Below are 115,343 nucleotides of genomic sequence, written 5' to 3' on the forward strand. Positions count from 1 at the left end.
AATATATTTTATCAACTGTTTTGTTTCTGGCAAAGATTACAAAAAGCAAAATAAAGAGATATGTATAAATGTTATTCCACCAAGAAGTTGGTGTTTCTTTTGTAAACTCAAGTAGTGTTTTACTTTTCGCAGTTAGAGGTTTATTCTGGAAAGTAGTTTTATCTAAACTATTTTTCAATTCAAAAGGAAGAAAAATTCTGGTTCCCATTTGATCCACTTTCGTTCCAAAAATAATACTGGTGCCCAATTGATCGTAAAAATGGCCATCAAAATAAGGAAATAGGATAGAACGGTAGGTTTTATCTGTATCTCCTTTTTTAGTTATTGCATTTTGATTTAGTGATTTATTAATAACATCAACAACCATCGAGGTGCAGTTTTTATCAATAAATTTATAAGTGTAATATCTTTCTTCAGAAAATAAAGAATGATTCAGATTGTCAAATATTTTTTGTTTTAAAGGAAGAGAAACTAGAAGTTCTTGTTCGTAAACACTTCGTTTATCATTGCTATATTCACTTATAAAATCAGAAAAAGGATGAGTAATAATAAAATACTGTAAATCGCCTTTCGCGAATTTGGCAACGAAATTAGGTGTTCTAAAATCAAATGCGCCATAATTATAAACGAGATCAATATTATTGGATGGATCAAATACACGAACAGCTGTATGTCCAAAATAAGAATAAGTTTCATTTCCAAGTCCACAAGTCAAAATGCTTATTTTGGCATCTTTCGATAAAGCTAAACTCTGGCTGAAACCAATAAAACTGGATAAGAATAATAAAATAAAAAGTGCTTTTTTGAACATGACAGTTTTCATGATTTAAAATTTTAAATGTTTTATGATTTCTAATTATCTAAAGATACCTAAATCTACTTTCAGGGAAAAAATATTAGAATACAAAGCGGTGCTTTGATTTCCTAAATCAGTTAATGCATAATCAATTTGTATGCCTTTATATCTAAAGCCTAAACCAATATTAGGCTGAAAATTTACTTTTTCGGTATTATCCAGCTGTGTCACATTCTGAAAGTTACCTGCACCAGCTCGTACAAACACCAAATCGGTATAGCCAAATTCAAACCCTAGAGCTGGGTCTATACTTATAGCTTTTGAAGAAATAATATCCTTTGTCTGCTCGAATCGCATGTTTAAATTGGCAGAAGTCACAAGACTGCATTCGTTATGAAAGTCAAATCTTTTAGAAACTCCCAATTGCGCTTTTGGCAATGTTATCTCTGTGCTTTCTGGCAAGGTATTGTTTTCTCCTGGAATCGCATTGGCGATTTTTTCATATTCTTCTTCATCAATATTCCAGACGTTGTAAGTTGTAGTGATGTCGCGAAGCATTAAGCCAAACTTCCAATCATTTCTTTCAAACTGAAGTCCAATATCAAATCCAAAACCCCAAGAATTGGCAAATTTTCCAATTATTCGTCGAATTACTTTTGCGTTTACACCATATTGAAATCCATCAACAGGAAGTTTTCTGGCATAAGAAAAAGTAAAGCCATAATCAGCTGTCGAGAAGAGGCTGATTCTATTATAATCAATATTTCCTTGATTATCGATTAATTGTGTTGTGTCCATGATATCGTCTACTCCAAAACGAATCATAGAAATTCCCCATGCACTTCTTTCATCAATTGGGCTTGCATAGCCAATGTAATCGTATTGTGCGATATTGGCAAAATAACTGGCATGCATCAAAGCAATTTGATGATCTTCGAGATGTGTCAAACCTGCAGGATTCCAGTAAACGGCATTTACATCATTTGAAGAAGCAGTTACGGCGCTCGCCATTCCAAGAGCAGCGGCATCGACCCCAATATTCATAAATTCATTCGAATATTTACGAACGGTTTGCGCATACTGAAAAGTACAAATCCAAAATAATAAAAACACTAAATATTTCTTCAACTGATATGTTTTTGCAGATCGAGGCCTGTTTTAAATTTTTATCAAAAATATAATATTTTAGTCATCTAATAAGTTCCTATGCTTAAATATTCCCAAAGTCGAACTTAGAAATAAAAAACTCTCGAAAAAACTCGTTTTTCATCGAGTTATTATACTAAATTTGTTCTCTACCATTATCAAATTTTTAAGCTATGAACATTAAAAAGCATATTCCAAATCTAATTACATTAATTAATCTTTTCTGCGGCTGTGTTGCAATTGTTTATGTTTCCCAGAATAATTATTTAATGGCTTTTTATATGGTTTGTTTGGGAATCTTTTTTGATTTCTTTGATGGTTTTTTCGCTAGATTATTTAAAGTTTCAAGTCCGCTTGGCTTGCAGTTAGATTCTCTTGCAGATATGGTTACGAGTGGTGTAACGCCAGGATATGTTATGTATAGCATGTTTACTAATAGTGCTCACGAATTTGGAACACATCCAGCAATTCCGTTTTTAGGATTTATTATCACTTTAGGATCTTGCTATCGTCTGGCTAATTTTAATATTGATACGCGTCAAACAGATTCTTTTATCGGACTGCCAACACCTGCGAACGCTTTGTTTATTTTAAGTCTTCCTTTGGTTATTTCGTTTTCAGATTCTTTGATGGTTTTAGAAATTTTAACTAATCAATGGGTTTTATTGGTTATAACACTATGCAGTGCTTATATTTTAAATGCTGAAATTCCTTTATTTGCTTTAAAAATTAAAAAATTTAGTTTGAAAGAAAATGCACTTCAAATTGTGTTTTTGATTATTTCTGTATTAATGATTGTTTTTCTTCAGTATATTGCAATTCCATTAATTATTGCTTTTTATGTATTGTTGTCGATCATTAATAATCTTTTTTTGAAAAAGTAATTCTGTTTAATGGCAAGAAAAACGACTTATCGTAAAACATATTCAAGAAAACCAGCTGGAAAATCTTTTCTGAGCAGACTTTTTCGAGGACTTTTATTGATTTTTTTCGGACTTTTATTCATTGCAGTAATCTATCATTATCGCAAAGGACTTGCTTATTATTTAGGTTTTAAAACAGAAAAAGTTTTAGATGAAGATGAGGTAGACAAACATCTTTCGGATGTACGAAATATTCGAGTTCTAGAAAATCATAAAGGAAAAGTAATTGGAATTGACGTTTCTGAATTTCAAGGAAAAGTAGATTGGGAAGAAGTTGAAATCTTAGACGAAAAATATCCTGTACAATTTGTTTTTATTCGTGCAACAGCAGGAAATGATCGTGTAGACAGGCAGTTTAAAAGAAATTGGGAAGGTGCAAAAGAGAATAAAATTATGCGTGGTGCTTATCACTATTATCGTCCAAATGAAAATTCTATCGAACAGGCAGATCTTTTTATTAAAACGGTAAAATTGCAGAAAGGAGATCTTCCGCCTGTTTTAGATATTGAAAAATTACCTAAAAACCAGCCTTTAGATAGTTTAAAAAAAGGATTAAAACGTTGGTTGAATAAAGTCGAAAAACATTATCAAGTTCGCCCAATAATTTATTCAGGAGAAAGATATTATTCGGATTTTTTAAAAGAAGAATTCGGAGATTATTTGTTCTGGATTGCCAATTATAATTTCTACCGAGAAAAAATCGAAGATGATTGGCTGTTTTGGCAGTTTACGGAAAAAGCTTCTCTGCCAGGAATCAAACACCGTGTTGATGTTAATATTTACAACGGTGATTTAGAGCAATTGCATTTTATTACTGTTGAATAAAAGTCTGCAGTGTTCAGTTTCTGCTGAAATTATTTCAATAAAACTAAAATAACAATTATTACAAAAGGCAAAAGAAGCATTACGGAATACGGATTGGCAAAATTTATTGTATAACCCATCCATTGAATCTTTTTAGGAGGAAGTAATCTTTTGTCTTTTGGGTTATAATAAAAGCTATTGAAGAAATGCCAGTTCTTTGGGTCTTTGTGCCAATTATCGTAATCTTCCTGATTTGGTTTTTCTGATTTCATTTGTAACTTTTTTTAAGAATCTTAGATTAAAAAAAATGGTAAAAAGAAATTTACTTTTTACCATTGATATATAACTTTCTTAAAATTCAAGTTTCTTTTTACGAAGCTCGAAGTTTTGTCCCAGATATACTCTACGAACCATTTCGTCTTCTACTAGCTCTTCTGGAACACCTGCTTTAAGAATTCCTCCTTCAAACATTAAGTATGTTTTGTCAGTAATCGCTAAAGTTTCTTGAACGTTGTGGTCGGTAATTAAGATTCCGATGTTTTTGTTTTTTAATTGCGCTACAATTCGCTGAATATCTTCTACCGCAACAGGGTCAACTCCTGCAAAAGGCTCATCCAATAAAATAAATTTTGGATCGGTAGCCAATGCTCGAGCAATTTCTGTACGACGACGCTCACCTCCAGAAAGTAAATCGCCTCGGTTGGTGCGAATATGCTCTAAACTGAATTCTTCAATTAGACTTTCCATTTTAGCAATTTGAGCTTCTTTAGAAAGATTTGTTAATTGTAAAACACTCAAGATATTGTCTTCAATACTTAATTTTCTAAAAACAGAAGCTTCTTGTGCCAAATAACCAATTCCCTGCTGAGCACGTTTGTACATCGGATAGTCGGTAATATTTAAATCATCAAGAAAAATATTTCCTTGATTTGGTTTTACCAATCCTACAATCATATAAAAAGACGTTGTTTTTCCAGCTCCATTTGGTCCCAAAAGTCCCACGATTTCTCCTTGATTTACTTCAACAGAAATTCCTTTTACAACGCTTCGTCCTTTATAGGTTTTGATTAAATTATCGGCTCTTAGCTTCATTTTTTTATTAGATAATATCTTAATTAGATAATGTGTCAATTTGATAATGAGATAATTATTATCTCTGTTGGCAAAATAAGATAAAATAAATTAATCAATTAAACGAATTAACATATCGTATGAAAATTATCCAATTGACTAATTATCTCATTCTCTAATTATTTGCCTTGCTCTTCAAGCGCTTCCCAGAATTCGTAAGCTCTTCTTAAATGAGGAACTACAATTGTTCCTCCAACAAGAGTAGCAATTCCCATTGCTTCCATCATTTCTTCTTTAGAAACTCCTTCTTTATAGCTAGTTTCTAAATGATATTTTACACAGTCGTCACATCTTAAAACTGCTGATGCTACCAAGCCTAAAAGCTCTTTTGTTTTTACATCTAGAGCGCCTTCTGCATATGCATTGGTGTCAAGATTAAAAATTCGCTTTACAATTTTGTTGTTGTCAGCAAGCAGTTTTTCGTTCATTTTAGAACGATAGTCGTTAAATTCTTGAACTATATCAGACATTTTCTTCTTTTAATTTATTTTTATAAACAATCTTCGAAATTAGAATACTAACCTCGTAAATAAGCAACATCGGAATTGCAACAATGGTCTGGCTCACAACATCTGGTGGTGTTACAATTGCAGCAATAATTAAAATAATTACGACGGCATATTTCCAATATTTTCTTAAGAATTCAGGAGTTACTAATCCTAATTTTGTTAAGAAATAAATAGCAATTGGAAGTTCAAAAAAGATCGCGCTTCCAAGAATACTCGTTTTAACCATTCCCATATAAGATTCTAGTGTGAATTGGTTTTTTACCACATCACTGATAGAGAAAGTAGCAACGAAGTTTACCGACATCGGAATTACAACAAAATACCCGAACAATACTCCTAGAAAGAAAAGCAATGAAGAAACAAAGATGAATAGTTTCGCATTTTTTCTTTCTTTCTCATAAAGCGCAGGACTGATAAATTTCCAGATTTCCCATAAAATGTAAGGAAAACTCAAGATGAATCCTGCCAAAAGACACATCCAGACAAAAATATTTACCTGGCCTTCCATTTCAGTATTTTGAATAATGAAATTCAGCTCTGTAATACAGATACTGTCTGCAAATCCTAATGAGTGAGATAAGTCGCAAAACCAAACATACGTAAAGAATGTTGGTCTAATCGGACCTAAAATAATTTGATCAAATAAATAATCACTAATAAAATAAGTTACAATTGCCATTATGATTGTTGCAAGTGTACTTCTAACCAATAACCATCTTAGTTCTTCAAGATGATCTAAAAATGACATTTCGCCAAGATTTTTCTTTGCCATTATACGATTCCTTCTTTTAAAATGTCATGTAAATGTAAAACTCCTTTATATTCTCCGTTATCCGCAACGATCAATTGTGTAATCGAAAAGTCTTCTAAAATGTTTAAAGCATCGACTGCCATAGTTTCAGACGAAACTACTTTTGGATTTTTAGACATAATATCCTTTGCAGTTAAGTCCGCAATACTATCTACGTCGTTTAGCATTCTTCGGATGTCTCCATCTGTAATAATTCCGATAATTTTATTGTCTTCAATCACTGCCGTAACGCCTAATCTTTTTTCAGAGATTTCAAAAATCGCTTTTTTGATTGAAGTGTCGGGAGTGACAGCTGGTTTTAATGAATGCTCGATCATGTCTTTTACACGAAGTAATAATTTTTTTCCTAAAGCGCCTCCTGGATGATAAACCGCAAAATCTTCTGGTTTAAAATCACGCATTTCCATTAAGCAAACTGCTAAGGCGTCACCCATTACAAGTTGTGCAGTCGTACTATTTGTCGGAGCTAAATTGATAGGGCAGGCTTCTGTGTCAACAGTTGTATTTAAAACTAAATCAGAGCCTTTTGCCAAAAATGAAGTTGTGTTTCCTGTAATGGCAATCAAAGTATTTCCGAATCTTTTCAATAAAGGAACAAGCACTTTAATTTCTGGACTATTTCCGCTTTTAGAAATGCAGATAATGACATCATCATTTTGTATCATTCCTAAATCACCATGAATGGCTTCTGCTGCATGCAAAAACATAGAAGGAGTTCCAGTTGAGTTAAAAGTAGCTACCATTTTTTGAGCAATGATCGCGCTTTTTCCAATTCCTGTAACGATTAGACGGCCTTTAGATTCGTATATGCGTTGGACAGCTTCGTAAAAATTTTCGTCCAAAAAATCAATTAGTTTTGTAATTGCTTCACTTTCAGAGAGTATTGTTTTCTTGGCGATCGCCAATATATTTTCTTTTGTGATCAAAACAGAATATTTAAAATTTGTATGTATAAAAGAAAGTTGTATCTTTATGTGTTGCAAATTTATACAAAATACCATTAATATAGAGAATGAATTCAAATGAAATTGAAATACATAAAGAATTAAAGAAGTATTTCGGCTTTAGCCAATTTAAAGGCTTGCAGGAGCAAGTCATTACGAGCATTTTAGACGAGAAAAATACGTTCGTAATAATGCCGACCGGTGGAGGAAAGTCTCTTTGCTACCAATTACCGGCTTTAATTCAAGAAGGAACAGCAATTGTTGTTTCTCCTTTAATTGCTTTGATGAAAAATCAGGTTGATGCAATTCGAAGCCTTTCGTCTGAAAATGGAATTGCACATGTATTAAACTCCTCTCTAACCAAAACAGAAATTGCTCAGGTTAAAAAAGATATTACATCTGGATTGACCAAACTTTTGTATGTAGCCCCAGAATCATTAACAAAAGAAGAATATGTAGCTTTTTTACAAAGCGTGCCCATTTCTTTTGTTGCCATTGATGAGGCACACTGTATCTCAGAATGGGGGCATGATTTTAGACCAGAGTATAGAAATCTGCGAAATATAATTAAGCAGCTGGGTAAAGTGCCAATTATTGGTCTTACTGCAACCGCAACACCAAAGGTTCAGGAAGACATTCTGAAAAACCTTGATATGGCCGATGCCAACACTTTTAAAGCATCGTTCAACAGACCGAACTTGTATTATGAAGTTCGTACAAAAACAAAAAGCATCGAATCGGATATTATTCGATTCATAAAACAGCATAAAGGCAAATCTGGAATTATTTACTGTTTAAGCCGTAAAAAAGTAGAATCGATTGCCGAAGTTTTACAAGTAAACGGAATCAGTGCTGTTCCTTATCATGCAGGTTTAGATGCCAAAACGCGTGCAAAACATCAAGATATGTTCTTGATGGAAGACGTCGATGTGGTTGTAGCAACAATTGCATTCGGAATGGGAATTGATAAACCAGACGTTCGTTTTGTAATTCACCACGATATTCCAAAATCTCTTGAAAGTTATTATCAAGAAACGGGTCGTGCAGGACGTGACGGTGGAGAAGGACATTGTTTGGCGTACTACTCTTATAAGGATGTAGAAAAGCTAGAGAAATTTATGTCTGGAAAACCAGTTGCGGAGCAAGAAATTGGTTTTGCACTTTTACAGGAAGTTGTGGCTTATGCCGAAACTTCAATGTCGCGTAGAAAATTCCTTCTTCATTATTTTGGTGAAGAATTTGACAGCGAAACAGGTGAAGGAGCCGATATGGATGACAACGTTCGTAATCCGAAACATAAAGTTGAAGCCAAAGAACAAGTTGTTAAATTGCTTGAAATTGTTCGCGACACTAAGCATATTTACAAATCGAAAGAAATTGTCTTTACTTTAATTGGCCGTATCAATGCGGTTATTAAAGCACATAAAACAGATACTCAGCCTTATTTTGGTTCTGGTTCAGATCACGACGAAAAATATTGGATGGCATTGTTGAGACAGGTTTTGGTAACAGGGCTTTTGTCAAAAGACATTGAAACTTATGGTGTAATAAAAATTACTAAAGAAGGTTTAGATTTTATTAAAAAGCCAGTTTCGTTTATGATGTCTGAAGATCATGAATACACCGAAGCCGATGATGAAACTATTGTAACAGGAGGAAAATCTTCTGGAACTGCCGATGAAGTTTTAACTGGAATGCTTCGTGAGCTTCGTAAAAAAGTGGCTAAGAAATTGGGAGTTCCTCCATTCGTAGTTTTCCAAGATCCTTCAATTGAAGATATGGCTTTAAAATATCCGATAACAATTCAAGAATTATATAATATTCACGGTGTTGGTGAAGGAAAAGCGAAAAAATATGGAAGTGAGTTTGTTGCCTTAATCAGTCGTTATGTTGAGGACAACGATATTATTCGCCCAGACGATTTAGTTGTAAAATCTACAGGAGTAAACTCTGCCAACAAATTATACATCATTCAGAATATTGATAGAAAACTTTCTCTAAATGATATCGCTTCCGCGAAAGGACTTACGATGGATGCATTGATTAAAGAGATGGAGCAGATTGTTTATTCTGGTACAAAGCTGAACATCAAATATTGGTTAGATGATATTTTAGATGACGATCAGCAGGAAGAAATCCACGATTATTTCATGGAATCTGAATCTGATAAAATCGAAGATGCTCTTAAAGAATTTGATGGCGATTACGATATTGATGAACTTCGTTTAATGCGTATTAAGTTTATCAGCGAGGTAGCGAACTAAAAAATAAATTCCAAAGTTTTTAAATTCCAAATTCCAACCCTTTTTGGGAATATTCAAAATAAAAATTCCAAATTCCAAGTTTTTTATAGCATTGGAATTTGGAATTTCATTTTTTAAGTATTTCCGTTTTGGAATTTGGAATTTAAAATATTGGAATTTTATTCAGTATATAATTCCCCACGGTGCGGTTTCAAAGCATCTCTTACTTGAATCATATTTTCGTCAGTCACTACCATAAAAGCTATGGCGTACATTTCGTCTATGATTTTGTATCCTGTAATATTTAGAGGCAATTTTTCTATTGCGATATATTCTTTTAAATGAATTTCGTGGTGTTCAGCGGTTTTAGCTGAAGCAGGTCCGCGGAAATCCCAGATTAGTTTTATTTTTCTAGACATTTTATTAAAGGTGCAAAGGTTCGGAGTAGCAAAGTTACAAAGTCTCTTTTGAAAATTGATTTTTATCTTTTGCTCAATTGTCGGTTCGAGCGGAGTCAAAAACCACCCGTGCATTTTGACTTCGCTTAATGTGACAAAACGGGATTTGGAATTGGATAAAATTTACAATTGATAATTTCTCATTTCAAAGTACTATTTTTGCAGAATATTTTAGATTTCTCAAATCATAAAAAAATAATTATAAATGGAGGATAATTCAGTTTCAGAAGAGTTGTTGTTAAGTGAAGGGGCAAAAGCGCATTTACAGGCAGCAGGAAAATGGGTTTATGTAATATCTAGTATTGGATTGTTAATTGTCACTTTTTTTATTCTTCATTTTCTTTATGATTATATGTCGTTATCTGCTTGGGATGATGTTCCAACTGGTGGAGGAGTCGGTTATGCAATGATTATGTGGTTATTGCCTATTTATGTCTTAACCTTTTTGATAATTTTTTTTCCACTTTATTATTTATATAAATTTTCTTTAAATGTCAAAATAGCATTTAGAGATGATGATTCAGAAGCATTAGAAATTTCGTTTAGATATTTAAAAATGCATTATATAGCTTTAGGAATTGGAATACTGGCATATGTTGTCTTGTATTTTTTAATGTCTAAATTCTTTTAATAATATTAATTACCTTTTTATAAAAATGCCTAAAGAACTTTTACTTCAAGTTACACCCGAAATTGCTGCAAACGAATTATTGCTAAAAGACTATTTGTCTAAGCAGATTAAAGTTTCTGCTCAAGAAATTCAGCACGTTTCAATTTTAAAACGCTCTATTGATGCACGTCAGAAAGCGATTAAAATCAATTTGAAAGTTCTTATTTATTTAAAAGGTGAACCTTTTCAGGAAACTAAACTTGAACTTCCTATATATAAGGATGTGTCCAATGCACAAGAAGTTATTGTTGTTGGAGCAGGCCCGGCTGGACTTTTTGCAGCATTGCAATTAATTGAATTAGGTTTAAAACCAATCGTGCTTGAACGGGGAAAAGATGTTCGTGGTCGTCGACGTGATTTAAAAGCAATCAACCGCGAGCATATTGTAAACGAAGATTCAAATTATTGTTTTGGCGAAGGTGGAGCAGGAACTTATTCGGATGGAAAATTATATACCCGTTCTAAAAAACGTGGTGATGTGACCAGAATTTTAGAACTTTTAGTGGCTTTTGGAGCTTCAGAAGATATTTTGGTAGAAGCACATCCGCATATTGGAACGAATAAACTTCCAAAAATTATTGAAGATATTCGAAATAAAATTAGGGAGTTTGGCGGTCAGGTTTTGTTTGAAACTCGTGTAAGCGATATTTTGGTAAAGAATAATGAAGTTGAAGGAATCGTAACGCAGAACGGAGATAAAATTCATGCCAATAAATTAATTTTGGCAACGGGACATTCGGCTCGTGATATTTTTGAATTATTAGATAAAAAGAAAATTTTAATAGAAGCAAAACCTTTTGCTTTGGGAGTTCGAGCAGAACATTCTCAGGAATTAATCGATAGCATTCAATACAGCTGCGATTTCCGTGGCGAACATTTGCCTCCAGCGCCATATTCTATCGTAAAACAAGTTAACGGCCGCGGAATGTATTCATTCTGTATGTGTCCGGGAGGTGTAATTGCGCCTTGTGCAACTAGCCCGGGAGAAGTAGTTACAAACGGTTGGTCACCATCTAAGCGTGATCAGGCAACGGCGAATTCTGGAATTGTAGTCGAATTGAAATTGGAAGATTTTAAACCTTTCGCGAAATTTGGAGCTTTGGCTGGAATGGAATTTCAAAAAAGCATCGAGCAAAAAGCTTGGCATTTGGCTGGAGAAACTCAAAAAGTTCCAGCTCAAAGAATGATTGATTTCACTAAGAGTAAAGTTTCAGCAGATATTCCAAAAACGTCATATGTGCCAGGAACAACTTCGGTTGAATTGGGACAGGTTTTTCCAGGATTTCTAACTCAGATTATGCGTCAGGGATTTCAGGATTTTGGAAAATCAATGCGAGGTTATTTAACTAATGAAGCTATTTTGCATGCGCCAGAAAGTAGAACTTCATCTCCAGTTAGAATTCCGAGAGATCCAATGACCTTAGAGCATTTGCAAATCAAAGGTTTATACCCTTGTGGAGAAGGTGCAGGTTATGCCGGGGGAATTATTTCTGCAGCAATTGATGGTGAAAAATGTGCCTTGATGATTGCGGAGTCCTTGAAATAATTGACCTCAGGTTTTTTGGTGTAGTAAAAAGATTGTTATCTTAGTGGTTTGATTGTAATAGAATTTGCCCCAAAGATGACAATACAAGAAATAGAGAAAAAATACGGATTCACTTTCCCGCTTTTATACAAAAAATTAGACGCTGACGGCATGTTGGATGTCGGTGAATATGGTCCAAATTGGTACACAGAAGTTTATCCAACCTTAAAAGATAATCCGCCTCTGCTTTTGCATTCTTACGATTTTGAATCGCTGAATTTGAAATCGGTTGCCGAAGAAATAGAAGAGCTTAGAGATCCAGAGGATTATCGAAATATCAACCCAGAATTTAAATTTATTCCGTTTGCTAAAAGTGGCGGAGGTGATCATTATTGTTTCTTTTTAAATGAAGAAAATAATGGTGATGTGCCGATCGTTTTTGTCTGGCATGATTCTAACGAGGTCAATTATCTGGCAAAGAACCTTCAAGATTTTATCTTCAAAGTTTTATTGATCGATATGTCTAAACAAGATGTCTATAATGAACTTACTGATGAGGAATTTAGAAATGATATCGAATCGGTTTTTAAATCGCACAAAAAGTATCTGACCGAACAGCAAAACGAAATTCTATCATCTATTTTAGAACGCGATATCATTGATTATGAAATACATGTTTCGCCCAAAATTGTAGAATCGGCGAGAGGATTACTGACGGATTTTGAATTAGAATCGATTGTCAATGAAGTAATTCCTTTTGATAAAATGAATCAGAGTTTTAAATATTCAAACGATTAAATTTTTAATGTAAAAATATTTCCATGGGCTTTTTCTCCAATTTATTTAATAGAAATAACGATCCGAAATCAATCATTTCTTTTGATGTTATTGATTCAATTTATAGTCATTTACATCATGAATCGAATAGTATAGAATTTAAAGTAAAAGGAATTCATGACACGGTTACAGTAAATTTATATTCTGTTCCTTCGTCATTGGATCATGAAGAGGGAAGGGCAGAAATTAAAAAAGCAGGATTTAATAATGCGTATGAAGTTCTGAACGAACTTTATAAAAAACTGAATATTGGAGGCTTGTCAGAAGAAGCGATGCAAGATGATTTGCAATATGATTTTATTCATATTCAGTTTTATTCGCGACCGAGTGAGGAAATGAAAAAACACTTTACAAGTGTTATTAATAATTTCATGATTTTCTTTTGCTGTACCAATAGTTTAGAAATAAATGATTTTAGAATGTTGTATTCTAGCAGTCATTTTTTTGATTATGTAAAAGGTTTGCTAGATTCAGAATATCTTGATTTTAAGAATCCTCAAAATGAAACTGAGGAAATAGGAGTTAAAGATTTTAAAAAAGTCTTGCAAGCCATCTCTCAGTATTTTAATATCGAAATTCCATCAGATGTTGAGCTTCCGTCTTCAGAGAATCTATTGCTAGATGACAAAGCGGCTGTGGAGGATTTTGAAGAGTTTGTCAAATTGGTTTCGAGAAATAGTATCGAAGAAAATGATGTGAAAAAATATTCAGAGAAGCTTTTTGAAAGTTTCAACGCCGAAACTAAAACGTATTACGAGACTACAGAAGATCATTTTAGTTTTTTCGAAGAAATAAATACTTGGCACAGCGATTGGAAATTTGATCCCGAAGATGCTGAATATTTTATTTCTGAAATGCTTGGCGAAGATTTCAAATTTGATTATCCAGAAGAAACCTATAGTCATGATTTGTTTCCGTACATTCAATCGGAATTAGAAAAATCAAATCTAGAGTTATTGACTTATGAAACCTATGGAGACAGTTATTTGTTTTTTGTGGTAAACAAAGATGAAGTAGAAAGGATTTTAGAACTGTCTGACCGAACTAAAATTGAAGTTACTCAGTTGTAATTGATAGCCACAAATTCACAAATTTATTTAAAAACTTTACGTATAGATTTTAAAAATAAAATTCGTGAATTCGTGGCAAAAAAAAATTAAGGAATCAAAATAATTTTCCCTGTACTTTTTCTGCTTTCTAAGAAATCATGTGCCAATTTTCCTTCAGACAATTTGAAAGATGTTGGTTCTGAAAGTTTAATTTTTCCTTCGGTAATCCAATCGAATAACTGAGTTGCTCTTTTGATTCTTTCTTCTTTAGAATTTAAATAACTCCATAAATCACCACCTGTTAAAGTTTTAGAACCGTCCATAAGCATTCTCGGATCTACAGGTGCTGGATCACCTCCCGCCATTCCGAAGAAAACGACTTGTCCACACTCTTTAGTGACTTCAAAACTTTCCGTTAAAGTGCTTCCGATACTATCATAAACAACATCTACTCCGTTTGGAACAACTTTAAAAACTTGTGATTTCCAATCTTCGTTATAAAGAAAAACATGATCTGTGCCTTGTTCGAAACCAATTTTTGCCTTTTCTGCAGATGAGGTTAAACCAATAACGGTTGCTCCAAGAAGTTTACTAATTTGAGTTAGAATCTGTCCAATTCCGCCAGCAACTGCATGTATTAAAACGGTTTCTCCTTTTTGGGTTTTGTGGCTATCTGTTGCAAGATAATGAGCTGTTAGACCTTGAAGCAAAACAGAAGCTGCGGTTTCAAAAGAAATGTTTTCAGATAACGGAATAATGTGATTTACATTTACGGCAACCAATTCTGCATTGGCAAAAGGTACATCGGCAAAAGCCACACGATCTCCAATTTTATATTCAGGATGATTGTTGGCATCGACCACAATTCCGGCGCCTTCATAACCTGCGATAAAAGGCGGATTTCCTTTTAAATGATAATTTCCTTTTCGGCGATAAACATCTGCAAAATTTAGTCCGATGGCTTTCATCTCGACTAAGATTTCATCTTTTTTTAATTGCGGATTAGGGATTTCTATATATTCTAAAACATCTGATTCTCCAAAAGAAGAAAAGGTAAGTGCTTTCATTTTTGAGTAATTTAAGAATGTAAAGTTCGGGAAAAATCAAAAGAAAAAGCCTCAAAATAATTGAGGCTTTGGTTTATTTTTTATTCGCCACAGATTAAAAAGATTTACACAGATTTTTTTTGTTTTTAATTTAAAAATCTTAATAATCCTTGTAGTCTGTGGCTAAAAACTAATTAGATCTTAGGAAACTTCATATCATTAAAAGTGCTTTTTTGTTTGGCTAAAGCTTCTATATCTTGCCATTTTCTAGGAGAATCTGCAGATAGGTTTTCGTACGAATCTTTAAGCATTAAAATATCATCTTCGATACGAACGCCGATATTCCACCATTTTTTATCGCATTTGCTGTTTGCTGGAATATAAATTCCAGGTTCAACAGTAAGAATCATGTTTTCTTTTATAAGAGTCTGCGGGCCGTTGTAAGTTCCTTTGTCATGAACATCTAAACCAAGAAAGTGTGAACAGCTGTGAGGATAATATAATCTTACATCTTTTGGATCTGTAATAATTCCCAATTTAATCAAACCTTTGGCTATGACGTCTTTTGCGGTTTCGTTTAAAGCCACTAGCGGAGTTCCTTCTTTACAGATTTTAAAAACAGCTTCTTGAGCATCATATACGATTTGGTAAATCGCTTTTTGTTCTTCGGTAAATTTTCCGTTTGCTGGAATTGTTCTCGTAACGTCTGCAGAATAGCCATGATATTCAGAACCAACATCCATTAGTAACAATTGATTGTCAATTTTTGTGGCATTGTTTTCCCAATAGTGTAATATGCATCCATTTGCTCCAGCGCCCACAATTGGGCCATAACCTTCACCTTCAGCACCGTAGTGTTTATGAATGTAAGCGTGAATTCCATCAGCTTCATTTTCGCTCATATCTGGACCTACAGCTTTCATAACTTCGTTGTGTGCAATGCAAGAAAGTTTTACTGTCTTACGCATCAAGACAAGTTCTTCAGGAGTTTTTATTTCACGAAGAGAACTGGTAATTTTGTTGAATAGATTGGTTGAAGTTTCATTTTCTTGTGTAATTCCTGCTTTAGCTTTAAATGATTTTAATAATGCATATAAATTATCAGGATTATTGTTTTCAGCTACATCTGTTGGAATTTTATCATAAATAACTTTATCGAATTTTGCAAAATCAATGGCAAACGCATTAAAATCTTTTCCATTATAAACAGTGGTAAATCCAAGCTTTGATTTTGCGCCTTCAATTCCCAAACGTCTTCCTGTCCACATTTCGTGCGCTGCATTTCTTTCTCTAACAAAAAGGACTTCGTTGTATTTTTCTGATCCTTGTTCTTCTTTAAAAATTAATAATATTGCATTAGGTTCTTTGTATCCTGATAAATAATACATGTCAGGATTTGCATGATAATTATAGTCGATATCTCTAGAAAAAACTCTTTCGGGATAAGAAAAGACAACGGCAACCGAATTGGCAGGCATTAAAGCTCTAAAAGCTTCACGGCGTCCTTGGTGAAATTCTTTTGTGAGATAATCTGTCGGAAGGTTTTCTTGCGAATGAGCAAACGGTATTGTCAATGCAAATACAAACAAAAATAGAAATTGTTTCATTTTTTTGGTTTTTTGTTGATGATTTTGGTTTTTTGATTGACGCAAAGTACAAAAAAAATAACGACACTTGTTTTGTTTTAAACATTTGAGCTATAAAACTTTAAATAATTTGTAGTAACTTAGAGACAAAAAATAATAGTGTATATCAAAAATAAAACTCTAATAAACCCGTAGCTGGGCACGAATATTGAGAAAAGAATTTTTATAGAATTATTTTAAACTTCAAAAAACAAATTATAAATCTTTAAAATCCACTTTTATGAAAAAATACACATTTGCAGTCCTTTCAGTTTTAACTTTGTTATTTGCTTCATGTACGGCGTCAAAATCTGCTTCTAATGCAGGCGATTTATTTGGTACAACTTGGGAATTGGAATACATTTCTGGACCAAGAATTGCTTTCGAAGGATTATACCCAAATAAAAAGCCACAACTTACTTTTGATCAAAAAGAAACAAAAGTATATGGCAATAACGGATGCAACGGTTACAGTGCGTCTTATACTTTAAAAGGAAAGTCTTTGACTTTTGGAGAAGAAGGACCAACTACTATGATGTTTTGTGAAGGTGGGGGTGAACAGGTATTCTTAAAACAAATTAGACAAATTACAAGTTATTCTATTGATAAAGATGGAAAACTAAATTTAATTCAGGGTGATATTCCAGTGATGAGATTTAAAAAAATAGCTAAGCAATAGTCTTAACGATCCAGTATAAAAAAGGGGAAATGATTTTTCATTTCCCCTTTTTTGTTTTATGTCAAAGCTAATTTGTTTTCAATTTCAACTGCTCGATCTTTTTGCTGATAATGTTTTTGTCGGATGCCGTTTTTGCTAAGCTAAATGCGGTTTCAAAATGCTGAAATGCTTTTTTCGCATCAATTTCAGAATACAGATTTCCGAGTAAAGAATAATAAAAGTGATTATCGGTTAAATTTAATTTTTCGGCTTCTAGAATTGCTTCTTCTTTTCCGCTTACTTTAGACAAAGCATAAGTTCTATTTAAAGCCACAATTGGCGAATATTCCAGAATGATCAAATTATTGTAGAGTTCCAGAATATTTTCCCATTTTTCGATAGTTTCTGTTTTTATGGTGTGCCAATAAGCAATTCCGGCTTCTAAGTGATATTTTGAAAGTGTATTTCCTGTTGATGACTGACTTAGAAAATAAGTGCCTTTGTCTATTAATTCCTGATTCCAAAGCGATTGATCTTGATCTTCATATAAAATAATTTCGCCATTTATACCAGTTCTTGCATCAAACCTTGAAGAATGGAAACACATTAATGATATTAAAGCATTAGTCTGAGGCAGATTTGTGCTTTCATTCTGAATCAATAAATATGTCAGACGCATGGCTTCGGTACAAAGATCTTTTCGTAAAGTGGTGTTTTGCGAAATAGAATAGTAGCCTTCAGAATAAAGCAGGTAAATCGTTTTTAAAACAGTTTTTATTCTATCTTTTATTTCGGAGTTGCTAGGATTCTGAATTTTTATGTTTTCTTCTTTAAGCTTTTCTTTGGCGCGATTAATTCTTTTATAAATGACTTCTCTGTTAGATAAGAAAGCATCTGAGATTTCATTTACTCCAAAACCGCATAATAAATTTAATGCAAGAGCAATTTGGGCTTCTTCAGAATTACACGGATTACAAACCGTGAAAATCATCGCAAGCTGACTATCGGCAATATTTTGATCTGATAAATCAATGTCGATTTCAGGATTGTTTAATGAAGTGTTGTGTTTTATTTCCGTAACTATTTTGGTTTCAAAAACGTTGTTTCTTTTAAAGTAGTTTTTGGTTTTATTTTTGGCAACGGTATAAAGCCAAGCAGAAGGGTTTTCAGGAATTCCTTTTATAGCCCAAGTTTCTGAAGCGGTCAAAAAAGTATCGCTTACAATATCTTCTGCAATTTCGATATGCTGAATTCCGAATAAGCTGCAGAGAACTGAAACTATTTTTTGATATTCGGTTCGGAATAAATTGGGTAAAAGTTCTTTGTGCTCCATATTTTTAAGAAAAAATGCCTAAGTAAAGATACAAAGGCATTTTTATTTCAGTTGGTTTATTATTAAACACCCATTCTAATTTCAACATTTCCGCCAAAATTTAAAACCGGACAACCTTGCGCAATTTCGGCTGCTTCATCGTAATCTTTGGCTTTAATAATAATTAGTCCGCCAATAGATTCTTTAATTTCAACAAAAGGTCCGTCAGTAATTCCTTTGTTTGAATTTACAAGTTTTCCCTGACCGTCCCATTTCTGTAAAGGTCTTGCCAGTTTATCTTGAGCCGCCAAACTTCCAAACCAGTTTTGCCATTGCTGTAAATGCCGCTGCAATTCTTCTGGAGATGGCTGTGTTTCTTTTGTTTTAAAATCTCTTCTGAAAATCAATAAAAACTCATTCATTTTTTATGTTTTATAATTGAATAATCTGCTTTAAGTTGTATAAAGTTAATTGTTTTTTAGAAAATAAAAATTAATTATTATTTATCCAAACTGTCCAACTCTATAAGTTCCAGGTACATTTGCAAAGGTGATATTAAGACGATTCCAAGCATTAATCGCAGCAACAGCAAGTGTAAGATCTATTAATTCTTGTTCTGTAAATTCAGCTTTTGCAATTTCATAAATTTCGTCTGGAACATCGCAGGCATTTACTGCTTCTGCCAAAGCAAGAGCAACTCTTTCTCTTTTTGTATAATAAGGAGCTTCTCTCCAGACACTTAATCCGAATAAACGTTGTGTTGTTTCTCCAGCGGCTAAAGCTTCTTTTGAATGCATATCTAAACAATAACCGCAGTTGTTGATTTGAGAAATTCTGAAATTTATTAATTCCATAAGAGATGCTTCGATTGAACTTTTTTTCAAGTAACCGCTAATTCCAAATAATGTGCTAACTGCTTTTTGACCTTGTTCGAATAAATTAAGTCTAGTTTCCATAATGTATTTTTTTTAATTGTTTATACCCTAATAACAATCGAACTTTCAGGATTGGACAAAAAAATGAAAAAAAAAGTGAAATATTTTTTCAATTAAACAAAAACCCCTGTGTTTATGAGGGTTTGTGAAATAAAAAAACCGCCCATTTTGATGGACGGTTTCAGTATAATATTGTAATAATCGTTATTTCTTTTTGAGTTTGTCTTTAAAAACCTTTTCAAACTTTTCTATTTTAGGCTGAATAACCATTTTGCAATACGGCTGGTTTTTGTTGTTTGCATAGTAGTTTTGATGATAATCATCAGCTTTATAAAAAACTTTAAAAGGTTCTACTTTTGTTACAATTGGACTGTTGTACACTTTTGCTTTATTCAATTCTGCAATAATGTTTTGGGCCGCTTTTCTCTGTTCGTCATTTTTATAAAAAATAACAGAACGGTATTGCGTTCCGACATCTGCTCCTTGACGATTTAAAGTTGTTGGGTCGTGAACGGTAAAAAAGACTTTGAAGATCTCATTAATATCAGTTATGTTTTTGTCGTAAGTAATCTGCACAACTTCAGCGTGGCCCGTTTCTCCCGTGCAAACTTCTTCGTAAGTCGGATTGGCAACTTTTCCGCCAGAAAATCCAGAAACAACAGATTTTACTCCGTCCAGATTTTCGTAAACGGCTTCAACACACCAGTAACAGCCTCCGCCAAGTGTAATGGTTTCTAGATTTGCTTTTTTATTTTGAGAAATGCCATTCAGCGAAAGCGCAAAAAGACATATTAAAAGTATATTTTTCATTTGTGAATTATTTGTTGTCAGGAATAAAATCAAGAGCAATCGAGTTCATGCAGTAGCGTTTTCCTGTCGGGGCAGGGCCATCATCAAAGATGTGTCCTAAATGTCCGCCGCAGCGCCCGCATAGCGTTTCAGTTCTTTCCATTCCAAGAGAATTATCTTCTTTAAAAACAATACTTTTTTTATTCTCTTGTTCGAAAAAGCTTGGCCATCCGCAGCTGCTTGAGAATTTTGCTGTAGATCTAAAAAGCAAGTTGCCACAAGAAGCGCAGTAATAAGTTCCTTTTTCGTCGGTGTTCCAGTATTTTCCTGTAAAAGGTCTTTCGGTATCAGCTTCACGCATTACAGCATAAACATCTTCAGGTAAAACTTTTTTCCATTCGGCGTTGCTTACATTTAATTTTGTGGTATCGGTATTTGAATAATATGGATTTCCGGGCTTACTGATTTTATTTTCCATAGCTGTCGTTTTTGAAGCTTGTTTTTTTGTGTTTTGACCGCACGCTTGTAAAATAAACAGCGGCAGTATAAAGCAGAGGCTGAAAATTAGATTTTTAGATTTCATAAGTTCTTAGGTGCATTAATCTGTATATCAAAGATACGTTGAGAATTAGCTTCAAATTACAGACAGTGTTATTATTGAGATTTTTTTAAGTGTGTTTTAACTTTTTATTAGTTACGTAAAATAAGGGAATGTAGTTTTTATGTCTTAATTTTAACAGCTTTTAAATTTTTAGCGTATAATTATTGCATTGAAAATCAGTAAAATAGAAATTGGGTAAAAAGTTGGGCTTTTGCCAAGCTTATTTAGCATTTTTAAGCCATTTCTTTTTTCGTATTTTTGTTTGCTTAAGAAGCCTTATGACAGAAGAAAACGTAATACTAGTTAATCAAAACGATGAACAGATTGGCTTAATGCCAAAATTAGCAGCACATGAAAAAGCGCTTTTGCACCGTGCCTTTTCGGTTTTTATTTTGAATAGTAAAAACGAAATTATGCTGCAGCAGCGTGCTCATCATAAATATCATTCTCCTTTGCTTTGGACAAACACTTGCTGTAGTCATCAGAGGGAAGGCGAGAGCAATATTGAAGCGGGAAGCCGAAGACTGTTTGAAGAAATGGGATTTAAAGCAGAATTGAAAGAGCTATTTCATTTTATCTATAAAGCACCTTTTGATAATGGTTTGACAGAACATGAGCTGGACCATGTCATGATTGGTTATTATAATGAAGAGCCAAACATAAATCCAGATGAAGTGGAAAACTGGAAATGGATGAGTATTGAAGATGTGAAAGCAGATATTGAAAAACAGCCCGAAATTTATACCGTATGGTTTAAGATAATTTTTGATGAATTTGATCATTATCTAGAAGACCATAAATTATAGCCAAACTAACCAAAAACATAAATGAGAGTAACCATATCAAGAAAAGCACATTTTAATGCTGCACATCGACTGCATCGAAAGGATTGGTCATTTGAAAAAAACGATGCTGTTTTTGGAAAATGCAACAATCCTAACTTTCATGGTCATAATTATGGTTTAACAGTAAGTGTTACAGGAAAAATTGACCCCGAAACTGGTTTTGTTCTCGATGTGAAAGTATTAGCGGATATTATACGAGAAGAAGTAGAAATTCCGTTTGATCACAAAAATCTTAATCTGGATGTTCCAGAATTTGCAGATTTGAATCCGACCGCAGAGAATATTGCTGTTGTAATATGGAATAAAATTAGACAACGAATTCATGCCGACTTTGATCTTGAAGTTGTGCTGAACGAAACGGACCGAAATTTTGTAACTTATAAAGGAGAATAAAAAAATGTCATTAAAAATAGGAGATATAGTTCCGAATTTTACTGCGAAAGACAACAATGGTGAACTTTTTGAAAGCCAAAGCGTTTTAGGAAGAAAGCCGCTGGTGATTTATTTTTACCCAAAAGATAATACGCCAGGATGTACAACCGAAGCTTGCAGTTTTCGGGATCAATACGAGGATTTTAAAGATTTGGGAGCTGAGGTAATTGGTATTAGCAGCGATAGTGTAAAGTCACATCATAAATTTGCCGCTAAACATGAATTACCTTTTATTTTGCTTTCAGATCAGGATAAAAGATTAAGAAAACTTTTTGGTGTCCGTAATATTTTATTTGGACTTCTGCCGGGACGCGTTACTTATATAATTGATAAAAACGGTCTTGTGATTTCGATATTTGATAGTGCAAATGCAGCTAAACATATACCGAAAGCACTAGAAACCGTGAAGGAATTAGTGTTATAGATTACCAAAATAGTATTAGAATAGAATTAATTAAACAAATATATTAGCCTAAAAACATGAGCCAAAATTTATACCCATTGCAATTTGAACCGATTTTGAAAGAAAGAATCTGGGGAGGAGAAAAACTAAAAACAATTCTAAACAAACCAATCGTTTCTAAAATTACGGGCGAGAGCTGGGAATTATCTACTGTAGAAGGAGATGTAAGTGTGGTTGCAAATGGAGTTTTAAAAGGAAAATCTTTAATGGATTTAATCGATGAAACGCCAGACGCTATTTTAGGAACTAAAGTTTATGAAAGATTTGGAAAACAGTTTCCACTTCTTTTTAAATACCTAGATGCAAGAGAAGATCTTTCTATTCAGGTCCATCCAAATGATAAATTGGCAAAAGAGCGTCACAATTCATTCGGAAAAACTGAAATGTGGTATGTAATGCAAGCCGATACAGATGCTAGGATTATTGTTGGTTTTAAAGAGGATTCTAGTAAAGAAGAATATTTAAAACATTTACACGATAATACTTTGGTTTCTATTTTGGATGATGTGAAAGCAAAATCAGGAGATGTTTTCTTTTTAGAAACAGGAACTGTTCACGCAATCGGAGCTGGATTAGTAGTTGCAGAAATTCAGCAGACATCTGATATTACGTATAGATTATATGATTTTGACCGTGTAGATGCGCAAGGAAACAAAAGAGAATTGCATGTAGATCTTGCATTGGATGCAATTAACTATAATAAAGTAGATACGCAGAAAAAATACGAGACTAAAGTTAATACTTCGAATACAGTTGTTGACTGTCCTTATTTCACAACCAATTTTCTTCCTTTAGAGAATAAATTGGAAGTTGCTAAGAATGGAGAAACATTTACAGTATATATGTGTATTGATGGTGAATTTGAAATTGAATATGACGGATTCAAACAAGCTTACAAAAAAGGGGATACTGTTTTGGTTCCAGCTGCAATAAATGCATTTAATTTGAGCGGAAAAGCTTCAATTTTAGAAATTTACATTTCTTAGCATTAAATTTAAAGATAATATGTACTTTTGCAGACGCAAATTAAAATAAAAAGAAAAATGGCAAACGTTAAGAATTTAAAGAAAGACATCAACTTTGTATTAGGTGATATTATTGAGGCGGTTTACTTGTTTGAGATGTCAACAACAGGAAATCCAACTCCAGAAACGAATGCTTTGGTTGATGAAGCTATTGCTGCATTCGATACTTTGATTACAAAAGTGAACGCTAAAAACGTTGAAAATAAAAAAGCGCATTTCAAACAAATTAATGTTGAATTAGAACAAGCTGCTAATCAATTGATTGAAAAAATCAACGCACTATAAGCAAAAAAAAGCGTAAAAAAGTGCAAAAATATTTTGGGAAATTGAAAAACCGCTTTATATTTGCACCCGTAATGACGCCGATGTAGCTCAGCTGGCTAGAGCAGCTGATTTGTAATCAGCAGGTCGTGGGTTCGAGTCCCTCTATCGGCTCAAAAAACGGAAACCATCACAGAAATGTGATGGTTTTTTTAATTATAGAGAGAGGTGTGAAATTTTTTTTGGAATATTAAAAAACATTTATATCTTTGCACTCGCAAAATAGGCCGATGTAGCTCAGCTGGCTAGAGCAGCTGATTTGTAATCAGCAGGTCGTGGGTTCGAGTCCCTCTATCGGCTCAAAAACCATCACAGAAATGTGGTGGTTTTTTTTTGTTCCAAAAAAACAAATTCCAATTTTTAAAAATCCAAATTCCAAATCTTGAGAAATTCCAATATTTAAAATCCAAATCCCAAATTGCAATCTTTATCAAAGTTTAAACTTTGACAAGATTTGTTAGGTGAAATAAAAAATCCAAATTCCATTCGTGTTAAGAATTGGAATTTGGAATTTAAAACTTGGACCCGAGCGATAGCGAACGGGCGAAGCAATTTAAAATTTATCGACCAAGTGTTTGGTGTGCTGCTGTAAATTGTCCTGAAGACATTGCTGCTAAAATTGAAAGTTCGCCAGCTAAGCATACCGCAATTGCAATTTCAGCAAATTTGCCGCTTTTTCCAGCTCCGTAACAACCTAATAGTTCAAGACATTCTCTCTGCGTAGGAAATGAAGTTCCTCCGCCAACTGTACCTACAATCATATTTGACATTGTAATAGCAAAATAAATATCATTCTCTTCGGTGATTTCCATTCTTGTCACTGCAACAGAAGCTTCGCCTGTACAGGCAACATCTTGCCCACATGCAATAAACAAAGCTGCGAGTCCGTTTGACGGATGCATTCCGCCGCCCACTACACCTGCTTTTTTTGCCCCAGAAACGCATATTCTCCATTGTTCGTGCAATAATGCCGGAGTTGTCTTTAAAACCGATTTAACGACCTCTTTTTTCAGTACGATTTCAGCGGTAACTTTTTTTCCACGAACTCTGGTATTTAAGGGGCTTATTTTTTTATCGCCAGAAAAATTCCCTTCTATTGTCCAGAATACAGGTTTTATTGGGCAATTTTCTAGAATATATTGGCATATTCTATCCGAACAAATCGTTACCATATTTTGGCCAGAAGCATCGCCCGAAGTAAATTCAAATCTTAAGATCAGAATGTTTCCTTCGATATTAATGCCAATGTCATTTAAGATTGCATAATTGCTGGTTTCTCTAGTAAGGGCTGAAAAGGTTTCAGTATGATCTAGAACCCATGATACAAACTTGCCTAATTCAATAACGTTTTTGAATTTAAAGGTTGGAGTTCTCTGCACGCCTTCCTGAAGCGTAACCACAGTTATTGGACTAGATTCTCTACAAGCTTTTGCGCCTCTGTTGTAAGAAGCAAGCAATGCGCCTTCGGTAGTGGCAAGCGGAACATAGAATGGGCCTTGGGCAAGACTTCCGTTTATTACTAGTGGACCAATAATTCCAGTAGGAATCTGGCTCATCCCGATGTAATTTTCAATGTTGCCTTTGAGACTTTCGTTATTGGTGAATACTTTTTCTCCTGATAGGAAATCTAAATCTAAATTTAATTGACTGCGAATAAAATTCAGACGTAACTTTTGACCATTTAAAGTGTACGGGTCTTGGTCTGGAATTTTTTCTGCTTGGGAGTGTTTTGGATTATAAGATTCTAATTTGTGAAAAACAGACGAATCAATATAATCATGCTTAGGCCGACTGATGTTGCTGATTAAATTTTCCATAAATGTAGTTTTTTAGTTTGAAGCTAAGTTATTGCAAATAAGAACATTGTCTATGTATATTCTGACAATTTAACTTTTAATTATTTAATTATCAGATATTTATGAAAATAAAAATCAATCGCAAAAAAAAGGGCATAAAAAAATCCTGTTCTTTTAAAAACAGGATTTATGAGAGGGTGAAAAAAAGTGTATTTTTTGAGTTTAACTTATTGTTTTTGTATTGAGTTAAGTTATTTTGGCTGTTCGCTTTTTTTAATTTCAGCAACATATTTTGTCAATTTTTTTCCATAAAGCGATTGAGCTACTTTTGGAGTCATTGATTTTTGAATCGTATCAAGAAACTTCAAATTGATATCGTAAATCTCTGCTAAAGCAATATAAGGTGCTACTTCGTGATCCTTATTGTTGATTGCAAAGTTTGTAGCGTATAAATATTTTCTTTTGATGTTTGACTGTTGTTTTGCGTCAATACTGTCAACTGCTTTTTGATCTTGTCTTTTTAAAGCTTTAAATTTTGATTCAACCATTGAAAGGTTTTCATCTCTAAAACGAGTATTTATTTTTTGATATTCTTCGTATAATTCTTGGTTTTTAGATCCCGTAATTTTTGCGCCAGCGATGAAGTTATCTAAATTGGTATCAATATTAATATTTCCTGGTTCAGCAAAGAATAAAATATTATTGTCTAATGAATTTGTTACTCCTCTATCTAAATATAAATATAGCATTTCAGGAGATTCTAATTTAATGTCTCTTTCAAAAGCCGAGTTTCCATCGATTTTAATGCTGTCAATAGCAACAAGTGAAGTGTCTACAACTCTTTGAATATATAAAGTTCCGGTTTTTAAACCTTTAATGTTTCCTGTAATGTGTAAATTATCAGCAGCAGCAGTTTCTTTTTTGCTGCAAGATGCTAATACTGCAAGAGTAACAAAAGCAATTAATGTTTTTTTCATTGGTTTTTGAGATTTTGGTGCAAAATAAAGAAAATAGTTTAAATGTAAAGAGGTGACTGTTTTATTTTTATAAAAAATAATCCCAATCTATTTCTAGATTGGGATTTTTAAAATAGTCCAGGAAAAGGTTTTACATTGATAAATTGAACGAAGAGCCGTTTTCGTGTGTATAAGTGTAAATTGCATCGCAGTCGTTATTTCCATAATCTATAACACCATTTAAAATGCCTCCTTGTACTTTTAATTGTCCTTTAGAAATAAAAAGACAAGAATATTTTTTAATCAATGGTTCTTTTACAGTTAAAGTAAGTGTTTCTCCATTTGAAGCTGTTACCGTATGAGTTCCTTCTGTAATTTCGTATACATTATCAGATAAAACAAGTGGTGTGTCTGCACCCGCAGTCTGTTTAGTAGTATAAATTCCAGAATTAGCATAAACTCCTCCTTGCAAATCAGTTAATTTGCCATTGGTAACTTTTCTAGTCCATTGTGGTACAGCTGCAACGGTTGTAGTATTGGTGTATTCAATAGTGCCTTCCAATTTGATGTCTTTTATAGAGTAGTCAATTCTTTCAATTGTCATTTTGCTTCCAGGTGTCGTGATTGGTCCTGAAAGTGTCACTTTTAGTTTTCCTTTTCGTGTAAATTTGTTTGCGTCTGTGCATCCTATTGTTCCAAAATCAGCTAAAAAAACTTTAGGATAATCTCCTCCGTTTGGTGTAGTAATTGTCACCGTAGCGCAAATTCCAGTAGGTGTCTCAGTAGTTTTTCCTGTAGTTGAAGTGCTTGTCGTAATTAATAGACCAGTGCTAAGATCCATTTCGTTTGAAGTGTCAACTGCAACTGAAGCTCCAATGTTTGTAAGGCTTGTCGAAGCTGTTTCTTCGTGATTGTCACTTGAACAAGAAACGTATAAAAGTGCTGTAGCACAAATAGCTGATAATAAAATAGCTGTTTTTTTCATAATGGGGTTTGTTTTGGATTAGATTAATAAGGCAATCAAAAGTAATAAAAAAACGAATTACAATTAAAAATCCTGTAATGGTTAATTTACAGGATTTTATAACGGTTTTTTAAAGAAAAAATTATGGTTAGTGTTATTAGAAATAATTTAAACCGATTTATAATAATTGCTTTTGGCCTTTCTGATTTTTTTATATTCTTCCCAATTAAATCGGTTTAAAAAATCTGCGGCATTTTGAGCGCCACGAATAAACAGATCAATTTTTGCATCATCGGTAAGATTAAAGTTTAGCCAATTGTGACTTCCAGTATCGATATATCCGATGAGGTTTTTAAAATCTGGATTTTTTTGAAGGAATTCAGAATCATAACCATAGCGTGAAGTGTCAAACATTGAGCCTATTAAGTTGGAGAATTTTTCATTTTTATTAATTTCGCTTTTGTCGTAACCTAGTTTAATTCCGAAAGTTGGAGAAGCAGGCACATTCATGTTTTCGTGAAAAATGTCGATTGGGAAATTTGAAATAATGCCGCCATCCATAAACATAACTTCTGATGGCACCGATGTTCGTAAACATGTTGCGTCGTTCCATTTGTTCCAGGCATCAATTCCGCTTGGGATGTTTTTGATTTTAAAAGGGGTGAAGAATAATGGAATCGACATAGAAGCGCGGACGAAGTCGGCAGGGTTTTGAACATCAGGATTGGAATAAAATAAATCGATCATTTTTGGAAAGATAATTTTACTTTCGGTTGTGATATCGGCGGTAATTATGGCCATTTGGCTCCAATGATCCACTCGAGTATATTCTTCTTTATCGCCATGATTTAAGCGATTTATTCGATATAATTGATTTTTGTCTGAAACACCTTTTTCTCTTAAAGCTTTCAAATCGGCATAATTTTTTATTCCTTTTTGCGAAAGCAGGTTTGTCATCCATTGATGAAAATTATTTCCTGGATTCAATCCTAAATCATCTTTAAAATTATCCACAACCTGACAGCCTTTCATTACTAATTTTAGATTTCCTGCATCACTTAAAAGTGCATCAATAAACTCGCGGGCATCATGATCGCCATCAACAAAATCATATAAATTTTTGTTGCACAGGCAGTCTAAAATCCATTCCGATTTTTCAATATCACAAGTTCCTGCAGCGGCCATCAGCATGGTATTGATGCTTCCTGCAGAAGTTCCTGCAAGACTTAAAAACCGAATTCCCATTTTTTCTAAAACATATACATATCCAACAAGCGCAATTCCGAGCACGCCGCCGCCTTCTTGTACAAGATCTACGTATTGGCAATTATTATTGTCGACAATATCCGAGAATTTTTTTCCTTTAATTTGCTCTTTTAAATCTTTTATAATTGCTAGAACTTCTCCATTTTCTGTAAACTTTCTTTTATCCATGATTTCTAGAATTTAGATTTGATTGTTTTTTGATAATCAAAATTATGGAAAGGGTGTTTTGGAGAAAAGGGGAGAATGCCCCTTTTTTGTAGGGTGATTTCAGGGCAAAAAAAATCCTGCAAAACTTAATTTGCAGGATTTTAGAAATATTATTTTCGAATGATTATTTAATCATTTCAAAACTTCTCTTAACAAACGCAGTAAGCGCTTCTCCTTTTAATAAGTTTTGAGATAATTTAGCCAAATCTAAAGCTTGTTTAACCAAATGTTCTTGGTGCGTTTTGTCTTCAGTATTTAAAATGCTTGAAGCCAAATCAGAATTTGTATTTACAACCAAATTGTACATTTCTGGCATATTACCCATTCCGAACATTCCGCCACCACCAGTTTGGCTCATTTCTTTCATTCTTCGCATAAATTCTGGCTGCGTGATAATGAAAGGAGCTGCTTGAGAATCCATAGCTTCTAGCTGAACGCTGTATGCTTTTGGAATATAAGCTTCTAAAGAAGTTTTTAAAGTTGCTTTTTCGTCTTCAGATAATTTAGAAATAGTGTTTTCTTCTTTTTTGATTAAATTATCGATATGATCAGAGTCAACACGTACAAAAGTTACATCTTTATTATCGTTTTCAATTTTCTGAATTAAGTGTGAAATAATCGGAGAATCTAAAAGCAATACTTCATAACCTTTGTCTTTTGCTGCCTCAATATAAGAGTGCTGAGCATCTTTGTTTCCTGCATAAAGAACTACAAGTTTACCATCTTTATCAGTTTGGTTTTCTTTTAGTTTCTCTTTTAATTCTTCTAAAGTAAAGTAAGTGTCATCTACAGTTGGGTATAAAACAAATGCGCCAGCTTTTTCGTAGAACTTCTCTTCAGAAAGCATTCCGTATTCCAAAACGATTTTAATATCGTTCCACTTTGCTTCAAAATCAGCACGGTTTTCGTTAAATAAAGCTTTCAATTTATCAGCTACTTTACGAGTAATGTAGTTAGAGATTTTCTTAACTGCACCATCAGCCTGTAAACCAGAACGAGAAACGTTTAACGGAATATCTGGAGAATCGATCACACCTTTTAACATTGTCAAGAATTCAGGAACGATTCCTTCTACGTTGTCTGTAACGTAAACTTGGTTTTGATACAGCTGAATTTTGTCTTTCTGGATCTGCATGTCGCTTCCTAATTTCGGGAAATATAAAATACCAGTTAAGTTAAATGGATAATCTACATTTAAGTGAATGTGGAATAATGGATCCTCAAATTGCATTGGATACAATTCTCTGTAGAAGTTTTTATAATCTTCATCAGATAATTCAGAAGGCTGTTTTGTCCAAGCTGGATTTGGGTTGTTAATAATGTTGTCAATTTCAACAGTTTCATTAACGTAATCTTCTGGAGCGTCTTCTGGTTTTGGAAGCGTTTCAGTTCTTGTTCCGAATTTAATCGGAATAGGCATGAACTTGTTGTATTTGTTTAATAAACCGCTGATTTTAGAATCGTCTAAGAATTCTAAAGAATCTTCTGCAATGTGAAGAATGATTTCTGTTCCGCGTGAAGTTTTGTCAGCTGGTTCCAGTGTGAATTCTGGGCTTCCGTCGCATGTCCAATGTGCAGCTGGCTCGTCTTTGTATGATTTTGTAATGATTTCAACTTTTTCAGCTACCATAAAAGCGGAGTAGAAACCAAGACCAAAATGCCCGATGATACCAGAATCTTTAGCAGAATCTTTGTATTTATCCAAAAATTCCTCAGCGCCAGAAAATGCTACTTGATTAATGTATTTTTCAACTTCATCAGCAGTCATACCTAAACCTTGATCGATAATGTGGATTTTTTTACCTTCTTTGTCCACTTTAACTTCGATAATCGGATTTCCGTATTCAACTTTAGCTTCGCCAATGCTGATAAGATGTTTTAATTTTAAAGTAGCATCAGTACCGTTAGAAACAAGCTCACGCAAGAAAATTTCGTGGTCACTGTACAAGAACTTTTTAATTAAGGGAAAAATGTTTTCTACTGAAACATTAATTTTACCTGTTGCCATATTTTTTATTTTTTGATTTAATTTGATGATTTTCATTTGTTCAAATAGAATACCAATTGTTTTTTGGGTGACAAAATGTCGGAAATGTTAATTTTGAAAGAAAATAAATGGATTGTAAAACAAAAAATATCTGAACGAATCGTATATTTGTGGTACAATAATTGTTAAAAAGACAAATATTAATCTAAAAAAATTGTACAAAATGAAGAAGAGTATTTTAATGTGCATGATTGCCGCTCTGTTTTTTGCGTGTAAATCATCTTCGTCCACTGCAGCTTCATCTTCTGAGGCTACTACACTTTCAACTAAACTTGACAAGAAGACTCAGGTAGCTCTAAAAGGGAATTGGGTTCTAACTAACGTATCTTATCCAGGTTCAGATTATATCAAAGTAAATTCTTTTGATCTTGCCGATTCTAAATGTTTCATTGGAAGTACTTGGAGCTTTATTTCTAATAATAATAAAGGAAATATGGCTTTAACATCACCAAGCTGTACTGGATTTTCTTCTCCAATTGTATGGAGTATAAACAGCCAAGGTTTGTTTGTACTTAAAATTCTTAATGCAGGCGAAAAAGCTAAAAAAGTAAGAGATGGTTATTTGCTAAAAGTTGATGGAGTGACTGAAAGTTCATTTCAGTTAGTAGACAATATCAATGTTGGAGGCCAGGTTAAAGATGTGGTTTACCAATTTCAAAGAGCTAATTAATATTTTAAAGGTATAAAAAATGAGAAAGATAAAGGTTTTAGGATTAAGTAGTTTACTAGTATTAGCTAGCTTTTTTACAAGTTGCGATTCAGTAAAAAATGCAAATAACACACAAAAAGGAGCAGGAATTGGTGCTGTAGCAGGTGGTGTTATTGGTGGTATTTTAGGAAATAATATTGGTCGAGGCGGAAACGCTGCTTTAGGAGCTGTAATTGGAGCTGCTGTAGGTGGTGGAACTGGAGCTTTAATCGGAAATAAAATGGATAAGCAAGCTCGTGAAATTGATCAAGCTTTGCCAGGTGCTGATGTTGAAAGAGTTGGAGAAGGAATTCACTTGACTTTGAATGAAAATGCGGTTCGTTTTGATACTAACAAATCTACTTTGACTACTCAAGCAAAAGCTAATTTAGATAAATTGATCCCTGTATTTACAGATTACGGAGATACTAATATTGAAATTTTTGGTTATACTGACAATACAGGAAAACCAGAGTATAACTTGACACTTTCAGGACAAAGAGCTGCTTCTGTTCAGGCTTATTTGGTTTCTAAAGGATTAAAAGCAAGCCGTTTCAAAACTTCTGGTTTAGGAATTGCAGATCCAATTGCAACAAATGACACTCCAGAAGGAAGAGCGCAAAACCGTCGTGTTGAATTCTCTATTACAGCAAACGACAAAATGGTAAATGACGCTAAAGCGGAAGCTGGAAAATAATTTCAAGACAAAATAAAATATAAAAAAAGCTGTTTCATAAATGAAGCAGCTTTTTTTATAAACGAACTTTATTCACTTTTTAATACGTTTTACGAAATATTCAAAATACCGATTTTATGAAAATTATGGTTTATTAGAATTAACATAATCTTCCTAATAAAACTATTCGATTGAATTTAAATATGAATAGTCCATAACCTTAACTTCTTTTAGTTTAATAGAAAACCAACCGATATCATCATAATTTATTAAGTATATTTTCTTCTTTTCGAAAAGAAGTTTTTTTGCGTTTTCATAACTAAACATATTTGTTAAGTAATTATGATTTATTATTATATCTTTCTTTTCTCTTAAAAACGATTTATTCTCTGTTTTTTGTTCTGGAGTTAGTGCGGAGTGATAAAAAATAATATGATTATGCTTGTAATATTCACCAAAAATAAAAAAATAATCTGCATAACTTTTATTTTGTGGTACTACCATTTGTTTAAAAAGATCTTTTTTGAAATAGATATATAAAGTATCTGATTTTCTAATCTCATCAATATCTTGACTATAAATGGAAAATGATAAAAATAGAATTATAAAAGAGAAATTTTTCATTTGTTTTTATTCAATGCTTTTAGGTAAAGTTCCCATGACTTTGACCTCTTTTAATTTTATCGTAAACCACCCAATATCGTCATCGTCTATTAGGTATACCTTCTTTTTGTGACCTATTAAATCTGTTGCTTCAGCTAAATTATATTTGGTTATAAAATCATATGTGACAATTAAATCCTTATTCTTTTTTAAAAAAGATTTGCTTATTTTTTTTTCTTCAGGCGATAGATAATCATGGGTAAAGGTCATAGGAAAAGAGTTTTTGAAGGTAAAGAAATATTCATCACGCTTTTCTATGTTTTTATTTTTAATAATTTTTGTGTATAAATGCAGTTGATCTTTAGATAATTTAAAGTGGACGTAAATAGTATCAGAGTTTTTTATTTTTTCTAAATTTTGAGAATTAATCTCTGTTTGAAAAAAAAATATACAGAAAAAAAGAAAAAGTGTTTTCATAATTTTTTAATTGCTTAAATACGAATAGTTTATTAGCTTGACTTCATATATTTTTGCACATTTAAATAAAGAAGGAGTTTTATCTATAACAAAAATCTTCTTGTCTTTAAGTAAATCAATAGTTTTATTATAACCCAACTTAATAAAGAAATTATAATTTAAAATAATTTTAGAATTAATCTGTTTTAATTTATAATTACATATTTTTTTTACTAAATCTTTAGATTTTGAGTTGGTTAGTTGAAAATAATATGCATCTGGCTTTTTGTTTTCAGATAAATACACGTAAAAATGATTGAACTCAGTAATAGATTTATCAAAAATATTTTTAGTGATAATTGTTGTTTTTTCCATGGTTTTTGAAGAGTCTATGAATTTTATGTAAATAGTATCTCCTTTTCTTAGATCATTAATATCTTGAGAATAAATTTTAAAGGAACATATTATTAGGATAATATATATGGTGTAATATTTATTGGCGAAGTACATTTTTACAGAGATTATTATATTGATTATAGTTATTCATTTTAATTGTATCAATTATGATGGTTGGGTTTCCAGAACTGTCAAAAGTTCCAATCTCTTTTTTAAAGAATGATGAATTTTGTAATCCCGATAAGGAAATGTTTTGCAAACATGTACTCCAGTTAAAAGGAACCCTAAGGGTTGTATTTGGATATAATGGTCGTAATGTCCTAGATGTTATTTCCGTATTGTCATCTGCTGAGACTAACTTATCTTTTATCTCCGCAAGAACTTTTTCCATTGTTGGTATCATATAGTTATAGATAAAATTATGTTGCGCCTGATCATTATTAAAACCATTGTAACTTTTGTTTACAATGTTATAAAAATCTTCATTATTAATATTAGGGATATTTCCAAGCTGGCCATCGCATAGTTTTACATTTAGAAGGGCATGTGATGATATCTAACGAATGTTTAACATTTTGACTAAAAAATAAAGTTTGAATTATTAAATTATAATTATTCAATACTTGGGCAATAGTTCATTGAATTTACTTCATAAATTGTTTTTTCATTATAATCAATTATGTAAATTACTTTTAATTGTGAAAAAATATTACACGCAATTTGTTCATATGCATAATGTTTTAATGATGAGATTGAAATTATTAGGTTTTTCTTCTCCTTAAGGAATTTTTTATTTATTTTCTTTTTTTCAGAAATTATATTTGAATTCTTTTTTTCAAGGTTTTTATATTTTGCATGTTCAAAATTTAAGTTTATCATACTATTTTTTATATAAAATTGAAAAATTTTTTCGCCAAAATTATTTGCTGTGATTCGAGTTTCAACATCGAATTTTTTCTCGGTTTTACCTTCTTTAAATTTGACATATATAGTATCAAGTTTTTTTAAATAGTCATAATTTTGACTGTAAGTAGAAAATGATAGAAATAGAATTATAAAAAAGATATTTCTCATTTGATTTTATAATTATTCTTTATAACTACAAGAATTAATGTGCATAACCTTATAAATTGTGTATTTTTTATTTCTTTTTTCAGAGAGATCAATTATATAATAAGTTTTAATTCTTGTAAATAACTCGCATTGAATATCTTGATAATTAAATCTTTTTAAGTTGTTAATCGGAACTGTTTTTTTTCTAACTTTTCTTAAATACAGTTTGTCTACCATTTTGAAGTCTAAAGCTCTATTAGAAGTTTTTTTAAGCTCAAAATCAAAATAATGTGCATCTTTTTTTTTGTAATTAAAAATATAACTTCTGTTTTTAAATCCATCTTTTTCTTCAGGGTAATCAATTTTAAGGTTATATTTTCCCTTTTGAAAAGGAATGTAAATTGTATCTAATTTTTTTATATAATCAAAATCTTGCGAATATGTAATTTTTGATAGTAATATTAAAATTATAATAAGTATGTTTTTCATAATCAGTTTTTTTATTTGTTTAAATCTTCATGACCATATTCAATATATTTAACAAAAAGTTTCCATTTGTCTGAGTTTGAAGGATAATCTACTTTAAAACAATTAGCCTCATCCAATCCTTTTATACTTAGGAATTTGTAGTATTCATTCCAATCCCAAGGAGTTGAAGTCAAAGGTATTATAGTTGGGTGCATTGTTCGTGCCTGTACTTCAGTTCTTCCTGTTTGAGTAGTAACTGAATCTCTAATTTCGGAAAGTACTGTTTGCATAGTAGGTATCATTCTGTTATACATAAAATCATGTTGTTCTTTTGGAGTTGGATACATTGTATTTAGAATTTTTACAAAATCTGCGCCAACACTAGGGTTATTGGCTTTTACAAAAAGATATGCGTGTATACATTCATGCAAAATGGTTTTTGCATTTTCTATATTGGTTTGGCTCATTGTAGTTCCCGCAATCAATATTTGTTTGCTCAATTAACAACATATTTATAAAGCAAATTCTGTGTTTGATTCTATAATAACATCTTTATTCTATAGGATAGGTACGCTCTGTTATTTTTGCTTCAACCAGTTTTACTTTTGATTTGCAAAAATTTGAGTGATCAATGATATATATATTTTTCTTCTGCAGAAGCAATTTCTCGCTTTTAAAATAGCCCAAATTTTTAAGGAATTTATAATCAACTATTAGATCTTTTTTTTCTTTTAAAAAGGATTTTTTTTCCCATTTAACTTCAGGTGTTATCAAATAATGATTAAATAGTACATAATACTGCCTTACTGCAGTTGTTTCGATTGAAAAATAAAAATAATAGTCATAATTATCTCTGTTGACAACATTATTTCTTGCCCTTATTTGGTTCACATTGTCATTTTTGAAATAGATATATAAAGTATCTGATTTTCTAATCTCATCAATATCTTGACTATAAATAGAAAATGATAAAAATAGAATTATAAAAGAGAAATTTTTCATTTGTTTCTATTCAATGCTTTGAGGTAAAGTTCCCATGACTTTGACCTCTTTTAATTTTATCGTAAACCACCCAATATCGTCATCGTCTATTAAATATACCTTCTGTTTATGGCCTATTAAATCTGTTGCTTCTGCTAAATTGTATTTGGTTAAAAAGTCGTAAGTAATAATCACATCTTTGTTTTTTCGTAGAAATGATCTTTTTTCTTTTTTTTCTTCAGGACTTATAGAGTAATGATGGGTAAAGGTCATTAAAATTTGATAACCACCAAGATATCCAAAGATGTAGTAGTAGTTATAATATTTCATTTTTGTATTTGAAGTTATTTCTTCATTGACATGTTGATTGTTTTTATCTTTCTTGAAAAATATGTATAAAGTATCAGATTTTTTTATTTTTTCTAAATTTTGGGATGATATGTGTACTGGAATTATTAATAAAATAATAACACATAATTTAAAAATCTTAAGGGCGTAAATTTTGTCGACCATAGCTATTATATTGATTGTAACTTTGCATTAATGTTTGGTTAACTGTAATGTTGGGTGTTCCATCATTATTAAAGGTTCCGATTTCATTTTGAAAGAACGAGCAATTTTGAAGTCCTGATAGAGATAAATTGTGATAAAAGTCGTTCCAATTGAAATCTGTTCTAGGAGAATTGTCATAAGGGATGTGCATGCCAAGACCGGATAATGTAATGCTTTCTTCAGATGATACTAACTTATCTTTTATCTCCGCAAGAACTTTTTCCATTGTTGGTATCATATAGTTATAGATAAAATTATGTTGCGCCTGATCATTATTAAAACCATTGTAACTTTTGTTTACAATGTTATAAAATCTTCATTATTAATATTAGGGATATTTCCAAGCTGGCCATCGCATAATTTTACATTTAGAAAGGCATGTGATGATATCTAACGAATGTTTAACATTTTGACTAAAAAATAAAGTTTGAATTATTAAATTATAATTATTCAATACTTGGGCAATAGTTCATTGAATTTACTTCATAAATTGTTTTTTCATTATAATCAATTATGTAAATTACTTTTAATTGTGAAAAAATATTACACGCAATTTGTTCATATGCATAATATTTTAATGATGAGATTGAAATTATTAGGTTTTTCTTCTCCTTAAGGAATTTTTTATTTATTTTCTTTTTTTCAGAAATTATATTTGAGTTCTTTTTTTCAAGGTTTTTATATTTTGCATGTTCAAAATTTAAGTTTATCATACTATTTTTTATATAAAATTGAAAAATTTTTTCGCCAAAATTATTTGCTGTGATTCGAGTTTCAACATCGAACTTTTTCTCGTTTTTACCTTCTTTAAATTTGATATATATAGTATCAAGTTTTTTTATATAATCATAATTTTGACTGTAAGAAGAAAATGATAGAAATAGAATTACAAAAAAGATATTTCTCATTTGATTTTAAAATGTTTTATTCACCTATTGGACAATAATTTAGCAGAAACACACGATATACATTCACATTTCCTTTTTTGTTTTTAAAATTTATTTAAAAACTATTCTCCCATCATATATGAACTAAATTTTGATACTTCATAAAGATTAAATTGACCTTTTTGGGTTTCTGAGTTGTCAATTATGTAAATTACTTTGCAATTTTCAAAAGCTTCATAGGTACTTCTATAGATGCCATATTTTTTAAAAAAAGCTATTGAGATGATTTGTCTTTTATGTTTTCTTAAATAAGATTTTTTTACGGATCTGAAATCTGATCTAATGCCCATCTCTCTCCTTTTAGAAGAAGGATAGATATTATACCAAAACTGCAAATAGACTTTAACATTTTGATCGTTAAAATCTTCAAAATTAAATGTGTACCAACGATCGTAGAAATTAAAGTTGTTTTTAGGAAATTCTATTTTAGTTTGGAACTTATCTTTTTTAAAACTCACAAAAATTGTATCCAATGTTTTGATATATGAAATATCTTGGCAATAAATACTATTTGTAAAGATTGATAGCAATAATAATAAATGTAATTTTTTCATAATTTATCGGTCTAATTCAATTTTTCCACTTCTAACATATTGATTTAATAATGAAAGCGCATCAGATCCCTCAGGGAAATCTTCTTTAAAGCAACTTGTTTCGTTCAATCCGTTTAGACTTAGATATTTATAAAAGTCTGACCAATTAAATTTAGTAGATGTTAGTGGATTTGTCGTAGGGTACATTGTATAATCTTCTAAAAGAATTCTTTTGGGAATAGTTGTTACCAAATCTCTAATTTCGGAAAGTACTGTTTGCATAGTAGGTATCATTCTGTTATACATAAAATCATGTTGTTCTTTTGGAGTTGGATACATTGTGTTTAAAGTTTTTACAAAATCTGCGCCAACACTAGGGTTATTGGCTTTTACAAAAAGATATGCGTGTATACATTCATGCAGAATGGTTTTTGCATTTTCTATATTTGTTTGGCTCATTGTAGTTCCCGCAATCAATATTTGTTTGCTTACTTTTATTGTGATCGCTTTTGTTATAGGATTTTGACTTGTTGTAGCATGAACCTCTTTTTTCAAGGGATCATTATCTTCATAAACATGATCATTGATCTCAAAATTGACATTGAATTTGTTACTGTCAGCAAATATATCCAAAAACAACTTTTTGAATTCAGGAGATTCTGTCAGATTTTTGTAGATCTCATTGAATTTTTTGTTTTCAGGTAGATCTAAATTATTTAATATATGACTTAAATCTACATCTAGTGGTGATTTTTGAGAATATATAAAATTTTGTAGTGAATTGCTAAGCTGTTTTAAATTGCTAAATTGTGCATCTTCAATAGCGTAAATTATCAGGCTGACAAAAGCCTTATTTGCTGGAGTTTTACCTTCTTGATTTAAGAAGTCTATTAGCATAGAGCTGTATGGAACATTATTTACGATGGCGTATTTTTGCAATGGAGATAATTCATACTCAGGTTTAAAAATTTTTCTTAAGGCCATATATACTCCATCTCCATTTGGTGTGTAAGCAGTAGGTGCTCCACCGCTGCTGGTCCAAGAAGTTTTAGTGGCGTCTCCAGGGCCAGGGGCAGGTGGCGGGACTGAACTTCCAGAACAATTACAGCTTATTGTAACGCTAGGATGGTCACATCCGCTGGCAGCATGAGTTGTATGACAAGTGCAATCTGAAACAACTTTTGTACAATAACAATCAATTTGCTTAGTTTTTCCTGTCGATGAACTTTTTTTATACATATCGAAAGAAGAGCCATAATAATCGAAAGTGCCATTATCTGTTGGTTCCTTAGTAACTAATTTAACATCAATTTCTGTGTTTGTTATCTCCACTGAAAGTGAATATAAAAATGAGGAACTGATGTCAGATTTTATGTACACGGGAATCATGTATGCTGCTTCATTTTTATCGTTTTTCACAACATATATATGCTCCAAATCAAAAAAATAATCTGTCTTGGCATCATCCTGTTTAAAATTTGAAAAAGGATTGCTTATAATGAAATCAGCCAGTTCATCATTCCGATTTTCTAGGTCAGATAGTAGTTCGTTAATGCTAGCAGGTTTTACATAAGTAGTAGCTTTAGGGCTGGTTTGGTTTCCAATTTCTTCATTAACTCCACAGGAATTAATTATCAATGTCATAGTGATTATGAAATAAAATTTTAGGCGTTTCATTTTTGTTTGGTTTTGGTAATAAATTAAAAATATTTTTTATTTTGATTTTTTATAAAAAGCATAAAGTTGATTGCAGTTTTCAATAACATTTTCTAAATTATTTTCTTTTAAAAAAGTTTCTACAACAATTGCATCTTCTGGATTATTCTTGACAGACAAATATTTTAAAAACCAATATTGATAATCGTTCAATTCGTTAATTCCTTCTGCTTTAATTGCTGAGATTTTTTTGTTCAGCTTTTCAAAATCAAAGCGATATGCTAATTCGTACAGGACTAAAAGCTCAAGTTTTTGTTTCTTTTGCAAATAGTTTTCGTCACTTTTCTTTAAATCATCTTTAGCATCTTTTAAATATTCATTAGCAACACGAACTATTCTTCCTTTAATATTGTTATTTACTAATAGAGAATAATTGTAATATTTCTGCGCTATCCGAATAGCTGTATTGTATTTTTGAGTTTGGTAGAAACCAATTAATTCTGTGGCTAAATATTCTGTAGATAAACTATACTGTATTAATTCTCTTTTTAAATCAGAAGCAGTTTGATAACCTGTAAATTGATGAATAATTTTTCCGTTAGGATCAATTATAAATATGCTGGGAAGAAGCCTAATCCGGTATTTAAAAGCAATGTCCTGATTCACATCGACATCTATTTTTAAGGTTACAAAATCTTTAAGAATTGTTTGAATCTGGACATCATTCCAAGCATTTAAATCCATTTGCTTGCAAGGGCCACACCATTTTGCAGTAAAATCTACAAGTATAAGTTTGTGTGTGCTTAAAGCCGCCTTTTGCGCATCTTCCATAGAAGTAAACCATGCTGCCTCAACTCTATATGATGTAAAAAGCAATACTATTAAAGGGAGCAATTTTTTCATAGGTTAATTATTAATTTCAAACAAATAAAGTAAAAAAAAGATTACAAATAAAATTTTAATGTTAATTTTTAAGTGATTTTTCTGGCAATAAACTTACTTACGAAGAGTTTTATAATTGAAGCAGCTTTTTTTTGACTTTAGAAATTAAACATTGTAAATTTGACGTCTCATATTACAACTCATGCTCGACATACAAAATATATCTTTTTCGTACACCGAAAGCCCCGTTATAAAAAACATCTCTTTTTCTATTGAAAAAGGCCAGAATATTGCCATCATAGGTGAGAGCGGCTGCGGAAAAAGTACGCTCCTCAAGCTTATATATGGACTTTACGATCTGGACGAGGGAAAGATTTTTTATGGAGATAAGCCTATTTTGGGACCAAAGTTTAATTTGATTCCCGGAATGCCTTATATGAAATATTTGGCACAAGATTTTGATTTGTCTCCTTATGAAACAGTTGCAGAAAATGTTGGGAAGTTTCTTTCTAATGGTTTTGCAAACATGAAAAAACTTCGTGTTCAGGAATTATTAGAAATGGTGGAAATGGATCAGTTTGCCAATGTTAAAACCAAATTCTTAAGTGGCGGACAACAGCAAAGAGTGGCGCTGGTTAGAGTTTTGGCTTTAGAACCAGAAGTAATTTTACTAGATGAGCCATTTAGCCAGATTGATGCTTTTAGAAAAAATGCTTTACGTCGTAATTTATTCCGTTACCTAAAACAAAAAGGAATTACTTGTATTATCGCTACCCACGACAGTACCGATGCTTTGTCTTTTGCAGATCAGGCAATCGTAATGCGAAATGGAGAAGTCTTGGTTAAAGATGATCCTTCAAAAATATACGAAGACCCAAAAGTAAAATATGTTGCCTCTTTGTTTGGAGAAGTAAATGAAATTCCAACCCATTTACTATTGTCTTATGAAGATGAAACTCATAAAACATTAGTTTATCCACATCAATTTAAAATGGTTTCTGAATCAAAATTGATGGTCAAAATTAGAAGAACCTATTTTAGAGGAAGTCATTATTTAATAGAAACAGTTTATAAAAGGCAATTGATCTTCTTTGAAAGTGAAATAGATTTACCACTCGAACAAGAAGTATTTTTAGCTTTAAATTATTTATAATTAGGGAATGTGTCAATTAGAAAATTAGATAATTTCTAATTGTTAAAATAATAAACCCGACAGATTTTAAAAACTTGTCGGGTTTACTTTTGGAATCAAATTATGAATTTAGTTTTTTAGATACTTTTCTAAGAATTGATCTTGTTCCCAAAGCAAATGAAGAATGTTTTCTTTAGCCACATAACTATGTGATTCTTTTGGCAGAATAACCATTCTTGCTGGTGCTCCTAAACCTTTTAATGCTTGAAAATAACGTTCTGTCTGCAAAGTAAAAGTTCCAGGATTATTGTCTGCTTCTCCATGAACCAATAAAATTGGAGTTTTCATTTTTTCAGCATTCATAAATGGAGACATTGTATTGTAAACTTCTGGCGCTTCCCAGTAATTTCTTTGTTCAGATTGGAACCCGAATGGTGTCAATGTTCTGTTGTACGCACCGCTTCTTGCAATTCCGCATGCAAAAAGATCAGAATGTGTTAATAAATTTGCCGTCATAAATGCTCCGTAAGAGTGACCTCCAACGGCAACTTTTTTACGATTGATATAGCCTAAAGCGTCAACAGCATCGATCGCTGCTGCTGCGTTGTCTACTAATTGCGAAATAAAGTTGTCATTCGGTTCTGTAGTTCCTTCACCAATAATTGGAAAAGCGGCATCGTCTAAAACAACATATCCTTTTGTAACCCAATATACAAATGATCCATAGTAAGGAAATGTGAATTCGTTAGAATTTTGAGTAGATTGCGAAGCGCTGTTTCTATCTTTATATTCTGCTGGATAAGCCCAGATCAATAGCGGCAATTTTTCTTTTTTCGTTTTATCATAACCAGCAGGAAGATATAAAGTCCCTGAAAGCTCTAATCCGTCTTTACGTTTGTATTTAATAACTTCTTTGCTGACATTTTTAATGCTTTCAAACGGATTTTTGAAATCAGTAACTTGTGTTAAGCTGTTTTGTTTTTTAATATTTCTGAAATAGTAATTTGGATATTCTGTTTTAGATTGAATTTGAACTAAAACTTTTCCAGAATTAAAATCTTCAATTTCTAAAATATCCTCTTTTTTGTCTTTATAAGGAGACGTATAAATGCGTTTTGATTTTAAAGTTTCTAGATTGAATTCATCCACAAAAGGGAATTGTCCGTTTTTAGTATAACCTTCACCAATTCTATATAAATTATTTTTTTCGATAGCTAAAACATATTTATTATAGGCATTTTTTCTTGTTTCGAAAACTCCAGGATCAGAATAAACATCCTGAGAGTTTCTATCCGTAATCAGTTTTGGCTGCTGACTTGGATTTGAGGGATTTATTAAAAATGTTTTAGTGTTTCTAGTATCGTACCATTCTTCTGAAAGAACCGCTAGATTGTCATTACCCCAAGTAATATCGCTGAAACGCTGTGGTGTTTTTGCTAATGAAGATGCTTCTTTGTCGAAAGGTGCTTCCCAAAGAAAAACTTCATCTCTAAAATCGACTTTGTTAGCTGGATCCCCCTCATCTAAAGCTACGACATAAGATAACGTTGCAGGTTTGTCGTTTCTCCACGCCATTTCTCTTTTTCCTTTTCGAACAGCCATAAAACCTTTTGGCATAATTTCGTTTAAAGGAACCTCATTTACAGTTTTAATTTCTCTTCCACTTAAATCATAAACAATAGTTTTAGAAGGAAATCTATATAAAGGAACTACATAAGAAAATGGTTTTTGAATAGTAGTCAACATAATATAATTGCCATCTGGCGAGATTTTCTCTCCAAAATACATAGCCGCTTCTTTATATAAAGCCGCATCACCATTTAGTTTTACTTTGTATAATTCAGAAGTTATACAGTTTTCAAAATTAGCTTCGTCGTTTTTGTTTTTCAACATATCAGGATACGTTCTGTTTTGTGATTTCTCTCCTGATGTATTCGAAATAATTGGACCCGTTGGCAGATCTTTTTTAGAATCCAAAAGCGGTTGTCTGTTTTTAGGAAGCATTTTTACTAATATCGTTTCACTATCCAAAAACCAGCTAAACGGATTTCCAAGATTTGCATTTACTTTAGCTTCTGTAAGTTTTTCAGCCTGCGCTGTCGCTACATCCAAAACCCAAAGCTCAACACCTGAATTTGTAGTGTGAGAGAATAAGATTTTTTTGTCGTTTGGCGACCAAAGAATGTTTGTTATTTTTGGATTTTCAGGAAGACCTTTAACTTGAATTTCTTCCTTGCCATTTATTTTTCTTAGTTTCAGATTGTTTAAGTAAGTTACAGTACTTGAGATATTAGTTACAGGATTAATTCTTAAGCCTGCCAAACGAACTTCGTCTTGATTGAGATCATCGAGTGTTTTATAGGTATTGCGATACATTAAAAGCATGTTTTCTTTTTTCGTATCCATAGATACAGAAGGCGCTCTTTGGTAATCTGCCAAATCTAGAATGGATTTGGAAGGTTTTTGATAAGTTAGGTTCTCTTGAGCAAAAGAGAAAAAACTTATATTTAAAAATAAAAACAGCGTAACCTTTAATTTCATAGTTTAAATTTTATGGGTTTGTAATAGTATTCAAAATGTTTGTCTAAAATACTTTTATGTTGTTACATCTTGAGTCTGATTTTTAATTTTTTTCAATATTTGTGTCTTAATATTGGCTTTTCAAGAAGTAATTGATGATAAGTTAGTGTAGAATTAAAATATATTAAATTGCTAATAACGAAAAAAATAGTATTTTGTGTACGTATATTTTAAAGTATGCGTAAATTTGCAATCCAATTTTTTAATAAATAATAATAGATTATGTATCATTCAAAAATAGCTGGTTTAGGATATTATGTTCCTTCCAATGTCGTAACTAACGATGATTTGTCTAAGATAATGGATACCAATGATGAATGGATTCAGGAAAGAACTGGAATTCAAGAAAGAAGACACATTATCCGTGGAGAAGACACTACGACTTCAATGGGAGTAAAAGCAGCTAAAATTGCAATAGAGCGTTCTGGCGTTGCCAAAGAAGATATTGATTTTGTAGTTTTTGCTACATTAAGTCCAGATTATTATTTTCCAGGACCAGGTGTTTTGGTTCAAAGAGATTTAGGTTTAAGAACAGTTGGAGCATTAGATGTTAGAAATCAATGTTCTGGTTTTGTTTACGCAATTTCTGTTGCAGACCAATATATTAAAACTGGAATGTACAAAAATATTTTAGTTATTGGTTCTGAGGTTCATTCTACAGGATTAGACATGACAACCCGCGGACGTGGAGTTTCAGTAATTTTTGGAGATGGGGCAGGAGCTGCAGTTTTAAGCCGTGAAGAAGATTTGACAAAAGGAATCTTGTCAACTCATTTGCACTCTGAAGGAGAACACGCTGAAGAATTGGCATTACAAGCACCAGGAATGGGCGCGCGTTGGGTAACAGATATTATTGCAGATAACGATCCAAATGACGAAAGTTATTATCCATATATGAATGGACAGTTTGTATTTAAAAACGCTGTAGTTCGTTTTGCCGAAGTAATTAATGAAGGATTAGAGGCAAATGGTCTTCAGGTTTCAGATATTGATATGTTGATTCCGCATCAAGCAAACTTGAGAATTTCACAATTCATTCAAAACAAATTTAAATTAACAGACGACCAAGTTCATAATAATATCCAGAAATACGGAAACACGACAGCCGCATCTATTCCGATTGCTCTGACAGAAGCTTGGGAACAAGGAAAAATCAAATCTGGAGATACTGTAGTTTTAGCAGCTTTCGGAAGTGGATTTACTTGGGCAAGTGCTATTATTAAATGGTAAAATAATCATCTTACATTATATTTTTTTAAAACTTGCTTCTTATTAGGAGCAGGTTTTTTTTTATACGATTTGTCAGGCTGAGCGGAGTCGAAGCCTACGTTCCAATAGGAGCGCCCTTCGACTCCGCTCAGGGGGACAAAACTTTGACGATTGCATGTGTTTGATTTCTATTTGTCAGGCTGAGCGAAGTCGAAGCCTCGTTCCAATTGGCAAACTCTATCGCGTAATATTTTTGAATTAAATTTCTTACTTTTATTATTTTGAAAATAAAAAAATTATGAAAAGATATTACGTCTATATTTTGAAATGTTCTGATGGAAGTTATTATACAGGAATGACAAATGATATAAATAGAAGACTAAATGAACATAATTATGGTTTAAACAAAGAAAGCTACACATTTAATAAAAGACCTTTAGAGCTAGTGTTTTGCACAGAGTTTAATAATGTAACGCAAGCCATCGCATTTGAAAAGCAAGTAAAGGGCTGGAGCAGGAAAAAGAAAGAAGCTATAATAAAAGATAAATGGGAGGACTTGAAAAAACTTTCTCAATGTTTGAATAAAACAACTCATAAAAATTTTAATAAAAAGGATGTTTAGTATTAAATTAGCCGTCGGTTTTGTTTAGTAGAACAAAGGCGACTTGTCAGGCTGAGCGGAGTCAAAGCCCACGTTCCAATAGGCACGCCCTTCGACTTCGCTCAGGGAGACAAAGATTGAACATAATTGTTTTGCGATTTGTTATGCTGAGCGGAGTAGAAGCCATTTTAATAAAATATAAATGAAAAAAAATCAACTAGAAATAGCTTGTTTTAATTATGAATCGGCATTAATTGCTCAAGCAAATGGTGCGGACAGAATTGAGCTATGTGAAAACATGAAACTGGGAGGAACTACTCCGAATTCTATTTTGGTAGTGAAAGTCCGTGAAAGTTTAAATATAAAAATGCATGTCATTATAAGACCTCGCGGAGGCGATTTTGTTTATTCGGACGAGGAACTTACCGAAATGAAACAAGATATTAAACACTATAAAAAGCTTGGAGTTGATGGTTTTGTTTTCGGAATCTTAAAGGAGAACGGAAAAGTAAATAAAAAGCAAAATAAAGAATTAGTGCATCTGGCACATCCGTTGTCGTGTACTTTCCACCGCGCTTTTGATGTGGTTAAAAATCCTGAAAAATCTCTCGAATCGGTAATTGACTGCGGTTTTAAAACAATTTTGACTTCTGGCCAAGGAGTAAATGTAGAGGAAGGAATTTTAGCTCTAGAAAGACTTCAGGAATTGGCAGGAGATCGAATAGAAATTATGCCAGGTGGTGGTTTGAGATCTTCAAATATAAAATTACTTCAAGAAAAATTAGATCTCACTTTTTATCATTCTTCAGCAATTACAGATGGTTCTGAAATAGCAAATCCCGAAGAAATAAAAGAATTGCGCAATTTTTTATAGTTTTTCATAAAACAAAAAAAAGTCTGGAGTTGGCAAGCTCCAGACTTTTTTTCTACAAGAAATTATTCAAAAATTATTTAAAATCTTCTCAGGCAAGATTAGAACATTCCGCCCCCGCCTTTGTTAGTATTGTCATCTCTTTGTTTACGCTGTAAATTTTTGATTTTTCCGCCTCCAAAGTTGTAAGTCAGACCAAAGTAAACCGTTTGGCTTTCCCATTTAAACTGACCCGCTTGCGGATAAGGATACATGGTGTCAAAAGCATATTTCATAGTGTTGAAAACGTCATTGAAACGAACACTTAAATTCATTTTGTTGTCTAATAATGTATAGCGTGTACCAATATCCATTTTGTACATTTCGTGGCTATTATTCTGAAGTCCATCTGTAGCACCTCTATAGAATCCGAAAGCTAAGAAACTTAAACGTTTGTTTACTTTAAAGTTAGAGTTCATACGTCCGTTGAAAGCAGCAACTGTAATTTTTCTATCAATTGGGTTACTAGTGTTTGTTGCTGGATCATATTGGAATACAATACCTTGCTGATTAATACTTGAGAAATCGATAGATGGTTGAATATCCCACCATTTTGTAATTTTATAATTGAATGAAAGCTCAAATCCGTAAGCTGTATTGTGATCGTAGTTGGTAAAACTCATAATTTGTTTTTCCATGCTTGGATCTGCTGGATCTGGATATAAAATTCTGCTGATTTGATCATTAATGCTTCTCACAAAAACACCAGCTGTAAAACTTCCTTTTTCAAGAGTTTTAGTATAGTTTACTTCTACAGAGTTGGTAAACTGAGGTCTTAATTCAGGATTTCCTAGTGAAGTAACTAATGGAGTAGCAAATTCACGAATAGGTTTTGTCTGCTCTAAACTCGGGCGATCAACACGACGGCTATAGCTAAATTGTAAAGTATTTTTCTCATTTAAATTATACGTTAAATAAGCAGATGGATATAATGTGATATAATCATCATCAAATTTTGTTTGTCCATAATTTAAATTAGCTTGTACTTTATAGCTTTCAAAACGCGCTCCTAATTGGTAGCTAAACTTTTTGTATTTCTGTCCAAATGTTACATAAGCAGAATAAATATCTGTATCATAAGTGTAATGAGACGTTTGGTCTGCAACAGGCAACAAAGGATTTCCAGTAATATAATCGTTAGCCGTTCTTGTAATTCTAGCTTCAGCTCCAGCTTCTAGAGTGGTTTTTTCGTTTAACGGATTAACGTAATCTACGTTTACAGTACTTAATTTTCTAGTCCCTTGTAGATAATCATCATATACAACATCTGAAGCACTATTGTCAATTTTAGTGGTTTTTGTGTCAAAAGAAGCATTTTGAGTTTCTTTATTATCACTATAATTTGCCTCAAAATCTAAAGTATGACCTTCTTTTTTAAAGATGTGTTTGTATGCCAAATTGTATGTTCCAACTCTGTCAGGTCCCCAATATCTCGATTTTTGAAAGATATTAGAAATATCAGAACCAGTTACATTATTATAATCAATATCAGTATCTACATAACCTTTTCCAGTAGATTTATTCTGGTTGGTATAAATAGATAAAGTGTTATGATCATCAATCAAGTAATCCATTCCAATTTTGTATAAGTAAGAATCATTATCATTCAAGACATTTATATTTTGAACGATATCTTGATCAAATCTTTGGATGAATCCTGTGTTTTGGTAAGTTCCAAAATTCTGTCCCACATTTCCAAAGAAATTTACTTTTCCAGTTTTATAATTTAAATCTAAAGACTGATTGTATTTTGCAGTTTTACCAAAAGTAATACCGCCGCTGTACGATCCATTAAAACCAGTATTTGCATTTTTGTGCAAAATAATATTAATGATTCCAGACATTCCCTCTGGATTGTATTTTGCACTTGGATTGGTAATCAGCTCGATTTTTTTGATAGAAGTTGACGGAATCTGTTTCAATAACTGAGCAGGATCTATGTTTGTAGGACGTCCATCAATTAATACACGAACATTATCATTCCCGCGAAGCGAAAGTTTTCCGTCCTGATCTACATTCACAGAAGGAATATTATTCATAATATCTGATGCAGAAGCTCCAGCTGTAGTTAAATCTTTACCAACATTAACTACTTTTCTATCGATTTTTTGTTCAATAGTAGAACGTTCAGCAACAATATTTACACCTTTAAGCTGTGTAGCTTCTTCCTCAAGAGCTACATTTACAGTTGCCGATTTTTTGTTTTCGCTCAAAAGTACAGATCCAATATATTTTCTAAATCCGATATATTGAATTTCGATAGTATAGCTTTTTAAGGCAATATTTTTAAAAGAAAAGTCCCCGTTATCGTCTGTGTTAACGCCTGAAACTACTTTTCCATTTTCTTTAAGTGAAACAGTAGCATAAGAAATTGGAGCGCCATTAGACTTTTCAGTAATTTTTCCAGAGACAGTTCCATTGTTCTGGGCTTGTGCAGTTGCGATTATCCCCAATAACGCAAACAGAAAGAATTTTAATTTCATGATTTTTTACTGATTATTTTTTTTGATTTGATTGATGATGATTCGTTTTGTTAGGTTTCTTTTTTTGTTTTTTTTCGTGACCTCAAAAAATTAAAGTCTCTATTAAGACTCTTTTACGATTGATATGTTACAAGAAATCATAGAAAAAAAAGATATTTTTTTCTCATTCGCTGTTTTGTAAGAGATTAGCCTTTTGATTTTTTGATAATTTTAACAATTAAAAAATGTGCTTTTTTGTCAAATCAAAACTCTTTTCTCGAATTTAATATGTTTTTGATTTTCTGTAATTGATGAATAAGCAGTATCTTTGCTCACTTTAAAATAAGTTTACATGTCATTACAACAAATTCTTACACCTTCTATACAAAAAGCAATACAAGCATTATTTGATGTTACTGTTGATAAAATCGAATTTCAAACGACTAGAAAAGAGTTTGAAGGAGATATTACAATGGTAATTTTCCCTTTGCTAAAAGTGATTAAAAGTAATCCGGCTGAATTGGGAAATAAAATTGGAAATTATTTAGTAGAAAATGTTTCTGAAGTTGCGCGCTTTAATGTAGTTTCTGGTTTCTTGAATATTGTGATTTCAGATAGTTATTATCTAGATTTCTTTAATGGAATAAAAGACCAAAAACAATTTGGTTTTGTGGCTCCAAACCCAGGCGAAAAAGCAATAATGGTAGAATATTCTTCTCCAAACACTAATAAACCTTTGCACTTAGGACACGTTCGTAACAATTTGTTAGGATATTCTGTTGCAGAAATTTTAAAAGCTTCTGGTAAAAAAGTTTATAAAACGCAAATTATCAACGATAGAGGAATTCATATCTGTAAATCAATGTTAGCTTGGGAGAAATTCGGAAACGGAGAAACTCCTGAAATTTCTGGTTTAAAAGGAGACAAACTAGTTGGTAAGTATTATGTTGAGTTTGATAAAGCTTACAAAGCTGAAATTAATGGTTTAATAGAAACTGGTAAAACAGAGGAAGAAGCTAAAAAACAAGCACCAATCATTATTGAAGCTCAAGATATGCTTAAAAAGTGGGAAGCTGGTGATGAAAAAGTGATTGAGCTTTGGAAAAAAATGAACGAATGGGTTTATGAAGGTTTCGCAACAACTTACGCCAATCTTGGAGTCAATTTTGATAAATATTACTATGAAAGTAACACCTATCTTTTAGGTAAAGATGTTGTGCAGGTAGGTTTAGATAAAGGAGTTTTCGAAAAAGACCCAGACGGTTCTGTTTGGATCGATTTAACAGATGAAGGTTTAGATCGTAAAATTGTTTTGCGTTCTGATGGAACAGCGGTTTACATGACGCAAGATATCGGAACAGCAATTCAGCGTGTAAAAGATATGCCAGATGTTGGTGGAATGATTTATACAGTTGGAAATGAGCAAGATCATCACTTTAAAGTGTTGTTCTTAATCTTGAAGAAATTAGGTTTTGATTGGGCTTCAAATTTATATCATTTATCATACGGAATGGTAGATTTACCTTCTGGAAAAATGAAAAGTCGTGAAGGAACTGTTGTAGATGCTGATGATTTGATGCAAGATATGACAGATACGGCAAAACAGATTTCAGAAGATTTAGGAAAATTAGATAGCTATTCTAATGAAGAAAAAGCTAAATTGTATAAAACAATTGGTTTAGGAGCTTTGAAATATTACATTTTGAAGATAGACCCTAAAAAACGTATTTTGTTCAACCCAGAAGAATCTGTAGATTTTGCCGGAAATACAGGTCCGTTTATCCAGTACACATACGCTAGAATTCAGTCAATTATCCGTAAAGCCGATTTTGATTTTTCTGCGAAAATTGAAATCGAAGAATTGCATGAAAAAGAAAAAGAATTGGTAAAACAAATCGAACTTTTCCCAGAAGTAATTCAAAATGCAGCTCAAAATCATAGTCCGGCATTAATTGCTAACTATACTTACGATTTAGTAAAAGAGTACAACTCTTTTTATCAGTCAGTACATATTTTAGGAGAAGTTGATTTGACTAAAAAAATATTCAGAGTACAGCTTTCTCAGAAAGTTGCTGAGGTAATTAAATCTGCATTTCAATTATTAGGAATTGAAGTTCCTGAGAGAATGTAGTTTTTGTAGATTGTAAAAAAAAAGAGCCGATAATTACTTTAATTATCGGCTCTTTTTTTATTGTCATGCAAGACAGGATTGTATTTCTTTACTGAATATTTAGAGAAGAATTTAAAGAATTTCTTATTTTATTATTAAGAAATTCACTGACTGAATTTTCGTGTAAAAAATAGAAAATAACATTTGTAAATATCGTTTTTATAATTATGTTTACGGTAAGAAAATATTTGATAATAATAGCTTCTAAGGCTAGTAGATATAAGTGTTTAAATAATTTTTTTACTGTAAAAAATAACCGAGGAAGCCGAAAATCGCGAGAGTAGGCAAAATTTTAAACCCAAAAACCAATGATCAAAAAAACTTTACTTTTAATGATGCTTTTTTTAGCATGTACAGCTACAAAAGCGCAAGATTTAATTAACCCATCTTATGGATTTTCACACAGTAAAACAGCTTACATTACGCTAGCAGACGGAACAGAAATTAGTGGAACTATTCGTGACATTGACAGAGATAAAGGGTTAATTGAATTTATTAAATTGCAAGACGCAGCTGGAAAAAAGCACAAATTAAAACCAGAAGATATTAAATTTATGTATTTGCCACCAAGTGGACTTGACAATTTGACTAAAAAAATTGATTTTGGAACAGATTTTCAAAAATGGAATGATGATAAACTGAACCAAGAGTACATCAAAGAAGGTTATGCTTATTTTGAAACAGCGGATGTACAAGTTAAGAAAAAAACTTCAAAACTTTTAATGCAACTATTGAACCCTGCATTCAGTAAAGAATTTAAAATATACTGTGATCCACATGCAAAAGAAACTACTTCTTTAGGAGTTGGAGGTATTAAATTTGTAGGTGGAGATGCTAAATCTTACTATGTTGCTAAAAAAGATGCACCTGCATTTTTATTAAAGAAAAAAGAATACAAAAAAGAGTTTGCAACATTGTGGAGCGGATGTGATAAATTAATCACTGCATCTTCAGCAGATCCAAAATGGACAGATTTATCAAAACATGCTGTTACATATTCTGAGTGTGCTCAGTAATTGAAGTGAAAAAATAAAAAAAAGCCGGAAGTCTCAAAACTTCCGGCTTTTTTATAACAACTAATTCTAATTACTTAACAAATTTGTCAATGATTTTATCTGTTTCTGCTTTTGCAGTATCTGGTTTTAAATCAAATAGAAGAGAATAAAGAGCTTTTCTTTCAACTTTAGCTTCTAAGTTTAAGTCTTGGTGTCTGTCAAAAAGAGTCTGCCATTTGTCGCGAACGTTTTTCCAAAGTGCGTTATTCTCTTTCCACCATTTTTGAGCTGCAATACATTTTACATCTGGAACTTTAGTATATACATCAAACCCTTTTTCTTGTGCTAGTAATACATCTTTTCCAGCGTCGTCACGAACTAATTTATCATTGTCTTGTTCGTGATTCCATCCTGTAGCAGTAATTTCGTGGATGTTTCTTCTTTTTAAAACATTATAATCGTTACGTTTTGTCTGCTCTCTTCTTGGAAGTGGAGCATCGGCAACGTTTGCCCAGTAATCTTGTCCGTCAACGTGAACCCATGTTGAAGAACCTTCATATCTTGGACTATCATCTACTTGATATACTTTTTGAGTCCATTGACCTTTTACGGCTTTTTTGTCTAATTTCTTGTATTTCCAAGAATTGCCTTTATCAAAAGTATATAAGTCTGTGTTTTCGTATAGCCAATCTTGTCTCCAGTGTTTGATAATCATATCAGGACTTACAATAAGTAAATGCTGCATGACAATTTTGTTAGGAGTATCTTCTAATAATTCTACCCATTCTAAAGCAGATTCATGTTTAGTTTCAGAAGGCTTATAAGTAAGAGAATCTTTTGGGTAAGAGAAAGTTTCTGTGAAATTAAACTTTACTTCATAACAACCACACATCGATTTAATAGATTTTATGTCTTGTTGTTTCTTGTCCTGACTAAATCCAAGACCACATGTTAAAGCCATAGCGGCTGACAAAAAGAGGCTTTTTGAAATCATAACTTATTATTTTGTTTTTAAAATTTTCGCAAATATATAAATTTAATTTAGAACAATTAAAAATAGTTATATATTTGCGTCGATTATTAAGACTGAATAAAAATAATGAAAATTAAAATTACCCTTTTTGCTGGATTTCTATTTTGTACATATTCTTTTGCTCAGCAGAAAGATAGTATTGCCTCTAAGGAAAAACTTTCAGAGGTTGTTGTTACAGGACAGTTTGAACCACAATCTATAAAGAAGTCTGTTTTTAATGTGCGTGTAATTTCAAAAGAAGATATTAAACAATTAGCAGCAAATAATCTTGCGGATGTTTTGAACCAATACTTAAATATTACGATTCGAAATAGTGGGAGTGATGGACGTTCGACTGTTTCTATGTTTGGATTGGATTCACAGTATTTTAAAATTTTAGTTGATAATATACCATTGGTAAGTGACACTGGAATGGGGACAAATGTAGATCTAACGCAAGTGAATCTTGATGACGTAGAGCGTATCGAGATTATAGAAGGCTCTATGGGAGTAACTCATGGTGCAAATGCTGTTACCGGTATATTGAACATTATTACTAAAAAAGGAGGAACTCATAAGTGGGATATTAGTGCAACTGTTCAGGAAGAAACAGTAGGAAATGAATATTCATTTTCTGATAAAGGACGTCATATTCAATCAGCAAAAATAGGTCATAATTTTAACGATAATTGGTTTGTGAATGTAGGAGGGAATCATAATAATTTTGAAGGTTTCTATGATAATATGAAAGGAAAAGATCATTATGCGACAGATGGTTTGAGAGGGTACAGTTGGTTACCAAAAGAACAATGGGTTGGAAATGCAATGCTTGGATACCAGAAAAACAGTTTTAAAATTTTCTACAAATTTGATTACTATGGGGAAAATGTAGATTATTATAGTCCAATATTGGTTCCTCAAGATAATTATCCTTTCCCTGAGACTTATTTTACGAGAGACAAAAGATACATTACAAATAGGTTTTACCATCATTTAAATGCAAACGGAAAGGTTTTTTCTAAATTAAACTACAATATTTCTATTTCGCATCAAAAACAAGAACGAGATGCAGAATTGTTTGATTATCAAATGGAGACTCAGAAAGAATCTAATAATAACAGATTTACATATCAGTCTAAGGAAGTTTTTTATTCAACAGGAGCGTTAAGTAACTTTTTTAATAATAAAAAAGTCGATTTCCAGCTTGGTTATGAGATTACGAATGAAAATGGGTTCTATAGTAGTGCTGCAGGAACATTTTTAGATAATCAGCTTCAGTCTAAAGATGTCAGAAAGAGATTAGAGAATTACGATATTTTTACAGTTGCAGAGATTAGTTTGACAGATAAATTCTCTATTCGCCCAGGCCTTCGATATTCGTTTCAGTCTGCTTTTGAAAACCAATATGCGAGTTCGTTAGGACTGAGATATCTTTTCAAAAAAGGATTAGAAGCTAGAGCCTCTCTTGGGAAATCATATCGTACGCCAAATTTTGATGAATTATATACCTATTTTGTAGATTCTAATCATAATGTACAAGGCAACCCTAATTTGGTTCCAGAAAATAGTACTTCATATGAAGTTAGTTTTAAAAGAACCTGCCACTTTGATTCGGGAGCTCAAATAGCAAATAATCTTGCCGTAACTTTTTTAGATGTTAATGACAGAATTGATATGGTTTTAGTTGAGCTTCCAGGTAAGTATCAATATATAAATATCAATAAGTACAAAATGTGGAATATTTCAACCACAGAACAATATGCTTATAAAAACTGGAATGTAAAAGTTGGAGCTGCACTTGTTGGTATTTCACAAAAGCTAGATTTGGCTCAGTTGAATATTAGTTCTGATGATAAATTTTTGTATTCCTTACAGTTGAATTCTAGCGTTTCTTATAATATTCCAAAATGGAATACTTTGCTAGCACTTTATTATAAATATAATGGGCAGCAACAGCAATTTGCAGCAGGGACAGACGAAAACGGTAAAGCAAAATTTTATTTGAATGAAATTAAACCTTATAGCTGGATGGACGCTTCGGCTCGTAAAACATTCTTCAATAATAAATTTGAAGTTACAGTTGGTGCTCGTAATTTATTCAATATTACTTCTGTTCAAATTACTCAGGGTAACGGTGGTGCAAGTGGAGGAGCTCATGGTTCTGGAAGTTCAGAATTAATGCTTGCTTATGGACGCTCTTATTTTCTTAAACTAACATATAATCTAAATTTTAATTAATAAATCAATACCATGAAAAAAAACTTTATTTTAATATTATCTTTTGTACTGCTTGCTATTGGAGCTTGTAGTAGTGATGATGAAGTGGCGCAGGCTAATGTAGTTGCTTTCGCTGCAACTTCAGTAAATTTATCTGCTGAAACAACTCCAATCGAAATTAAATTTGCTTCTCCAACAGCTTCAGCAGGGTCGCTAACTCTGTCTTACACTGAAACTGCAGTTGCAAATGGTACAGATTACAATACAACACCAGCAATAGCTGCAAGTAAAGTAATAGTTCCTTTCGAAAAAAATGTTTCTTCGGTAACATTTACTTTTAAGAAATTAAAAGAGGCTATAGAAGGCGAAGTTAAAAATGTTGTTTTTACTATTAGCAGTGCAACTATTAATGCTGTAATTTCTGAAAACAAATCAATTCAAGTAAACTTTAACGAAACCGCTTCTTTAGGAACGTCTTTGTCTCCAGAAGTTGGTGGGCCAATGGAACCAAATCAAGTTTATATTGATTTAAGTAGTGGAAAAATGACTTCTGCCTTACGTAATTCTTGGGATCTAGGATTTTACTCTGGTTCAGAATTTAGAGTAGTGTTAAACAGCTCAGTTAAAATGGCTGCAAAAAAACTTGAAACAAGCAATATTGATGAGGTTCAGGTAGCTGATGAAACGATGATTATTTCTCAAGGAACTGGGTTTTCTTCTCAAGTTGATGACTCAGCTGGTGATATTACAAAAACAGCAATTGCTGAAGTATCTGCAACTGATTCTGAAAATAAAGTTTATTTAGTTTATTTAGGAAATAAACCGGCAGATGTAGCTCCAGTTTTAGGAAAAGAAGGTGCAGTGGGAGGAGCAACAAGAGGATGGAAAAAAATTAGAGTTTTAAAAAGTGGAAATGACTATAAAATTCAATATGCTAATATTGATGCAACAACACACCAAGAAGTTGTTGTTGCTAAAAATTCTGCTTATAACTTTACTTTCTTTAGTTTGCTAGATAATAAAACGGTTAGCGTTGAACCACAAAAGGCACAATGGGATCTTAATTTTACAACCTTTGTTAATGTGATTCCTTATGCAGGGTCTACAGTGCCATATTTCTACCCCGATTATGTAGTTAATAATGTAAAAGGAGGAGCACAAACTTACCAAGTGTTAGTAACGGCGACAACGACATATGAGAACTTTACATTGGCTAATGTTGAAACGGCTAAGTTTACTGCGGACCAAAGAAATATTGGTTCAAACTGGAGAGGTACTTCTGCTACAGGACCAAACGGAGATATTATAACTCAGTTTGTTTTAAAAACCGATCGATTCTTTGTTGTAAAAGATCCAGCAGGAAATGTATACAAAATGAAATTTACAGGTGGAGCAAAAGCAGATTTAGAAAGAGGACATCCATCATTCCAATATGCTATCTTAAAATAAATTCATAGATGAAAAAATCTAAAGATTATAAAGAATATTTCATTTTAACTTAAAAATGCTTCGGCATTAAAATTTAGTTAATCATTAGCTTTGTTTTTTTTATTTTTTTTTTTTGATAAAGAGGTTAGGATTTTTCTAACCTCTTTTTTTTGTTCTACTTTCTTGTTAAAATGAAACAGAAACAAAATGTTATTCTATCTTTGCACAAATTTTTTCTGCAATAAGTTAACAGTTATTTAATTGGTTTAATTTTTGAACGCAGTCCTTCATATTTTATAATTATTAAGTGAATACAAAATCTTATTTTTTTCAGTCTTTTGCAATCGTGGCTTTAGCGTTGGTTGCTTTTATTGGGTTTAAACAAATCCTTCCAGACAAAATATTTTCTGAGAGTAAGTTAGATTCTAAAAATATATTGATAGACAGTTTGCTATTAGAATCTGTTGCAGAAGATTCACTATCGCTAGATAAAGATAGTATCGCAAAAAGCGAGGAAGCACTAAGCGGGCAGAAAATTGTTTTTGATGAAACAGAAGGAATCGAGTTTCCTGCTGAAACATTCGAAAACTACAAAGGATATCAATACCTGATTTCTTTCTATGAGAAATTGTATCAGCTAGAAAAAAATCCACAAAACAAAGTTAGAATTGCTTACTACGGAGATTCTATGACCGATGGAGATTTAATCGTACAAGACGTTCGTACTAATTATCAGGAACGTTTTGGTGGAAACGGTGTTGGTTTTGTTTCTATTACTTCAGAATCTGCTGCTTCAAGAGGTTCTGTAAAATCATCTTATTCTAAAAACTGGAAAACGCAGTCTTACTTAAATGTAAAAAGGCCAACAAGTCCTTTTGGAGTTAACGGACATGTGTTTTTTGCAAATGACAAATCCAATTCAACTTGGGTTCAGTATGAAGCTGGACTTAACAAATATTCTACTTCTTTAGATAATGCAACGTTATTTTATGGACGTTCATCTAAAGTAGGAAAAGTGAATTTTATTATAGGGAAAGATACACTTAAGAAAAGTCTTTCTCCGAATAATTTAGTGAACACCTTAAAAGTTTCATCTGGAAGTTTAAAAGCTTTCAAAGCAAACTTTGTTCAAGCAGATTCTATTCCGATTTACGGATTTAATTTTGATAACGGAAGTGGAGTTCATGTTGATAATTTCTCCCAAAGAGGAAATTCTGGACTTCCAATTTCGATGTTCAATGCAGATGTAATGAGAGCTTTCAATAATAGTTTAAAATATGATTTGATTATTCTTCATTACGGAACCAACGTTTTAAATTACGGAACTAAAAATTATTCTTGGTATGAAAAAGGAATGACTAAAACCGTAAATAAAATAAAAGAATCTTTTCCAGGAGTTTCAATTTTAATTGTTTCTACTGCTGATAAATCGACGAAATATGATTTGGAAATGAAAACCGATTCTGCTGTAGTTCCTCTTATGAAGGCGCAAAAGCATTATGCGCTGGAAGCACAAGCTGGGTTTGTGAATTTATATACTCTTATGGGAGGAGATGGCTCTATGATCAAATGGGTAGATGAGACTCCAGCAAAAGCAAATAAAGATTATACCCACTTTAACCAACGAGGTGCAAAAGCAATTGGTAATTTGCTATACGGACAGTTGAATAAAGGATACGAAGAATATAAAGTGCTCAGAGAAAAAAGAGATGCTGAAGGAACTAAGCCTAAACCAGTAAGAAAAGCCAGACCCGATTCCGTTTCAGTAACAAAAGACAGTGTATGATAAATAAACTTATTCTTTTCTCTTGTTGTCTTTTTTTTGCAACAAATGAAAAAACTCCAAAAACAGATTTAGATCCAACACCAAAAAGTATGATTCAAAAAGCAGATACAGCAGCAATTTATGCTCCTTCTGATGGTCAGATTTATAATGCTAAAGCGTTAACCGATTTTTTTCAGAAACTGGAAGAAAATGAAGATAAGAAGAATCAGAAAATCAATATTGTACATATTGGAGATTCTCATATTCAAGGTGATTTGATGACCAATGAAATCAGAAAAAAACTGCAGCAGAAATTTGGTAATGCAGGACGCGGTTTAGTATTTCCGTATCAATTGGCTAAAACAAATGGTTCTTACAACGAGCGTTTCAAATCGAATAGAGTTTGGGAAAGTTATAGAAATATTCACCCAGTTAAAAATTGTCCGATTGGGTTAAGTGGAATTGGACTTTGGAGAGATTCCGGCGGATTTGTTGTAGAAATGAACGTAAAAGATCTGTCTTATAAATTCAATACAATAAAACTTATTACGCCCCAAAATCAGAATATGTTTGATTTAGCTATTTCGTCTAAAATCAACTCCATTCAGACCACAGAGCCCAAAGTAATTACACATAAAATTAAAAAAGGCGAAGTACTTGGGACCATTGCAGACAAATACAATGTTTCGATTGCAGAAATTAAAAGAGACAATCATTTAAAATCTAACAATATCCGAGCGGGAAGAACTTTAAGAATTGCAACAAAGGAAACTAGACAAAAGACCATTTCGATGTCAGAGTTTGTCCCCTTGGCAATAAAATCAGATTCATATTCGCACTATTATAATTCCGAAAATGCTTTAAGTCGAATTTTCTTGATTCCGAGCAAAGATGCAAAAGATTACGAGTTAAACGGAATTATTTTAGAAAAAGATACTCCAGGAATTATATACAGCGGAATTGGAGTGAACGGAGCTAAATATTCTGATTACAACAAATATCCGTTATTCTTTGATCAGTTAAAATCATTGCATCCAGATTTACTGGTTTTCTCTTTAGGAACAAATGAAAGTTACGATCACTTAGATGCTAATAATTATATCAAAGAACTAAGAGAGTTTATTCGCAATATAAGAGCACAGAAAATAGATGCGCCAATTATTGTAATGACGCCGCCACCATCTTTACTAAGAAGAAAGCCCAATACTTATATTGATGATTATGCAAAACAAATTATAGATATAGCCCAGAAAGACGGTTTTGCAGTTTGGGATTTGTACGACGAATTTGGAGGTATGAGTGGCATAAGACAATTAAAAGTACAAGGATTAATTGGGCCAGACTGGGTTCATTATTCCAAAAAAGGATACGAGAAACAGGGAGATTTGTTTACTCAGGCATTTTTGAGATCATACGATAATTTTAAATCAAAGAAGTAAGTTGACAGCAATAGATAGCATTAATAATTGGTTCATTCAAAATTTTGGTGCAATTACAATAGAACAAGTTAAAAGTTGGTTCGTTTATAATGAAGATGAAAAACTTTTATTCAATACCGGTTTATTCCTAGGATTATTTTTGGTTTTCTATTTTGTGTATGGTTTTTTACGCAAAACATTTTATTTGAGATTAACGTATGTTATTCTCTTTTCACTTTTCTTTTATTATAAATCTAGCGGAATTTACTTTTTGCTGTTATTACTATCGTCAGTTGTAGATTATGGTTTAAGCCAAATTATTTACAGAGAAAGTAGAAACAGCGTTAAGAAGTTTTATTTGGTGATAAGTGTTATTTTGAACTTAGCACTTTTAGGCTATTTCAAATATATGAACTTTTTGATCGTGACATACAACGATATGTTTCATGGTAATTTTGCACTTCATAATGTTTTTCTTCCTGTTGGAATTTCGTTTTATACGTTCCAATCTATGAGTTATATTATTGAGATCTATAGAGAAGAAATTAAACCGACAAAAAATTACATCGAATATTTATTCTTCGTGTCATTCTTCCCTCAATTAGTTGCGGGACCAATTGTACGTGCGAAAGACTTTTTGCCTCAGATTTATCAAAAATTAAACTTGACAAAACAAGACGTAAACAATGCCTTGTTTTTGATTATTGGAGGATTAATTAAGAAAACCGTAATCTCAAATTACATATCAGTAAACTTCGTTGACCGTGTTTTTGATACGCCAATGAGTTATACTTCTTTCGAAAATTTAATGGCTTCGTATGGATATGCCATTCAGATTTACTGTGATTTCTCTGGATATTCAGACATGGCAATTGGTATTGCATTATTGCTTGGATTTAAATTGCCAGTCAACTTTAGAACTCCATACAAATCGACTTCGATTACCGATTTCTGGAGAAGATGGCATATTTCGCTTTCGACTTGGTTAAAAGACTTTTTATACATTTCGATTGGAGGAAATCGAGAAGGATCTTTCGCGGGATATTTATTCCCAAGTTTATTTTTCTTCGGATTGTTGCTTTGGGGAATGTCTTGTTATAATGAGAGTGTAATTCCGCTTGTCATTGCAGGAATCAGTATTTTGATTTTCGCTTTATCATTTTTACTTTCAAGCAAAATAAAACAAACACTAGTAACCAATTTCAATTTGTTTACTACAATGCTTTTAGGTGGTTTGTGGCATGGAGCAGGAGCACAATTTATAGTTTGGGGAGCACTTCACGGATTAGCTTTAGCGGTTCATAAAATATTCATGGAATTTTTTCCTTCGAAGAAAGATAAAAGCCCTAATTTTTTGTGGAGATTTTTCTCAATCGTGATCACTTTTCATTTTGTAGTTTTCTGCTGGATTTTCTTCAGAGCAAGAGATTTCGAAACAGCTTTGCAAGTAATTAATAATATTGGACAATTGACTTTCGAACCAGAACTTTGGAAAACAATTGTATTAGGTTACAAAAATGTTTTCGGATTAATGTTGTTCGGTTATGTTTGGCATTTCTTGCCAGAATCATTCACCAACGGAATGAAATCGGTTTTCGATAAAACGCCATTATTAGTAAAAGCCATAATTCTAGGATTCGTTTACTGGATTGTTTATGCAACAGCAGTTGCAGGTTCGCAGCCATTTATTTATTTCCAGTTCTAGAAAGATATAGCCGCAAAGGCATAAAGGCGCAAAGGTTTTTATTTTTTGCGCCTTTTTTGTTTATAGCCACAGATTAAAAGGATTGAAAGATTTTTTAAAATCTGCTAAAATCTTTTTAAATCTGCGAGAAACAAAAACTTTGTGTCTTAGTGCCTTCGTGGCAAAATTGCATTCAAATAAAAATTGCCTGAAATATCTAATTAGATTATCTTTGCACTTCATATAAAGAAAATGATATGTTTGATAATTTAAGTGATAAGTTAGATAAAGCGTTCCATATATTAAAAGGACACGGTAAAATTACAGAAGTAAACGTTGCCGATACTTTAAAAGAAGTTCGTCGTGCGTTACTTGATGCCGATGTTAACTTTAAAATTGCTAAAGATTTTACTGCAAGAGTAAAAGACAAAGCAATTGGTCAGGATGTATTAACAACATTACAGCCAGGACAATTATTGGTTAAGTTAGTAAAAGACGAACTTACCGAATTAATGGGTGGAGATGTTGCTGGTGTGAACCTTTCTGGAAATCCAACAGTTATTTTGATGTCTGGACTTCAAGGTTCTGGTAAAACGACTTTCTCTGGAAAATTAGCAAACTTCTTAAAAACAAAGAAAAATAAGAAACCACTTCTTGTAGCTTGTGATATCTACCGTCCAGCGGCGATTAATCAGCTTCATGTTGTGGGAGATCAAATAGGTGTTGAGGTTTACTCAGAACCAGAAAATAAAAATCCTGTAGAAATTGCTCAAAATGCAATTAAACATGCTAAAGCAAACGGATTCAATGTTGTTATCGTCGATACAGCTGGACGTTTGGCGGTAGATCAGGAAATGATGGACGAGATTGCACGTGTTCACAAAGCAATTCAGCCACAAGAAACATTGTTCGTTGTAGACTCTATGACAGGACAAGACGCTGTAAACACAGCAAAAGCTTTCAACGATATCTTGAACTTTGATGGAGTTATCTTAACGAAATTAGACGGTGATACTCGTGGTGGAGCTGCACTTTCAATCAAATCGATTGTAAACAAACCAATTAAATTTGTTGGTACTGGAGAAAAAATGGAAGCAATTGATGTTTTCTATCCAGAACGTATGGCTGAGCGTATCTTAGGAATGGGAGACGTTGTGTCTCTTGTTGAAAGAGCTCAGGAACAATTTGACGAAGAAGAAGCTAGAAAACTTCAAAAGAAAATCGCTAAAAACGAGTTTGGTTTTGATGACTTCTTAACGCAGATTCAGCAAGTAAAGAAAATGGGTAATATGAAAGACTTGGTTGGAATGATACCAGGTGCTTCAAAAGCGATGAAAGATGTTGAAATTGAAGACGACGCTTTCAAACATATCGAAGCGATCATTTATTCGATGACGCCTGGAGAAAGAAGCAAACCAGCCATTATCGACGTAAAAAGAAAAGCCAGAATCGCTAAAGGTTCGGGAACAAAAGTCGAGCAAGTAAATCAGCTGATGAAGCAGTTTGACCAAATGAGCAAGATGATGAAGATGATGCAAGGCCCAGGCGGAAAAAATCTGATGAAAATGATGGGAGGTATGAAAGGGATGCCGGGTGGTATGCCAGGAGGAATGCCGAAATAATAAAAAGAGTTTCAAGTTTAAGGTTTCAAGTTAAGAGACCAAAACTTGAAACTTTTTCACTTAAATATATTAAGAGTTTCGTTTTAACGTGAACTTGAAACCTGAAACAAAAATTAAAACCTGAAACAACACACAATGCAGCTACTAGACGGTAAAAAAACATCTAACGACATTAAAAACGAAATTGCAATCGAGGTTCAATCTATTAAAGCTGCTGGAGGAAAAGTACCTCATTTGGCAGCCGTTTTAGTGGGTAATAACGGAGCAAGTTTAACTTACGTAGGAAGTAAAGTAAAATCATGCCAAGAGATCGGATTTGATTCAACTTTAGTTGCTTTACCAGAAACTATTACAGAAGACGAATTATTGGCTAAAATTAAAGAATTAAACGAAGATGATAACCTTGATGGATACATCGTTCAGTTGCCGTTGCCAAAACATATCGATGAGCAAAAAATCTTATTAGCAATCGATCCAGACAAAGACGTTGATGGATTTCACCCAACTAACTTCGGAAGAATGGCTTTAGAGATGGAAAGTTTTATTCCAGCAACTCCATTTGGAATTATGGAATTGTTAGAGCGTTACAAAGTGGAAACTTCAGGAAAACATACTGTTGTTATTGGTAGAAGCCATATCGTAGGACGTCCAATGAGTATCTTAATGAGTCGTAAAGGAAACCCTGGAGATTCGACAGTTACATTAACTCACAGCCGTACTAAAGACTTGGCAGAATTCACTAAAAATGCCGATATCATTATCACAGCTTTGGGAGTTCCAGAATTCTTAAAAGCCGATATGGTAAAAGAAGGAGTAACTGTTATCGACGTTGGAATTACTCGTGTAGATGATGCTTCAAATCCAAAAGGATACGTTATTAAAGGAGATGTTGATTTTGACGGAGTAAGCAAAAAAGCATCGTTCATTACGCCAGTTCCAGGTGGAGTAGGACCAATGACAATTGCGATGTTACTTAAAAATACACTTTTAGCTCGTAAAATGAGAAGCGCAAGAAACAAATAAAATTGCATCAAAATATAATACAAAGCCTGTTCAGATGAACAGGCTTTTTTATGGAATTAGCTTAAAATTTTTAAACACATAGAAACATAAAATTTGAATTCTAAAAAAGAATACAAAAAGAGAAACAAATTTCTTCCACATGGTAATTCTGTTTCTAGCTATGTTTGTTTCAATAAGTGAAACGCCTTTTCAACACATAGAATATCTATGTTTCTATGTGTTTAAAAACCATTTTAATATATTATTAATAGTTTAAACTTTCGGTTCTTAAAAATAAAGGATACTTTTGCACCACTTAAAAAACACTTCTCCAAATGGACGATTATTATTATTCGTTAGTATTAAATTAAGCAGCTTTTGAAATTTCAAAATGCTGCGTTAAAAACCTGTATTTTGAAATGAAAGCCTTTTACACAAACAACAACGGATTGGTAGAAATCCAAAAATGGACTTCAAATTGCTGGATTCATATTGAATCTCCAACAGAATCAGATAAAAATTATTTATTAGAAGAACTTCAAATTCCTGAAGCCTTTTACAATGATATCGAGGATATCGACGAAAGACCTCGTATCGAAATCGAAGACGGTTGGACGCTTATCATCATGCGTATTCCAGTTAAAAGTGGCGATATCAAAATTCCTTTTCATACCGTTCCTCTCGGAATCATTTTTAAAGATGATATCTGTGTAACAATCAGTTTTTATAAAACAGAAATCATTGCCGATTTTGTGTCGTATTCGCAACGTAAAAACATCGAAATTGAAGATAATTTCAACCTTGTACTAAGATTGCTTTTATCATCAAGCGTTTGGTATTTGAAATATCTAAAACAAATCAATCAAAAAATAAAACTTGCCGAGGATAACTTAGAAAAATCGATCAAAAATGAAGAATTGCAAGCCTTGCTTCAAATTGAAAAATGTTTTGTATTCTTCATCACTTCTTTAAAAGCAAATGACGTTTTATTTCAAAGAATTAAAAATCTAAAAGCACATAAAGCCAATTACGACCCAGAATTATTAGAAGATGTCGAAATCGAGTTAAATCAGGCGCAAGATACAGCCAATATTTACAACAACATCTTAACAGGAATGATGGATGCCTACGCTTCTGTAATTTCAAACAATATGAATACAATCATGAAGCAGATGACTTCCATTTCGATCATCTTAATGATTCCAACCTTAATTGCCAGTTTGTACGGAATGAACGTGCCAAATGGCCTAGAAGAAAGCAAATACGGAATCTGGATTCTCCTTTTAGTCTCTATAATTCTATCTACTTTCGGAGTTCTTCTATTCAAAAGAAGAAGATGGTTTTAATTCAAAATTTCATAATAGTAAAAGCCTGTTCGTTAAGAATAGGCTTTTTGTTTTTATAATTTGGGCGTGACCGTGTCCCGATAGGAGGGCAAACATACTTTGTGTTCATACGCCCTCTTATCGGGACACGGTCGGGCTATCCGCGCTACTTCGGTAGCTAGCTTCTATCCCTCACGCAATCGTAGCATAAGAAATTGCTGTTCCTGCAGTATTTTCAAAACCTTTTAAGAATCTATATTGCCTTCGAAAAATAATTTTCATTTTTTTATTTGCTAATTCAAAATAAATAATAACTTTGTATTGCAAAGTACTTTAATTATGAATCAAAAGCACCAAGAAGATTTAGCACATATTCGTTCCATGATGGAGCGCTCTTCAAGATTTATATCATTAAGCGGACTTTCAGGAGTTTTCGCTGGTCTTTCAGCTTTAATTGGCGGAATTTATGTCTATCAGCTTTTCAAAGTAAACGGTATCGATTATCTAAACGATGGGCATAGATTATATTCTACCAATTTAGTTTCAGAATTATTCTGGATCGGAATCATAATTATGGTCGTTGCATTAGTATTTGCTGCTTTTTTTACGATTAGAAAAAGCCGAAAATACAATTTGCCAATTTGGACTTCAGCAACAAAAAAGATGCTTTTTCATTTGGCAGTACCGCTTTTAACTGGCGGGATATTTTGTCTGGCTTTAATACATTATGGGAACTTTGGTTTAGTGGCTCCTGCAACATTAATTTTTTACGGACTTGCTGTTGTAAACGCAGAAAAATATACATTTTCGGACATAAAATATCTTGGTTTCTCGGAACTGATTTTAGGATGTATTGCACTTTTTAATATAGGGTATGGTTTGATCTTTTGGATTATCGGATTTGGAATCCTGCATATCGTATACGGATTAGTGATGTTCAAAAAATACAAATAAATAACCCAATGGGAATTATTGATAAACTAAATAAAGATTTTGAAAGCCGTGTCAGACTGGGTATTATGTCCGTTCTGATGGTTAACGACTGGGTAGATTTTACCGAGATGAAAACGCTTTTAAATATCACCGATGGTAATTTAGCGAGTCATTCCTCTGCTCTTGAAAAAGCAGGTTATATAGAAGTAAAAAAAGAATTTGTAGGGAAGAAACCTAAAACTTCTTATCAAGTAACCGATTTGGGGCGTGCTGCCTTCAAAGAGCACTTGTCTTACCTTGAAAAATTAATGAAATCGTAATAACTCTATTTTTTTACCCAAAAACTTTGAATTGCAAAGTACTTTTAAATTTATCAATCATGAAAAAACATCAAATTATCTTAGCTTGTACAGCGGTTTTTTTACTGCTTTTTTACAATGAATCTGTCGGAATAAACATTTCTATTTTTGGCGTAGTTCTTACACTATTGATTAGTTATTTCTTTCAAGAAAAGTTTGTCGACAGATCGCATTTGGTTCTTGTAGTGACTTCTATTTTGTCGTGTTTTGCGTTTGCTTGGTACGGAGATGCAGCATCATTTTTTGCTTTAGCATTATCAATTCTATTTTTGCAATTCAAAACACAAGACGGGCAACTTAAGATGCTTCAGGTTTTTCCTTTAATAGTTTTAAACGGGTTTACTTCCGTAGGCAGAATATTTATGTTTAATCAATGGCTTCCAGAACGTAAAATCCATAATGATCTTGCTAAAAAGCTAGTTGCCTTTGTTTTAATTCCAGTTATCTTTCTCGGATTGTTTTTTATCGTTTACTCTTTCGGAAGTGATCATTTCTCTTCATTATTTACAGATTATGAATTAGATATTGATCTGCCACAGTTAATTGGAATAAGTATTTTAGGATTTTACATTTCGTTCAGTTTTTGGAATTATTGGGTTCCAGAAGTTTGCTATGAATACAATCCGAAATTGAGTAATAATTTCAGTAATATTTCGGAGGTGAAAAATCAAAGTACTTTTTCATTTTTAGATCTTGATTTCGAAAGAAAAAGCGGTGTGATCACTTTACTACTTTTAAATATCATGCTTTTAGTTTTTATAGGAACTTACAATTATGAACAGTTTTTTGAAGTTGTCCAAAAAACAAATCTAAGTGCTGATACTCACGAACGTGTAAACGCTGTTATTTTTTCAATCTTAATGGCAGTTGGAGTAATTCTGTTTTATTTTAAAGGCGGATTTAATTTTGATGAAAAAGCTAACAGTTTAAAGAATCTAGCCAAAGTTTGGCTTGCGTTAAATGTTATTCTAATTGTAAGCGCCATGATTAAGAATACAGAATATGTTTCTTTTTATGGTTTAACATACAAACGTCTTGGGGTTTATGCTTTTTTAATTTTAGCTATTATCGGATTAGCAGTTTCATTTCAGAAAATCAGAAAACAAAAAACCAATGCTTATCTTTTCAACCAGATGGTTTGGTATTTCTACGGAACAATTCTTTTATGCAGTTACATCAATTGGGGAAACCTTGTTACAAATTATAATATTTCAGTTAATAAAGGAGTAGAACCTGTTTTTTTAAGCGGTTTAAATTTTAATGATGATACACGCCGTGAGTATTTTCAAAAAAATAATTTAAACGGTAAATATGCAGAAGCAGTAAGAGAAGAATTGATTTCAAATTATCAAAATTCAAGCTTTTTATCTAAAGCATTGTATTATGAGTTTTTGGATAAAAAGAAATAAATGAGAACTGATATTCTGATAGTGCTTATGCTGATGGTATCAGTCAATTTCTATCCGCAGCAATTAAAATATCGAAGTGTCAATCATTATCTTGAAATTTTTGAAAAAGAAGAAATCAATAAACTAAAGGAAAGAGGACTTTTAGATCAGGACTTGAATATTGTTCCAAAGTTTAAGAAGAAAGGAGAAAACGAATTAAATGAGGAGGGGCAAAATTTATATCTGGAATTAAAAGTTGCTCTTTTAAAATCATATTTCAAAGATTACTTCTATCAACAACATTTGCAATATAAAGATGAGATCTTTGTTTTGTATTTTTCTATGGCAGGTTTTGACGATTTGGAATGGTGTATTTTAAAGTGGGAGAGAAAAAAGTGGAAGGATTTGGAAAGAATTGATAAACAACTGGTTGAGAGGGCTAAATTTCATAATAATAAAGATTTTGATTTTATTTGTTTTAATTATGATGAAGGTCCTAAAAATAGTGAAGATGTAAAGATTTTTATAAAAGATGATTATTTAGTTATGTCAAGAGAAGGTTTGTATCATTCGTTGTTTGATTTAAAATCACAAAAGCTTCTTATTAATGAAACCTGTCCTTATTGTGAAAGTCAATCAAATACAAAAGAAGAAATGAATTTATGGATAAAGAAAAATCTCCATGATAAAATCGACAGAATTATAAATCCATAAATAAAAAAATCCCATTCATTTGAATGGGATTTTTTTATTTACTATCACCTCTTTTTTTAAATCGAGGATCATGTTTTGAGATAAAATTTTTTCTTCTAGTTGGAGTTGCATTTGAAGCCGAACTTTCAACTTTAGGAAAACTCGCTTCTTCTGTTTTACTTGAAGGCTCAATTAATTGGTTTAATTCTTTAATTTCAGCATCTGTTAAATCTCTGTATCTTCCAACTGGAACATCCAAAGAGATATTAATGATTCTAATACGTTTTAAGGCCGTAACTTCATAACCCAAGTATTCAGACATTCTTCTAATCTGACGGTTTAATCCTTGCGTTAAAATGATCTTGAAAGTGTATTTGCTAATTTGCTCTACTTTACATTTTTTGCTAACCGTATCCAAAATAGGAACACCATTTCCCATGCGCTGAATAAAGCGTTCTGTAATAGGTTTGTTTACAGTAACGGTATATTCTTTTTCGTGATTATTTCTGGCGCGAAGAATCTTGTTTACAATGTCACCATCATTAGTCATAAAAATCAATCCTTCACTGGCTTTATCCAATCTTCCGATCGGGAAAATACGTTTTGGGTAATTGATATAATCAACAATATTATTTTTAACTTCAAGGTTAGTTGTACATTCAATACCGACTGGTTTATTGAAAGCCAGATAAACCATTTTTTCATTTTTCTCTACGATTAATTTACCATTAATACGTATTTCATCATCTGGCGAAACTTTAGTTCCCATTTCAGCCACAGCGCCATTTATTGTTACGCGTCCTTCTTCAATCAATTTGTCGGCTTCGCGACGAGAACAATAACCCGTTTCACCAATAAATTTATTAAGACGTTTTAAATTTTCTTCCATACTGCAAAAGTAGACAAAAGTTTAGACATCTTGGAATTTTAGATTTCAGACTTTAGATTTCAGATTTTTGAAAAAAAAACTTAGTCCCGATAGCTATCGGGATAGAACCTTAGCACCTTTTTTACGAATCATGAAAGATGGAACTGTCTTCTGGAGTTTCTTTTCTGTTGAACATTCCGTAGTCGCGAACTACGGTTGCAATTCGTAAATGATAATCTTTAAAAACTTCATTTCTGCCTTTTGCCTGTGCCGCACGATGCATCTCGAGATTTCTCCATTGTTGAATACTTTCTTCATCTCTCCAAAAAGATAAAGACAAAATTTTTCCAGGATCAGCTAGACTCTGGAATCTTTCTATCGAAATAAAACCATCAATATGGCTTAATTCAGGTTTTAAATTTGCAGCGATATCTAAATATTCTTCTTTCTTTCCCTCGTTGGGAATGACTTCAAAAATTACAGCAATCATTTTAATTTTAGATTTTAGATTTTAGATTAAAAAAGCTTAGAATCTTAGCGACTTAGCGACTCAGAAACTTCAGAAAATAGAAACTCAATCACTTTATCGTACAATTCGTCATCGTGCATGCCGTGGCCTAAACCACTGGTTTCTACAAATTGGCTATTTTTCCAACCTTGAGCTATTTTTTTTCCTTCTGCAAAAGCTACTATTTTGTCTGAAGTGTCATGAGCAATGAAACCTGGGATAGTAATTTGGGATGCAAATTTTTGTCCCGAAAAATCTTCTAACTTAAAATTGAATCGATTTATGAATTTACTTTCCAAAAGAGGCAACATTCTTCTATTCAAACTAAGCATAGAAATGTAATTGTCAATCAAAGTTTTTAAATCAGAAGGAGCGCCAAGAATAACCATCTTGTTGATGCTCGTATTCGGAAACAAATATTGATGGTAAACGCATGCAGCGCCACCAATAGAATGCCCAATAATAATTTCGGGCTTATATTTTTCTACTGCTTTGTTGATGAATTCAGCATAAAGGGGCACATTAAATTCTTTTCCGCTGCTTTGTCCATGGGCGGGTGCATCAATAGCTATAATCGTACTTCCAGATTTCTGAAGATGCGGTAAAGTTTTTTTCCAGCGTGCAGCATTGCTTTCCCAGCCGTGAACTAAAAGAATTTTGGTTTCATTTCCTTTCCAGACATAGGTTTGGAAATGATGTTCGTTATGATGAAATATTTCTGTTTCAGTATGTCGCAAAACTTTTGGGAGTTCTTCTTTTTTTAATCGGCCAATTCGGGGCTGGCTAAAAAGTGCATATGAAAGTTCCATCGCTCTTTGTGGACGAACATAACTCAAGAAGTTTATATAAGTTCCAACCGATTTTAATGTGATGAAACGAATTCCTTTTTTAATTTTCAAAACTTAATTTTTTTTCTAAAGGTAAAAAATGTTTTGCCACAGATTAAAAGGATTAAGAAAGATTTTATTCAGCATAAGAATAATTAATCTGCGTTAATCCTTTTATCCCGATAGCTATCGGGAGTAGAAAAAAATAAGTGCAAAAAAAAGTCCCGATTTAATCGGGACTTGATATTTAGAATTTTGCGAACAATTGTTCCATTTTTTCTTTTTCTTCTTCAGCTAATTGCGTATCAACTAAGATTCTTCCAGAGTGCTCATCAGTGATGATTTTCTTTCTTGAAGCAATTTCAACCTGAGTTTGTGGTGGAATTGTAAAGAAAGATCCCGCAGAAGCCCCTCTTTCGATAGAAACTACAGCTAATCCGTTACGAACACTACTTCTGATTCTGTTGTAAGCTGCTAATAATCTATCTTCGATTTGTGCAGCATACTCAGCAGATTTCTCAGTTAAGAAAGTTTCTTCTTTCTGAGTTTCAGCCATAATAGCATCTAATTCAGATTTTTTATGTTTTAAATGAGAGCTTTTAGCATCAAGTTTTTCTTTTAAATTAGAAATAACTTCTTTTTTGTGCTCGATAGAAGCTTTCATTTCTTTGATTTGCTTTTCAGCCAATTGAATTTCTAATTCTTGAAATTCAACTTCTTTTGTCAAAGAATTAAATTCTCTGTTGTTACGTACTGATTCTTGTTGTTTTGTGTACTTTTTAATAACCTCTTTATGCTCCTCAATAGCAATTTTCTTTGCTTTGATTTGCTCCTCAATCACTTCAAGTTCACCTTTCAGTTTCTCTGAACGAGTGCTCAAACCTGCAACTTCATCTTCTAAATCTTCAACCTCTAAAGGAAGTTCTCCTCTAACGTTTCTGATTTCGTCAATTCTAGAGTCAATAAGCTGTAAATCGTATATTGCTCTTAACTTGTCCTCAACACTTAATTCTTTCGTATTCGTCATATTTTATAAGTACTTAACTGGATTTGTATTTTCTTCCGATAAAATGATTGCAAAATTAAGAATTTTTTTTCGAAGATAATCAACAATATAATTTTTTGTATAGCGTTCGCTCTCAAAATGACCAATATCTGCCAAAAGTAACTTGTTTTCAGCTTCATAAAACTGGTGATACTTCAAATCAGCAGTCAAAAATGCATCTGCTCCAGCGCTTATGGCATTTCTTATAGCAAAACTTCCAGAGCCTCCTAATACAGCAACTTTTTTAATTTTTTTGCCTAAAAAGGCAGAATGGCGAATTCCGTCGGAAATCATTTTATCTTTTACGAAATGAAGAAAATCTTTTTCGTCCATTTCGGTTTCAAATTCGCCAACCATTCCTAAACCAATATTTTGATGAGAATTTTCAAGATTATAAATTTCATAAGCGACTTCTTCGTAAATATGATTTGCAAAAAGTGTTTTTAAAATGCAGGATTGCAAGTGCTTTTCAAAAGTAACTTCAATTTTTATTTCTTGAGTTTCGGTTAACTCATGGCGTTCGCCAATTACAGGATTGCTTTCAGAATTTCCTTTGTAAGTTCCAGTTCCTTCAGAGTTAAAACTACAATTATCGTAATTGCCAATTGTTCCAGCCCCAGCTTCAAATAATGCTTTACGAACTTTATTTGCATTTTCTGGAACGGTATAAGTAACTAATTTTTGAATGAAATTTTGTTTTGGAACTAAAACTTTGGTATTCACTAAACCTAATGCATTACAGAAAATTTTATTAACGCCTTGAGAATGATTGTCTAATGCTGTGTGGACTGCATAAATTGCAATGTCATTTTTAATTGCTTTTATAATTGCACGTTCAACATAATTCTTACCTGTAATTTTTTTAATTCCAGAGAATAATATCGGATGGAAACAAACTACCAAATTGCAATTTTTAGCAACTGCTTCATCAATTACATTTTCTAAAGCATCATGACAAACTAAAACACCAGTACTTTCAGTTTCCGAATTGCCAACTAAAAGTCCAACGTTGTCAAAATCTTCGGCGTAAGCCAAAGGAGCCATTTCTTCGAGAACCGCTATTATTTCTTTAATTTTCATTCGTGTTTCAAAAGGTTAAGGTGAACAACAAAAGTAATCCAAATTCTAAACTATTACAATCAAAGAAACAATGTCATCGTTGTTAATTGCGATTTCTTTTAAACTTTAGTTTTGAATTATTTTCGATTAATAGCATAAATCAAAAATGATTTTTTCATCTGGTAGAATAAAACTATTGTTTTTCCAAAAATCTACATTTTCCTGAACAGAATTGTTTAAGCCAATTTTTAAAAGTGGCCGATTAAGTTTTTGGGTATTTATCGTTTTTATTTCTGTAGACATTAAATTGCTGATGTTGTACGTGTCATATAAATAAGAATTATCAGCTGTCGAAGTAATAATCGATTTGTCTATTACATTTAGATAATTGATAAAATATTTTCCTTCTGATAGTTTATAAGTTATTGTGATTTTATGATTCATTTGTGCCGTTTTACCAGGCTGACTTTTTACTTCAAATGGTTCTCTCGCAACGCAATGTTCATATTTTAATACAGCAAATGTTTGTGTGTCTATGTATAAAATTCCAGATGATTTTTTTGGAGCCGGATATCCATAACCTGTAGAATACGCACCTGGTTCGTTATTTTGGAATCTTATTTTGTAGACTTTCTGGTTGTTGTAAGGAACAATGCCTTCTTTTTTTAATGTATAAGAAGCTGGCTTATATAACACATTGGCTTTGCTTAGAATAAGATCACGATCAAACAGAAATGCAAAAGTGTTTATGTTGCCGAATTTGGTTTGCGAAGTATTTTCGACAATTGCACGGCTTTGCTGTATTTCTCCAAACATTTTTTCGTCAGGATTATTTACACCTTTCATTCCTGTTGAATTATAGGTAGTTATAATCGATTCGTCATGTGAAACAACTTCATTGTTTTTAATCACTTGATTGCGGAAGAAAAATGTTTGATTGTACGGATTTTGATCGTAATTAAGTTCAATATTGAGCTGAGCTTTTGTTACTATTTCTTCTGCAGATAATGGCTTTGAGGTTGAACTTACTATAACTTCATTTAAATTAATAGTTTGAAAATGAAAAGGTCTTAATTTTATTTTTACAAAATGTTTATTAGTATCAACAAGATTTTTAATTGAAATCGTGTCTGAAATATATCCAAAAGCCGATACAATAATTTTGTTGTTGAAATTCGCTTTATCTATTACTAGAGAAAATACGCCTTCTTTATTTGCTAGAATATTTTTGTTTGTTTGTAGTAGGGAGATGTCAGCATTAGCGATTATTTTATGATTTTTAGAATCGTTTATTCTCCCATTTATTACAAATGCATCGCTTTGAGCTTGTATATAATTTTCTTTTTCAAATAATCTAGCTTTAGGCTGATATGATTTTTTGATGAAAAAAAGGCCATCAAAAATAGCATTCCATCTTGCTTTTATTGGCATGTTTCCTAAAGCAGAGCAATAATAAAGGTTTGTGCCTTTCTTGTCAAATTCGAAAAAGGTTTTGCTGTAACCTTTATTTATGCTTTGAAGTTCGATGCTATTTTCAGGAGGAGTAAGAATAGGGAAAGATCTGCTATCGACGCGTCCGTATAAACCTTCATAAGAAGAGAATGCGATGCTATAAATTTCATCTTTAAAATATTTTTTTAGAAGACCGCCCATTGGTAATGCGCCTTCAAGGAGTTTCGCTCCTTCGCCGGGAATATAATCTGTAAAACCAGTGGTTTTAAGTTCAATATCCGATTGCTTTTGCAAATAACTTTCAGTTACTTCAGTAAATTCTGTTTGATTAATGTTTTTTGAAAAATGATAAGAAGCTCCCCAGCAAATTATTTTTTCATTTGGATACATTTCAGATAAGAAAATTAAATTTTTTGACATTTGCTCGTCTCTCGGATTTTGAACTGAAATTTTTTGGTTTTGCAATTGCATGACTTCAAAATTGACATCAGAAATTTTGCTAATGACAACCTGTTTCATTATTTTTTCATGAAAAGTTGGATTTTTTATTTCTTTTAGAGCGTTTTCCAGACCATTAAAATCTTGATACAAATCGGTAGAATCTTTTTTGCTGTTGGCAATGCTTTCCAAATCTCTAAAAACAAAAGCCTTTTCTATTCTTGTTAGACTGTTTTGTGCAATGTTGATTTTTCTGTTTTTGATCAATTCAGTCAGGTCATTCATAAAATGATTCGAAAAAAGCATTCCTTCTTGGCTGTCAAAACCTAAGATTTTTATGGTATCTTTTTGTTTAGCACGTTCTTCAATATAAAGAATTAAATTTTGAAATGCTTTCGTATCAGACCATATATCTAAAATACTTTGGTCGAAAATTGCTATTGTGGCCTTCTTTTTAGAATATTCTTGAAACGCTTTGTATTGGTCATACATTCCACTTTCAAAAGCAATGGTATTGTATTTCTGTTTTTCGTGCAGATATTTTATGATATTTACTTTTTCATCAAAAGTGGCGCCATCACCGTGGGATTGTTCTCCAAGTAAAACGATTTTTTTATTTTTAACTATGGTGTCTAAAAACGAATAGTCATTATTATCAACTTTGGAATATTTGCCTGATATTGTATTTTGCGAAAAAGTTAAATTTAAAAATAGAATGTAGAATAACGTAAAATAAAACTTCATGATTTATTGGTTTTCTACTTAAGATTCTCTTGAGTAGATTTTAATTTGTTAAAGAAAATTCGTTCTAAAAATAGTATAATAATTGATTGTTTTTAGATTTTTTTCGGACATTTCTTTTTTAATGTTTACAGGAAGCGAAAAGCTTCTTTGGTTACAATTTTATCAATTTTTATATTTTTATAACTTCCAATAATAGTATAAAAAATTATACTTTCGTAAAATGAACTTACTTCGAAAAATACTTTTCCCATTCGCAATTTTATACGGATTCATAACTTCAATCCGAAATTTTCTTTTTGATAAAGGAATTTTAAAATCGACCTCATTTGATCTTCCAGTTATTGCTGTTGGAAATTTGAGCGTAGGCGGAACAGGAAAAACGCCTCAAATCGAATATTTGATTCGTTTATTGTCTGATAAATATAAAGTGGCAACTTTAAGCCGTGGATATAAAAGAAAATCAGAAGGCTTTGTTTTGGCCAATGAAAATTCGAATGCTGAAATTCTGGGAGATGAGCCTTTTCAGTTTTATCAAAAATTCCCAAATGCAATGGTTGCAGTTGATGCCAATCGTACAAACGGAATTCAACAATTGCTTTCTCAAAACGAAAAGCCAGAAATTATTTTGCTAGATGATGCCTATCAGCATCGAAAAGTAAAAGCCGGATTTTATATTTTGCTCACTTCTTATGGAGATTTATACTCAGATGATTTTATGCTTCCAACAGGAAATTTGAGAGAGAGTAGAAGTGGAGCAGAAAGAGCCAGTTTAGTAGTTGTTACAAAATGTCCAGAAATTTTAACCGAAGAAGAACAAACCGAGATCAGATTAAAGTTAAAGTTGAAAAGCGAACAGCAAGTCTTTTTTACTTTTATAGATTACGATATGGTGATTTATGGTAAAAATGAAAAAATTACAGTTAGCGAAATCAAATCAGAATCAAAATTGCTGCTGGCTGGAATTGCAAAACCAAAACCGTTTTTTGATTATTTAAAAAATGAAAGCGATGAGTGTCTTACTTTTCCAGATCATCATCATTTTTCTGATGCAGACTTAGATGTAATTCGAAATAAAGCAAATGGAAGAAAAATAATTACAACCGAAAAGGATTATGTGAGACTGAAAGACTCAGAATTGGTTGATCAATTGTTTTATCTGCCAATAAAAAGCTCTTTTATCAACCATCAGCAAGATTTTGATGCTACAATCCTAGAGTATGTAGAGATTTGTGTCTAAAAAACTTAGAGTCTCAGTATCTCAGAAACTTAGGGTTTTAGTTAATCAAAAAACTTTGCAATAGTGGTATAGAAATCGTCTGGAACAAAAGGTTTTGTAATCACATCGTCCATTCCGTAAGAAAGAAGCATGTCACGATTTTCGTCAAGCGATATCGCGGTCAATGCTATAATAGGAGTCGCTTTGTCAAATTCACGAATTAATTTAGTAGCAGTAGTTCCGTTAATTCCAGGCAGATGCACATCCATTAAAATCATATCGAAGCGTTTAACTTTTAAAAGCTCGACAGCATCTTCTCCATTGTCAACAATCTCGCAAGTAATGTTTTTATTTTCCAACATTTTGCGAGTGATCATTTGATTGATTTTGTTGTCTTCAATCAGTAAAATAGATTTGTTTTTCAATTGTTTGTCGTTATAAAGTTTTACTTCTTCAATTACTTCCAATGGCTCATTGTTGACTTTGAAATTTAGCTTGAAAGTAAACGTAGAACCTTTGCCTACTTCACTTTTTAGTTTTATTTCGCCTCCTAAAAGTTCAATTAATTTTTTTACGATAGTAAGACCAAGACCGGTTCCTCCATATTTTCTATTTACTTCAATAGAGCCTTGAGAAAAGCTTTCAAATACAGTTTGCAGTTTGTCTTCAGGAATTCCAATTCCAGTATCGACAATTTCAAAATAAACTGTCGCGTTATCTTCTTCTTGCGAATACAATTTAGCAATAACATTTACATGTCCGTTCTGAGTAAACTTTAAAGCATTATTGATTAAGTTGAGGATGATCTGAGATAATTTTGTGGGATCTCCAATTAAGTTGTCAGGAATCGCTTTGTCTATTTCTAAGTTAAAATAGTTTTTGTTGGCTGTAGCAAGCTCTTTCAGTGAGCTTTGAATATTAAAAAGCAACTCTTTCAAATTAAAGCTGATATTTTCAACTTCGGCTTTAGTCGAATCAATTTTATTTATTTCTAAAATTTCATTGATGAAAGTAGTTAAATAATTCCCTGAGAATTTTAAAGATTCAAGATATTTTAATTGTTTTTTCTTTGGTTTATCTTCAAGTAAAATGTGTGTAATTCCATTAATAGCATTCAACGGCGTCCGGAGCTCATGGCTTACAGTCGACAAAAATTCAGATCGAGCTTTTGATGCTTTTTCTGCTTTGTTTTTAGCCAAAATCAATTCTTTGTTCTTTTCACGAAGCAATAAATTGTTCTGGTTTCTAATGATGTTGTTTTTGTATAATGCTAAACTTAAAAGAGATAAAATCGAAATTAAGGCAATAGCCAAAATGCTGACCAACTTAGAATAACGGTAGGTTTTAAGCTGAAATTTCTCTTCGCTTTCTTTTTTAATAGTATTATTTAGGGATTGATTTTTTTTGAATTTTTCATATTCGTCCAAATCAATTTTAGCATTTTTTAATTTTAAAAGATAATTTTCTAGCTGATAATGCTCGTCTAAGTAAGAATAAGCCAGGTCGTAATTTTTATTTTGTTTGTAGTATTGGCTTATCGCTAAAACAATTTTTGATTTCTTTGGAAGATCAGTGATTTTGTCATTGTAATCTAAGGCTTTATTAAAATATATAATGGCTGAATCATTTCTTTTTAACTGCCCCTCAATTAAGCCAAGCTGATAATACACATCTGCTTTGGTTTTTAGATTTGCATTATTATCAGGTTTTTTAGCTATTCTTTTAAAAGTTTTTACTGCCGATTTGAGGTCGTTATTAGTCTTAAATGCTAAAGCTTTTTGATAATCTAATACTTCTGCATTATCATTAATATTTAGTTCTTTTAGTAAGTCTTTTGCTTTTAAGTAATAAATTGCTGCAGTTTTGTAATCGCCTTTTGCCGTATTGGTTACGCCAATATAATGCAATGCCAAAGCCTTTGTGCAGCTTGGTTTTAAGGTGTCAAATAAAGAAACTGTTTTATGAAAGTTTGTTAAAGCATCTTCAAACTTTCTCTGGTTGTAATAAATTTTACCAAGCTTGAAAGTCTGATTGGCTAAATTCTCTTTTTTGCCATTTTCTTCGCAAAAATTAATTGACTTTTCGGTATAATAAACCGCCTGATCGAACTTTTTATTGTTAAGGTTAGAATTGGCTAGCTTGTTATAATAGGTCACGCTATCCGTATTCTTTTTGGCTTGAGAATACAAAAACGAGTTAAAAAAACAAACAACAATAAAAAGATAGTATTTCATGTATGGCAATGCTTTTACAATGAATCTTATTTTTCTCTTATCAGTAAAATTAAATCGATCAATCTTGATGAATAGCCAATTTCGTTATCGTACCAGCCCACAACTTTTACCATTTTATCGATAACCGAAGTTAGTTGCGCATCGAATAAACAAGAATGTGTGTTGCCAATTACATCAACCGAAACAATCGGATCTTCGGTGTAATCTAATATTCCTTTTAAATTTGTTTTTGAGGCTTGTTTGAATGCTTTATTTATTTCTTCAATGCTTACGGCACGTTTTACATTGAAAGTTATGTCTGTTAATGAACCGTCTGGAACTGGTACTCTAATACCACAGCCACCCATTTTATTGTGCAATTTAGGAAAAATTTTTGTTAATGCCTTAGCTGCACCTGTAGTTGTTGGAACAATCGACTGGCTAGCACCTCTCGCACGGCGTAAATCCTTATGTGGCTGGTCGTGAAGGCTTTGGTCTGTCGTAAAAGAGTGTATAGTCGTAATGTAGGCTTGTTCAATTCCGCACAATTCTTCAATGATTTTAATCATCGGAGCAGCATTGTTTGTCGTACAGCTTGCATTTGAAACTATGTTTTCTGTTCCGTCCAAAATATGTTCATTCACACCAAGAACTACAGTTTTTATGGTATCAACTTCTGAAGGAGCAGAAAGAATTACTTTTTTTGCTCCAGCTTCAAGATGTGCATTTAATTCTTCGTGCGTTTTATATTTACCGGTCGATTCGATTACAATATCAATCGAATGCGATTTCCAATCTATATTTGAAATACTTTTTTCATGAAAAAAGAAAAAATGTCTTCCGTCTACAATAATGCTATTTTCGTCATGACTTACTTCATAAGGCAAAACTCCATGAATACTGTCATATTTAATTAAATGCGACATGGTTTTGTTGTCTGCAATGTCATTTATAGCAACGACCTCGATTTCAGGGTGATTTAAAAGCAAACGGAATAAGTTTCTTCCAATTCTTCCAAATCCATTAATAGCAATTCTTGTTTTCAATGTTTTGTTTATTCGTTTAACTATTTAATCGTTTAATCGGTTTTACAATTAAACGATTAAACAATTAAACTTTTTTATAAAATATGTTTTTGTGCTTTATATGAAGAACGAACAAGAGGTCCGCTTTCTACATGTCTGAAACCTAACTCAAGACCAAATTTTTCATATCGGGCAAATTGTTCAGGTGTAATAAACTCTTTTACAGGAAGATGTTTTTTACTTGGCTGTAAATATTGTCCAATGGTAACAACGTCAACATTTGCATTTCTTAAATCAGTCATAGTTTGGAAGACTTCTTCTTCGGTTTCTCCAAGACCAAGCATGATTCCAGATTTTGTTCTGTTGATTCCTTTTTCTTTTAAATAACGAAGTACTTCTAAGCTTCTGTCATATTTTGCCTGAATACGAACTTCGCGAGTCAAACGTCGTACCGTTTCCATATTATGAGAAACCACTTCAGGATTTGCTTCTACAATACGATCAAGGTTTCTTTCGATTCCTTGAAAATCTGGGATCAAAGTTTCAAGAGTAGTTTGAGGATTCATTCTTCTGATAGCTCGAACAGTTTCCATCCAAATGATAGAACCGCCATCTTTAATATCGTCTCTGTCAACGCTAGTAATTACAGCATGTTTAATGTTCATGATTTTAATAGAACGAGCCACTTTTTCTGGTTCATCCCAATCTACCGTTTCTGGTCTTCCAGTTTTTACACCGCAGAATCCGCAAGAACGAGTACAAACGTTTCCAAGAATCATAAAAGTTGCTGTTCCTTCACCCCAGCATTCTCCCATGTTTGGGCAACTTCCAGAAGTGCAAATGGTATTTAAACTATATTTATCAACTAAACCTCTAAGTTCAGTATATTTTTGTCCAATAGGTAATTTTACTTTTAACCACTTTGGTTTTGTGGTTTGTATATTTTCAGTGACTGTTTCCATATATCAATGTTCAAAGTACAAAGATACGGAATGTAGTTTATTTGAAGATTTGTTTAGTGCTTAATTTAGTAAAGCAGACAAAAATAAAATAAAAGAGCGGTTTGAAAATGCGTAATAATTAAGTTAAATTATTGTATTTATAATAATAATAGTGTTTTCAAATTGATTTTAAGAAATGTAATTTCAAAACAGATAATAATTATAGCAAAGATTTGATTTTTAGTCCTTTAAAATTTATACCTTTAAATGTTAAAAAAACAAAATTTTTGATAGAATTATAATGTTGTTTTTGTAATATATTTGTTATTAAATTAATAAAAGTAAAAATGAAAAAGAAATTTATTGTATTAGGTGTTTTATTGGCTGCTTTTAGTTTTACTAAAACAAATGCACAGATTAATTTTGGAGATAAAGCAATTGGAGCAGTTCAAAAAGGAGTTACTGGTTTTACTTTTAGTAATGCCGATGCGGCAAAATTATCTAAAGAAGCTGTAGATAAATTAGATGCAGAGCATGAAATTGCTGGGCCAACTGATGGTTATGCTATACGATTAAATCGTGTTTTTGGAAAGCATGCGGCAGGAGACGGATTCACTTTAAACTATAAAGTATATAAATTAAAAGAAGTAAATGCATTTGCAACTGCAGACGGAAGCGTTCGTGTTTATTCAGGATTAATGGATATCATGGATGATAATGAATTAATTGCTGTAATCGGACACGAGATCGGGCACGTAGCAAACAACGATTCTAGAGATGCTATTCGTGCAGCTTACCAAAAAGAAGCATTAATGGATGGAGCTGCTTCTCAGTCGGCAACAGTTGCAACAGTTACAGATAGCCAGCTTGGAAAAATCGGAAGCGCGATTATTGATAGTAAATACAGCCGTAAGCAAGAATCGGAAGCAGATTTGTTTGCTTATAATTTCATGAAGAAAAACGGTTACAATGTAAATGCTGAAGAGTCTGCGTTTAGAATTTTAGCAAAAATGAGTGAAGGTGCTCAAGCTTCGTTTATTGACCAAATGATGAGTTCGCATCCAGATTCTCAGAAAAGAGCTGATGACGCTAAGAAAAGAGCAGAGAAAGATGGTTTGTATAAACCGTATGTGCAACAAAAAATTGTAAATACAGCTCCTGCAACAACGACTAAAAAAACAACTACAACTACGAAGAAAACAACTACTGCTAAAAAGAAATAAGAGTTGTGTCTTAAAATAATAAACCCCAGTAAATTGATATTTGCTGGGGTTATTTTTTTATCCTAAAACATGAAAAGCAAGAATTTTTTGCACTTCGTAAACATTAACCGATTTGTTGAATTGTTTTACAATGCTCGGATGCTGTTCACTAGAAATCCAGATTTTTAATTCCGCATCAAGATCAAAAGTTCCTGCAGTTTCTACGCTGAATCTTGTTATGCTTTTGTAGCCAATAGATTTGTACTCTGTTTTGCTTCCCGTGATTCCTTGCACATCGACTAAGATTAATCTTTTGTTGGTAAAGATGAAAGTGTCACGAATAAGTTTGAAACCCATTTCGATTTCTTCATTTGCAGTTAAAAGCTGTCCGTATTTTTTAATTAAATCTTCTTGACTTACTGAACCTGCGTTGCCAAGAATAGCTGAAAATATTCCCATTATTCTGTTTTAATTTAGTTAAAATGATTTCCGTTTTGAAGGAGTAAATGTAGTGGATTTTAAAAAGAATGTAAATAAAAAAAAGCAGAACCTAAGTTCTGCTTTTCTCACTTTTCAAAATATTTATATTATTCGACTTCTGTTTTTATTGTTATCGGAAGATTGTATGCAGTTCTCACTGGTTTTCCGTCTAGAATTCCTGGAGCCCATTTTGTTTTTAATGATTTAAGAACTCTAATAGCTTCTTTCCCCATTCCGTAACCTGGATCGTTTTTAACAATAATGTCAGTGATTGATCCGTCTTTTTCAACGACAAAAGAAACATACACTCTAAGTGTTTTTTCTACGTCAAGTTCTGGTCTGTGGAAATTGTTTCCAACGTACTTGTAAAACTGAGCAATTCCACCTGGGAATTCTGGAAGTTTATCCAAAATTGCAGTAGAAACAGGATCGTTGCTTGGTAGTGAAACCGAAGTAGCGTCACTATTTCCTCCTCCACTTCCTGTAGGTAATACATTAGTAGCGTTTCCTGTTCCTGAAGCATTTTCTACAACTGGTACATTTTCTATATTAGGTGCAATTTCCTGTACAGCTTCTTGTGTTCTTGCGACAACAGGGTTGGTTAATTGAACCGCTTCTGTCTGACTTGCGGCAGTTTGTTCTACCATAGGCGCAGGTGGAGCTGGCGGTGGTGTTACAACCGTAGGATCAATGTTTACAATGGTTGGGGGTTCGTAAACCTCTGGTTCTGGCTCAACAACTACTGGAGAGTTAAATTTACTAATAAGTGCAGATGCACTCCCTAAAGCTGTTATTAACAATAAACCCATAAAGAGAGCTGTAACAGAAGTTTTGGAGTTCTCCTGGCGTAATTGATATGCGCCATATTCTTTGTTTTTGTTCTCGAAAACAAGATCGGTCCACTTGTTTTCATAAATGCTTAATTTAGACATAATTTTTGGGTTTTAAGGTTAAGTAACTTTAAATCATACGCAGAAAAGGTTTTAGGTTTGAGCTAACAACGTAAATGTTGTAGTTTTAATGTTGTAGAAATATTTTTATTTTAAGAATAAATATAGGAATAATTTATTCTTTATTTAAAGATAGTGAATTATCTGTTACGTTCGATAATTTCGGCTAATAATTTTTTAGCGCGCAAAAGCTTTACTTTGACGCTACTTAATGGTTCGTCAATCTTAGCAGCAATTTCCTGATAAGACATTTCCTGAAAATAACGAAGCTGAATTACTTCTTGGTAATGCGGTTTGAGTTCTTTGATGCATAAAAGCAGACGAGAAAGATTCTGTTCTTTGATTAATGCATCTTCTGCAGATGGAGTAGGATCGGCAATGTTGTATGCCTGTTGGTCTTCGTTATCAGTAATTTCGATAAAAAGATTAGTTTTCTTTTTTCGAAGTAAATCAATATAGACATTTTTTGCAATTGCGATAAGCCAGGTATTGAACTGAAATTCTGAATTATAAGAAGCAATTTTATCAAAAGCTTTGGAGAAAGTTTCTATCGTAATATCTTCTGCGGTGGTTTCGTTTTCGGTACGTTTGAGCATAAACGAATACACCTCATTCCAATAATGATCTAATAAAAAAGTAAAGGCGATTTGATCGCCTTTTTTTGCTTTTTCTATTTTAGAATTTATTTCCAATATACTGGTTTTGAAAAGATATTAGTTATAAAGATATTAATTTGCGTTAATATAAGCGCTATCTCAACAACTGGAAACCAAATTTTAATATCTTTTTCTTTTAATTTTCCTGCTGAACATCCAACGACTGTCCATGCAATAGTGTAGCGTGTTGCTAAAATTGCTAGTACGGCGATCCATTGAAATTGAAATGCTAACAGTACAATAACTAATATAAAGAAGAATAATTGTGAGAAGAAGAATAATCCTAACTGCATTTTGTCAAAAAACTTATAATGTTCTGCAGTAGAAATATGTCTTCTTTTCTGAGTAAACCATTCTTTATAGGTTTTCTTAGGTTCTGAATAGGTAAAACTTTCAGGTGTATAAGAAATAGTTGTGTTCGCTTTATTTGCTGCTTGATTAATGAATAAATCGTCATCACCAGAACGAATCTGAATATGATCAATAAAGCCATTTACATTAAAAAACTCTTCTTTTTTGTAGGCAAGATTTCTTCCAACTCCCATATAAGGAAGTCCCATTTTTGCCCATGAAAAATATTGAATTGCAGTTAAAACTGTTTCAAAACGGATGATTTTGTTTAAAAATGAACGTTCTACTTTTTCATAACCACCATAACCTAAAACAATTGTTTTGTTCATGGTAAACTGTGAAGTCATAGAAGTAATCCAATCTTTAGAACTTGGGAAACAATCTGCATCTGTAAAAAGTAGGTAATCCTTTTTTGCAGCTTTTATTCCAAGCGTTAAAGCATATTTTTTATTTCCCCAAAAAGCTTCGTTGTTTTCAACTTTTACCAGACGGATATTAGAGAATTCTTTTTCAAATTCTTCAAAAACTTCAAGAGTTTCATCACTCGATGCATCGTCAATTAAGACAACTTCAAAATCAGGGTAATCTTGCTGTGCTAAAAGCGGAATATATTTTTTGACATTCTCTTCTTCGTTTTTAGCGCACACAATTACAGAAACAGGAAGATTTTTAGGCTTCACGTGCTGTGGTTTGGCAAAAGCAAATTTTCCAAAAACTCCGAGATAATAAAAAAGTTGAACTGCAACAATAGCAATAAAAAAGTAAAATATGTATATAAGCATCTGATTTATTTGATTCTATTAATTTCACGTTCTGCGACTGCAAATGTACTTATCAATTCGCTAAATTCAATAGCTAAAACCGATTTACTTTCGGCATTTTGACATTTCTTTTGCAACAGCAATAGACTGAGGGTTTTCGGTTTTTTCCAATTCCGAAATTATGTTTTTGTAATTATGATCGTCGCGGTTTTGAGAGAGTTTTTTTGTAGCTTGAATTTCTTCAATTTCGATTTCAAAACCAAATATTCCTCGTGCTTCGCGCATGGTTTTTTCAGATAGATTTTCAACACGAACAGGATTCTTAGAATTCACTTCATATTTATCTACCAGTTTTTTCAATTGTTCTACAGAAGTTTCGTAATCAACAATCTTGATTCTTCCATAAACATGTACGGCTATATAATTCCAAGTTGGAACATTTTCGTGATCATACCAAGAAGAAGAAATGTAACTATGAGGGCCAGTAAATACAGCCAAAACGTGGTCATTTTCTCTAAAACCTTCTGCCTGCGGATTCAGTTTTGAAATGTGCCCTTGAAGAATTTCTTTTCCTTCCGCATTCAATTCCAATTCTATCGGAATATGCGTTGCGCATAACTTTCCGTTAGTCTGATTAATTAGGATTCCAAAACTGTTTTCTTTCAAAAAAGCTTTTATTTCTTCCTCATTTTCGTTTTTGTATAAATCTGGTGTGTACATGATTTTGTTGTTTATACAATTTGTAACATTGAGCGGAGTCGAAATGCTTTAAAGCAAAGACTTCGACTCCGCTCAGTCTTACAATGGGTTAAATTTGTGGCAATTAGTGAAATTAGTGTTTTTAAATCACATTTACTTCCGCCTCAATCTGAATGCCGAATTTTTCAAAAACGGTTTTTTGAACTTCTTTAGAAACGGCTAAAATTTCTTGTCCTGTCGCGTTTCCGTAATTCACCAAAACCAAAGCTTGATTTTTATGAACTCCCGCATCTCCAAAACGTTTTCCTTTAAAGCCAGCTTGTTCAATCAGCCATCCCGCTGGAACTTTTACTTCAGTCTCTGAAACTTCGTAGAATTTCATTTCTGGAAATTCCTGATGGATTTTCTCAAAATCAGATTTCAATAAAATCGGATTTTTGAAGAAACTTCCGCTGTTTCCTAGTTCTTTCGGATCTGGAAGTTTGCTTTGTCTGATGGCAATTACAGCATTACTAACATCTTTTAAGGTTGGTTCTGTAATGTTGTTTTTGGCCAATTCTGCCAAAATATCTCCGTAAGAAGTATTGATTTTATGATTGCGTTTAGTCAATTTAAAAACAACCGAAGTAATAATATATTGGTCTTTTGCTTCATTTTTGAAAATACTTTCGCGGTAGCCAAAATTACATTCAGCATTGTTGAAAGTCTTTATCTCTTGAGTCGCAATATTCATCGCTTCGCAAGAAATAAAAGTGTCTTTAATTTCGGTTCCATAAGCACCAATATTTTGAACTGGAGTTGTGCCGACATTACCAGGAATAAGAGACATATTTTCTAATCCGCCAAAATTATTGTCGATTGTCCAAAGAACAAAATCATGCCAAGTTTCGCCCGCTTGACTCTCAACCCAAACAAAATCGTCGTCTTCTTTTATGATTTTTTTGCCTTTTAAATCAATATGAATGACCAATGCATCAATGTCTTTGGTTAAAAGCATATTGCTTCCGCCGCCAAGAATGAATTTTTTTTCGTTTTTGTTTGCTGACAAAATGGTTTTTAATTCGTCAACAGAATGTACTGCAACAAATTGTTTTGCACTAGCTTCAATGCCGAAAGTATTATATTTTTTTAAAGAAAAATTGGATTGAATTTCCATAAATAAAAGGCTTTTTAATATGGTTCAAAAGTAAGGATTATAATTTATTTGAAATGGGTTTTAAATAAATATCAGGATTCAAAAAACAAATTGATTTCTTTTGTAGATTTGAAAGAATTATAATGTTATAATTATGACTGAAATTTTCCGTAAGAATAAGATTTTACTCTTTTTAGGGTTGTTTTTGTCAATATCAACTTCTGCACAAGTTGTTAGTATTGAAGGGGAATGGAGTACAAAGGATATAATTGGTTATTCTAATGTTTTTGAATATTCCTTAATAAAAGAAAAGCAACCAAGTGAAGGGCGTAGTGTAATATTTAATTTAGATGGTACATTTTCATGTGGCGAACCAATGATATGCCCTAATGGATGCTCTGTTTATACTTCAGGTTCTTACACGATGGTTGATAATGACCATATGCGTATGGCCGTTGAAAATGTGCGTTTTGTTGGGTTTTATTGTGGCAATCTAAGAGCACAACAGGAAAATAAGAGGAAAGACTTAGGTGTTTTTTATATTTACAAAGAAGGTGATGCAGTTCGATTAATTCCTAGTAATGGTGATTTTCAAGAGGATAGAGATCAAATGCTTTATACTCAAATGCTGGATTCTTTTGGTAAAGAATGGAAATCGTATGATTATGTCTGGGATAAGACAAATGCAAATCAGTCAGAAGAAATTGTAAAAGATTGTAACGACAGAAGAAAACAAAGAGATTTATCTAATTATAAAATTGTTTTTTCTAAAAATGAAAGTTACGGAGATATCTTTCTTTTGAGAGAAAATGAAAGCTACCATTATGTTGTTTACAATGCTGTAGGCAAAAAGGTCTCTTTGGCTTATCCAAAAAACAAGAATTAACTATTTCGAGAATCAATCAGTTGATGATATTTCTCTGAAATAACTTTCATATTGATGTCGTAATTCGCATTTTCTTCCACAAATTTTCTGTTTCGAATAATAGCTTGATTTCTAGACTCAGAATTTTCAAAAGACCAGATTAATTCATTGGCCAGCATTTCGATATTATCAATTTCAATTAATTGACCGTTTTCGCGATGCGTGATCCAACTTTGATTTCCAGGAATGTCAGAAACAATAGGATAACAATTGCACGCCATTGCTTCAAATAAAGATGCCGAAACGCCTTCGGTAATTGGCATGCTGATGTAAACATTGGATTGCTTCAGTAATTTTGGAAGTTCTGTATTCGGGATTCTTCCTGTAAAAATCACTTTGTTTTCGATTTGGAGTTCTTTTGCTAAATCTTTTAAAAATTGCAATCTGTTTCCATCGCCAACAATTGTCAATGAAAAATCAATTCCTTTTTGGTTTAAAATTTCGAAAGCTTTTAAAATAGAATCATGACGATATTCTGGCTGCAACGAACGTGTTACAATGGCTTCAATTTTATTTGAATTATTCGTCGATGGAATAAAAAGCGATAAATCAATTCCCTTTGGGAGAACCAAAACTTTATTCATATCAACTCCAGTTGCTTTCATATGAATTGCCATAACAGGTCCCCAAGCATGAATTAAATGCGCTTTTTTGAAAGCATATTTCTGAATGAATTTCTTAAAAGGATATAATTTAGATTCTTCTGGCCATAAATCAGTTCGGCCTTGCTGTGCGATCGCAATGGTTTTTGACCCAGATAATGCTGCAAGAAAACCGTAGCTGGTGGTTCTTTCTGCAATCACCATTTCTGGTTTTTTCTTTTTAATTATTTTTCTAATAGAAATAGGAGCGAATAAATATTCTAAAATACGTTTAGATCTGTGGTTGTTTGATGTTTGAAGTTCCCAAGTGATAATTTCAAAATCACCAAATTCTTTAAGGCCTTTCATCCAGGTAATGGCATCGGCACGATAAGATTCTCCAAGAAAAAGTATCTTCCTTTTCATTATAAAAGTTTTTTCGCCACGAATTCACGAATTAATTTTGAATAATTCGTGAATTCGTGGCGATTTTTTTTTATTTCTAAAATTCTTCAGTATCTAAAGCGCGATTTATAAATTCATTTAGTGGTTTTAGAGCAATCAGTTTTTGACTTATCTTTTTTACGAAATCTTTCTGGGTAACTTCAGAGATATCATATTTTTGAGTGGCTGTAAAGCTCTTCAATTTTAGGAACTCAATAGCCGGATGATCTTTTTCGTATCCTCGAGGCATGCTTTTTAAAGAGTTAGTTTCGTTAAAATCTAAATTTCCAAATTCCTTTTTAAAATTTTTATCGTTTAAGATTTCCTGTAAATCATCATAGAAAAAAGCAATTTCTTTACGGACTTTTTTTAAATCTTCCGATTCAGGAGAGTAGAATCCGCCGGCAATAAAACTAGCCCCTTTTTCAATATGCACATAATATCCAGCACGATTTAAACCTTTTGTTCCGCCAGACATCCAGATTCCTAAATGTGCTTTATAAGGCGATTTGTCTTTAGAAAAACGAATGTCACGATTGATTCTAAATGTACAGTTTTTGACTTCCAATAATTCTAATGAAGGATCAAGCGGTTTCATCGCGTCCAGAAAATCACTCACTAATTGATGATAATCTTTCTTGAAAACTTCGTATCGCTTTTTGTTCTCTTGAAACCATTCCCTATTGTTGTTCTTTTTTAGATCGTCTAAAAATTGCAATGATTCTTTCGCTAACATATCCCTTAAGTATTTATTGCAGGTTGTTTTTTAAGTTTTTTGTTCAAGCTAATTTAAGGATTTCTATTTTGGGATTGATTCTAAAATCTGATACAAATTGTATCAATTTTGCTGAATCAGAAAAAAATCACAAGTTAAATATCTTATAAGTCTGATGCGTCGATTTTACAATCGCTTCAGTTCTTTCGGGATGTGTGTCCGATATAAAAAGCTGTCCAAACGTTTCGCTGTTTACCATTTCTACAATTTTGGCAACACGCGTTTCGTCTAGTTTGTCAAAAATATCATCAAACAATAAAATAGGTTTTACACCGCTTTGCTTTTTTAGAAATTCAAATTGAGCCAGTTTCAAAGCAATCAGAAAAGATTTTTGCTGTCCTTGCGACCCGAATTTTTTTATCGGATGTGAATCAATCTCAAAAGATAAATCATCTTTATGGATTCCAACACTGGTATATTGAAGTGCGCGATCTTTGTTTATGTTTTCTTGTAAAAGCAGTAAAAGATCTTTTTCAAATAGATGACTTTCGTAAACCAGTTGTACAGATTCTTCAGATCCTGTTATTGCTTGATGATGTATATTAAATATAGGTATAAACTGTTCTAAAAAATCTTTTCGTTTTTCAAAAATCGATTTTCCATATTCATTTAATTGCTCATTATATATAGATAAGGTATCATTGTCAAAAGTATGATTGAGCGCAAAATATTTCAAAAGTGCATTTCGCTGCACAATCACTTTTTGATATTGAATAAGCTGATGAAGATAAGTAGAGTCTAATTGCGAAATAACACTGTCCATGAATTTACGGCGTGTTTCGCTTCCTTCAATAATTAAATCGCGATCTGCTGGCGAAATAATTACTAGCGGAATAAACCCGATATGATCTGAAAATTTATCGTAAGGTTTTCCATTTCGTTTTAAAACCTTTTTCTGCCCTTTTTTTAGACTGCAAACAATCTGTTCTGTTCTTTCGTTCTTTTCCAGTTCTGCATCAATAACAAAAAATTCTTCGCCATGCTTGATGTTTTGAACCGCCAACGGATTAAAATAACTTTTTCCGTAAGCCAAATGATAAATAGCATCGAGCACATTGGTTTTTCCAATGCCATTTTTTCCAACAAAACAGTTGATTTTGATGTCAAAATCAAAACTTGCTTCTGAAAAGTTTTTATAATTGAATAATGAGATTTTGTTTAAATGCATTTTTTCGGGACTCCACGTGTAAAATTTACCCTTTTTGAACGGTAAAAATTTGAGGCTGCAAATTACCGAAAATTATCGATATAATTGGCTTTAGGGCTTTCTTGAGCTTATTTATTTTACCGCTTCCGCGAAAGGATAAGCGAATAAGGAAAATATTTCTTTTAAAATAGTGATAAAATTGAAATTTTTTACCTCAGTTTCAAGAAAAATTTTATTTTTGCCGTTCACTAAATAAATTTTAAATGGCAACTTACAATAAAAGAGGATATAAGACACCAAAAGAAAAGGAAGTAAAAGAGGTGGTTACTGAAGAGCAACAAGTAATTATTGACGAAAAAGACAGTACTACAGCTGGAGTTTTCTCAAAATTAGATGAAACTGCTTCAAGAACTGAAGATTGGGTGGCTAAAAATCAAAAAATCATTATTGGTTTAGTTGCTGGTATTGCAGTTGCTACAATCGGATATTTGGCTTACCAAAAATTTATTGCAACTCCTAAACAAGAAGAAGCTGCAAGTGAAATGTTTGTTGCTCAACAAAACTTTGAAAAAGCGGTAAATGGTGTTTCTAGCGATTCATTATTCAAATTATCATTAAACGGTTCAGAGGGTAAATTTGGATTTATCAAAATCGCTGACGAATATTCTGGAACAGACGCTGGAAACTTAGCAAACTACTATGCAGGCATTGCTTACCTAAACACAGGTAAATTTGATGAGGCAATTAAATATTTAGGTGAATTCAAATCAGAAGATGTAATCTTAAGTGCTTTGGCAAAAGGTGCTACAGGAGATGCTTATTCACAAAAAAATCAACAAAAAGAAGCTTTAGATTTTTATGTAAAAGCTGCTGAATCTAATAAAAATGATTTTACAACGCCTCGTTTCTTATTAAAAGCTGGAAAAACGGCTTTAGCTTTAGGGCAAAAAGAAGATGCATTGAAATATTTCAACGACATTAAAGATAATTACGACAGTACTCCAGAAGCGGCATCTGTTGATGCTTTGATCGGATTAGCGCAATAATTCTGCTATTTGAGTTCAGTTTTTAGATTTTAGATTCGTATTTTAGCAGTCTGAAATTTAAAAACAAAATAGTACAGATGGCTACTGAAAATAAAAATCTATCAGAATACGATAAAAACACAATCCCAAACGCGAAAGACTTTCGGTTTGGGATTGTTGTTTCTGAATGGAATGATACTATAACAGAAGGACTTTATAATGGCGCTTTTGACGCTTTAGTTGATTGCGATGTTCCGGCTCAGCAAATTATCCGTTGGAATGTTCCAGGGAGTTTTGAGTTGATTTATGGGGCTAAAAAAATGCTTCAGACTCAAAATGTTGATGCAGTTATTGTAATTGGATGCGTAATTCAAGGAGAAACCAAACATTTTGATTTTGTCTGCGAAGGAGTTACACAAGGAATTAAAGATTTGAATGTTCAAACGGATATTCCAGTTATTTTCTGTGTTTTAACAGACAATAATATGCAGCAGTCAATTGACAGAAGTGGAGGTGCTCACGGAAATAAAGGAACTGAAGCTGCAATTGCGGCAATCAAAATGGCTTACATTCGTCAGCAAGCTTCAATGTCTCATGCTTTCAATCAGCCATTATTGACTTCAGGAGCCCTTCAAATTGAAGATTCTCCAAAAAAAATAGAAAACGAATAACGCACATTTGTTTTAAGAATATTAAAACCTATACTGTTAAAAGTGTAGGTTTTTTTTATGCTTTTTTTGTGATTCTATTAAGTTCTGTCAAATTCGGAATTATATTACATTTGAATTAGTCTTTAATTAAATTTCTATGAAAAAATATCTACTTTACGCTTTTGTTTTATGTTTCAGTCAAAGCTATGCTCAGAAAAAAATCAATGAAAATTTGAAAAAGGAGCTCGACTCAATTATGAAATCCGATCAAATTCTTAGAGAATATATCAATTTTGATACTTCTGAAGATCGAAAAAAGGAAATAGTGAAGGAGCTGGGTCGTGAAAATGATCCGAATTTTAGAAAAGGCATTTGGCTTGAAATGCAAAAAAGAGATTCTCTTAACTTGATTAAGATTGAAGAAATTATTAATCAGTATGGCTATCCAGGAAAAAGTTTAGTTGGCGAACCAACCAATATTGCGGCATGGTATGTCATTCAGCACAGTTTGAAAATTGGAGAATATTTGCCAGTGATTGAGCAAGAAGCGAAAAAGAAGGAGATACCTTTTACTTACTTTGCTAAAATGCAAGATCGTTATCTAACCCAGCAAGGAAAAGAACAGATTTATGGAACACAGGGTCAGATGAAACAAATAACAAACAAGCAGACAGGAAAAAAAGAGTTTTTTAATTATGTTTCTCCAATTCAAAATCCTGCTACAGTTAATGATCGAAGAAAGAAAGCGGGTTTTACAACAACAGTTGAAGAGAATGCAAAAGAAATGGGGATGGAATACAAGGTTTATACTTTGGATGAAATTGCAAAAATGAATTAATGTAAATTGCAACCTTTCTGTTTTTTAGACTATTGTAGTTTTTGTTTTTTTTATGATTGATCTTATTCTAAAAGCCAATCAAAATTCACTAAATTTGTACTTCTTGGTTTGCAAAAAACCTAACCTAAACTTTAAAACTATTTTTGCTTAATGTCGAGTATTATTCAATTGCTTCCTGATCACGTTGCTAACCAAATTGCTGCTGGAGAGGTGGTTCAAAGACCAGCTTCAGTCGTAAAAGAATTGTTAGAAAATGCGGTCGATGCCAAAGCAACTGATATCAAATTAATTATAAAAGATGCCGGTAAATCACTTGTGCAAGTTATCGATAATGGAGTCGGAATGACCGTTACAGATGCGCGCTTGTGTTTTGCTCGTCATGCAACATCCAAAATCCGCCAGGCCGAAGATTTGTTTTCATTAGGAACAAAAGGTTTCCGTGGAGAAGCGTTGGCTTCTATTGCGGCGATCGCCCACATGGAAATGAAAACCAAACAAGATCAGGACGAACTTGGAACGCATATTGTAATTGAGGGAAGTAAATTTGTTTCACAAGAGGTGGCAGTTTTGCCAAAAGGAACTTCATTTGCGGTTAAAAACCTATTTTTTAATATCCCTGCTCGCCGTAATTTCTTAAAGTCAGATACAGTTGAATTTCGTCACGTAATGGATGAATTTCAGCGTGTAGCATTGGCGCATCCAAATATTCATTTTAGTTTTTATCATAACGGAAGCGAAATGTACAATCTTCCTGCAGCAGGATACCGTCAGAGAATTGTGGGTATTATGTCTGGAAAAACAAATGAAAAATTAGTTCCTGTAAACGAAGATACAGAGATTATCAATGTTCAAGGTTTTGTATGTAAACCCGAATTTGCAAAGAAAAATAGGGGAGAACAGTTCTTTTTTGTAAACGATCGATTTATAAAAAGCAGTTTCCTTCACCATGCAGTTATGTCTGCATACGACGGATTGCTGAAAGATGGTTCTCAGCCAAGTTATTTCTTGTATCTGCAGGTTCCGCCAAATACTATTGATATCAATATTCATCCGACTAAAACAGAAATTAAATTTGATGACGAACAGGCATTGTATGCTATTTTAAGAGCGTCTATCAAACATAGTTTAGGGCAATTTAATGTTGCTCCAGTTTTAGATTTCGATAGAGATGCCAACTTAGATACGCCATATCATTATAAAGATGTAGAAGTTGGAGTTCCGACCATTCAAGTTGATGGAACTTTTAATCCTTTTACCGATGATAAAACCAATCAGCATTATAGCAAAGCTGCTTCGGGTTCGTCTGGATATAGTTCGGGTTCTTCTTTTTCGTCTTCATCAGGATCATCATCTTCTGGATCGTCGTATTCAGGATATTCTAAAAGAGTAGAGCCAACTGCAAGCTGGGAAAGTTTATATGTTGGTTTAGACGTCGAAAATCCTGAAAGTATAGAAAGTTCACCATTTACATTCGAAAATGAAGAGGTAACCTCTTCTTTATTTGATGATGAAGATGTCGAACAAGCAACGCAGAAAACGTATCAAATACATAAAAAATATATTGTATCGCCAATAAAATCAGGAATGATTATTGTTGATCAGCAGCGTGCACATCAGCGAATTTTGTATGAGCAATTTTTGCTGAATATGACCGTAAATCAAGCTTCTAGCCAACAGTTGCTTTTTCCTTTAGATTTGTTTTATTCTGCTTCAGAAATGAAACTGATCGAAGAATTGAAACCTTCTTTAGAAACAACTGGATTTGTTTTTGACGAAAGCAAAACAGATCACGTTGTAATTTCTGGAATTCCTGTAAATATTACAGAAAGCGAAGTTTCGCAGGTAATTGAGCAATTATTGAGCGATTTGCAGGACGGAATTCCAGCAAACAGCTACAGTCAGAACGATACAATTGCCAAATCAATGGCTAAAAGTTTAGCGGTTAAAACGGGATCTTATTTAACCGAAAAAGAACAAGATAATTTGGTAAACGGTTTGTTTGCCTGTAAAGATCCAAATATTTCACCTTTTCAAAAACCTACTTTCATCACGATGCGTGTTGAAGATATAGATAAAAAGTTTGCTTTATGATGAATATGACTCCAGTTGTTAAACAACTGCTTATTATTAATATTATATTTTTTATTGGTTCTCAGTTAGTGCCAATATCATACGAGTATTTCGCGATGTTCTTTCCAGAAAATCCAAGTTTCCGAGTATGGCAGCCTATCACGCATATGTTCATGCATGGCGGGATTATGCATATTGCATTTAACATGTTTGCATTGGTTTCTTTTGGATCTGCTTTAGAACATTTTTGGGGAGGTAAAAAGTTTTTATTTTTTTACATCTCTTGTGGTTTGGGTTCGGCATTGCTTCATACAGCGGTAAATTATTACTTTTTTGAGGATACAATTAATATCTTGACTGCTAATGGTTATCATAAGGCTGATATTTTGAATATTTTAAGTCAAGGAAAAATAGATACTAGATGGCAGACTTTAGTAAGTGCACCTCAATTTGATGGGTTTACAAGTGCTTATATAGGAACTGTTGTCGGAGCTTCTGGTGCTATTTACGGTTTGCTTACGGCATTTGCTTTTATGTTTCCAAATGCAGAATTGGCACTTTTGTTTATTCCAGTTCCAATCAAAGCTAAATACTTTGTTCCTGGGCTTTTATTAATGGATTTGTTTTTAGGTGTTAAAGGTACTTCTCTGTTTGGAGGTGGCGGTACCGGTATAGCGCATTTTGCCCACGTTGGAGGTGCGATTACTGGTTTTTTAATGATGTGGTACTGGAAAAAAAATCAGTTTAATAACAACCGTTGGAATTAATTTTTAACTTTAAAGTACGAATTCTAAAATAGAAGAATTTTTATGAATATTCTAGACGATTTAAAATTACAGTATAGATTGGGTGGTATCGCTATGCGAGTTATGTATTGGAACATAGCATGTTTTATTGTATCGCTTATCTTTTTCTATCAATTTTCAGTAGGTCAGTTTGCATTTCCAAATTGGCTGGCTTTATCGTCAGATCCTCAGGTTTTTATGTTTAAACCTTGGACTTTTTTAACCTATGCTTTTTTTCACGACGGATTTTTCCATCTGTTATTCAATATGATGGTGCTTAATTTTGCAAGCACTTTGTTCTTGACTTATTTTACTCAAAAACAATATTTAGGATTATATCTTTTAAGTGCTCTTTTTGCAGGAGTTGCTTTTGCATTGAGTTTTTATTTTTCTAATATCAGCGGTTCCATTGTTGGAGCTTCTGCTGCTATTATGGCTATTTTGGTGGCCGCGACGACTTATTCTCCTTTGATGAATGTGCGTTTGTTTCTTTTTGGAAATGTGAAACTCTGGCATATAACAGCTGTTATTCTAATTTTAGATTTAATGCAGTTCCGTTTAGGAAATATGGGCGGACACATTTCGCATCTTGCTGGTGCTTTCTTCGGATTTGCTTATATTAAATTACTTCAAAACGGTACAGATTTAAGTATCGTTGTTTCTAAAACGTTAGATTTCTTTGTAAATCTTTTTAGAAAATCTCCTACGACCCCATTTACAAAAGTTCATAAAAATTACAAAAAACCTACAGAAAAAACGACATCAAGAATTGTTACGAAAGATAAAACGCAACAGCAGATTGATGAAATTTTAGACAAAATAAGCCAGTCGGGATACGATTGTCTGACAAAGGAAGAAAAAGAGTTTTTATTTAAAGCTGGAAAATAAACTTGTAGGAGACTTAAATATGAAAAACCTTTCTTGGTTTAATAAAATAATGTTCTTTTTGAACATAGTGCTGACTGTGCTTACATTTAGTATCTATGTTTTGCCTTTTTTAGCACCTAAAAGTTTTCCGCTTTTATCGGTGCTTACTTTGTTTATGCCTGCTTTTTTTGTGGCCAATATATTGTTTTTTATCTATTGGGGAATCCAATTTAAAAAACGCCTTATTTTGTCTGGTTTGGTTTTGCTAACAGGAATTACATTCATTAGTAAATTTTATAAGTTTTCTGGAAAAGAGTATGTGAAAGATGAAAAAGATTTCTCTGTAATGAGTTATAATGTGCGCCTTTTTAATGTTTTTAAATGGCTGGATCGTGATGATATTCCGTCAAATATTAAAGCTTTTATAGACGAAAAAGATCCTGATATTTTATGTATTCAAGAATACTCAAATTCTGCGCATTTGGATTTAAAGGTGTATCCGCACCGTTATATTTTTATTGACGGAAATAAAATTAAAACTGGGCAGGCTATTTTTTCTAAATTTCCGATTATAGATCAAGGAAACATCATTTTTCCTAAGTCAGACAACAATGTGGTTTATGCTGATATTAAACGCGGAAAAGATATTATTCGTGTCTACAATATGCACTTGCAATCCATTAAGATATCTCCAGATGTAAGCGAGATTTCCGATGATATTGACAATGTAAATCAGAAGAAATCACAGCGTATTTATGCTAGAATCAGCAAAGGATTCACGCAGCAGCAGGAGCAGGCTGAAATTTTTAAAGAGCACATCAAGAAATGCAACTATCCAATTATTATTTGTGGAGACATGAATAATAGTCCGTTTTCTTATGTCTACAGAAGTATTAAAGGAAAACTAAAAGATGCTTTTGAAGAGGCTGGAGAAGGTTTTGGAGCTACCTATAAATTCAAATACTATCCCGCAAGGATTGATTATATTTTTACAGACAGCAAAATGAAAGTGAAACAATTTGAAAGCTTCTCTGATTTTGAAAATTCAGATCACTATCCTATTATGACAAGACTTTCGGTAGAATGATTAAGTAAGTCGAAAGTCAAAAGTGGAATACCAAAAATTAAGGTTGTATGAAAATTTATAACTCATAACTTGCAACTCATAATTTATATAATTTTCTGCGTTTTCAAATAATCCATTGCAAATTTACCTTCGTTAAAAAGTAAATCCAAAACACTTAAATTGTTGATAAAACCATGTTTGTCATCAAATACCTGAGTGTATTTTTCAAAAGAATTAGCATCTTTTTTACCGTTTGCCAAATATCTGAAATCGGTAAAATCAGCAACTTCGTGAAAATACTCTGTTGTTTTTCCAAATTCTAGTTTCATTCGAAGGCATTTCATAACAACGTCTAACACTTCGAAGTTTAAATCCATTAAAAATTGGTGTTTTTTCTCGAAAATAGGAACGATATCATCTTCGAAATACTCAAAGAAAGGTGAGCTTCTATATGCGGCTTCAAGCGATTTAAAGTGCTGTTTCTGCCAATCAAATTCGTTTTCGATTAAAATATCTTTTGTCTTCTGATGCGTTGCTTTGGAGTGCTTAACGGGAATGTTTAATAATTGAATTCCATTCGGACTATAGATGTATGTTCTGTTTCTATTTGTCTGTTTTTGAAAATTATCTTCCATTTCAAAAGTAATGCTGTCTGATTGTGCTATTACGGCAAAATGACTGATAGATGGGAAATAAGTTGGAAGTATTAAGGAATTCATAGTGTGTCTAAAGTTTTAAAGTCAAAAGCCAAAAGTCATAAAGTAAGTTTGTTAGCTTGACTTTATGACTTTAGACTTTTAAACGTTTGACTGTTTATTTTTTTTAATTACGCTTTGTTCTCTCTTCTTTTTTTCCAGATAAAATCTCCTACGAAATAAATAGCAAGAAGTATTAAGAAATATTTAAAGTAAGATTGAGGTTGGCCTTCGCCATCTACAGTTGTAAATACTCTGCTCCAGCGAACTTTGTTGATGCCTTTTCCGTTAGTATCCCAGCTCATCCAAATGAATACTGGTTTTCCTACAATATGATCTTCGGGAACATACCCCCAGTAGCGGCTATCTTCAGAGTTATGACGGTTGTCTCCCATCATCCAGTAATAGTTCTGTTTGAAGGTGTATGTAGTTGCAGGCTTTCCATTAATTAAAAATTTTGAACCTTGTAATTCTAACGTGTTTCCTTCGTAATTTGTTATAATCTCTTTATAGAAAGGAAGAGACTCATTTGTTAAAGCAACTGTTTTTCCTGCCTCAGGAATATAAATTGGTCCCATGTTGTCTTGGTTCCATTTGTTAATGTGAGGGAAAATGTCGTTGTTGTCTCCTGTGTCAATTTTTCTAATTACTGCAGTAACTCCTGGAGTATGTTTGAATCTTTCTGCTCCAGCTTCTGTTAATGCGCCTAAATAAAGCGTATCTCTTTTTTCAGTTCTGAATCCAGCAGGATCTGTAATGTCTAATTCTTTGAAAATAGTTTCAAAATCAATTGGTGTTTTTCCGTCTAACGCTACGGCGTATGAATACTGAGGTTTTGCTCTTTCTGGTAAAACTAATTTTTTTCCGTTAATAAAAACGTAACCATCTTTTATTGATAAGCTGTCTCCAGGAATACCAACACATCTTTTTACGTAATTTGATTTTTTGTCAATTGGTTTGATAACACCTGGTCTTCCTTTTGGTTCAAAGAAATAATGAACCGTATCGACAGGCCAGTTAAAGACGACAATATCACAACGGTTTATTTTCTGGATGGCTGGTAATCTTAAATATGGCAATTGTGGCCAGCTTAAATACGATTTAGTTTTGGTTAAAGGAATAGAGTCGTGAACCATTGGCAATGCCACAGTTGTCATTGGAACTCTAGGTCCGTAGTTTAATTTGCTCACAAATAAGAAATCGCCAATCAATAAAGATTTTTCTAAAGACGATGTCGGAATCGTATAAGGCTGTACAACATAAGTGTGTACTAATGTTGCTACGATGATGGCAAATAATAAAGAGCTAACGGTATCTGCAGCTTTATTTTCTGGAGTTAATTTACGGTCTTTATTGTACTCTAGTTTTTGAGTGTAATTAACAACATAGATGTAAAAGCCTAAAGTAAAAAGACCTAACATAGTATCTAAAGTTGATTTTTTACCAAATGTTCTTAACGTTTCAATCCATACAACTGGAAACATAATCAAGTTGATGATTGGAATAAAAAGTAATAATGTCCACCATGTCGGACGTCCAATAATCTTCATTAAAACGATAGAATTGTATACCGGAATTGCCGCTTCCCAGCTTTTTCTTCCCGCTGCCTGATATAATTTCCATGTTCCAAGAAAGTGAATAATTTGAACAGCTAGGAAAAATACGAACCAAGAGTAAAATGTCATAATATTGTATTTTAAGTTTCAAATTCAAGCTCTTAATAGTCTTGAATTTTGGTCAATTTATTGTAAGTTTAGTACATCTTTCATAGAGAAAATTCCCTGTTTTCCTGCAAGCCATTCTGCTGCAATAACAGCGCCAAGGGCAAAACCTTCACGGTTATGGGCAGTATGTTTGATTTCGATGCTGTCGATGGCAGAATCGTAATTTACAGTATGTGTACCAGGAACTTCTCCAATTCTTTTTGCTTCAATATGAATTTCGTTTGCTTGTGCTTCTTCTAAAGTCCAGTTAGCGTAATTACTATTTTCAATAACGCCTTGAGCTAAAGAAATAGCTGTTCCGCTTGGCGCATCAAGTTTGTGAATGTGGTGAATTTCTTCCATTGAAACTTTATAAGAATCGAATTGTTTCATGATTTTAGCCAAATATTCATTTAATCCGAAGAAAATGTTTACTCCTAAACTGAAGTTTGAACTAGAAATGAATCCTCCTTTTTTCTCATTGCAAAGCGCAATCATTTCGTCATAATGTTCTAGCCATCCCGTAGTTCCTGATACCACCGGAACATTAGCATTGAAAGATGCAGAAATATTACTCACTGCTGCTGATGGAACACTAAAATCTATGGCAACATCGGCTGTCGAAAGTCCGTCATAGGTGTTAAATTCATCTTTCTTTAAAACTATTTCGTGATCTCTTTCTAAAGCAATTCTTTCAATTACTTTACCCATTTTTCCGTATCCTAAAAGCGCAATTTTCATTATGATTTATTTTTTATTTTTAAAATAGAATTCAATCTATTAAAACTTATAGTTAAAAGTTAGTCCGACATTCGGTTTAAAAGTTACATCATCGGGATAGATTTCTGGGCGCATTGAAAGTCTTTCGTTTACGTTAAACTGTATCAAAGCGGCATCAACATTGGCATCAATAATGTTTAATACATAAAAACCAACAACAAATAAGGCAGATAGATCTCTGTTTCTTTGGTAGAATTTCTGTCCTTCAATAAGTCGGTTGTCATCCAAAAATTTGTAATTATCATCGTTGTAGCCTTCTAATCTTCGTTTGTAGGCGTCACGATAGTCGTGGTATTTTTTATTGTTGTCTATGTAAAAATATAAACTTGTTCCGATTGCTCCGTAAACCAATGGGATTTTCCAATATTTTTTGTTGTATGCTTGACCTAGACCAGGTAAGACAGCAGAGTAAAAAGCAGCTTTTGCTGGTGTAAGCGGATCTATTTCTTCTAATGTAGCGGTGTCTTTTACGATCAAAACCGTGTCTTTTTTTGCCTGAGCAAAAAGAGAAACGGTTCCTGTTAGAAAGAACAATAGACCAATGGGGACAATTTTATTCACTATCCGTTTATTAATTTTATAATTCTGTTAAAGTCAGCTTCAGAATTAAATGGAATTGTAATTTTTCCTTTTCCGTTGCCCGCGACTTTTATATCAACTTTTGAGCCAAAATAATCGTTGAAAGTGTTTTTCTGAGTTTCTCTAACTACGAACGCAGATTCGGCTTTAGGTTTTTCATCAGCTTTTGGCTGTTGGCCTTCATGATAATTTTTAACTAAAGCTTCTGTTTCACGAACTGATAAATTTTGACTAACGATTTTTTGATAAATATCAGTTTGAACGTCTAAATCTTCAATGTTGATAATTGCTCTACCGTGTCCCATACTGATAAAACCATCACGAATACCAGTTTGGATAATCGGATCTAATTTTAAAAGACGTAAATAATTGGCAATTGTCGAACGTTTTTTACCAACTCTTTCACTCATTTGTTCTTGAGTTAATTGAATTTCGTCGATTAAACGTTGGTATGATAAAGCAATCTCGATTGGGTCTAAGTCATGACGCTGGATGTTTTCAACCAAAGCCATAACCAATGATTCGTTATCATTTGCAATACGAATATAAGCAGGAACATGAGTTAAACCTACTAATTTAGACGCGCGAAGACGACGCTCTCCAGAGATTAACTGGTATTTGTTAAAATCTAATTTACGAACAGTAATAGGTTGAATTACACCAAGTTCTTTAATAGAAGTGGCTAATTCACGTAATGATTCTTCATTAAAATTGCTTCTAGGCTGAAACGGATTTATTTCAATCGCACTAATTTCAAGCTCTATAATGTTTCCAACAACTTTGTCAGCATTTTTGTCTTCTACTGATTTAATGTCGTTTTCCGGATCTTTTAATAGTGCAGATAATCCTCTTCCTAAGGCTTGTTTTTTAATTACTTTTGTCATAAAAACTATTTACTGTTTTTCTTTATAATTTCTTGTGCTAAATGAATATAATTTACGGCACCTTTACTAGTCGCATCATAGTTGATGATGCTTTCTCCAAAACTTGGAGCCTCACTTAATTTTACATTTCGCTGAATTACAGTATCAAAAACCATATCGTTAAAGTGTTTTTGAACTTCTTCTACAACCTGATTAGATAAACGTAATCTTGAATCATACATTGTTAGCAATAAACCTTCAATATCAAGATCTGGGTTGTGGATTTTTTGAATACTCTTAATAGTGTTCAGTAATTTTCCTAATCCTTCAAGTGCAAAATATTCACATTGAATAGGAATAACTACAGAGTCTGCTGCTGTTAAGGCATTCAAGGTTAACAAACCTAAAGAAGGAGCACAGTCGATAATGATGTAATCATATTCTTCTTTTGCTTCTTCCAATGCTTTTTTAAGCATGTATTCGCGGTTTTCTTTGTCAACCAATTCAATTTCGATAGCAACAAGGTCAATGTGAGCAGGGATCACGTCAACGTTTGGAGCTGTACATTTTAAAACGGCTTCTTTTGGTGTTACAGTATGCTCAAGTATTTGGTAAGTTCCAGTTTCAACTGTTTCTACGTCAATTCCAAGACCAGATGTAGCATTGGCCTGTGGATCAGCGTCGATCAACAATACTTTTTTCTCTAAAACACCTAATGAGGCAGCAAGATTTACTGATGTAGTAGTCTTTCCAACGCCTCCTTTTTGATTAGCAATAGCAATGATTTTGCCCATTTATTTTCTGAATTTTGAACCGTAAAAATACAATTATTTATGGTTTCTGAAAATCTATTTTGTTAACATTTAAGAAAGTTTGATTAATCGGGGTTTCATGGGTGTTTGGCAGAAAAATAATTTTAGTTATGAATAAAAATATAATAAGATTCATGAGTAATTTAGTTGGTATTCTTGCCAGAAAAAGGCAAGAATCTAATTTTGCTTCAAAAAAGTTTTTATTTTAAGATTTCAATGGTGACATAAACCAAACCGCTTTTTTTATTAGATGCAATTTCCATAAAAGCTCTTTTACTAAGGTCAATTTCGCGTCCTTTTATAAATGGACCTCTGTCTGTAATTTCTACAATTACAAATTTCTTGTTTAGTTCGTTTGTCACTTTTAATATAGTGCCAAAAGGAAATTTTTTGTGTGCAGCCGTGAGTTCATTGTTGTTAAATCTTTTACCGCTTGCTGTTTTTCTTCCATTAAATTTATCATGATAGTAGGATGCATGGGCATTTTTCTTGAATAATATACTTTCTCGAACTGAAGCACATGAATCAATAGGAGTGCTGTTTTTTTGTTGTGCGATTGCAACGGCAGAAAAAAATAAGGCAATAAACAGTACAATCTTTTTCATTTTATTTTCTCTTTCTATTTACGGGCAAAAAAAGACTATTAAGGAAAAACAGATAAGTTAGATAAGCTTTATTTATGTTAGAAAAAGACAAAATTTTCAGGTTTTGTAGTGTTTTTGATAAGAAAATTGGGCTCAGAAACGGACGAAAAGGTTGGAGATTATTGCTATTTTGGGCTTTCTTAAAATTACAATTATTACAATCTATCAAACCACAAAATGAACATTTTTATGAGTAAAAAAGCAATTTCATTATTGACAGTATTTACGTTTATGGTGCTTTTATGCAGTTTTGTTTCGCCTTATTCAACTAACAAGAAAATAGAAGGAAATAAAAAAATCGAACGAAAAATTGTTTACAACAAAAAGAAACATAGTATCACATTATCATGGTCGGCTTTTGGCACTTCTGGGAATTATATTATAACGAGAGGAGGCAGTCGTTTGGCATCTGATTTTGTGTCGGTAGGATCAACTTCTAAATTGACATTTACCGATAATAAGTCTAACACAAATAAATATGAGAACTATTATAAAGTAAGCCGAAATGATATCACGATTATCATTTCGCTCGAAAATCAGATTTTTGGAGATAATATGTATTTCTACGATAGAAAGCATGAAAAAGCTGAAACGGCAAAAAATGAAATTAATTCTCATTTTGGTGCAGTTGGTTTAGGCGGTGCAAATGGCGAATGGACAACAAAACGTCAGGCGTATTATTTTAAACCAAATGTAAATGGACAAACTTATGATGCTGGTGGGTCGGGTTCTGCATCTTCAGTAGAGGCAAACGCTATAGAGTTGGGATTCTATTCTCATATTGGAGGTTTGGGCAAAGTGCCTTCAGATGTGAAATTAGGTGCAATTTTTACAAGACCTCATCTTTCGGGGGGAGCAAATGCGACTTGTACATTTTGGCGTTCTGTGGAAAATGTAGAAGTAATGCGTGATTTTTCGTGGACGGTTTCTCAGTCAACGAGCGCGCGAAGATTATTAATTGAAAGCACTTCTAAATATATTTCTGATATAGGAGATACAAACTTTTGGGGCAGCGGCGGTTTTATTGCCGATGCTCATTATACAACTTCAAGACCAAATTGGGGTGGACAACAACAATGGTATACTAGAAATACCGTTTTCCCTTCAGGTTCGGGAGCCATGGGAGGTTCATATAATATGGTTTGGCAAGGATGTGTAAATCCTCCGCAAGCAAATGAATCTAATTCTCCAATTTCAACAACACCTATTATTCGTGAAAAACCTTTTCTTTTTATTGATAATGAGGGGGAATATAAAGTGTTTGTTCCTGCTTGGCAAAAAGACAGAGTGGGAGTTTCTTGGACTGCAACAGATATGGGAAAAGGTGAAATTCAAGATTTGGATGCAAAATGGTATGTTGCTAAGGAAGGAAATACTGATGTAGAGATTAATGCTGCATTGAAAGCTGGTAAAAATATATTTTTCACTCCTGGGCACTATGCTTTGAACGCACCGATTCAAGTGAACAGAAAAGATGCAATACTTTTGGGAGCAGGTATTGCTTCTGTAACATTAGAGCCTTCAGAAAAAAATACTTGGGGTTGTATTTTTGCTGATGATAAAGATGGAATTATCATTGCTGGACTTTTAATGGATTCATCAAATAGTACGACGTATCAAGTTAGAATCGGTAATGAAGGGGCAAATGCAGATCATAGTGCAGATCCTATTTTGCTTAGCGATATTACTTGTCGAGTAGGCGGAGTACAGTCAAAAAATATTCAGATTCAGACTTCTATGCAGATTAATAGCAATAATGTTGTAGGAGATCATTTCTGGTTGTGGCGTGCAGATCATGGTTCGCAGAAAGGTGGCGACGCACGTTGGAAAAGAGATAGGTGCAAAAACGGACTTATTGTTGCCGGAAATGATGTGACGCTTTATGCATTGTTTGTTGAGCATTATCAGGAATATGAAGTTTTATGGTTGGGAGAACGTGGCAAAACATTTTTCTTTCAGAACGAACCACCATATGATGCGCCAAACCAAGCAAGTTGGAGTAGTCAAGGAGGAAGGGTTGATGGCTATGCAGCATTTAAAGTTGCGAATACTGTAAAAGAACATCATACAATAGGAATGGGATCTTATGCTGTTTTTACAGGAACTGACGGGAATGTGAATAAGAAAAACGGTTTTGAAGCGCCTAATAATCCAAATGTGAAGTTGGAGAAAATGTGCATTACTCGTTTTGCTGGTTCTGGAAATATTCAGAATGTTATTAATGGTACTGGTGGAAGCACAGGAACTGGTGTAAAACGAGTGGCATCTTATAGTAATGGTGAAGGCGCGCAACCTTTTGATGAAGAATTTATTTTACCTAACAAAGAATCTTATCCTGCTTATATGAGTATGGAAAAATAGTAGGAAAGATTTTTTTTGCCACGAATTCACGAATTGTTTTTTCAAATCCTCGCGATTATTCATTCGAATTAATTCGAATAATATTAGATGAAGTATTAAAAGAAAACAATTCGTGAATTCGTGGCGAATTTTTTATTTGAGTTTAAAGCAAAAAAAAAGTCTTTTCAAATTTGAAAAGACTTTTGTCGGGGTGGCAGGATTCGAACCTGCGGCCTCCTGCTCCCAAAGCAGGCGCGATAACCGGGCTACGCTACACCCCGAAGATGTATTTTTTGTTGTAGTGCCCGAAAGCGGATGCAAAGATATAAATAAATTTGATTTGTAAAAGGAAAAAATGAAAATAAATAAAACTTATTTGCACATAGCTATTTCAGATTTATTTTCGGCGATATTTTTTATAATAAAGTTTACATTTGCAACTCAAAAAAACTATTACTATGTCAAATACAATCGAAAAAATTAAATGCCTTATTATAGGTTCTGGCCCAGCAGGGTATACTGCAGCTATTTATGCGGCTAGAGCTAACATGAATCCAGTGTTATATCAAGGAATGCAACCTGGTGGTCAATTGACTACAACTAACGAGGTTGAAAACTTTCCAGGTTATGTTGATGGAGTTACAGGACCAGAAATGATGATTCAGTTACAGGAACAAGCAAAGCGTTTTGGTGCAGATATTCGCGATGGATGGGCTACAAAAGTTGATTTTTCTGGAGATATTCATAAAGTTTGGATTAACGATACAATTGAATTGCACTGTGAAACTGTAATTATTTCTACAGGTGCTTCAGCTAAATATTTAGGATTACCATCAGAACAACACTATTTAAATATGGGTGGTGGAGTTTCTGCTTGTGCAGTTTGCGACGGATTCTTCTACAGAAATCAAGATGTTGTTATTGTTGGAGCAGGAGATTCTGCTTGCGAAGAGGCGCATTATTTATCTAAACTTTGCAAAAAAGTAACCATGTTAGTTAGAAGTGAAAAATTCAGAGCTTCTAAAATTATGGAAGAACGTGTTCGTAAAACTGAAAACATTGAGATCTTAATGAATCACGATACTGTTGAAGTTTTAGGAGATAACAATGTGGTACATGCCATTAAAGCTTTAAACAAAACAACAGGCGAAACAATCGAAATTCCTGCAACTGGTTTCTTCGTGGCAATTGGTCACAAACCAAACACAGATATTTTTAAAGATTATATTACTCTTGATGAAACAGGATATATCGTAAATACTCCAGGTACATCTAAAACAAATGTTGAAGGTGTATTCGTTGCAGGAGATGCTGCAGATCATGTTTACCGTCAAGCGATTACTGCTGCAGGTACAGGATGTATGGCTGCATTAGATGCTGAAAGATATTTGGCTTCAAAGGAATAAGTAAAAGTTTTAGGTTGTTGTAAAGCTGAAATCTTTTGTAATAAAAAATCCCAGTCTAAAATTTTAGACTGGGATTTTTCTTTTTCGTTATATTGGTTTTTAAACTTAAAAAAAAGCTTACAATGTCGTTGCTTTTGGTTTTGTTGCGCCTGGCTTTTTTATCAGTTTTGCTTCTTCGCTAAAGCGTGTAAGTTCTATTTTTGGATCACCATATAATGAAATTTCAGACTTGTCTCCAGCTGCAATTGCGACATTGTTTTCTGCTAAAATAGTAGCAACGGAAGAACCTTCAGCTGTAACATTTGCATCTTTCAAGGTAAATTTTGTTCCCGTAAAAACAGAATTATTATCTAATCTAATAGTTGCTTTTTCGGCAATTCCTTCGATTGCTGCAGTGGCTTTTTGATACAAATCGCATTTAAATTTTATTGCAGAAACCAATGTTTTAACTCCAGCATATTTACTCAATTGCAAACTTCCGTCCTCTGCTTTTAAGTTTAATTCTGTTTTAGACTTATCATCAGCAATTAAAGTAAATTTCTTCGAGTTCACATTCAAATACAATTTAGAAAAGTCCATGCAATTCATTGTAATGTCGTCTAATTGTAGCTCTTGAATAGCATAAACTATCGCTTCATTTTTAGTGATTACTTTATTCAATGATTTAGTATAAGTAACCTTAACCGATAGTTTCTTAAAAATAGTAGATTCCTTATTAGTATATAAACGAAGTGTTTTTTCTCTTAAATCCATACCTACAATATCGTGCAGGTTATCATCGGCTTCAATTTTAATTTCGTTTTTTTCTCCTTGTTCCAAATAAACTTCCAGATTATCATCGACTTCAAGAGCATCAAAACTTCCAACTTCTTTTATCGAGGTAGTTACAATTTTAGAGCCTTTAATTTTTTCTCTTTTTTGAGCGAAGGTCAGAGTCGTAACAAATAATAATAGGAGTAAGGCGGTACTTTTTTTCATTAATTCTAGATTTGATTTTGACAAATATAAAAAAATCATCCACTTTTGGTGAATGATTTCGTTTATATTTAACAGTTACATATTTAGCTTTTACTTACACTTCCTCCAGATGTTGCAGATTTTTCAATTGTTTTTGGAGTACCGCTATAATTGATGTTTCCGCCGCTAGAAGCATCTGCTTTCAAACTTAAGATTGGGCGTACAGAAACTGTTCCTCCGCTAGATGCATCTGCATGAACATCATTGGCCATTAATTTTTCGGCATCAATACTTCCTCCGCTTGAAACCGAAGTCGTAAGGCTTAAAGCTTTTCCTTCAATATCTATAGAACTTCCGCTTCCGGCATCTATTGCAATTCTATCCGATTCGATTTTAACATCCATCGATGCTGCGCTCGAAGCTTCTAAAGTAATATCTTCACCCTGAACAAGTCCGTCAGTTTCAACACTTGAAGCACTAGAGGCTTCTATTTTATGAACAACAGGCATTTTTACCGTTACTTTTTTTGATGTAATGTTTCGGAAAGAGCTGTATTTGCATTCAATAATAAGAGTTCCGTTTTCTACTTTAGTAACAATTTCTTTTTGAAGATTGTCATCTGCTTCAACTGTAATTTCTGTAGCATCAGACTGTACAATAACCACATCGATGGCGTTGCTTACAGAGATGTTTTTAAACTCTCCTTGAACAGTTCTTTTTTCTGTTGTAACATTCCCGCTTCCTTCAATTGCATTCATGTTAAAATTACATGAAGCAAACAATAGAGCTGTAACAGTTGCAATTATAAATTTCGTAATATGGATGATTATTTTTATCATGGTTTAGTTAGTTTTGATTATCACTCCGTTTTTATCTGTAGTTAGTCTTCCTTTAGTTTTCTTTCCGTTTAAAACTTCTTTTCCATTAATTTTAACTGAAACTTCTCTTACAGTGTCAGCAGCATCAATTTTAGCTTCATTAATGGCTTCATTCACTTCTTCATTTATATTCTCGTAGTCAGTATCATCGTTGTTATTGTCCTCATCAGCAGGACAGTTTAAACATTTTACTTTAGACCCGATAACTTTGTAATTGTAATCTCCTTTGTAATTTAATTCGAAGAAATTGTCATCTGAGTTATAGTAATCTCTAACAGAAGAGTCTGGTTTAACTAATTGCCCTTCTGGTAAGTAAAGATAGATATCAACTTCTTGTCCTCTGAATTTATTTTTTACATCTGTCAGAAAATAATTATCCAAAATTAAATGATTTCCGCTAATTTGAAACTTATAATTAATTTTTTCTGCTCTTTTTTTAGCGTTTGTAAAAGAGTTTCCTCTTGCGCTTTTTTCGATCTGAACAAATGGAGCCGATTCGTCTGTGTGTAATACATGTAAACGTACATCATTAGAATAAATCAATTCATTGTTTGCAGAATCTTGTACAAATTCGAACTCTCTATAGTGGTTTAAGCTTTTTGTATAATAATCATTGTACTTAAACTTAATATATAAAGTATCAACAGGTTTGATTGCCAGAACTTTTTTCTCCACTACTTTATTATCGTATGAAATTTCAGTTGCCTGTTTGATTCCAATACTAGTAAGAATTGCGATAGAAATAATCCAAAGAGCTAAAAGCGTATATTTTGTAATATTTCCGATTGATTTTAAGTTTGGAGATAACAGTTTAAATCCTAAAAGAGTTAAGAAGAAAAACGGAATTCCAACAGCAAAGAACATTAACAATCCAAATGACCAAAGAGGATATTCTGTAAAGTTTCCGGCTTCAACAAAATTCTGCCAAGGGAAATCGATAAAAATATTAGTTCCTAAAGTAAATACGCCAATCAATAACATGATTAAAGTAGAGATCCCTGATATAATTAAAATTACTCCTAAAAATTTAGCAAAGATTTTAAAAACCGTCATGACAAAGTCTCCAAATGAACTACTTATTCTCCCAGCTCCCGACTTTACCTGGTTTCCCATTTTGTCATAATCTGCATTTTTGAATTTTTCAGAAAGAGAATCAATTTCTTCGCGAACTTTTTTTTCGATGTTTGAAATTGTTACTGGTTCTCCAGTCATTTCCAATTTTTCTGAAGTTGTAACCGCTTCAGGAGTTACAATCCAAAGAACGAAGTAAGCTAAAATTCCAGTTCCAAAACCTGCGAAAACGAAGATTAAGAATACGATTTTAATCCAAACTGCATCAATTCCAAAGTAATGTCCTAAACCTGTAGCCACACCTCCAATCATACCATTTTCTTTGTCACGATATAATTTTTTGTGTTTTCTTGCAGTATAATTATTGAAAGATTGATTTGCGTTTTCTTCGTCTTCAATTCGGTAGTCTTCAGGTTGTCCCATTACCGCAATCACTTCGTCAACATCTTTCAGTCCAACAACATGTTTTTCGCTTTTTTGTTTTTCTGTCAACAATTCAGAAACACGCATTTCGATGTCTTTAATGATTTCATCCTGACCAGATGAGTTGTTAAGTGATCGTTTTATAGCGTCAAAGTAGCGTGTCAATTTTAAGTATGCATCTTCATCGATGTGAAAAAACATCCCGCCTAAGTTAATATTTACTGTTTTGTTCATGACTTATTGATTTTGATTGGTGATTAGATTTACGGCGTCGGATAATTCTGTCCAAGTACCGCTAAGTTCGTTTAAAAATGTTTGTCCTATTTCGGTTAATCCATAATATTTTCGTGGTGGCCCAGAGGTCGATTCTTCCCAGCGATAATTTAGTAAACCGTCATTTTTCAATCTAGTTAACAACGGGTAAACGGTTCCTTCTACAACTAGTAATTTTGCGTTTTTTAAAGTGTCTAATATCTCAGATGTATATGCGTCTTTTTCTTTTAGAACTGATAAGATGCAAAACTCAAGAACACCTTTGCGCATCTGTGCTTTTGTGTTTTCAATGTTCATAATTTCATTTTGTTTTTTTTTGATTGAACAATTCGTTTTTTGATTGATGATGATTTGATTGATGATTGATTTCGAAACTTATATGATTTGATTGATGTTTCGACTATAACTTTTAATTTTTAATGTTACTTTATAAAAGGAATCGTAATTGGATATTTGTATAATTCTCCGTTTGAAGCTTTTATAGAAGCATAGATTACTAAAAAGAATTCAACAAATTTTAATAATCCGAAAAGTATAACAGCTGTTATGCCTACACTTAACATTCCGATGTTTGCCTGAAAGTTAAAGTTTCTGATTACAAAATCGTCGTCATTAAAAACGGCTTCTAATGGAAGATTTTGCAAGAAAACGGTAACGAAAATCGGGATCGCAATAAGCGCTAAGATCAAAGAATAAAGCAAAATGCTTAATTGAAAGTTCAAAGCCTGTTTTCCGTGATGATCTGCAAATTCAGACTTGTCTTTATAATTTGTCCAAATGATTAACGGAAAAATATAGTTCCCAAACGGAATTATATATTGACTTAAAGTACTCAAATGAGTAAATGCTGCTGTATTCTTTTCTGATGTTTTTTCCATGATGAGTGGTGTTGTTGTTTCCATGATTAAAAGTATATAGTAATTTCTTATGCAAATATATATCTAAAAAACAGTATCTTGTTTTGCATAGTACTAATTATTAACAAAAATTTAACAAATTTAAAACTATGAAATTGCCTTTAATTTTCTGAAAATCATTCAAAACCCTTGTATTTGCTGACTTCTTTTTGATATATCAATAATTTATTGTGCATGCATAGTTTTTTTGTATTTTTACATAAAAAAATATTCCTATGGCACTTTCGGTATCAAAACTTAATAAATTCGTCTTATTCAAATTGCCTTCTGCATACTTTTGCGGAGTACGTGTAAAAGATATAAATGATAGCAGCTGTACAGTTACGGTAAAACATAGATGGATTAATCAAAATCCGTTTAACTCAATGTATTTTGCTGTTCAGGCAATGGCTGCAGAGTTAACAACAGGGGCTTTGGTAATTTCTCAGATCCAGCAAAGTGGTAAAAAGATTTCGATGTTAGTAGCCAACAACAAAGGTAATTTCACAAAAAAAGCAACTGGAAGAATCACTTTTGTTTGCAATGACGGACATTTAATTGCTGACGCCATCAAAAAGACAATAGAAACAGGAGAAGGGCAGACGTTCTGGATGAAATCTATAGGAACCAACGAAGAAGGTGTTCAAGTTTCAGAAATGGATTTTGAATGGAGCATTCGAGTGAAATAAAATTTTTAGGAACTTGATAAAGTTTCGCATTAATATAAAAAAGACCTCAATTATTTGAGGTCTTTTTTGTTGAAATCAAGTTTCATTTATTTTTTAACGCAGCAAGATTTTTTATCTTTTTTGTCTGCTGTTTTTTTACAGCAAGATTCTTTTTTGGCTTTGTCTTTTGTTGCGGGTTTTGTGTCCTGAGCCATTACGCCAATTGAAAAGAAAGCAACTGTTACAACTGTGATTACTTTTGTCATTTTGATTAAATGTTTTTTAGGGTTAGAGATTATAATTGGTAGACCAAATATAAATTGAATTCTTATAGTTGATTCTTACAAATTGTTAATGTTTTTGTAAAATCTGTTAATGAGTTGTAAAGCCTTCACCGTTGTATTTAATAGTTAAGATTAACCCCAAATCCAATTCCCATATCGCTATCATAATGTGTTGTAATTCCTATGTTTCGGGTTACAATGTATTTTAGTCCAGCCATATATTCTTTATCGGTATTCCACATTAGATTCATACGAAGACGTTTTGAAAGAGGAATGTCTTTTCGTTCAAACTGAAGTCGGACATTTCCATCTGTATATACCTCGACTTGCGCTTTTATGAGCATTGGCAAATTATATTCAAGACCAGCGCTAAAAACCGAACGATTATCTTTGGTATT

At 32.6% G+C, this 115,343-nt stretch carries 115 protein-coding genes and 3 tRNA genes (2 of these 118 running past the window's edge); 48 read left to right on the forward strand and 70 right to left on the reverse strand.

Annotated features, from left to right (window positions below):
* Positions 1–823, reverse strand: the 5' portion of a protein-coding gene (locus JI750_RS18550; RefSeq protein WP_202005749.1) for a lipoprotein N-acyltransferase Lnb domain-containing protein. The gene continues 314 nt to the left of window position 1, outside the view; 823 of the gene's 1,137 nt are visible here — the first part of the coding sequence; the start codon lies at positions 821–823; its stop codon lies off the left edge, out of view.
* A 33-nt stretch (positions 824–856) separates the two neighbouring features.
* Complete coding sequence (locus JI750_RS18555; protein ID WP_236673097.1) at positions 857–1,924, reverse strand: putative type IX sorting system protein PorV2; 1,068 nt, start codon at positions 1,922–1,924, stop codon at positions 857–859.
* Positions 1,925–2,115: 191 nt separating this feature from the next.
* On the opposite strand from JI750_RS18555, the gene JI750_RS18560 reads away from it, so the two are divergent.
* Complete coding sequence (locus tag JI750_RS18560; RefSeq protein WP_202005751.1) at positions 2,116–2,826, forward strand: CDP-alcohol phosphatidyltransferase family protein; 711 nt, start codon at positions 2,116–2,118, stop codon at positions 2,824–2,826.
* 9 nt (positions 2,827–2,835) lie between these two features.
* On the forward strand, positions 2,836–3,690 hold the full coding sequence (locus JI750_RS18565) for a glycoside hydrolase family 25 protein (protein ID WP_202005753.1): 855 nt from the start codon (positions 2,836–2,838) through the stop codon (positions 3,688–3,690).
* 29 nt (positions 3,691–3,719) lie between these two features.
* Here the strand turns inward: JI750_RS18565 and JI750_RS18570 are convergent, their stop codons facing one another.
* The 5 genes from JI750_RS18570 to JI750_RS18590 form a co-directional block, all read right to left on the reverse strand.
* Positions 3,720–3,941 (reverse strand): DUF5808 domain-containing protein, encoded by a 222-nt coding sequence (locus tag JI750_RS18570; RefSeq protein ID WP_202005755.1) that lies wholly within the window; start codon positions 3,939–3,941, stop codon positions 3,720–3,722.
* A gap of 79 nt (positions 3,942–4,020) precedes the next feature.
* Positions 4,021–4,761 (reverse strand): LPS export ABC transporter ATP-binding protein, encoded by a 741-nt coding sequence (gene lptB, locus JI750_RS18575; protein WP_202005757.1) that lies wholly within the window; start codon positions 4,759–4,761, stop codon positions 4,021–4,023.
* A gap of 158 nt (positions 4,762–4,919) precedes the next feature.
* A complete protein-coding gene (locus tag JI750_RS18580) occupies positions 4,920–5,270 on the reverse strand; it encodes a carboxymuconolactone decarboxylase family protein (RefSeq protein WP_111379891.1) in 351 nt (116 codons plus the stop codon).
* On the reverse strand, positions 5,263–6,081 hold the full coding sequence (tatC, locus tag JI750_RS18585) for a twin-arginine translocase subunit TatC (RefSeq protein ID WP_202005759.1): 819 nt from the start codon (positions 6,079–6,081) through the stop codon (positions 5,263–5,265). Before tatC ends, JI750_RS18580 begins: the two co-directional genes overlap by 8 nt.
* Positions 6,081–7,046 (reverse strand): KpsF/GutQ family sugar-phosphate isomerase, encoded by a 966-nt coding sequence (locus JI750_RS18590; protein WP_202005761.1) that lies wholly within the window; start codon positions 7,044–7,046, stop codon positions 6,081–6,083. Before JI750_RS18590 ends, tatC begins: the two co-directional genes overlap by 1 nt.
* A gap of 86 nt (positions 7,047–7,132) precedes the next feature.
* On the opposite strand from JI750_RS18590, the gene recQ reads away from it, so the two are divergent.
* Positions 7,133–9,328, forward strand: coding sequence for a DNA helicase RecQ (gene recQ / locus JI750_RS18595; protein ID WP_202005763.1), 2,196 nt, complete (start codon positions 7,133–7,135; stop codon positions 9,326–9,328).
* A 158-nt stretch (positions 9,329–9,486) separates the two neighbouring features.
* Here the strand turns inward: recQ and JI750_RS18600 are convergent, their stop codons facing one another.
* Positions 9,487–9,726: a hypothetical protein gene (locus JI750_RS18600; protein WP_160782761.1), complete on the reverse strand. Its 240-nt coding sequence runs from the start codon at positions 9,724–9,726 to the stop codon at positions 9,487–9,489.
* A gap of 244 nt (positions 9,727–9,970) precedes the next feature.
* Between JI750_RS18600 and JI750_RS18605 the strand changes: the two genes are divergently transcribed.
* From JI750_RS18605 to JI750_RS18620, 4 genes are all read left to right on the forward strand, one after another.
* Positions 9,971–10,396: a hypothetical protein gene (locus tag JI750_RS18605; RefSeq protein WP_202005765.1), complete on the forward strand. Its 426-nt coding sequence runs from the start codon at positions 9,971–9,973 to the stop codon at positions 10,394–10,396.
* 25 nt (positions 10,397–10,421) lie between these two features.
* Positions 10,422–11,981, forward strand: coding sequence for an NAD(P)/FAD-dependent oxidoreductase (locus JI750_RS18610; RefSeq protein ID WP_202005767.1), 1,560 nt, complete (start codon positions 10,422–10,424; stop codon positions 11,979–11,981).
* A 75-nt stretch (positions 11,982–12,056) separates the two neighbouring features.
* Positions 12,057–12,758, forward strand: a complete 702-nt coding sequence (locus tag JI750_RS18615) for an SMI1/KNR4 family protein (protein WP_202005769.1) — start codon at positions 12,057–12,059, stop codon at positions 12,756–12,758.
* A 23-nt stretch (positions 12,759–12,781) separates the two neighbouring features.
* Positions 12,782–13,867 carry a DUF6630 family protein gene (locus tag JI750_RS18620; RefSeq protein WP_202005771.1) on the forward strand — a complete coding sequence of 362 codons (1,086 nt, stop codon included), beginning with the start codon at positions 12,782–12,784 and terminating at the stop codon, positions 13,865–13,867.
* A gap of 86 nt (positions 13,868–13,953) precedes the next feature.
* Here the strand turns inward: JI750_RS18620 and JI750_RS18625 are convergent, their stop codons facing one another.
* Positions 13,954–14,913: a quinone oxidoreductase family protein gene (locus tag JI750_RS18625; protein WP_202005773.1), complete on the reverse strand. Its 960-nt coding sequence runs from the start codon at positions 14,911–14,913 to the stop codon at positions 13,954–13,956.
* Between the two features lie 173 nt (positions 14,914–15,086).
* Positions 15,087–16,499, reverse strand: a complete 1,413-nt coding sequence (locus JI750_RS18630; protein WP_202005775.1) for an aminopeptidase P N-terminal domain-containing protein — start codon at positions 16,497–16,499, stop codon at positions 15,087–15,089.
* Positions 16,500–16,758: 259 nt separating this feature from the next.
* Between JI750_RS18630 and JI750_RS18635 the strand changes: the two genes are divergently transcribed.
* A complete protein-coding gene (locus tag JI750_RS18635) occupies positions 16,759–17,196 on the forward strand; it encodes an META domain-containing protein (protein WP_202005776.1) in 438 nt (145 codons plus the stop codon).
* A gap of 67 nt (positions 17,197–17,263) precedes the next feature.
* Here JI750_RS18635 and JI750_RS18640 read toward each other — a convergent pair whose 3' ends face one another.
* The 5 genes from JI750_RS18640 to msrB all read right to left on the reverse strand — a co-directional run bounded on the left by JI750_RS18640 (position 17,264) and on the right by msrB (position 20,794).
* On the reverse strand, positions 17,264–18,508 hold the full coding sequence (locus JI750_RS18640; protein WP_202005778.1) for an RNA polymerase sigma factor: 1,245 nt from the start codon (positions 18,506–18,508) through the stop codon (positions 17,264–17,266).
* 62 nt (positions 18,509–18,570) lie between these two features.
* On the reverse strand, positions 18,571–18,909 hold the full coding sequence (locus tag JI750_RS18645; protein ID WP_202005780.1) for a YciI family protein: 339 nt from the start codon (positions 18,907–18,909) through the stop codon (positions 18,571–18,573).
* Positions 18,910–18,990: 81 nt separating this feature from the next.
* Positions 18,991–19,443, reverse strand: a complete 453-nt coding sequence (locus JI750_RS18650) for a carboxymuconolactone decarboxylase family protein (RefSeq protein WP_202005782.1) — start codon at positions 19,441–19,443, stop codon at positions 18,991–18,993.
* A gap of 183 nt (positions 19,444–19,626) precedes the next feature.
* A complete protein-coding gene (msrA, locus tag JI750_RS18655; RefSeq protein ID WP_202005784.1) occupies positions 19,627–20,232 on the reverse strand; it encodes a peptide-methionine (S)-S-oxide reductase MsrA in 606 nt (201 codons plus the stop codon).
* 7 nt (positions 20,233–20,239) lie between these two features.
* Complete coding sequence (gene msrB, locus JI750_RS18660) at positions 20,240–20,794, reverse strand: peptide-methionine (R)-S-oxide reductase MsrB (RefSeq protein WP_202005786.1); 555 nt, start codon at positions 20,792–20,794, stop codon at positions 20,240–20,242.
* Between the two features lie 296 nt (positions 20,795–21,090).
* Between msrB and idi the strand changes: the two genes are divergently transcribed.
* The 7 genes from idi (at position 21,091) to JI750_RS18695 (ending at position 24,198) form a co-directional block, all read left to right on the forward strand.
* On the forward strand, positions 21,091–21,618 hold the full coding sequence (gene idi, locus JI750_RS18665; protein ID WP_202005788.1) for an isopentenyl-diphosphate Delta-isomerase: 528 nt from the start codon (positions 21,091–21,093) through the stop codon (positions 21,616–21,618).
* Positions 21,619–21,639: 21 nt separating this feature from the next.
* Entirely contained in the window at positions 21,640–22,050 is a 411-nt protein-coding gene (locus tag JI750_RS18670; RefSeq protein ID WP_095929382.1) for a 6-carboxytetrahydropterin synthase, read from the forward strand.
* Between the two features lie 4 nt (positions 22,051–22,054).
* On the forward strand, positions 22,055–22,513 hold the full coding sequence (locus JI750_RS18675) for a peroxiredoxin (RefSeq protein WP_202005790.1): 459 nt from the start codon (positions 22,055–22,057) through the stop codon (positions 22,511–22,513).
* A gap of 56 nt (positions 22,514–22,569) precedes the next feature.
* The gene (locus JI750_RS18680; protein ID WP_202005792.1) at positions 22,570–23,538 is read left to right on the forward strand and encodes a type I phosphomannose isomerase catalytic subunit; all 969 of its coding nucleotides are present in this window, start codon (positions 22,570–22,572) and stop codon (positions 23,536–23,538) included.
* A gap of 57 nt (positions 23,539–23,595) precedes the next feature.
* A complete protein-coding gene (locus tag JI750_RS18685; protein ID WP_111364281.1) occupies positions 23,596–23,862 on the forward strand; it encodes a hypothetical protein in 267 nt (88 codons plus the stop codon).
* A 76-nt stretch (positions 23,863–23,938) separates the two neighbouring features.
* A tRNA-Thr gene (locus tag JI750_RS18690) sits at positions 23,939–24,012 on the forward strand.
* Positions 24,013–24,124: 112 nt separating this feature from the next.
* A tRNA-Thr gene (locus tag JI750_RS18695) sits at positions 24,125–24,198 on the forward strand.
* A gap of 260 nt (positions 24,199–24,458) precedes the next feature.
* On the opposite strand, the gene JI750_RS18700 is transcribed toward JI750_RS18695, so the two are convergent.
* From JI750_RS18700 to htpG, 5 genes are all read right to left on the reverse strand, one after another.
* Complete coding sequence (locus tag JI750_RS18700; RefSeq protein WP_202005794.1) at positions 24,459–25,715, reverse strand: hydroxymethylglutaryl-CoA reductase; 1,257 nt, start codon at positions 25,713–25,715, stop codon at positions 24,459–24,461.
* Positions 25,716–25,945: 230 nt separating this feature from the next.
* Complete coding sequence (locus JI750_RS18705) at positions 25,946–26,671, reverse strand: DUF4369 domain-containing protein (protein ID WP_202005796.1); 726 nt, start codon at positions 26,669–26,671, stop codon at positions 25,946–25,948.
* A 130-nt stretch (positions 26,672–26,801) separates the two neighbouring features.
* Positions 26,802–27,635 (reverse strand): hypothetical protein, encoded by an 834-nt coding sequence (locus JI750_RS18710; protein ID WP_202005798.1) that lies wholly within the window; start codon positions 27,633–27,635, stop codon positions 26,802–26,804.
* Between the two features lie 147 nt (positions 27,636–27,782).
* Complete coding sequence (locus tag JI750_RS18715) at positions 27,783–29,048, reverse strand: patatin-like phospholipase family protein (protein WP_202005800.1); 1,266 nt, start codon at positions 29,046–29,048, stop codon at positions 27,783–27,785.
* 163 nt (positions 29,049–29,211) lie between these two features.
* Positions 29,212–31,095, reverse strand: a complete 1,884-nt coding sequence (gene htpG / locus JI750_RS18720) for a molecular chaperone HtpG (RefSeq protein WP_202005803.1) — start codon at positions 31,093–31,095, stop codon at positions 29,212–29,214.
* Between the two features lie 202 nt (positions 31,096–31,297).
* On the opposite strand from htpG, the gene JI750_RS18725 reads away from it, so the two are divergent.
* On the forward strand, positions 31,298–31,804 hold the full coding sequence (locus tag JI750_RS18725; RefSeq protein ID WP_202005805.1) for a lipocalin family protein: 507 nt from the start codon (positions 31,298–31,300) through the stop codon (positions 31,802–31,804).
* 19 nt (positions 31,805–31,823) lie between these two features.
* The gene (locus tag JI750_RS18730; protein WP_202005807.1) at positions 31,824–32,519 is read left to right on the forward strand and encodes a YiaD family glycine zipper/OmpA-like lipoprotein; all 696 of its coding nucleotides are present in this window, start codon (positions 31,824–31,826) and stop codon (positions 32,517–32,519) included.
* Between the two features lie 162 nt (positions 32,520–32,681).
* Here JI750_RS18730 and JI750_RS18735 read toward each other — a convergent pair whose 3' ends face one another.
* The 14 genes from JI750_RS18735 to JI750_RS18800 all read right to left on the reverse strand — a co-directional run bounded on the left by JI750_RS18735 (position 32,682) and on the right by JI750_RS18800 (position 41,046).
* Positions 32,682–33,122 (reverse strand): hypothetical protein, encoded by a 441-nt coding sequence (locus JI750_RS18735; protein WP_202005809.1) that lies wholly within the window; start codon positions 33,120–33,122, stop codon positions 32,682–32,684.
* A gap of 6 nt (positions 33,123–33,128) precedes the next feature.
* The gene (locus JI750_RS18740) at positions 33,129–33,578 is read right to left on the reverse strand and encodes a hypothetical protein (protein ID WP_202005811.1); all 450 of its coding nucleotides are present in this window, start codon (positions 33,576–33,578) and stop codon (positions 33,129–33,131) included.
* Positions 33,579–33,584: 6 nt separating this feature from the next.
* Positions 33,585–33,932 carry a hypothetical protein gene (locus JI750_RS18745; RefSeq protein WP_202005813.1) on the reverse strand — a complete coding sequence of 116 codons (348 nt, stop codon included), beginning with the start codon at positions 33,930–33,932 and terminating at the stop codon, positions 33,585–33,587.
* Between the two features lie 118 nt (positions 33,933–34,050).
* Positions 34,051–34,344, reverse strand: a complete 294-nt coding sequence (locus tag JI750_RS18750) for a hypothetical protein (protein WP_202005815.1) — start codon at positions 34,342–34,344, stop codon at positions 34,051–34,053.
* Positions 34,345–34,565: 221 nt separating this feature from the next.
* Complete coding sequence (locus JI750_RS18755) at positions 34,566–35,027, reverse strand: hypothetical protein (RefSeq protein WP_202005817.1); 462 nt, start codon at positions 35,025–35,027, stop codon at positions 34,566–34,568.
* A 12-nt stretch (positions 35,028–35,039) separates the two neighbouring features.
* Positions 35,040–35,495: a hypothetical protein gene (locus JI750_RS18760; protein WP_202005819.1), complete on the reverse strand. Its 456-nt coding sequence runs from the start codon at positions 35,493–35,495 to the stop codon at positions 35,040–35,042.
* 11 nt (positions 35,496–35,506) lie between these two features.
* Positions 35,507–35,974 (reverse strand): hypothetical protein, encoded by a 468-nt coding sequence (locus JI750_RS18765; protein ID WP_202005821.1) that lies wholly within the window; start codon positions 35,972–35,974, stop codon positions 35,507–35,509.
* A 52-nt stretch (positions 35,975–36,026) separates the two neighbouring features.
* Positions 36,027–36,476: a hypothetical protein gene (locus tag JI750_RS18770; RefSeq protein ID WP_202005823.1), complete on the reverse strand. Its 450-nt coding sequence runs from the start codon at positions 36,474–36,476 to the stop codon at positions 36,027–36,029.
* 6 nt (positions 36,477–36,482) lie between these two features.
* Positions 36,483–36,968, reverse strand: coding sequence for a hypothetical protein (locus JI750_RS18775; protein ID WP_202005825.1), 486 nt, complete (start codon positions 36,966–36,968; stop codon positions 36,483–36,485).
* On the reverse strand, positions 36,943–37,233 hold the full coding sequence (locus JI750_RS18780; protein WP_202005827.1) for a hypothetical protein: 291 nt from the start codon (positions 37,231–37,233) through the stop codon (positions 36,943–36,945). The genes JI750_RS18775 and JI750_RS18780 overlap by 26 nt, the downstream gene beginning before the upstream one ends.
* A gap of 220 nt (positions 37,234–37,453) precedes the next feature.
* Positions 37,454–37,915 carry a hypothetical protein gene (locus JI750_RS18785; RefSeq protein WP_202005829.1) on the reverse strand — a complete coding sequence of 154 codons (462 nt, stop codon included), beginning with the start codon at positions 37,913–37,915 and terminating at the stop codon, positions 37,454–37,456.
* A gap of 101 nt (positions 37,916–38,016) precedes the next feature.
* Positions 38,017–38,508: a hypothetical protein gene (locus JI750_RS18790; protein ID WP_202005831.1), complete on the reverse strand. Its 492-nt coding sequence runs from the start codon at positions 38,506–38,508 to the stop codon at positions 38,017–38,019.
* A gap of 3 nt (positions 38,509–38,511) precedes the next feature.
* Positions 38,512–40,164, reverse strand: coding sequence for a hypothetical protein (locus tag JI750_RS18795; RefSeq protein ID WP_202005833.1), 1,653 nt, complete (start codon positions 40,162–40,164; stop codon positions 38,512–38,514).
* Positions 40,165–40,200: 36 nt separating this feature from the next.
* A complete protein-coding gene (locus tag JI750_RS18800; RefSeq protein WP_202005835.1) occupies positions 40,201–41,046 on the reverse strand; it encodes a thioredoxin family protein in 846 nt (281 codons plus the stop codon).
* Positions 41,047–41,227: 181 nt separating this feature from the next.
* Here JI750_RS18800 and JI750_RS18805 point away from each other — a divergent pair, with 181 nt between their 5' ends.
* Complete coding sequence (locus JI750_RS18805) at positions 41,228–42,178, forward strand: ABC transporter ATP-binding protein (protein ID WP_202005837.1); 951 nt, start codon at positions 41,228–41,230, stop codon at positions 42,176–42,178.
* A 108-nt stretch (positions 42,179–42,286) separates the two neighbouring features.
* On the opposite strand, the gene JI750_RS18810 is transcribed toward JI750_RS18805, so the two are convergent.
* Positions 42,287–44,698, reverse strand: coding sequence for an alpha/beta hydrolase family protein (locus JI750_RS18810; RefSeq protein WP_202005839.1), 2,412 nt, complete (start codon positions 44,696–44,698; stop codon positions 42,287–42,289).
* 261 nt (positions 44,699–44,959) lie between these two features.
* Between JI750_RS18810 and JI750_RS18815 the strand changes: the two genes are divergently transcribed.
* From JI750_RS18815 to JI750_RS18825, 3 genes are all read left to right on the forward strand, one after another.
* Positions 44,960–45,967 (forward strand): 3-oxoacyl-ACP synthase III family protein, encoded by a 1,008-nt coding sequence (locus JI750_RS18815; RefSeq protein WP_095929390.1) that lies wholly within the window; start codon positions 44,960–44,962, stop codon positions 45,965–45,967.
* Between the two features lie 277 nt (positions 45,968–46,244).
* Positions 46,245–46,568, forward strand: a complete 324-nt coding sequence (locus tag JI750_RS18820) for a GIY-YIG nuclease family protein (RefSeq protein WP_202005841.1) — start codon at positions 46,245–46,247, stop codon at positions 46,566–46,568.
* A 181-nt stretch (positions 46,569–46,749) separates the two neighbouring features.
* Positions 46,750–47,421, forward strand: a complete 672-nt coding sequence (locus JI750_RS18825) for a copper homeostasis protein CutC (protein WP_202005843.1) — start codon at positions 46,750–46,752, stop codon at positions 47,419–47,421.
* Between the two features lie 98 nt (positions 47,422–47,519).
* Here the strand turns inward: JI750_RS18825 and JI750_RS18830 are convergent, their stop codons facing one another.
* On the reverse strand, positions 47,520–49,940 hold the full coding sequence (locus JI750_RS18830) for a TonB-dependent receptor (protein WP_202005845.1): 2,421 nt from the start codon (positions 49,938–49,940) through the stop codon (positions 47,520–47,522).
* A 331-nt stretch (positions 49,941–50,271) separates the two neighbouring features.
* Between JI750_RS18830 and argS the strand changes: the two genes are divergently transcribed.
* Both argS and JI750_RS18840 read left to right on the forward strand, forming a co-directional pair.
* Positions 50,272–52,050 (forward strand): arginine--tRNA ligase, encoded by a 1,779-nt coding sequence (gene argS / locus JI750_RS18835; RefSeq protein WP_202005847.1) that lies wholly within the window; start codon positions 50,272–50,274, stop codon positions 52,048–52,050.
* Positions 52,051–52,397: 347 nt separating this feature from the next.
* The gene (locus JI750_RS18840) at positions 52,398–53,105 is read left to right on the forward strand and encodes a hypothetical protein (protein WP_202005849.1); all 708 of its coding nucleotides are present in this window, start codon (positions 52,398–52,400) and stop codon (positions 53,103–53,105) included.
* 70 nt (positions 53,106–53,175) lie between these two features.
* On the opposite strand, the gene JI750_RS18845 is transcribed toward JI750_RS18840, so the two are convergent.
* Positions 53,176–54,078 (reverse strand): DUF6607 family protein, encoded by a 903-nt coding sequence (locus JI750_RS18845; RefSeq protein ID WP_202005851.1) that lies wholly within the window; start codon positions 54,076–54,078, stop codon positions 53,176–53,178.
* A gap of 105 nt (positions 54,079–54,183) precedes the next feature.
* On the opposite strand from JI750_RS18845, the gene JI750_RS18850 reads away from it, so the two are divergent.
* The 12 genes from JI750_RS18850 (at position 54,184) to JI750_RS18905 (ending at position 69,951) form a co-directional block, all read left to right on the forward strand.
* Positions 54,184–56,334, forward strand: a complete 2,151-nt coding sequence (locus JI750_RS18850; protein ID WP_202005852.1) for a TonB-dependent receptor plug domain-containing protein — start codon at positions 54,184–54,186, stop codon at positions 56,332–56,334.
* A 12-nt stretch (positions 56,335–56,346) separates the two neighbouring features.
* Positions 56,347–57,762, forward strand: a complete 1,416-nt coding sequence (locus JI750_RS18855; RefSeq protein WP_202005854.1) for an HmuY family protein — start codon at positions 56,347–56,349, stop codon at positions 57,760–57,762.
* 286 nt (positions 57,763–58,048) lie between these two features.
* Entirely contained in the window at positions 58,049–59,527 is a 1,479-nt protein-coding gene (locus JI750_RS18860) for an SGNH/GDSL hydrolase family protein (RefSeq protein ID WP_202005856.1), read from the forward strand.
* Positions 59,524–60,945: a GDSL-type esterase/lipase family protein gene (locus tag JI750_RS18865; RefSeq protein WP_202005858.1), complete on the forward strand. Its 1,422-nt coding sequence runs from the start codon at positions 59,524–59,526 to the stop codon at positions 60,943–60,945. The genes JI750_RS18860 and JI750_RS18865 overlap by 4 nt, the downstream gene beginning before the upstream one ends.
* A gap of 1 nt (position 60,946) precedes the next feature.
* Complete coding sequence (locus tag JI750_RS18870) at positions 60,947–62,629, forward strand: MBOAT family O-acyltransferase (RefSeq protein ID WP_202005860.1); 1,683 nt, start codon at positions 60,947–60,949, stop codon at positions 62,627–62,629.
* Between the two features lie 236 nt (positions 62,630–62,865).
* Complete coding sequence (gene ffh, locus JI750_RS18875; RefSeq protein ID WP_095929402.1) at positions 62,866–64,230, forward strand: signal recognition particle protein; 1,365 nt, start codon at positions 62,866–62,868, stop codon at positions 64,228–64,230.
* 135 nt (positions 64,231–64,365) lie between these two features.
* Positions 64,366–65,253: a bifunctional 5,10-methylenetetrahydrofolate dehydrogenase/5,10-methenyltetrahydrofolate cyclohydrolase gene (locus tag JI750_RS18880; protein WP_111379962.1), complete on the forward strand. Its 888-nt coding sequence runs from the start codon at positions 64,366–64,368 to the stop codon at positions 65,251–65,253.
* A 398-nt stretch (positions 65,254–65,651) separates the two neighbouring features.
* Positions 65,652–66,578 (forward strand): magnesium transporter CorA family protein, encoded by a 927-nt coding sequence (locus tag JI750_RS18885; protein ID WP_202005862.1) that lies wholly within the window; start codon positions 65,652–65,654, stop codon positions 66,576–66,578.
* A gap of 318 nt (positions 66,579–66,896) precedes the next feature.
* Complete coding sequence (locus tag JI750_RS18890; RefSeq protein ID WP_202005864.1) at positions 66,897–67,511, forward strand: hypothetical protein; 615 nt, start codon at positions 66,897–66,899, stop codon at positions 67,509–67,511.
* An 8-nt stretch (positions 67,512–67,519) separates the two neighbouring features.
* Positions 67,520–67,810: a winged helix-turn-helix domain-containing protein gene (locus JI750_RS18895; RefSeq protein WP_057114812.1), complete on the forward strand. Its 291-nt coding sequence runs from the start codon at positions 67,520–67,522 to the stop codon at positions 67,808–67,810.
* Between the two features lie 59 nt (positions 67,811–67,869).
* On the forward strand, positions 67,870–69,258 hold the full coding sequence (locus JI750_RS18900) for a DUF4153 domain-containing protein (protein ID WP_202005866.1): 1,389 nt from the start codon (positions 67,870–67,872) through the stop codon (positions 69,256–69,258).
* Positions 69,259–69,951: a hypothetical protein gene (locus JI750_RS18905; protein ID WP_202005868.1), complete on the forward strand. Its 693-nt coding sequence runs from the start codon at positions 69,259–69,261 to the stop codon at positions 69,949–69,951. It abuts the gene before it with no gap.
* A gap of 34 nt (positions 69,952–69,985) precedes the next feature.
* Here the strand turns inward: JI750_RS18905 and rluF are convergent, their stop codons facing one another.
* The 6 genes from rluF to JI750_RS18935 all read right to left on the reverse strand — a co-directional run bounded on the left by rluF (position 69,986) and on the right by JI750_RS18935 (position 76,871).
* Positions 69,986–70,819 (reverse strand): 23S rRNA pseudouridine(2604) synthase RluF, encoded by an 834-nt coding sequence (rluF, locus tag JI750_RS18910; protein ID WP_202005870.1) that lies wholly within the window; start codon positions 70,817–70,819, stop codon positions 69,986–69,988.
* Between the two features lie 121 nt (positions 70,820–70,940).
* Positions 70,941–71,288 (reverse strand): antibiotic biosynthesis monooxygenase family protein, encoded by a 348-nt coding sequence (locus JI750_RS18915; RefSeq protein WP_202005872.1) that lies wholly within the window; start codon positions 71,286–71,288, stop codon positions 70,941–70,943.
* A 44-nt stretch (positions 71,289–71,332) separates the two neighbouring features.
* Positions 71,333–72,205 carry an alpha/beta fold hydrolase gene (locus tag JI750_RS18920; RefSeq protein WP_202005873.1) on the reverse strand — a complete coding sequence of 291 codons (873 nt, stop codon included), beginning with the start codon at positions 72,203–72,205 and terminating at the stop codon, positions 71,333–71,335.
* Between the two features lie 175 nt (positions 72,206–72,380).
* Entirely contained in the window at positions 72,381–73,160 is a 780-nt protein-coding gene (locus tag JI750_RS18925) for a zinc ribbon domain-containing protein (RefSeq protein ID WP_091496387.1), read from the reverse strand.
* Positions 73,161–73,163: 3 nt separating this feature from the next.
* Entirely contained in the window at positions 73,164–74,258 is a 1,095-nt protein-coding gene (locus JI750_RS18930; RefSeq protein ID WP_202005881.1) for a Nif3-like dinuclear metal center hexameric protein, read from the reverse strand.
* Positions 74,259–74,384: 126 nt separating this feature from the next.
* Entirely contained in the window at positions 74,385–76,871 is a 2,487-nt protein-coding gene (locus tag JI750_RS18935; RefSeq protein WP_202005883.1) for an erythromycin esterase family protein, read from the reverse strand.
* Between the two features lie 220 nt (positions 76,872–77,091).
* On the opposite strand from JI750_RS18935, the gene lpxK reads away from it, so the two are divergent.
* Positions 77,092–78,108, forward strand: a complete 1,017-nt coding sequence (gene lpxK, locus JI750_RS18940) for a tetraacyldisaccharide 4'-kinase (protein WP_202005885.1) — start codon at positions 77,092–77,094, stop codon at positions 78,106–78,108.
* Positions 78,109–78,149: 41 nt separating this feature from the next.
* Here lpxK and JI750_RS18945 read toward each other — a convergent pair whose 3' ends face one another.
* From JI750_RS18945 to lipA, 3 genes are all read right to left on the reverse strand, one after another.
* Entirely contained in the window at positions 78,150–80,321 is a 2,172-nt protein-coding gene (locus JI750_RS18945) for a tetratricopeptide repeat-containing hybrid sensor histidine kinase/response regulator (RefSeq protein ID WP_202005887.1), read from the reverse strand.
* A gap of 26 nt (positions 80,322–80,347) precedes the next feature.
* Positions 80,348–81,346, reverse strand: coding sequence for a type I glyceraldehyde-3-phosphate dehydrogenase (gene gap / locus JI750_RS18950; protein WP_202005897.1), 999 nt, complete (start codon positions 81,344–81,346; stop codon positions 80,348–80,350).
* Positions 81,347–81,420: 74 nt separating this feature from the next.
* On the reverse strand, positions 81,421–82,287 hold the full coding sequence (lipA, locus tag JI750_RS18955; RefSeq protein ID WP_202005899.1) for a lipoyl synthase: 867 nt from the start codon (positions 82,285–82,287) through the stop codon (positions 81,421–81,423).
* Positions 82,288–82,613: 326 nt separating this feature from the next.
* Between lipA and JI750_RS18960 the strand changes: the two genes are divergently transcribed.
* Complete coding sequence (locus JI750_RS18960) at positions 82,614–83,489, forward strand: M48 family metalloprotease (protein ID WP_202005901.1); 876 nt, start codon at positions 82,614–82,616, stop codon at positions 83,487–83,489.
* Positions 83,490–83,546: 57 nt separating this feature from the next.
* Here JI750_RS18960 and JI750_RS18965 read toward each other — a convergent pair whose 3' ends face one another.
* From JI750_RS18965 to murB, 6 genes are all read right to left on the reverse strand, one after another.
* Positions 83,547–83,927 (reverse strand): PH domain-containing protein, encoded by a 381-nt coding sequence (locus JI750_RS18965; RefSeq protein WP_095929421.1) that lies wholly within the window; start codon positions 83,925–83,927, stop codon positions 83,547–83,549.
* A 128-nt stretch (positions 83,928–84,055) separates the two neighbouring features.
* Complete coding sequence (locus JI750_RS18970; protein WP_202005903.1) at positions 84,056–84,880, reverse strand: energy transducer TonB; 825 nt, start codon at positions 84,878–84,880, stop codon at positions 84,056–84,058.
* A gap of 158 nt (positions 84,881–85,038) precedes the next feature.
* Positions 85,039–85,590 (reverse strand): RNA polymerase sigma factor, encoded by a 552-nt coding sequence (locus JI750_RS18975; RefSeq protein WP_111424500.1) that lies wholly within the window; start codon positions 85,588–85,590, stop codon positions 85,039–85,041.
* A complete protein-coding gene (locus JI750_RS18980; protein WP_202005905.1) occupies positions 85,581–86,687 on the reverse strand; it encodes a glycosyltransferase in 1,107 nt (368 codons plus the stop codon). The genes JI750_RS18975 and JI750_RS18980 overlap by 10 nt, the downstream gene beginning before the upstream one ends.
* A gap of 84 nt (positions 86,688–86,771) precedes the next feature.
* The gene (locus JI750_RS18985) at positions 86,772–87,386 is read right to left on the reverse strand and encodes an FMN-binding negative transcriptional regulator (RefSeq protein WP_202005907.1); all 615 of its coding nucleotides are present in this window, start codon (positions 87,384–87,386) and stop codon (positions 86,772–86,774) included.
* 121 nt (positions 87,387–87,507) lie between these two features.
* A complete protein-coding gene (gene murB, locus JI750_RS18990) occupies positions 87,508–88,521 on the reverse strand; it encodes a UDP-N-acetylmuramate dehydrogenase (protein ID WP_202005909.1) in 1,014 nt (337 codons plus the stop codon).
* 133 nt (positions 88,522–88,654) lie between these two features.
* Here murB and JI750_RS18995 point away from each other — a divergent pair, with 133 nt between their 5' ends.
* Positions 88,655–89,386, forward strand: a complete 732-nt coding sequence (locus JI750_RS18995; protein ID WP_202005911.1) for a hypothetical protein — start codon at positions 88,655–88,657, stop codon at positions 89,384–89,386.
* Here JI750_RS18995 and JI750_RS19000 read toward each other — a convergent pair.
* The 3 genes from JI750_RS19000 to recF form a co-directional block, all read right to left on the reverse strand.
* A complete protein-coding gene (locus JI750_RS19000) occupies positions 89,383–90,432 on the reverse strand; it encodes a glycosyltransferase (RefSeq protein ID WP_202005914.1) in 1,050 nt (349 codons plus the stop codon). The genes JI750_RS18995 and JI750_RS19000 overlap by 4 nt on opposite strands.
* Positions 90,433–90,508: 76 nt before the next feature.
* The gene (locus JI750_RS19005) at positions 90,509–91,186 is read right to left on the reverse strand and encodes a DUF2461 domain-containing protein (protein ID WP_202005916.1); all 678 of its coding nucleotides are present in this window, start codon (positions 91,184–91,186) and stop codon (positions 90,509–90,511) included.
* Between the two features lie 127 nt (positions 91,187–91,313).
* Positions 91,314–92,393, reverse strand: coding sequence for a DNA replication/repair protein RecF (recF, locus tag JI750_RS19010; protein WP_202005918.1), 1,080 nt, complete (start codon positions 92,391–92,393; stop codon positions 91,314–91,316).
* Between the two features lie 242 nt (positions 92,394–92,635).
* Here recF and JI750_RS19015 point away from each other — a divergent pair, with 242 nt between their 5' ends.
* From JI750_RS19015 to JI750_RS19045, 7 genes are all read left to right on the forward strand, one after another.
* On the forward strand, positions 92,636–93,418 hold the full coding sequence (locus JI750_RS19015; RefSeq protein ID WP_202005920.1) for a tetratricopeptide repeat protein: 783 nt from the start codon (positions 92,636–92,638) through the stop codon (positions 93,416–93,418).
* A gap of 77 nt (positions 93,419–93,495) precedes the next feature.
* A complete protein-coding gene (ribH, locus tag JI750_RS19020) occupies positions 93,496–94,068 on the forward strand; it encodes a 6,7-dimethyl-8-ribityllumazine synthase (RefSeq protein WP_111363185.1) in 573 nt (190 codons plus the stop codon).
* A 136-nt stretch (positions 94,069–94,204) separates the two neighbouring features.
* On the forward strand, positions 94,205–94,885 hold the full coding sequence (locus JI750_RS19025; protein WP_202005922.1) for a DUF6624 domain-containing protein: 681 nt from the start codon (positions 94,205–94,207) through the stop codon (positions 94,883–94,885).
* A gap of 150 nt (positions 94,886–95,035) precedes the next feature.
* Positions 95,036–96,976 carry a DNA mismatch repair endonuclease MutL gene (gene mutL, locus JI750_RS19030; RefSeq protein ID WP_202005924.1) on the forward strand — a complete coding sequence of 647 codons (1,941 nt, stop codon included), beginning with the start codon at positions 95,036–95,038 and terminating at the stop codon, positions 96,974–96,976.
* The gene (locus JI750_RS19035) at positions 96,973–97,722 is read left to right on the forward strand and encodes a rhomboid family intramembrane serine protease (protein ID WP_202005926.1); all 750 of its coding nucleotides are present in this window, start codon (positions 96,973–96,975) and stop codon (positions 97,720–97,722) included. The genes mutL and JI750_RS19035 overlap by 4 nt, the downstream gene beginning before the upstream one ends.
* 42 nt (positions 97,723–97,764) lie before the next feature.
* Complete coding sequence (locus tag JI750_RS19040; protein ID WP_202005928.1) at positions 97,765–98,628, forward strand: rhomboid family protein; 864 nt, start codon at positions 97,765–97,767, stop codon at positions 98,626–98,628.
* Between the two features lie 19 nt (positions 98,629–98,647).
* A complete protein-coding gene (locus JI750_RS19045) occupies positions 98,648–99,694 on the forward strand; it encodes an endonuclease/exonuclease/phosphatase family protein (protein WP_202005930.1) in 1,047 nt (348 codons plus the stop codon).
* An 83-nt stretch (positions 99,695–99,777) separates the two neighbouring features.
* On the opposite strand, the gene JI750_RS19050 is transcribed toward JI750_RS19045, so the two are convergent.
* The 7 genes from JI750_RS19050 to JI750_RS19080 all read right to left on the reverse strand — a co-directional run bounded on the left by JI750_RS19050 (position 99,778) and on the right by JI750_RS19080 (position 105,710).
* Entirely contained in the window at positions 99,778–100,392 is a 615-nt protein-coding gene (locus tag JI750_RS19050; RefSeq protein ID WP_202005932.1) for a WbqC family protein, read from the reverse strand.
* Between the two features lie 107 nt (positions 100,393–100,499).
* Positions 100,500–102,053, reverse strand: a complete 1,554-nt coding sequence (lepB, locus tag JI750_RS19055; protein WP_202005934.1) for a signal peptidase I — start codon at positions 102,051–102,053, stop codon at positions 100,500–100,502.
* Between the two features lie 57 nt (positions 102,054–102,110).
* Complete coding sequence (gene dapB / locus JI750_RS19060; protein WP_202005936.1) at positions 102,111–102,812, reverse strand: 4-hydroxy-tetrahydrodipicolinate reductase; 702 nt, start codon at positions 102,810–102,812, stop codon at positions 102,111–102,113.
* 39 nt (positions 102,813–102,851) lie between these two features.
* A complete protein-coding gene (locus JI750_RS19065; RefSeq protein ID WP_202005938.1) occupies positions 102,852–103,412 on the reverse strand; it encodes a DUF5683 domain-containing protein in 561 nt (186 codons plus the stop codon).
* Complete coding sequence (locus tag JI750_RS19070) at positions 103,412–104,314, reverse strand: ParB/RepB/Spo0J family partition protein (protein ID WP_202005940.1); 903 nt, start codon at positions 104,312–104,314, stop codon at positions 103,412–103,414. The genes JI750_RS19065 and JI750_RS19070 overlap by 1 nt, the downstream gene beginning before the upstream one ends.
* Before the next feature lie 5 nt (positions 104,315–104,319).
* Positions 104,320–105,087, reverse strand: coding sequence for a ParA family protein (locus JI750_RS19075; RefSeq protein ID WP_008464569.1), 768 nt, complete (start codon positions 105,085–105,087; stop codon positions 104,320–104,322).
* Positions 105,088–105,305: 218 nt separating this feature from the next.
* The gene (locus JI750_RS19080) at positions 105,306–105,710 is read right to left on the reverse strand and encodes a septal ring lytic transglycosylase RlpA family protein (RefSeq protein WP_202005942.1); all 405 of its coding nucleotides are present in this window, start codon (positions 105,708–105,710) and stop codon (positions 105,306–105,308) included.
* Between the two features lie 228 nt (positions 105,711–105,938).
* Between JI750_RS19080 and JI750_RS19085 the strand changes: the two genes are divergently transcribed.
* Positions 105,939–108,110 carry a pectate lyase-like domain-containing protein gene (locus JI750_RS19085; RefSeq protein WP_202005944.1) on the forward strand — a complete coding sequence of 724 codons (2,172 nt, stop codon included), beginning with the start codon at positions 105,939–105,941 and terminating at the stop codon, positions 108,108–108,110.
* A gap of 185 nt (positions 108,111–108,295) precedes the next feature.
* Here the strand turns inward: JI750_RS19085 and JI750_RS19090 are convergent.
* A tRNA-Pro gene (locus tag JI750_RS19090) sits at positions 108,296–108,370 on the reverse strand.
* Positions 108,371–108,547: 177 nt separating this feature from the next.
* On the opposite strand from JI750_RS19090, the gene trxB reads away from it, so the two are divergent.
* Entirely contained in the window at positions 108,548–109,495 is a 948-nt protein-coding gene (gene trxB, locus JI750_RS19095; RefSeq protein ID WP_111285729.1) for a thioredoxin-disulfide reductase, read from the forward strand.
* A 117-nt stretch (positions 109,496–109,612) separates the two neighbouring features.
* On the opposite strand, the gene JI750_RS19100 is transcribed toward trxB, so the two are convergent.
* The 5 genes from JI750_RS19100 to JI750_RS19120 all read right to left on the reverse strand — a co-directional run bounded on the left by JI750_RS19100 (position 109,613) and on the right by JI750_RS19120 (position 113,999).
* Complete coding sequence (locus tag JI750_RS19100; RefSeq protein ID WP_236673098.1) at positions 109,613–110,473, reverse strand: GIN domain-containing protein; 861 nt, start codon at positions 110,471–110,473, stop codon at positions 109,613–109,615.
* 83 nt (positions 110,474–110,556) lie between these two features.
* Positions 110,557–111,291: a head GIN domain-containing protein gene (locus JI750_RS19105; protein WP_202005949.1), complete on the reverse strand. Its 735-nt coding sequence runs from the start codon at positions 111,289–111,291 to the stop codon at positions 110,557–110,559.
* A gap of 3 nt (positions 111,292–111,294) precedes the next feature.
* Positions 111,295–113,058, reverse strand: a complete 1,764-nt coding sequence (locus JI750_RS19110) for a PspC domain-containing protein (protein ID WP_202005951.1) — start codon at positions 113,056–113,058, stop codon at positions 111,295–111,297.
* Positions 113,059–113,061: 3 nt separating this feature from the next.
* Positions 113,062–113,394 (reverse strand): PadR family transcriptional regulator, encoded by a 333-nt coding sequence (locus JI750_RS19115; RefSeq protein ID WP_008464689.1) that lies wholly within the window; start codon positions 113,392–113,394, stop codon positions 113,062–113,064.
* Positions 113,395–113,519: 125 nt separating this feature from the next.
* Positions 113,520–113,999: a DUF4870 domain-containing protein gene (locus JI750_RS19120; RefSeq protein ID WP_236673100.1), complete on the reverse strand. Its 480-nt coding sequence runs from the start codon at positions 113,997–113,999 to the stop codon at positions 113,520–113,522.
* Positions 114,000–114,229: 230 nt separating this feature from the next.
* Between JI750_RS19120 and JI750_RS19125 the strand changes: the two genes are divergently transcribed.
* A complete protein-coding gene (locus tag JI750_RS19125; RefSeq protein ID WP_160782829.1) occupies positions 114,230–114,682 on the forward strand; it encodes a DUF4442 domain-containing protein in 453 nt (150 codons plus the stop codon).
* A gap of 86 nt (positions 114,683–114,768) precedes the next feature.
* Here the strand turns inward: JI750_RS19125 and JI750_RS19130 are convergent, their stop codons facing one another.
* Both JI750_RS19130 and JI750_RS19135 read right to left on the reverse strand, forming a co-directional pair.
* Positions 114,769–114,927, reverse strand: a complete 159-nt coding sequence (locus tag JI750_RS19130; RefSeq protein WP_202005953.1) for a hypothetical protein — start codon at positions 114,925–114,927, stop codon at positions 114,769–114,771.
* A 137-nt stretch (positions 114,928–115,064) separates the two neighbouring features.
* On the reverse strand, positions 115,065–115,343 hold the end of the coding sequence (locus JI750_RS19135) for a multicopper oxidase family protein (protein ID WP_202005961.1). The gene runs 1,962 nt beyond the window's last position; the window shows 279 of its 2,241 coding nt (coding positions 1,963–2,241); its start codon lies off the right edge, out of view — the gene reads right to left on this strand; it ends in the stop codon at positions 115,065–115,067.

The sequence above is a fragment of the Flavobacterium tagetis genome, from assembly GCF_016735615.1.
GTDB lineage: Bacteria > Bacteroidota > Bacteroidia > Flavobacteriales > Flavobacteriaceae > Flavobacterium > Flavobacterium tagetis.

Excerpts from the sequence above, each read along its gene's own strand:
- JI750_RS18560 (WP_202005751.1), top strand. The coding sequence starts at position 2,116 with ATGAACATTAAAAAGCATATTCCAAATCTAATTACATTAATTAATCTT.
- JI750_RS18565 (WP_202005753.1), top strand. The coding sequence starts at position 2,836 with ATGGCAAGAAAAACGACTTATCGTAAAACATATTCAAGAAAACCAGCT.
- JI750_RS18570 (WP_202005755.1), bottom strand. The coding sequence starts at position 3,941 with ATGAAATCAGAAAAACCAAATCAGGAAGATTACGATAATTGGCACAAA.
- lptB (WP_202005757.1), bottom strand. The coding sequence starts at position 4,761 with ATGAAGCTAAGAGCCGATAATTTAATCAAAACCTATAAAGGACGAAGC.
- JI750_RS18580 (WP_111379891.1), bottom strand. The coding sequence starts at position 5,270 with ATGTCTGATATAGTTCAAGAATTTAACGACTATCGTTCTAAAATGAAC.
- tatC (WP_202005759.1), bottom strand. The coding sequence starts at position 6,081 with ATGGCAAAGAAAAATCTTGGCGAAATGTCATTTTTAGATCATCTTGAA.
- recQ (WP_202005763.1), top strand. The coding sequence starts at position 7,133 with ATGAATTCAAATGAAATTGAAATACATAAAGAATTAAAGAAGTATTTC.
- JI750_RS18600 (WP_160782761.1), bottom strand. The coding sequence starts at position 9,726 with ATGTCTAGAAAAATAAAACTAATCTGGGATTTCCGCGGACCTGCTTCA.
- JI750_RS18605 (WP_202005765.1), top strand. The coding sequence starts at position 9,971 with ATGGAGGATAATTCAGTTTCAGAAGAGTTGTTGTTAAGTGAAGGGGCA.
- JI750_RS18610 (WP_202005767.1), top strand. The coding sequence starts at position 10,422 with ATGCCTAAAGAACTTTTACTTCAAGTTACACCCGAAATTGCTGCAAAC.
- JI750_RS18615 (WP_202005769.1), top strand. The coding sequence starts at position 12,057 with ATGACAATACAAGAAATAGAGAAAAAATACGGATTCACTTTCCCGCTT.
- JI750_RS18620 (WP_202005771.1), top strand. The coding sequence starts at position 12,782 with ATGGGCTTTTTCTCCAATTTATTTAATAGAAATAACGATCCGAAATCA.
- JI750_RS18625 (WP_202005773.1), bottom strand. The coding sequence starts at position 14,913 with ATGAAAGCACTTACCTTTTCTTCTTTTGGAGAATCAGATGTTTTAGAA.
- JI750_RS18630 (WP_202005775.1), bottom strand. The coding sequence starts at position 16,499 with ATGAAACAATTTCTATTTTTGTTTGTATTTGCATTGACAATACCGTTT.
- JI750_RS18635 (WP_202005776.1), top strand. The coding sequence starts at position 16,759 with ATGAAAAAATACACATTTGCAGTCCTTTCAGTTTTAACTTTGTTATTT.
- JI750_RS18640 (WP_202005778.1), bottom strand. The coding sequence starts at position 18,508 with ATGGAGCACAAAGAACTTTTACCCAATTTATTCCGAACCGAATATCAA.
- JI750_RS18645 (WP_202005780.1), bottom strand. The coding sequence starts at position 18,909 with ATGAATGAGTTTTTATTGATTTTCAGAAGAGATTTTAAAACAAAAGAA.
- JI750_RS18650 (WP_202005782.1), bottom strand. The coding sequence starts at position 19,443 with ATGGAAACTAGACTTAATTTATTCGAACAAGGTCAAAAAGCAGTTAGC.
- msrA (WP_202005784.1), bottom strand. The coding sequence starts at position 20,232 with ATGAAAAATATACTTTTAATATGTCTTTTTGCGCTTTCGCTGAATGGC.
- msrB (WP_202005786.1), bottom strand. The coding sequence starts at position 20,794 with ATGAAATCTAAAAATCTAATTTTCAGCCTCTGCTTTATACTGCCGCTG.
- idi (WP_202005788.1), top strand. The coding sequence starts at position 21,091 with ATGACAGAAGAAAACGTAATACTAGTTAATCAAAACGATGAACAGATT.
- JI750_RS18670 (WP_095929382.1), top strand. The coding sequence starts at position 21,640 with ATGAGAGTAACCATATCAAGAAAAGCACATTTTAATGCTGCACATCGA.
- JI750_RS18675 (WP_202005790.1), top strand. The coding sequence starts at position 22,055 with ATGTCATTAAAAATAGGAGATATAGTTCCGAATTTTACTGCGAAAGAC.
- JI750_RS18680 (WP_202005792.1), top strand. The coding sequence starts at position 22,570 with ATGAGCCAAAATTTATACCCATTGCAATTTGAACCGATTTTGAAAGAA.
- JI750_RS18685 (WP_111364281.1), top strand. The coding sequence starts at position 23,596 with ATGGCAAACGTTAAGAATTTAAAGAAAGACATCAACTTTGTATTAGGT.
- JI750_RS18700 (WP_202005794.1), bottom strand. The coding sequence starts at position 25,715 with ATGGAAAATTTAATCAGCAACATCAGTCGGCCTAAGCATGATTATATT.
- JI750_RS18705 (WP_202005796.1), bottom strand. The coding sequence starts at position 26,671 with ATGAAAAAAACATTAATTGCTTTTGTTACTCTTGCAGTATTAGCATCT.
- JI750_RS18710 (WP_202005798.1), bottom strand. The coding sequence starts at position 27,635 with ATGAAAAAAACAGCTATTTTATTATCAGCTATTTGTGCTACAGCACTT.
- JI750_RS18715 (WP_202005800.1), bottom strand. The coding sequence starts at position 29,048 with ATGGATAAAAGAAAGTTTACAGAAAATGGAGAAGTTCTAGCAATTATA.
- htpG (WP_202005803.1), bottom strand. The coding sequence starts at position 31,095 with ATGGCAACAGGTAAAATTAATGTTTCAGTAGAAAACATTTTTCCCTTA.
- JI750_RS18725 (WP_202005805.1), top strand. The coding sequence starts at position 31,298 with ATGAAGAAGAGTATTTTAATGTGCATGATTGCCGCTCTGTTTTTTGCG.
- JI750_RS18730 (WP_202005807.1), top strand. The coding sequence starts at position 31,824 with ATGAGAAAGATAAAGGTTTTAGGATTAAGTAGTTTACTAGTATTAGCT.
- JI750_RS18735 (WP_202005809.1), bottom strand. The coding sequence starts at position 33,122 with ATGAAAAATTTCTCTTTTATAATTCTATTTTTATCATTTTCCATTTAT.
- JI750_RS18740 (WP_202005811.1), bottom strand. The coding sequence starts at position 33,578 with ATGAAAACACTTTTTCTTTTTTTCTGTATATTTTTTTTTCAAACAGAG.
- JI750_RS18745 (WP_202005813.1), bottom strand. The coding sequence starts at position 33,932 with ATGGAAAAAACAACAATTATCACTAAAAATATTTTTGATAAATCTATT.
- JI750_RS18750 (WP_202005815.1), bottom strand. The coding sequence starts at position 34,344 with ATGGAAAAAGTTCTTGCGGAGATAAAAGATAAGTTAGTCTCAGCAGAT.
- JI750_RS18755 (WP_202005817.1), bottom strand. The coding sequence starts at position 35,027 with ATGAGAAATATCTTTTTTATAATTCTATTTCTATCATTTTCTACTTAC.
- JI750_RS18760 (WP_202005819.1), bottom strand. The coding sequence starts at position 35,495 with ATGAAAAACATACTTATTATAATTTTAATATTACTATCAAAAATTACA.
- JI750_RS18770 (WP_202005823.1), bottom strand. The coding sequence starts at position 36,476 with ATGAAAAATTTCTCTTTTATAATTCTATTTTTATCATTTTCTATTTAT.
- JI750_RS18775 (WP_202005825.1), bottom strand. The coding sequence starts at position 36,968 with ATGGTCGACAAAATTTACGCCCTTAAGATTTTTAAATTATGTGTTATT.
- JI750_RS18780 (WP_202005827.1), bottom strand. The coding sequence starts at position 37,233 with ATGGAAAAAGTTCTTGCGGAGATAAAAGATAAGTTAGTATCATCTGAA.
- JI750_RS18785 (WP_202005829.1), bottom strand. The coding sequence starts at position 37,915 with ATGAGAAATATCTTTTTTGTAATTCTATTTCTATCATTTTCTTCTTAC.
- JI750_RS18790 (WP_202005831.1), bottom strand. The coding sequence starts at position 38,508 with ATGAAAAAATTACATTTATTATTATTGCTATCAATCTTTACAAATAGT.
- JI750_RS18795 (WP_202005833.1), bottom strand. The coding sequence starts at position 40,164 with ATGAAACGCCTAAAATTTTATTTCATAATCACTATGACATTGATAATT.
- JI750_RS18800 (WP_202005835.1), bottom strand. The coding sequence starts at position 41,046 with ATGAAAAAATTGCTCCCTTTAATAGTATTGCTTTTTACATCATATAGA.
- JI750_RS18805 (WP_202005837.1), top strand. The coding sequence starts at position 41,228 with ATGCTCGACATACAAAATATATCTTTTTCGTACACCGAAAGCCCCGTT.
- JI750_RS18810 (WP_202005839.1), bottom strand. The coding sequence starts at position 44,698 with ATGAAATTAAAGGTTACGCTGTTTTTATTTTTAAATATAAGTTTTTTC.
- JI750_RS18815 (WP_095929390.1), top strand. The coding sequence starts at position 44,960 with ATGTATCATTCAAAAATAGCTGGTTTAGGATATTATGTTCCTTCCAAT.
- JI750_RS18820 (WP_202005841.1), top strand. The coding sequence starts at position 46,245 with ATGAAAAGATATTACGTCTATATTTTGAAATGTTCTGATGGAAGTTAT.
- JI750_RS18825 (WP_202005843.1), top strand. The coding sequence starts at position 46,750 with ATGAAAAAAAATCAACTAGAAATAGCTTGTTTTAATTATGAATCGGCA.
- JI750_RS18830 (WP_202005845.1), bottom strand. The coding sequence starts at position 49,940 with ATGAAATTAAAATTCTTTCTGTTTGCGTTATTGGGGATAATCGCAACT.
- argS (WP_202005847.1), top strand. The coding sequence starts at position 50,272 with ATGTCATTACAACAAATTCTTACACCTTCTATACAAAAAGCAATACAA.
- JI750_RS18840 (WP_202005849.1), top strand. The coding sequence starts at position 52,398 with ATGATCAAAAAAACTTTACTTTTAATGATGCTTTTTTTAGCATGTACA.
- JI750_RS18845 (WP_202005851.1), bottom strand. The coding sequence starts at position 54,078 with ATGATTTCAAAAAGCCTCTTTTTGTCAGCCGCTATGGCTTTAACATGT.
- JI750_RS18850 (WP_202005852.1), top strand. The coding sequence starts at position 54,184 with ATGAAAATTAAAATTACCCTTTTTGCTGGATTTCTATTTTGTACATAT.
- JI750_RS18855 (WP_202005854.1), top strand. The coding sequence starts at position 56,347 with ATGAAAAAAAACTTTATTTTAATATTATCTTTTGTACTGCTTGCTATT.
- JI750_RS18865 (WP_202005858.1), top strand. The coding sequence starts at position 59,524 with ATGATAAATAAACTTATTCTTTTCTCTTGTTGTCTTTTTTTTGCAACA.
- ffh (WP_095929402.1), top strand. The coding sequence starts at position 62,866 with ATGTTTGATAATTTAAGTGATAAGTTAGATAAAGCGTTCCATATATTA.
- JI750_RS18880 (WP_111379962.1), top strand. The coding sequence starts at position 64,366 with ATGCAGCTACTAGACGGTAAAAAAACATCTAACGACATTAAAAACGAA.
- JI750_RS18885 (WP_202005862.1), top strand. The coding sequence starts at position 65,652 with ATGAAAGCCTTTTACACAAACAACAACGGATTGGTAGAAATCCAAAAA.
- JI750_RS18890 (WP_202005864.1), top strand. The coding sequence starts at position 66,897 with ATGAATCAAAAGCACCAAGAAGATTTAGCACATATTCGTTCCATGATG.
- JI750_RS18895 (WP_057114812.1), top strand. The coding sequence starts at position 67,520 with ATGGGAATTATTGATAAACTAAATAAAGATTTTGAAAGCCGTGTCAGA.
- JI750_RS18900 (WP_202005866.1), top strand. The coding sequence starts at position 67,870 with ATGAAAAAACATCAAATTATCTTAGCTTGTACAGCGGTTTTTTTACTG.
- JI750_RS18905 (WP_202005868.1), top strand. The coding sequence starts at position 69,259 with ATGAGAACTGATATTCTGATAGTGCTTATGCTGATGGTATCAGTCAAT.
- rluF (WP_202005870.1), bottom strand. The coding sequence starts at position 70,819 with ATGGAAGAAAATTTAAAACGTCTTAATAAATTTATTGGTGAAACGGGT.
- JI750_RS18915 (WP_202005872.1), bottom strand. The coding sequence starts at position 71,288 with ATGATTGCTGTAATTTTTGAAGTCATTCCCAACGAGGGAAAGAAAGAA.
- JI750_RS18925 (WP_091496387.1), bottom strand. The coding sequence starts at position 73,160 with ATGACGAATACGAAAGAATTAAGTGTTGAGGACAAGTTAAGAGCAATA.
- JI750_RS18930 (WP_202005881.1), bottom strand. The coding sequence starts at position 74,258 with ATGAAAATTAAAGAAATAATAGCGGTTCTCGAAGAAATGGCTCCTTTG.
- JI750_RS18935 (WP_202005883.1), bottom strand. The coding sequence starts at position 76,871 with ATGAAGTTTTATTTTACGTTATTCTACATTCTATTTTTAAATTTAACT.
- lpxK (WP_202005885.1), top strand. The coding sequence starts at position 77,092 with ATGAACTTACTTCGAAAAATACTTTTCCCATTCGCAATTTTATACGGA.
- JI750_RS18945 (WP_202005887.1), bottom strand. The coding sequence starts at position 80,321 with ATGAAATACTATCTTTTTATTGTTGTTTGTTTTTTTAACTCGTTTTTG.
- lipA (WP_202005899.1), bottom strand. The coding sequence starts at position 82,287 with ATGGAAACAGTCACTGAAAATATACAAACCACAAAACCAAAGTGGTTA.
- JI750_RS18960 (WP_202005901.1), top strand. The coding sequence starts at position 82,614 with ATGAAAAAGAAATTTATTGTATTAGGTGTTTTATTGGCTGCTTTTAGT.
- JI750_RS18965 (WP_095929421.1), bottom strand. The coding sequence starts at position 83,927 with ATGGGAATATTTTCAGCTATTCTTGGCAACGCAGGTTCAGTAAGTCAA.
- JI750_RS18970 (WP_202005903.1), bottom strand. The coding sequence starts at position 84,880 with ATGTCTAAATTAAGCATTTATGAAAACAAGTGGACCGATCTTGTTTTC.
- JI750_RS18980 (WP_202005905.1), bottom strand. The coding sequence starts at position 86,687 with ATGCTTATATACATATTTTACTTTTTTATTGCTATTGTTGCAGTTCAA.
- JI750_RS18985 (WP_202005907.1), bottom strand. The coding sequence starts at position 87,386 with ATGTACACACCAGATTTATACAAAAACGAAAATGAGGAAGAAATAAAA.
- murB (WP_202005909.1), bottom strand. The coding sequence starts at position 88,521 with ATGGAAATTCAATCCAATTTTTCTTTAAAAAAATATAATACTTTCGGC.
- JI750_RS18995 (WP_202005911.1), top strand. The coding sequence starts at position 88,655 with ATGACTGAAATTTTCCGTAAGAATAAGATTTTACTCTTTTTAGGGTTG.
- JI750_RS19000 (WP_202005914.1), bottom strand. The coding sequence starts at position 90,432 with ATGAAAAGGAAGATACTTTTTCTTGGAGAATCTTATCGTGCCGATGCC.
- JI750_RS19005 (WP_202005916.1), bottom strand. The coding sequence starts at position 91,186 with ATGTTAGCGAAAGAATCATTGCAATTTTTAGACGATCTAAAAAAGAAC.
- recF (WP_202005918.1), bottom strand. The coding sequence starts at position 92,393 with ATGCATTTAAACAAAATCTCATTATTCAATTATAAAAACTTTTCAGAA.
- JI750_RS19015 (WP_202005920.1), top strand. The coding sequence starts at position 92,636 with ATGGCAACTTACAATAAAAGAGGATATAAGACACCAAAAGAAAAGGAA.
- ribH (WP_111363185.1), top strand. The coding sequence starts at position 93,496 with ATGGCTACTGAAAATAAAAATCTATCAGAATACGATAAAAACACAATC.
- JI750_RS19025 (WP_202005922.1), top strand. The coding sequence starts at position 94,205 with ATGAAAAAATATCTACTTTACGCTTTTGTTTTATGTTTCAGTCAAAGC.
- mutL (WP_202005924.1), top strand. The coding sequence starts at position 95,036 with ATGTCGAGTATTATTCAATTGCTTCCTGATCACGTTGCTAACCAAATT.
- JI750_RS19035 (WP_202005926.1), top strand. The coding sequence starts at position 96,973 with ATGATGAATATGACTCCAGTTGTTAAACAACTGCTTATTATTAATATT.
- JI750_RS19040 (WP_202005928.1), top strand. The coding sequence starts at position 97,765 with ATGAATATTCTAGACGATTTAAAATTACAGTATAGATTGGGTGGTATC.
- JI750_RS19045 (WP_202005930.1), top strand. The coding sequence starts at position 98,648 with ATGAAAAACCTTTCTTGGTTTAATAAAATAATGTTCTTTTTGAACATA.
- JI750_RS19050 (WP_202005932.1), bottom strand. The coding sequence starts at position 100,392 with ATGAATTCCTTAATACTTCCAACTTATTTCCCATCTATCAGTCATTTT.
- lepB (WP_202005934.1), bottom strand. The coding sequence starts at position 102,053 with ATGACATTTTACTCTTGGTTCGTATTTTTCCTAGCTGTTCAAATTATT.
- dapB (WP_202005936.1), bottom strand. The coding sequence starts at position 102,812 with ATGAAAATTGCGCTTTTAGGATACGGAAAAATGGGTAAAGTAATTGAA.
- JI750_RS19070 (WP_202005940.1), bottom strand. The coding sequence starts at position 104,314 with ATGACAAAAGTAATTAAAAAACAAGCCTTAGGAAGAGGATTATCTGCA.
- JI750_RS19075 (WP_008464569.1), bottom strand. The coding sequence starts at position 105,087 with ATGGGCAAAATCATTGCTATTGCTAATCAAAAAGGAGGCGTTGGAAAG.
- JI750_RS19080 (WP_202005942.1), bottom strand. The coding sequence starts at position 105,710 with ATGAAAAAGATTGTACTGTTTATTGCCTTATTTTTTTCTGCCGTTGCA.
- JI750_RS19085 (WP_202005944.1), top strand. The coding sequence starts at position 105,939 with ATGAGTAAAAAAGCAATTTCATTATTGACAGTATTTACGTTTATGGTG.
- trxB (WP_111285729.1), top strand. The coding sequence starts at position 108,548 with ATGTCAAATACAATCGAAAAAATTAAATGCCTTATTATAGGTTCTGGC.
- JI750_RS19100 (WP_236673098.1), bottom strand. The coding sequence starts at position 110,473 with ATGAAAAAAAGTACCGCCTTACTCCTATTATTATTTGTTACGACTCTG.
- JI750_RS19105 (WP_202005949.1), bottom strand. The coding sequence starts at position 111,291 with ATGATAAAAATAATCATCCATATTACGAAATTTATAATTGCAACTGTT.
- JI750_RS19110 (WP_202005951.1), bottom strand. The coding sequence starts at position 113,058 with ATGAACAAAACAGTAAATATTAACTTAGGCGGGATGTTTTTTCACATC.
- JI750_RS19115 (WP_008464689.1), bottom strand. The coding sequence starts at position 113,394 with ATGAACATTGAAAACACAAAAGCACAGATGCGCAAAGGTGTTCTTGAG.
- JI750_RS19120 (WP_236673100.1), bottom strand. The coding sequence starts at position 113,999 with ATGGAAACAACAACACCACTCATCATGGAAAAAACATCAGAAAAGAAT.
- JI750_RS19125 (WP_160782829.1), top strand. The coding sequence starts at position 114,230 with ATGGCACTTTCGGTATCAAAACTTAATAAATTCGTCTTATTCAAATTG.
- JI750_RS19130 (WP_202005953.1), bottom strand. The coding sequence starts at position 114,927 with ATGACAAAAGTAATCACAGTTGTAACAGTTGCTTTCTTTTCAATTGGC.